The sequence below is a fragment of the Mycobacterium sp. NGS26 genome (genome assembly GCF_059813025.1).
On the sequence record NZ_JCALDU010000003.1, the window covers coordinates 1 to 113,559 of the forward strand.

The 113,559-nt window shown below is 68.4% G+C and carries 100 protein-coding genes and 1 tRNA gene (1 of these 101 only partly in view); 58 read left to right on the plus strand and 43 right to left on the minus strand.

What is annotated here, in order from left to right:
• Positions 1 to 12: 12 nt before the first annotated feature.
• Positions 13 to 2,208, minus strand: coding sequence for a 1,4-alpha-glucan branching protein GlgB (gene glgB, locus AC5Y6X_RS11045; protein WP_499986513.1), 2,196 nt, complete (start codon positions 2,206 to 2,208; stop codon positions 13 to 15).
• 6 nt (positions 2,209 to 2,214) lie between these two features.
• Positions 2,215 to 4,302, minus strand: a complete 2,088-nt coding sequence (locus tag AC5Y6X_RS11050) for an alpha-1,4-glucan--maltose-1-phosphate maltosyltransferase (protein WP_499986514.1) — start codon at positions 4,300 to 4,302, stop codon at positions 2,215 to 2,217.
• 224 nt (positions 4,303 to 4,526) lie between these two features.
• Between AC5Y6X_RS11050 and glgP the strand changes: the two genes are divergently transcribed.
• From glgP to AC5Y6X_RS11085, 7 genes are all read left to right on the plus strand, one after another.
• Entirely contained in the window at positions 4,527 to 7,187 is a 2,661-nt protein-coding gene (gene glgP / locus AC5Y6X_RS11055) for an alpha-glucan family phosphorylase (protein WP_499986515.1), read from the plus strand.
• Between the two features lie 205 nt (positions 7,188 to 7,392).
• Positions 7,393 to 10,686, plus strand: coding sequence for an MFS transporter (locus tag AC5Y6X_RS11060; RefSeq protein ID WP_499986516.1), 3,294 nt, complete (start codon positions 7,393 to 7,395; stop codon positions 10,684 to 10,686).
• Positions 10,664 to 11,593, plus strand: coding sequence for a DegV family protein (locus AC5Y6X_RS11065; RefSeq protein WP_499986517.1), 930 nt, complete (start codon positions 10,664 to 10,666; stop codon positions 11,591 to 11,593). The genes AC5Y6X_RS11060 and AC5Y6X_RS11065 overlap by 23 nt, the downstream gene beginning before the upstream one ends.
• The gene (locus AC5Y6X_RS11070) at positions 11,586 to 12,500 is read left to right on the plus strand and encodes a DegV family protein (RefSeq protein ID WP_499986518.1); all 915 of its coding nucleotides are present in this window, start codon (positions 11,586 to 11,588) and stop codon (positions 12,498 to 12,500) included. Before AC5Y6X_RS11065 ends, AC5Y6X_RS11070 begins: the two co-directional genes overlap by 8 nt.
• Positions 12,493 to 13,395, plus strand: coding sequence for a DegV family protein (locus AC5Y6X_RS11075; protein ID WP_499986519.1), 903 nt, complete (start codon positions 12,493 to 12,495; stop codon positions 13,393 to 13,395). Before AC5Y6X_RS11070 ends, AC5Y6X_RS11075 begins: the two co-directional genes overlap by 8 nt.
• Positions 13,388 to 14,251 (plus strand): DegV family protein, encoded by an 864-nt coding sequence (locus AC5Y6X_RS11080; RefSeq protein ID WP_499986520.1) that lies wholly within the window; start codon positions 13,388 to 13,390, stop codon positions 14,249 to 14,251. Before AC5Y6X_RS11075 ends, AC5Y6X_RS11080 begins: the two co-directional genes overlap by 8 nt.
• Before the next feature lie 3 nt (positions 14,252 to 14,254).
• Positions 14,255 to 18,694 (plus strand): protein kinase domain-containing protein, encoded by a 4,440-nt coding sequence (locus AC5Y6X_RS11085; RefSeq protein WP_499986521.1) that lies wholly within the window; start codon positions 14,255 to 14,257, stop codon positions 18,692 to 18,694.
• On the opposite strand, the gene AC5Y6X_RS11090 is transcribed toward AC5Y6X_RS11085, so the two are convergent.
• Positions 18,673 to 20,697 (minus strand): ATP-dependent DNA helicase, encoded by a 2,025-nt coding sequence (locus AC5Y6X_RS11090; RefSeq protein ID WP_499986522.1) that lies wholly within the window; start codon positions 20,695 to 20,697, stop codon positions 18,673 to 18,675. The two genes, AC5Y6X_RS11085 and AC5Y6X_RS11090, sit on opposite strands and share 22 nt — an antisense overlap.
• Positions 20,698 to 20,705: 8 nt before the next feature.
• The gene (locus tag AC5Y6X_RS11095) at positions 20,706 to 22,013 is read right to left on the minus strand and encodes a nicotinate phosphoribosyltransferase (protein ID WP_499986523.1); all 1,308 of its coding nucleotides are present in this window, start codon (positions 22,011 to 22,013) and stop codon (positions 20,706 to 20,708) included.
• 55 nt (positions 22,014 to 22,068) lie between these two features.
• Between AC5Y6X_RS11095 and clpS the strand changes: the two genes are divergently transcribed.
• The 11 genes from clpS to rdgB all read left to right on the plus strand — a co-directional run bounded on the left by clpS (position 22,069) and on the right by rdgB (position 29,516).
• Complete coding sequence (clpS, locus tag AC5Y6X_RS11100) at positions 22,069 to 22,374, plus strand: ATP-dependent Clp protease adapter ClpS (protein ID WP_076127052.1); 306 nt, start codon at positions 22,069 to 22,071, stop codon at positions 22,372 to 22,374.
• Positions 22,375 to 22,399: 25 nt separating this feature from the next.
• The gene (gene aosR / locus AC5Y6X_RS11105; protein WP_499986524.1) at positions 22,400 to 22,984 is read left to right on the plus strand and encodes an oxidative stress transcriptional regulator AosR; all 585 of its coding nucleotides are present in this window, start codon (positions 22,400 to 22,402) and stop codon (positions 22,982 to 22,984) included.
• Between the two features lie 28 nt (positions 22,985 to 23,012).
• On the plus strand, positions 23,013 to 24,047 hold the full coding sequence (locus AC5Y6X_RS11110) for a P1 family peptidase (protein WP_499986525.1): 1,035 nt from the start codon (positions 23,013 to 23,015) through the stop codon (positions 24,045 to 24,047).
• Between the two features lie 26 nt (positions 24,048 to 24,073).
• A complete protein-coding gene (locus tag AC5Y6X_RS11115; protein WP_499986526.1) occupies positions 24,074 to 24,499 on the plus strand; it encodes a M67 family metallopeptidase in 426 nt (141 codons plus the stop codon).
• A 10-nt stretch (positions 24,500 to 24,509) separates the two neighbouring features.
• Positions 24,510 to 24,791, plus strand: coding sequence for a MoaD/ThiS family protein (locus AC5Y6X_RS11120; protein WP_499986527.1), 282 nt, complete (start codon positions 24,510 to 24,512; stop codon positions 24,789 to 24,791).
• Between the two features lie 9 nt (positions 24,792 to 24,800).
• Entirely contained in the window at positions 24,801 to 25,772 is a 972-nt protein-coding gene (locus AC5Y6X_RS11125; RefSeq protein WP_499986528.1) for a cysteine synthase, read from the plus strand.
• Positions 25,763 to 26,440 carry a rhomboid family intramembrane serine protease gene (locus AC5Y6X_RS11130; protein WP_499986529.1) on the plus strand — a complete coding sequence of 226 codons (678 nt, stop codon included), beginning with the start codon at positions 25,763 to 25,765 and terminating at the stop codon, positions 26,438 to 26,440. Before AC5Y6X_RS11125 ends, AC5Y6X_RS11130 begins: the two co-directional genes overlap by 10 nt.
• The gene (murI, locus tag AC5Y6X_RS11135; RefSeq protein WP_499986530.1) at positions 26,437 to 27,252 is read left to right on the plus strand and encodes a glutamate racemase; all 816 of its coding nucleotides are present in this window, start codon (positions 26,437 to 26,439) and stop codon (positions 27,250 to 27,252) included. Before AC5Y6X_RS11130 ends, murI begins: the two co-directional genes overlap by 4 nt.
• Positions 27,253 to 27,324: 72 nt before the next feature.
• The gene (locus AC5Y6X_RS11140; protein ID WP_324676218.1) at positions 27,325 to 28,107 is read left to right on the plus strand and encodes a cyclic nucleotide-degrading phosphodiesterase; all 783 of its coding nucleotides are present in this window, start codon (positions 27,325 to 27,327) and stop codon (positions 28,105 to 28,107) included.
• A 33-nt stretch (positions 28,108 to 28,140) separates the two neighbouring features.
• Positions 28,141 to 28,920: a ribonuclease PH gene (rph, locus tag AC5Y6X_RS11145; RefSeq protein ID WP_499986531.1), complete on the plus strand. Its 780-nt coding sequence runs from the start codon at positions 28,141 to 28,143 to the stop codon at positions 28,918 to 28,920.
• Entirely contained in the window at positions 28,917 to 29,516 is a 600-nt protein-coding gene (rdgB, locus tag AC5Y6X_RS11150) for an RdgB/HAM1 family non-canonical purine NTP pyrophosphatase (RefSeq protein ID WP_499987029.1), read from the plus strand. The genes rph and rdgB overlap by 4 nt, the downstream gene beginning before the upstream one ends.
• Positions 29,517 to 29,614: 98 nt before the next feature.
• On the opposite strand, the gene AC5Y6X_RS11155 is transcribed toward rdgB, so the two are convergent.
• Both AC5Y6X_RS11155 and AC5Y6X_RS11160 read right to left on the minus strand, forming a co-directional pair.
• Positions 29,615 to 29,956 carry a DUF3817 domain-containing protein gene (locus tag AC5Y6X_RS11155; protein ID WP_499986532.1) on the minus strand — a complete coding sequence of 114 codons (342 nt, stop codon included), beginning with the start codon at positions 29,954 to 29,956 and terminating at the stop codon, positions 29,615 to 29,617.
• Complete coding sequence (locus tag AC5Y6X_RS11160; RefSeq protein WP_499986533.1) at positions 29,953 to 30,330, minus strand: hypothetical protein; 378 nt, start codon at positions 30,328 to 30,330, stop codon at positions 29,953 to 29,955. The genes AC5Y6X_RS11155 and AC5Y6X_RS11160 overlap by 4 nt, the downstream gene beginning before the upstream one ends.
• Positions 30,331 to 30,394: 64 nt before the next feature.
• On the opposite strand from AC5Y6X_RS11160, the gene AC5Y6X_RS11165 reads away from it, so the two are divergent.
• Together AC5Y6X_RS11165 and AC5Y6X_RS11170 are read left to right on the plus strand one after the other, a co-directional pair.
• Positions 30,395 to 30,478: transfer RNA gene (locus tag AC5Y6X_RS11165), tRNA-Leu, on the plus strand.
• Between the two features lie 61 nt (positions 30,479 to 30,539).
• The gene (locus tag AC5Y6X_RS11170; RefSeq protein ID WP_499986534.1) at positions 30,540 to 30,857 is read left to right on the plus strand and encodes a hypothetical protein; all 318 of its coding nucleotides are present in this window, start codon (positions 30,540 to 30,542) and stop codon (positions 30,855 to 30,857) included.
• 8 nt (positions 30,858 to 30,865) lie between these two features.
• Here AC5Y6X_RS11170 and AC5Y6X_RS11175 read toward each other — a convergent pair whose 3' ends face one another.
• Entirely contained in the window at positions 30,866 to 33,211 is a 2,346-nt protein-coding gene (locus tag AC5Y6X_RS11175) for an FdhF/YdeP family oxidoreductase (RefSeq protein WP_499986535.1), read from the minus strand.
• A 302-nt stretch (positions 33,212 to 33,513) separates the two neighbouring features.
• Here AC5Y6X_RS11175 and AC5Y6X_RS11180 point away from each other — a divergent pair, with 302 nt between their 5' ends.
• The 3 genes from AC5Y6X_RS11180 to AC5Y6X_RS11190 all read left to right on the plus strand — a co-directional run bounded on the left by AC5Y6X_RS11180 (position 33,514) and on the right by AC5Y6X_RS11190 (position 38,977).
• Positions 33,514 to 36,081, plus strand: a complete 2,568-nt coding sequence (locus tag AC5Y6X_RS11180) for an ABC transporter ATP-binding protein/permease (RefSeq protein WP_499986536.1) — start codon at positions 33,514 to 33,516, stop codon at positions 36,079 to 36,081.
• Complete coding sequence (locus AC5Y6X_RS11185) at positions 36,078 to 37,817, plus strand: ABC transporter ATP-binding protein (protein ID WP_499986537.1); 1,740 nt, start codon at positions 36,078 to 36,080, stop codon at positions 37,815 to 37,817. Before AC5Y6X_RS11180 ends, AC5Y6X_RS11185 begins: the two co-directional genes overlap by 4 nt.
• 83 nt (positions 37,818 to 37,900) lie before the next feature.
• Entirely contained in the window at positions 37,901 to 38,977 is a 1,077-nt protein-coding gene (locus AC5Y6X_RS11190) for a phosphotransferase family protein (protein ID WP_499986538.1), read from the plus strand.
• A gap of 25 nt (positions 38,978 to 39,002) precedes the next feature.
• Here AC5Y6X_RS11190 and AC5Y6X_RS11195 read toward each other — a convergent pair whose 3' ends face one another.
• Positions 39,003 to 39,824, minus strand: coding sequence for a mycofactocin-coupled SDR family oxidoreductase (locus tag AC5Y6X_RS11195; protein WP_499986539.1), 822 nt, complete (start codon positions 39,822 to 39,824; stop codon positions 39,003 to 39,005).
• Entirely contained in the window at positions 39,821 to 40,999 is a 1,179-nt protein-coding gene (locus tag AC5Y6X_RS11200; protein WP_499986540.1) for an acyl-CoA dehydrogenase family protein, read from the minus strand. Before AC5Y6X_RS11200 ends, AC5Y6X_RS11195 begins: the two co-directional genes overlap by 4 nt.
• A 111-nt stretch (positions 41,000 to 41,110) precedes the next feature.
• Between AC5Y6X_RS11200 and fabG the strand changes: the two genes are divergently transcribed.
• From fabG to AC5Y6X_RS11230, 6 genes are all read left to right on the plus strand, one after another.
• Complete coding sequence (fabG, locus tag AC5Y6X_RS11205; RefSeq protein ID WP_499986541.1) at positions 41,111 to 41,851, plus strand: 3-oxoacyl-ACP reductase FabG; 741 nt, start codon at positions 41,111 to 41,113, stop codon at positions 41,849 to 41,851.
• 87 nt (positions 41,852 to 41,938) lie between these two features.
• Positions 41,939 to 43,156 carry an acetyl-CoA C-acetyltransferase gene (locus AC5Y6X_RS11210; protein WP_499986542.1) on the plus strand — a complete coding sequence of 406 codons (1,218 nt, stop codon included), beginning with the start codon at positions 41,939 to 41,941 and terminating at the stop codon, positions 43,154 to 43,156.
• Complete coding sequence (locus AC5Y6X_RS11215) at positions 43,153 to 44,349, plus strand: CoA transferase (RefSeq protein ID WP_499986543.1); 1,197 nt, start codon at positions 43,153 to 43,155, stop codon at positions 44,347 to 44,349. Before AC5Y6X_RS11210 ends, AC5Y6X_RS11215 begins: the two co-directional genes overlap by 4 nt.
• 25 nt (positions 44,350 to 44,374) lie before the next feature.
• Entirely contained in the window at positions 44,375 to 45,568 is a 1,194-nt protein-coding gene (locus AC5Y6X_RS11220; protein WP_499986544.1) for an acyl-CoA dehydrogenase family protein, read from the plus strand.
• Positions 45,569 to 45,572: 4 nt separating this feature from the next.
• Positions 45,573 to 46,262 (plus strand): GntR family transcriptional regulator, encoded by a 690-nt coding sequence (locus tag AC5Y6X_RS11225; protein ID WP_499986545.1) that lies wholly within the window; start codon positions 45,573 to 45,575, stop codon positions 46,260 to 46,262.
• A 64-nt stretch (positions 46,263 to 46,326) separates the two neighbouring features.
• Positions 46,327 to 46,683, plus strand: a complete 357-nt coding sequence (locus AC5Y6X_RS11230; RefSeq protein WP_499986546.1) for an Rv1352/Rv1906c domain-containing protein — start codon at positions 46,327 to 46,329, stop codon at positions 46,681 to 46,683.
• Between the two features lie 18 nt (positions 46,684 to 46,701).
• On the opposite strand, the gene AC5Y6X_RS11235 is transcribed toward AC5Y6X_RS11230, so the two are convergent.
• From AC5Y6X_RS11235 to AC5Y6X_RS11245, 3 genes are all read right to left on the minus strand, one after another.
• Positions 46,702 to 47,565, minus strand: a complete 864-nt coding sequence (locus AC5Y6X_RS11235; protein WP_499986547.1) for an SDR family NAD(P)-dependent oxidoreductase — start codon at positions 47,563 to 47,565, stop codon at positions 46,702 to 46,704.
• Between the two features lie 15 nt (positions 47,566 to 47,580).
• Entirely contained in the window at positions 47,581 to 48,309 is a 729-nt protein-coding gene (locus AC5Y6X_RS11240) for an SDR family NAD(P)-dependent oxidoreductase (protein ID WP_499986548.1), read from the minus strand.
• Positions 48,310 to 48,409: 100 nt separating this feature from the next.
• Positions 48,410 to 49,039: a TetR/AcrR family transcriptional regulator gene (locus tag AC5Y6X_RS11245; protein ID WP_499986549.1), complete on the minus strand. Its 630-nt coding sequence runs from the start codon at positions 49,037 to 49,039 to the stop codon at positions 48,410 to 48,412.
• Positions 49,040 to 49,159: 120 nt separating this feature from the next.
• On the opposite strand from AC5Y6X_RS11245, the gene AC5Y6X_RS11250 reads away from it, so the two are divergent.
• Positions 49,160 to 49,723: a nuclear transport factor 2 family protein gene (locus tag AC5Y6X_RS11250; RefSeq protein WP_499986550.1), complete on the plus strand. Its 564-nt coding sequence runs from the start codon at positions 49,160 to 49,162 to the stop codon at positions 49,721 to 49,723.
• Positions 49,724 to 49,733: 10 nt separating this feature from the next.
• Here AC5Y6X_RS11250 and AC5Y6X_RS11255 read toward each other — a convergent pair whose 3' ends face one another.
• Positions 49,734 to 50,504: an SDR family NAD(P)-dependent oxidoreductase gene (locus tag AC5Y6X_RS11255; RefSeq protein WP_499986551.1), complete on the minus strand. Its 771-nt coding sequence runs from the start codon at positions 50,502 to 50,504 to the stop codon at positions 49,734 to 49,736.
• An 85-nt stretch (positions 50,505 to 50,589) separates the two neighbouring features.
• Between AC5Y6X_RS11255 and AC5Y6X_RS11260 the strand changes: the two genes are divergently transcribed.
• The gene (locus AC5Y6X_RS11260; RefSeq protein ID WP_499986552.1) at positions 50,590 to 51,780 is read left to right on the plus strand and encodes a cytochrome P450; all 1,191 of its coding nucleotides are present in this window, start codon (positions 50,590 to 50,592) and stop codon (positions 51,778 to 51,780) included.
• Here the strand turns inward: AC5Y6X_RS11260 and AC5Y6X_RS11265 are convergent.
• The 6 genes from AC5Y6X_RS11265 to AC5Y6X_RS11290 all read right to left on the minus strand — a co-directional run bounded on the left by AC5Y6X_RS11265 (position 51,777) and on the right by AC5Y6X_RS11290 (position 58,822).
• Entirely contained in the window at positions 51,777 to 53,306 is a 1,530-nt protein-coding gene (locus AC5Y6X_RS11265; RefSeq protein WP_499986553.1) for a class I adenylate-forming enzyme family protein, read from the minus strand. The two genes, AC5Y6X_RS11260 and AC5Y6X_RS11265, sit on opposite strands and share 4 nt — an antisense overlap.
• Positions 53,299 to 54,837 carry a class I adenylate-forming enzyme family protein gene (locus AC5Y6X_RS11270; RefSeq protein ID WP_499986554.1) on the minus strand — a complete coding sequence of 513 codons (1,539 nt, stop codon included), beginning with the start codon at positions 54,835 to 54,837 and terminating at the stop codon, positions 53,299 to 53,301. Before AC5Y6X_RS11270 ends, AC5Y6X_RS11265 begins: the two co-directional genes overlap by 8 nt.
• Positions 54,827 to 56,287: a class I adenylate-forming enzyme family protein gene (locus tag AC5Y6X_RS11275; RefSeq protein WP_499986555.1), complete on the minus strand. Its 1,461-nt coding sequence runs from the start codon at positions 56,285 to 56,287 to the stop codon at positions 54,827 to 54,829. Before AC5Y6X_RS11275 ends, AC5Y6X_RS11270 begins: the two co-directional genes overlap by 11 nt.
• The gene (locus tag AC5Y6X_RS11280; RefSeq protein WP_499986556.1) at positions 56,287 to 57,084 is read right to left on the minus strand and encodes an enoyl-CoA hydratase/isomerase family protein; all 798 of its coding nucleotides are present in this window, start codon (positions 57,082 to 57,084) and stop codon (positions 56,287 to 56,289) included. The genes AC5Y6X_RS11275 and AC5Y6X_RS11280 overlap by 1 nt, the downstream gene beginning before the upstream one ends.
• Positions 57,075 to 57,887, minus strand: coding sequence for an enoyl-CoA hydratase/isomerase family protein (locus AC5Y6X_RS11285; RefSeq protein WP_499986557.1), 813 nt, complete (start codon positions 57,885 to 57,887; stop codon positions 57,075 to 57,077). The genes AC5Y6X_RS11280 and AC5Y6X_RS11285 overlap by 10 nt, the downstream gene beginning before the upstream one ends.
• 119 nt (positions 57,888 to 58,006) lie before the next feature.
• The gene (locus tag AC5Y6X_RS11290; RefSeq protein ID WP_499986558.1) at positions 58,007 to 58,822 is read right to left on the minus strand and encodes an enoyl-CoA hydratase/isomerase family protein; all 816 of its coding nucleotides are present in this window, start codon (positions 58,820 to 58,822) and stop codon (positions 58,007 to 58,009) included.
• Positions 58,823 to 58,956: 134 nt separating this feature from the next.
• On the opposite strand from AC5Y6X_RS11290, the gene AC5Y6X_RS11295 reads away from it, so the two are divergent.
• On the plus strand, positions 58,957 to 59,640 hold the full coding sequence (locus AC5Y6X_RS11295; RefSeq protein WP_499986559.1) for a hypothetical protein: 684 nt from the start codon (positions 58,957 to 58,959) through the stop codon (positions 59,638 to 59,640).
• Positions 59,637 to 60,530, plus strand: coding sequence for an enoyl-CoA hydratase/isomerase family protein (locus AC5Y6X_RS11300; RefSeq protein ID WP_499986560.1), 894 nt, complete (start codon positions 59,637 to 59,639; stop codon positions 60,528 to 60,530). Before AC5Y6X_RS11295 ends, AC5Y6X_RS11300 begins: the two co-directional genes overlap by 4 nt.
• 24 nt (positions 60,531 to 60,554) lie before the next feature.
• On the opposite strand, the gene AC5Y6X_RS11305 is transcribed toward AC5Y6X_RS11300, so the two are convergent.
• Positions 60,555 to 61,361: a TetR/AcrR family transcriptional regulator gene (locus tag AC5Y6X_RS11305; RefSeq protein ID WP_499986561.1), complete on the minus strand. Its 807-nt coding sequence runs from the start codon at positions 61,359 to 61,361 to the stop codon at positions 60,555 to 60,557.
• Positions 61,362 to 61,706: 345 nt separating this feature from the next.
• Here AC5Y6X_RS11305 and AC5Y6X_RS11310 point away from each other — a divergent pair, with 345 nt between their 5' ends.
• The gene (locus AC5Y6X_RS11310) at positions 61,707 to 62,714 is read left to right on the plus strand and encodes a dihydrodipicolinate synthase family protein (RefSeq protein WP_499986562.1); all 1,008 of its coding nucleotides are present in this window, start codon (positions 61,707 to 61,709) and stop codon (positions 62,712 to 62,714) included.
• A gap of 93 nt (positions 62,715 to 62,807) precedes the next feature.
• On the opposite strand, the gene mbp1 is transcribed toward AC5Y6X_RS11310, so the two are convergent.
• The gene (gene mbp1 / locus AC5Y6X_RS11315; RefSeq protein WP_324676168.1) at positions 62,808 to 63,047 is read right to left on the minus strand and encodes a microaggregate-binding protein 1; all 240 of its coding nucleotides are present in this window, start codon (positions 63,045 to 63,047) and stop codon (positions 62,808 to 62,810) included.
• Between the two features lie 251 nt (positions 63,048 to 63,298).
• Here mbp1 and AC5Y6X_RS11320 point away from each other — a divergent pair, with 251 nt between their 5' ends.
• The 6 genes from AC5Y6X_RS11320 to AC5Y6X_RS11345 are packed head-to-tail and all read left to right on the plus strand — an operon-like array spanning position 63,299 to position 70,055.
• Complete coding sequence (locus tag AC5Y6X_RS11320; protein WP_499986563.1) at positions 63,299 to 64,153, plus strand: enoyl-CoA hydratase; 855 nt, start codon at positions 63,299 to 63,301, stop codon at positions 64,151 to 64,153.
• Positions 64,153 to 65,355: an amidohydrolase family protein gene (locus tag AC5Y6X_RS11325; protein WP_499986564.1), complete on the plus strand. Its 1,203-nt coding sequence runs from the start codon at positions 64,153 to 64,155 to the stop codon at positions 65,353 to 65,355. The genes AC5Y6X_RS11320 and AC5Y6X_RS11325 overlap by 1 nt, the downstream gene beginning before the upstream one ends.
• Before the next feature lie 12 nt (positions 65,356 to 65,367).
• The gene (locus tag AC5Y6X_RS11330) at positions 65,368 to 66,981 is read left to right on the plus strand and encodes an acyl-CoA synthetase (RefSeq protein ID WP_499986565.1); all 1,614 of its coding nucleotides are present in this window, start codon (positions 65,368 to 65,370) and stop codon (positions 66,979 to 66,981) included.
• Entirely contained in the window at positions 66,978 to 67,808 is an 831-nt protein-coding gene (locus AC5Y6X_RS11335; RefSeq protein ID WP_499986566.1) for an amidohydrolase family protein, read from the plus strand. The genes AC5Y6X_RS11330 and AC5Y6X_RS11335 overlap by 4 nt, the downstream gene beginning before the upstream one ends.
• A 2-nt stretch (positions 67,809 to 67,810) precedes the next feature.
• Complete coding sequence (locus tag AC5Y6X_RS11340) at positions 67,811 to 68,860, plus strand: acyl-CoA dehydrogenase family protein (RefSeq protein ID WP_499986567.1); 1,050 nt, start codon at positions 67,811 to 67,813, stop codon at positions 68,858 to 68,860.
• A 13-nt stretch (positions 68,861 to 68,873) separates the two neighbouring features.
• The gene (locus AC5Y6X_RS11345; protein WP_499986568.1) at positions 68,874 to 70,055 is read left to right on the plus strand and encodes an acyl-CoA dehydrogenase family protein; all 1,182 of its coding nucleotides are present in this window, start codon (positions 68,874 to 68,876) and stop codon (positions 70,053 to 70,055) included.
• Between the two features lie 65 nt (positions 70,056 to 70,120).
• On the opposite strand, the gene AC5Y6X_RS11350 is transcribed toward AC5Y6X_RS11345, so the two are convergent.
• The 6 genes from AC5Y6X_RS11350 to AC5Y6X_RS11375 form a co-directional block, all read right to left on the minus strand.
• Positions 70,121 to 71,266 (minus strand): thiolase family protein, encoded by a 1,146-nt coding sequence (locus AC5Y6X_RS11350; RefSeq protein ID WP_499986569.1) that lies wholly within the window; start codon positions 71,264 to 71,266, stop codon positions 70,121 to 70,123.
• On the minus strand, positions 71,263 to 72,480 hold the full coding sequence (locus AC5Y6X_RS11355; RefSeq protein WP_499987030.1) for a CaiB/BaiF CoA transferase family protein: 1,218 nt from the start codon (positions 72,478 to 72,480) through the stop codon (positions 71,263 to 71,265). Before AC5Y6X_RS11355 ends, AC5Y6X_RS11350 begins: the two co-directional genes overlap by 4 nt.
• A 21-nt stretch (positions 72,481 to 72,501) precedes the next feature.
• Positions 72,502 to 73,710 (minus strand): cytochrome P450, encoded by a 1,209-nt coding sequence (locus AC5Y6X_RS11360; protein WP_499986570.1) that lies wholly within the window; start codon positions 73,708 to 73,710, stop codon positions 72,502 to 72,504.
• 72 nt (positions 73,711 to 73,782) lie between these two features.
• Complete coding sequence (locus AC5Y6X_RS11365; RefSeq protein ID WP_499986571.1) at positions 73,783 to 75,435, minus strand: acyl-CoA synthetase; 1,653 nt, start codon at positions 75,433 to 75,435, stop codon at positions 73,783 to 73,785.
• Positions 75,432 to 76,043, minus strand: a complete 612-nt coding sequence (locus AC5Y6X_RS11370) for a cysteine hydrolase family protein (RefSeq protein WP_499986572.1) — start codon at positions 76,041 to 76,043, stop codon at positions 75,432 to 75,434. Before AC5Y6X_RS11370 ends, AC5Y6X_RS11365 begins: the two co-directional genes overlap by 4 nt.
• A complete protein-coding gene (locus AC5Y6X_RS11375) occupies positions 76,040 to 77,032 on the minus strand; it encodes a Rieske 2Fe-2S domain-containing protein (RefSeq protein WP_499986573.1) in 993 nt (330 codons plus the stop codon). Before AC5Y6X_RS11375 ends, AC5Y6X_RS11370 begins: the two co-directional genes overlap by 4 nt.
• Before the next feature lie 82 nt (positions 77,033 to 77,114).
• On the opposite strand from AC5Y6X_RS11375, the gene AC5Y6X_RS11380 reads away from it, so the two are divergent.
• Genes AC5Y6X_RS11380 through AC5Y6X_RS11400 form a run of 5 tightly spaced genes read left to right on the plus strand, consistent with a single transcriptional unit; the run spans position 77,115 to position 81,745 of the window.
• Positions 77,115 to 77,564 (plus strand): nuclear transport factor 2 family protein, encoded by a 450-nt coding sequence (locus tag AC5Y6X_RS11380; protein ID WP_499986574.1) that lies wholly within the window; start codon positions 77,115 to 77,117, stop codon positions 77,562 to 77,564.
• A complete protein-coding gene (locus tag AC5Y6X_RS11385; protein ID WP_499986576.1) occupies positions 77,557 to 79,203 on the plus strand; it encodes a flavin-containing monooxygenase in 1,647 nt (548 codons plus the stop codon). Before AC5Y6X_RS11380 ends, AC5Y6X_RS11385 begins: the two co-directional genes overlap by 8 nt.
• A gap of 3 nt (positions 79,204 to 79,206) precedes the next feature.
• Positions 79,207 to 80,304: a PHB depolymerase family esterase gene (locus AC5Y6X_RS11390; RefSeq protein WP_499986577.1), complete on the plus strand. Its 1,098-nt coding sequence runs from the start codon at positions 79,207 to 79,209 to the stop codon at positions 80,302 to 80,304.
• The gene (locus AC5Y6X_RS11395; protein ID WP_324676141.1) at positions 80,301 to 80,684 is read left to right on the plus strand and encodes a nuclear transport factor 2 family protein; all 384 of its coding nucleotides are present in this window, start codon (positions 80,301 to 80,303) and stop codon (positions 80,682 to 80,684) included. Before AC5Y6X_RS11390 ends, AC5Y6X_RS11395 begins: the two co-directional genes overlap by 4 nt.
• A complete protein-coding gene (locus tag AC5Y6X_RS11400; RefSeq protein ID WP_499986579.1) occupies positions 80,681 to 81,745 on the plus strand; it encodes a TIGR03857 family LLM class F420-dependent oxidoreductase in 1,065 nt (354 codons plus the stop codon). Before AC5Y6X_RS11395 ends, AC5Y6X_RS11400 begins: the two co-directional genes overlap by 4 nt.
• Before the next feature lie 31 nt (positions 81,746 to 81,776).
• Here AC5Y6X_RS11400 and AC5Y6X_RS11405 read toward each other — a convergent pair whose 3' ends face one another.
• Positions 81,777 to 83,273 carry an acyl-CoA carboxylase subunit beta gene (locus tag AC5Y6X_RS11405; protein WP_499986581.1) on the minus strand — a complete coding sequence of 499 codons (1,497 nt, stop codon included), beginning with the start codon at positions 83,271 to 83,273 and terminating at the stop codon, positions 81,777 to 81,779.
• Between the two features lie 86 nt (positions 83,274 to 83,359).
• On the opposite strand from AC5Y6X_RS11405, the gene AC5Y6X_RS11410 reads away from it, so the two are divergent.
• Genes AC5Y6X_RS11410 through AC5Y6X_RS11425 form a run of 4 tightly spaced genes read left to right on the plus strand, consistent with a single transcriptional unit; the run spans position 83,360 to position 87,215 of the window.
• The gene (locus AC5Y6X_RS11410; protein ID WP_499986582.1) at positions 83,360 to 84,382 is read left to right on the plus strand and encodes an LLM class F420-dependent oxidoreductase; all 1,023 of its coding nucleotides are present in this window, start codon (positions 83,360 to 83,362) and stop codon (positions 84,380 to 84,382) included.
• A gap of 11 nt (positions 84,383 to 84,393) precedes the next feature.
• Complete coding sequence (locus AC5Y6X_RS11415) at positions 84,394 to 85,614, plus strand: cytochrome P450 (RefSeq protein ID WP_499987031.1); 1,221 nt, start codon at positions 84,394 to 84,396, stop codon at positions 85,612 to 85,614.
• Positions 85,615 to 85,624: 10 nt separating this feature from the next.
• The gene (locus AC5Y6X_RS11420) at positions 85,625 to 86,479 is read left to right on the plus strand and encodes an SDR family NAD(P)-dependent oxidoreductase (RefSeq protein WP_499986584.1); all 855 of its coding nucleotides are present in this window, start codon (positions 85,625 to 85,627) and stop codon (positions 86,477 to 86,479) included.
• Positions 86,480 to 86,492: 13 nt separating this feature from the next.
• Positions 86,493 to 87,215, plus strand: coding sequence for an SDR family NAD(P)-dependent oxidoreductase (locus AC5Y6X_RS11425; protein ID WP_499986585.1), 723 nt, complete (start codon positions 86,493 to 86,495; stop codon positions 87,213 to 87,215).
• An 18-nt stretch (positions 87,216 to 87,233) separates the two neighbouring features.
• Here AC5Y6X_RS11425 and AC5Y6X_RS11430 read toward each other — a convergent pair whose 3' ends face one another.
• Together AC5Y6X_RS11430 and AC5Y6X_RS11435 are read right to left on the minus strand one after the other, a co-directional pair.
• Entirely contained in the window at positions 87,234 to 88,391 is a 1,158-nt protein-coding gene (locus AC5Y6X_RS11430) for a Zn-dependent alcohol dehydrogenase (RefSeq protein WP_499986586.1), read from the minus strand.
• Positions 88,388 to 89,614 (minus strand): cytochrome P450, encoded by a 1,227-nt coding sequence (locus tag AC5Y6X_RS11435; RefSeq protein ID WP_499986587.1) that lies wholly within the window; start codon positions 89,612 to 89,614, stop codon positions 88,388 to 88,390. The genes AC5Y6X_RS11430 and AC5Y6X_RS11435 overlap by 4 nt, the downstream gene beginning before the upstream one ends.
• A 153-nt stretch (positions 89,615 to 89,767) precedes the next feature.
• On the opposite strand from AC5Y6X_RS11435, the gene AC5Y6X_RS11440 reads away from it, so the two are divergent.
• From AC5Y6X_RS11440 to AC5Y6X_RS11455, 4 genes are all read left to right on the plus strand, one after another.
• Positions 89,768 to 90,127, plus strand: coding sequence for a Rieske (2Fe-2S) protein (locus AC5Y6X_RS11440; RefSeq protein WP_499986588.1), 360 nt, complete (start codon positions 89,768 to 89,770; stop codon positions 90,125 to 90,127).
• Entirely contained in the window at positions 90,124 to 91,170 is a 1,047-nt protein-coding gene (locus AC5Y6X_RS11445; protein WP_499986589.1) for an amidohydrolase family protein, read from the plus strand. The genes AC5Y6X_RS11440 and AC5Y6X_RS11445 overlap by 4 nt, the downstream gene beginning before the upstream one ends.
• On the plus strand, positions 91,167 to 92,315 hold the full coding sequence (locus AC5Y6X_RS11450; protein WP_324676121.1) for an amidohydrolase family protein: 1,149 nt from the start codon (positions 91,167 to 91,169) through the stop codon (positions 92,313 to 92,315). The genes AC5Y6X_RS11445 and AC5Y6X_RS11450 overlap by 4 nt, the downstream gene beginning before the upstream one ends.
• A gap of 87 nt (positions 92,316 to 92,402) precedes the next feature.
• Entirely contained in the window at positions 92,403 to 93,368 is a 966-nt protein-coding gene (locus AC5Y6X_RS11455; protein ID WP_324676119.1) for an alpha/beta hydrolase, read from the plus strand.
• A 9-nt stretch (positions 93,369 to 93,377) separates the two neighbouring features.
• Here the strand turns inward: AC5Y6X_RS11455 and AC5Y6X_RS11460 are convergent, their stop codons facing one another.
• Both AC5Y6X_RS11460 and AC5Y6X_RS11465 read right to left on the minus strand, forming a co-directional pair.
• Positions 93,378 to 93,956, minus strand: coding sequence for an Rv1363c family protein (locus tag AC5Y6X_RS11460; RefSeq protein ID WP_324676117.1), 579 nt, complete (start codon positions 93,954 to 93,956; stop codon positions 93,378 to 93,380).
• Positions 93,953 to 94,774 carry an Rv1363c family protein gene (locus AC5Y6X_RS11465; RefSeq protein WP_324676115.1) on the minus strand — a complete coding sequence of 274 codons (822 nt, stop codon included), beginning with the start codon at positions 94,772 to 94,774 and terminating at the stop codon, positions 93,953 to 93,955. The genes AC5Y6X_RS11460 and AC5Y6X_RS11465 overlap by 4 nt, the downstream gene beginning before the upstream one ends.
• A 190-nt stretch (positions 94,775 to 94,964) precedes the next feature.
• Here AC5Y6X_RS11465 and AC5Y6X_RS11470 point away from each other — a divergent pair, with 190 nt between their 5' ends.
• Together AC5Y6X_RS11470 and AC5Y6X_RS11475 are read left to right on the plus strand one after the other, a co-directional pair.
• The gene (locus AC5Y6X_RS11470) at positions 94,965 to 96,116 is read left to right on the plus strand and encodes an acyl-CoA dehydrogenase family protein (protein WP_324676658.1); all 1,152 of its coding nucleotides are present in this window, start codon (positions 94,965 to 94,967) and stop codon (positions 96,114 to 96,116) included.
• Positions 96,113 to 97,363 (plus strand): acyl-CoA dehydrogenase family protein, encoded by a 1,251-nt coding sequence (locus tag AC5Y6X_RS11475; protein WP_324676114.1) that lies wholly within the window; start codon positions 96,113 to 96,115, stop codon positions 97,361 to 97,363. The genes AC5Y6X_RS11470 and AC5Y6X_RS11475 overlap by 4 nt, the downstream gene beginning before the upstream one ends.
• 1 nt (position 97,364) lies before the next feature.
• Here the strand turns inward: AC5Y6X_RS11475 and AC5Y6X_RS11480 are convergent, their stop codons facing one another.
• The 4 genes from AC5Y6X_RS11480 to AC5Y6X_RS11495 form a co-directional block, all read right to left on the minus strand.
• A complete protein-coding gene (locus AC5Y6X_RS11480; RefSeq protein ID WP_324676112.1) occupies positions 97,365 to 99,329 on the minus strand; it encodes a SpoIIE family protein phosphatase in 1,965 nt (654 codons plus the stop codon).
• A gap of 61 nt (positions 99,330 to 99,390) precedes the next feature.
• Positions 99,391 to 99,822, minus strand: a complete 432-nt coding sequence (locus AC5Y6X_RS11485) for an anti-sigma factor antagonist (RefSeq protein ID WP_324676110.1) — start codon at positions 99,820 to 99,822, stop codon at positions 99,391 to 99,393.
• A 246-nt stretch (positions 99,823 to 100,068) separates the two neighbouring features.
• Positions 100,069 to 101,274, minus strand: a complete 1,206-nt coding sequence (locus tag AC5Y6X_RS11490; RefSeq protein ID WP_324676108.1) for an amidohydrolase family protein — start codon at positions 101,272 to 101,274, stop codon at positions 100,069 to 100,071.
• Positions 101,275 to 101,361: 87 nt separating this feature from the next.
• Positions 101,362 to 102,390: a hotdog fold thioesterase gene (locus AC5Y6X_RS11495; RefSeq protein ID WP_324676106.1), complete on the minus strand. Its 1,029-nt coding sequence runs from the start codon at positions 102,388 to 102,390 to the stop codon at positions 101,362 to 101,364.
• A 75-nt stretch (positions 102,391 to 102,465) separates the two neighbouring features.
• Between AC5Y6X_RS11495 and AC5Y6X_RS11500 the strand changes: the two genes are divergently transcribed.
• The gene (locus tag AC5Y6X_RS11500) at positions 102,466 to 103,311 is read left to right on the plus strand and encodes an SDR family NAD(P)-dependent oxidoreductase (protein ID WP_499986590.1); all 846 of its coding nucleotides are present in this window, start codon (positions 102,466 to 102,468) and stop codon (positions 103,309 to 103,311) included.
• Positions 103,312 to 103,329: 18 nt separating this feature from the next.
• On the opposite strand, the gene AC5Y6X_RS11505 is transcribed toward AC5Y6X_RS11500, so the two are convergent.
• Genes AC5Y6X_RS11505 through AC5Y6X_RS11525 form a run of 5 tightly spaced genes read right to left on the minus strand, consistent with a single transcriptional unit; the run spans position 103,330 to position 109,100 of the window.
• Positions 103,330 to 104,838, minus strand: a complete 1,509-nt coding sequence (locus AC5Y6X_RS11505) for a class I adenylate-forming enzyme family protein (protein WP_499986591.1) — start codon at positions 104,836 to 104,838, stop codon at positions 103,330 to 103,332.
• Entirely contained in the window at positions 104,835 to 105,770 is a 936-nt protein-coding gene (locus AC5Y6X_RS11510) for an acyl-CoA dehydrogenase family protein (protein WP_499986592.1), read from the minus strand. The genes AC5Y6X_RS11505 and AC5Y6X_RS11510 overlap by 4 nt, the downstream gene beginning before the upstream one ends.
• On the minus strand, positions 105,767 to 106,924 hold the full coding sequence (locus tag AC5Y6X_RS11515) for an acyl-CoA dehydrogenase family protein (RefSeq protein WP_499986593.1): 1,158 nt from the start codon (positions 106,922 to 106,924) through the stop codon (positions 105,767 to 105,769). The genes AC5Y6X_RS11510 and AC5Y6X_RS11515 overlap by 4 nt, the downstream gene beginning before the upstream one ends.
• The gene (locus AC5Y6X_RS11520) at positions 106,921 to 108,006 is read right to left on the minus strand and encodes an acyl-CoA dehydrogenase family protein (RefSeq protein WP_499987032.1); all 1,086 of its coding nucleotides are present in this window, start codon (positions 108,004 to 108,006) and stop codon (positions 106,921 to 106,923) included. Before AC5Y6X_RS11520 ends, AC5Y6X_RS11515 begins: the two co-directional genes overlap by 4 nt.
• A gap of 26 nt (positions 108,007 to 108,032) precedes the next feature.
• Positions 108,033 to 109,100 (minus strand): acyl-CoA dehydrogenase family protein, encoded by a 1,068-nt coding sequence (locus AC5Y6X_RS11525; RefSeq protein WP_499986595.1) that lies wholly within the window; start codon positions 109,098 to 109,100, stop codon positions 108,033 to 108,035.
• Positions 109,101 to 109,165: 65 nt separating this feature from the next.
• On the opposite strand from AC5Y6X_RS11525, the gene AC5Y6X_RS11530 reads away from it, so the two are divergent.
• The gene (locus AC5Y6X_RS11530; protein ID WP_499986596.1) at positions 109,166 to 110,038 is read left to right on the plus strand and encodes an LLM class flavin-dependent oxidoreductase; all 873 of its coding nucleotides are present in this window, start codon (positions 109,166 to 109,168) and stop codon (positions 110,036 to 110,038) included.
• On the opposite strand, the gene AC5Y6X_RS11535 is transcribed toward AC5Y6X_RS11530, so the two are convergent.
• Both AC5Y6X_RS11535 and AC5Y6X_RS11540 read right to left on the minus strand, forming a co-directional pair.
• Complete coding sequence (locus tag AC5Y6X_RS11535) at positions 110,001 to 110,720, minus strand: SDR family oxidoreductase (protein WP_499986597.1); 720 nt, start codon at positions 110,718 to 110,720, stop codon at positions 110,001 to 110,003. The genes AC5Y6X_RS11530 and AC5Y6X_RS11535 overlap by 38 nt on opposite strands.
• 19 nt (positions 110,721 to 110,739) lie before the next feature.
• Positions 110,740 to 111,573 carry a FadR/GntR family transcriptional regulator gene (locus AC5Y6X_RS11540; RefSeq protein WP_324676085.1) on the minus strand — a complete coding sequence of 278 codons (834 nt, stop codon included), beginning with the start codon at positions 111,571 to 111,573 and terminating at the stop codon, positions 110,740 to 110,742.
• Positions 111,574 to 111,631: 58 nt separating this feature from the next.
• Between AC5Y6X_RS11540 and AC5Y6X_RS11545 the strand changes: the two genes are divergently transcribed.
• Positions 111,632 to 113,559: the 5' portion of a CaiB/BaiF CoA-transferase family protein gene (locus tag AC5Y6X_RS11545; protein WP_420715854.1), read on the plus strand. Its footprint extends 457 nt past the window's final position; only the first 1,928 of its 2,385 coding nucleotides appear in the window; the start codon lies at positions 111,632 to 111,634; its stop codon lies off the right edge, out of view.

Genomic DNA, 113,559 nt, shown 5'->3' on the forward strand with positions numbered 1-113,559 from the left:
CCAACAACCGCGCTACTCGGGCTCCAGCCATAGCGCCGACGTGGGCGGCAACACCAGCACCGCCGAGGCGGGGCGACCGTGCCACGGGTCCTCGGTGGCGTCGACACCGCCCAGGTTGCCGATCCCGGAGCCGTTGTAGACCGTCGCGTCGGTGTTCAGCACCTCGCGCCAGCGGCCCGCGCTCGGCAAGCCCAGCCGGTAGCCGCTGTGCTCGGAGCCCGCGAAGTTGAACACGCAGGCCATCACCGAGCCGTCAGTGCCGTACCGCAGGAAGCTCAGGACGTTGTTGGCCGAATCGTTCGCGTCAATCCAGGAATAGCCCTCCGGCGTGGTGTCCTGGCTCCACAGCGCCGGGCGACTGCGATAGATGTCGTTGATGTCACCCACGAGGCGCAGAACACCGTTTGAGAAACCCAGCTCGTCCAGCTGCCACCAGTCCAGGCCGCGCTGCTCGGACCATTCGGCGCGCTGGCCGAACTCCTGGCCCATGAACAACAGCTGCTTGCCGGGGTGCGCCCACTGGTAGGCCAGCAGGCTGCGCAGCCCGGCGGCCTTGACGTGGTTGTTGCCCGGCATCCGCCCCCACAACGTGCCCTTGCCGTGCACCACCTCGTCGTGGCTGAGCGGGAGCACGTAGTTCTCGCTGAACGCGTAGAGCATCGAGAAGGTCATCTCGTGGTGGTGGTAGCTGCGGTAGATGGGATCGCGGCTGATGTAGTCCAGCGTGTCGTGCATCCAGCCCATGTTCCACTTCATCGAAAAGCCCAGCCCGCCAAGGCTGGTGGGGCGCGTCACCCCCGGCCAGGATGTGGATTCCTCCGCGATCGTGACGATACCCGGCGCGACCTTGTGAGCCGTGGCGTTCATCTCCTGCAGGAACTGCACCGCTTCCAGGTTTTCCCGCCCGCCGTAGACGTTCGGGGTCCAGCCGCCCTCCGGGCGCGAGTAGTCCAGGTACAGCATCGACGCGACCGCGTCCACGCGCAGGCCGTCGATGTGGAACTCCTCGAGCCAATACAGGGCGTTGGCCACCAGGAAGTTGCGCACCTCGCGGCGGCCGAAGTCGAACACGTAAGTGCCCCAGTCGAGTTGCTCGCCGCGCTTGGGGTCGGAATGCTCGTAGAGCGGCGTGCCGTCGAAGCGGCCCAGCGCCCAGGCGTCCTTGGGGAAGTGCGCCGGCACCCAGTCCACGATCACACCGATGCCGGCCTGGTGCAGGGCGTCGACCAGCGCCCGGAAATCGTCGGGCGTGCCGAACCGCGATGTGGGCGCGTAGTACGAGGTGACCTGATATCCCCACGACCCGGCGAACGGATGCTCGGCCACCGGGAGCAGCTCCACGTGGGTAAAGCCGTGTTCCACAACGTAATCCGTCAGCTCGCGGGCGAGCTGGCGGTAGCTGAGTCCGGGGCGCCACGACCCGAGGTGCACCTCGTAGGTGCTCATCGGCTCGAACACCGGGTTGCGTTGCGCGCGCCGGGTCAGCCAGTCGTCGTCGGCCCACCGGTAGGTACTGGTCGTCACGCGCGACGCGGTGTGCGGGGGCACCTCGGTGGCGAAGGCGAACGGGTCGGCCCGCTCTGTGACGACGCCGTCGGCGCCGTGCACGCGGAACTTGTACAACCCGCCCACGCCGAACCCGGGCCAGAACAGCTCCCACACCCCGGAGGAGCCGAGCACCCGCATGGGGGCGTCGCTGCCGGTCCAGCCGTTGAACTCGCCGATCAGGCTGACGCCCTTGGCGTTGGGCGCCCACACCGCGAAGGACACCCCGTTGACGACGCCGTCGGCCGTGGTGAACGAGCGGGGGTGGGCGCCAAGCACTTCCCAGAGCCGCTCGTGGCGGCCCTCGGCGAACAGGTGCAGGTCGACCTCGCCCAGCGTGGGCAGGAACCGGTAGGCGTCGGCGACGGTGTACGGGTCGGAACCGGCGTAGCTGATCTGCAGCCGGTAGTCGATCAGGTCGACGAACGGCAGCGCGACGGCGAACAGGCCCGAATCGATGTGCCGCATCGGGTATCGCTCGCCGCCGACGATCGCGACGACTTCGGTTGCGTGCGGACGGAATGCCCGGATGACGGTGTGGTCGCCGTATTCGTGGGCGCCCAGGATGCCGTGCGGGTTGTGGTGCGCGCCGGCCACCAGGCGCGTCAGGTCGGACGGGTCGGGCGCCAGGTGCGCCCCGGCGAGCTGGTCAGCTCGGCTCACATCCGCTCACCTCCTGCGTAGCAACGTGATTCGCGATTCGTACGGTATGAGCGGCATGTTGACAATGTGCGCGACCGCCTGCGCGGGGTCCAGGCGGACGTAATTCGACTGCCCCCATTGGAACTCCTGACCGGTTAGCTCGTCGCGCACCCAGAACCGTTCATAGGGCTCCATACCCAATGCCGCCATGTCTAACCACAGCGTCGCCTCCTCGGGCCCGAACGCGTTGAGCGTCACCACCACCAAAACGCAGTCCCCGGTGGCCGGGTCGAACTTGCTGTAGGCGAGGAGCGCGTCGTTGTCCACACCGTGGAAATGGATGGTGCGCAACTGCTGCAGCGCGGGATGCAGTCGGCGAATTGCGTTGAGCTTCTTGATGAACGGCTCCAGCGACCTGCCCTCGGCGAGCGCGCCGGCGTAGTCGCGGGGACGCAGCTCGTACTTCTCCGAATCCAGGTACTCCTCGCTGCCCTCCCGCACCGCGCGGTGTTCGAACAGCTCGTAGCCGGAGTACATGCCCCAGGCGGGGCTCATGGTCGCGGCCAGCACCGCGCGGATGGCGAACATGCCGGGCCCGTGGTGCTGCAGCACGGCGTGCAGGATGTCGGGGGTGTTGACGAAGAGGTTCGGCCGGCGGAAGTCGGCGAGCGCGGCGATGTCGTTGCCGAATTCGGTGAGCTCCCACTTGGCCGTGCGCCAGGTGAAGTAGCTGTAGGACTGGGTGAAGCCGAGCTTGGCCAGCCCGTACTGGCGGGCCGGCGGCGTGAAGGCCTCCGACAGGAACAACACGTCGGGGTCGGTGTCCTTGACCTGACCGATCAGCCAGGCCCAGAAGTCGGGCGGCTTGGTGTGCGGGTTGTCGACGCGAAAGAACTTGACGCCGTGGTCGATCCAGTGCCGCACCACGCGCAGCACCTCGTCGTAGAGGCCCGCGGGGTCGTTGTCGAAGTTGAGCGGATAGATGTCCTGGTACTTCTTCGGGGGGTTCTCCGCGTAGGCGATGGTGCCGTCCGGCAACTCGGTGAACCACTGCCGGTGATCGCGGGCCCACGGGTGGTCGGGCGCGCACTGCAGCGCCAGGTCCAGGGCCACCTCCATGCCGAGATCCCTTGCCGCGGCGATGAAATCGTCGAAGTCGTCGATGGTGCCCAATAACGGGTGGATGGCGTCGTGGCCGCCCTCGTCGCTACCGATCGCCCACGGCGATCCCACATCCCCGGGCGCGGCGGTGGGGGAGTTGTTGCGGCCCTTGCGGTGTACCTTGCCGATCGGGTGGATCGGCGGCAGGTACACGACGTCGAAACCCATCTGCGCGATGCGCGGCAGCGCCGCGGCCGCCGTCGCGAACGTGCCGTGTACCGGTTTGCCGTCGGCGTCCCACCCACCGGTCGAGCGGGGAAACATCTCGTACCACGAGCCGAAGCGGGCCGCCGGCCTATCCACCCAGATCCCGAACTGCTCGCCGCGGGTGACGATGTCGCGCAACGGATAGTCGGTCAGCAGCTCGTCGATTTCGGGTGAAAGCGCCAGCGCGGTGCGCGTCACCGGATCCCCCGGCGTCCGCAGCGCCCTGGCGGCCGTCAGCAGCGGCTCGCGGCTCGCGCGCGGCACCCCGGCGGCGGCGCGCTCGAACAGCGCGGCGCCGATCAGCAGGTCGTTGGACAGCTCCGTCTCGCCCTGGCCGGCGTCCAGCTTGGCGACCAGCCCGTGCCGCCAGGTGTGGATCGGGTCGCCCCACCCGTCGACCCGGAAGCTCCACAGGCCGATCCGGTCGGGGGTGAAGTGGCCGTGGAAGACGTAGGGCTCCTGGCCCATCGTCATCGGAAGGAGCAGCGGCTTGACCCGCTCCGTCGCCTTGGCGGTCGTCGACACCGGCCGTTCCGGGGCCTGCACGGCCTTGACCTTGCGGGCTTCTGTCACCTGTGGATAGCGCGGCCCCAGGTAGCGCACCACCAGGGTCGCCGCGACGGCCTCGTGGCCCTCACGCCATACCGTCGCACTGACCGGGACCATCTCACCGACCACGGCCTTGGCGGGGTATGCGCCGCATGAAACGACGGGCTGGACGTTATCGATCTCGACACGACCGGGCACCACCACTCCGTTCCGATTGTGTGCGGCCAAACCGCGGGGTGCTGCGTCGCGGAATGCCTATCGTCGAAAACTCCCTGCTGTGCGGAACGTTCTCGCTGGGGAAGCGCCGCTGCCGCCCCAACAACTACCCGATACCCACCCTAGTGTCCGGCCACACACATGGGCGAAAAGCGGTCCCTGACCTCGTCGTGCGCGAGGGGGAATCCTCAGTAAGGTAGAGACGCGTGAAAGCCCTCCGCCGGTTTACCGTCCGTGCCCACCTACCCGAACGTCTCGCCGCGCTGGACCAGCTGTCGAACAATCTGCGTTGGTCGTGGGACAAGCCGACCCAGGAGCTTTTCGCCACCATCGATCCGACGCTGTGGGACCGCTGCGGCTGCGATCCGGTCGCGCTGCTGGGCGCGGTCACGCCGGCACGCCTGGACGAGCTGGCGATCGACGAGGAGTTCCTGGGCCGGCTCGACGCGCTCGCGGCCGACCTGAACGACTACCTCAGCCGTCCCCTGTGGTATCAGCAACAGCAGCGGGCCGGCGCGGAAAACGGGCAAGCGATGCCCGCCGCCATCGCTTACTTCTCGATGGAGTTCGGCGTCGCCGAGGTGCTGCCCAACTACTCGGGCGGCCTGGGCATCCTCGCCGGTGACCACCTGAAGTCGGCCTCGGATCTCGGCGTGCCGCTCATCGCGGTCGGCCTCTACTACCGCTCCGGCTACTTCCGGCAGTCGCTGACCGCGGACGGCTGGCAGCACGAGACCTACCCGTCGCTGGACCCGCAGGGGCTGCCGCTGCGGTTGCTGACCGATGCCACCGGCGATCCCGTGCTGGTCGAGCTGAGCCTGCCCGACTCCGCGCAGCTGCGTGCCCGGGTCTGGGTCGCCCAGGTGGGCCGGGTGCCGCTGCTGTTGCTGGATTCCGACGTCCCCGAGAACGAGCACGAGTTGCGCAGCGTCACCGATCGGCTATACGGCGGCGATCAGGAACATCGGATGCGCCAGGAGATCCTGGCCGGCATCGGCGGGGTGCGGGCGATCCGCGCGTTCACCGCCATCGAGGGGCTGCCCGCGCCCGAGGTGTTCCACATGAACGAGGGCCACGCCGGGTTCCTCGGGGCCGAACGCATCCGCGAGCTGATCACCGATTCGGGGCTGGATTTCGACGCCGCGCTGGCGGTGGTGCGGTCCAGCACCGTGTTCACCACGCACACCCCGGTGGCCGCCGGCATCGACCGCTTCCCGGTCGAGATGGTGCGGCTCTACTTCGACGACCATCTCGACGACGATCCCGACGAAAAGCCCGACGAGAATGCCGGTGCCGCGGCGCCCATGTTGCTGCCCGGGGTGCCGACCGCCCGGATACTCGCCCTGGGCGCCGAGGACGATCCGGAAAAATTCAACATGGCCCACATGGGCCTGCGGCTGGCCCAACGCGCCAACGGTGTGTCGTTGCTGCACGGTCGGGTGAGCCGGGCGATGTTCAACGAGCTGTGGCCCGGGTTCGACCCCGGCGAGGTGCCGATCGGGTCGATCACCAACGGCGTCCACGCCCGCACCTGGGCGGCGCCGCAGTGGCTGCAGTTGGGCCGCGAGCTGGTCGGGCCCGACGACGCGGCGTTCAGGGAACCCGGTGTGTGGCTGCGAGTTCAGCAGGTCGACGCGGGTCGCCTGTGGTGGATCCGCTCGCAACTGCGCTCGCTGCTCGTCGACGACGTCCGCAAGCGGCTGCGCCGGTCGTGGCTGGAGCGCGGCGCCTCGGATGCCGAATTAGGTTGGATCAGTTCGGCTTTCGATCCCGACGTGCTCACGGTCGGGTTCGCCCGCCGGGTGCCGACCTACAAGCGGCTGACCCTGATGCTGAGCGACCCGGATCGGCTGGAGAAGCTGCTGCTCAACGAGAAGCGGCCGATTCAGCTGATCGTCGCGGGCAAGTCGCACCCCGCCGACGACGGAGGCAAGGCGCTGATCCAGCAGGTGGTGCGGTTCGCCGACCGGCCCGAGGTGCGCCACCGCATCGCGTTTTTGCCCGACTACGACATGTCGATGGCCCGGCTGTTGTACTGGGGTTGCGACGTCTGGCTGAACAACCCGCTGCGGCCCCTGGAGGCCTGCGGCACCTCGGGGATGAAGAGCGCGCTCAACGGCGGGCTGAACCTGTCGATCCGGGACGGCTGGTGGGACGAATGGTACGACGGCGAAAACGGTTGGGAGATACCGTCTGCCGATGGCGTGGCCGACGAGGCCCGGCGCGACGACCTGGAGTCCGGCGCGCTCTACAAGCTGTTGGAACAAACGGTGGCACCGAAGTTCTACGAACGCGACGAACATGGGGTGCCGCCGCGATGGATCGAAATGGTGCGCCACACCCTGCAGACGCTGGGCCCCAAGGTGCTGGCGTCGCGGATGGTGCGCGACTACGTCGAGAACTACTACGTGCCGGCGGCGCAGTCGTTGCGCCGGACCGTCGCCCCCGCCGAGGGCGAGGCGAGCGGCGGCGAGTTCGGTGCCGCCCGCGAGCTGGCCGCCTACCGCAGGCGCGTCGAGGAAGCCTGGCCCAGGATCGACATCACCGACGTCGACAGCACCGGCCTGCCGGACACCCCGGTGCTGGGCTCGAAGCTGACCCTGACCGCGACCGTGCAACTGGCCGGACTGGCGCCCGACGAGGTCACGGTCCAGGCGCTGGTGGGCAGGGTCGACGCCAGCGACGCGCTACTGGACCCGGTGACCGTCGACATGTCGTACACCGGCACCGCCGAGGGTGGCAACCAGGTCTTCTCGACCACGCTGCCGCTGCCACTGGCCGGAGCGGTCGGATACACGGTGCGCGTGCTGCCCCACCACCCACTGCTCACCGCATCCAACGAGCTCGGCCTGGTCACCCTGGCATGAGACTGAATTCGGTTGGCAGTCAACGATATTGCGGTTCGCCATAGTCCCTGCGGCGACATGATGCTGATGCTCAGCTGTGAATCGAGCGGCGGAGCTCATTTATTCACAACGGCAATTAGTAGATTCCCCGACTTGCGGGGTGCTATTCAGCGACAATATGCGACGTCGGCAGAGTCGCAAGAGCCTCGCTGAGTGGAGGTGCGTCATGACGCACAGAATTGCTGACCACCCCGGGACGACCCCGAGGCGCGCCGCCGAGCGCGCGACGAATGGACGCGGCCGGGCCGGCGCCATCGGCAATGGGGACACGATCTCGGGCAGACGGCGGCTTCTGGCCAGCCGGCCGCCCGCCTCGCTCACGAAACGTCGCCAGCCTTCGCCGACCGCGGTCCTGCTGGTGGCGGCTTTCGGCGCCTTCCTCGCGTTCCTTGACTCGACGATCGTCAACATTGCGTTCCCGGCTATCCAACGCTATTTCCATAACAGCGACATCGGCAGCCTGTCTTGGGTGCTCAACGCCTATAACATCGCCTTCGCCGCGTTCCTGGTGGCTGGCGGCAGGGTTGCCGACCTGCTCGGCCGCAAGCGGATGTTCATTTACGGCGTGGTGTTCTTCACCGTCGCGTCCGGCCTGTGCGCGGCCGCCGACACCGTTGGCCAGCTGGTTGCATTCCGGGTGCTGCAGGGCATCGGCGCGGCGATCCTGGTGCCGGCATCACTGGCGCTCGTTGTCGAAAGTTTCGACGCCGCGCGCCGCGCTCACGGCGTGGGCCTCTGGGGCGCGGCGGCCGCCATCGCGTCGGGCCTCGGTCCGCCCATCGGCGGCGCTCTCGTGGAAGCGTCGAGTTGGCGTTGGGTGTTTCTGGTGAATCTGCCGCTAGGCCTGGTGGCTGTGGTCGTGGCGCGGCGGGGGCTCGTGGAGAGCCGTGCATCCGGACGGCGGCGCGTACCCGACTTGCGGGGTGCGGCATTGCTGGCCATCGGGCTCGGGTGCCTGACGCTTGGGTTGGTGAAGGGCCCGGACTGGGGCTGGGTTGGGCCGGCAACCATCGGGTCGTTCCTCGCCGCGGTCGTGGCAATGCTCGGATTCGTGATGAGCTCACGGCACCATCCGACACCGTTGATCGAGTCCGCTTTTCTCCGCGTTCGGTCGTTCACGGCAGGTAACACGCTGACGTTGGTCGCCAGCGCCGGGTTCTACGCCTACCTACTGACTCACGTGTTGTTCCTGAATTACGTGTGGGGTTACAACTTGTTGCGCGCAGGCTTGGCGGTCGCGCCCGCCGCTTTCGTCGCGGCGGTGGTTGCCGCGGTACTCGGGCGCGTCGCCGACCGGCATGGTTACCGCGTCATCATCACCGCCGGCGCACTGATCTGGGCGGGCAGCCTGGTGTGGTACATCGAGCGTGTCGGCTCCAAACCCGATTTCCTCGGGCAGTGGTTGCCCGGACAGATCTTGCAGGGCATCGGGGTCGGCGCGACGCTGCCAATGCTCGGCAGCGCCGCCCTGGCCGGGCTGGCCGCAGGTGGCAGTTACGCCACCGCCTCGGCAGTGGTCAGTAGCACCCGCCAGCTCGGCGCGGTGATCGGCATCGCGTTGCTGGTGATTGTGGTCGGAACGCCGGCGCGCGGCGCCGCTGAAGAGGCTCTGCGGCGGGGTTGGGTGCTGGCCGCGGTCTGTTTTGCGTTGGTTGCAGTTGGCGGGGTGTTGCTTGGCCGCACCCGTCACGCTAAGGAAGGCGCGGATGAATTCGAGCGTCCATTGGGAATCGATCCACAGGAATCTCGATTGGCACCCGGGCTCGTGTCCCTACCCGCCGAGGTTCGACCGACCGCAGACGGCGAAGTCGATCCGCTCGGCGCCCTGCCACTGTTTGCCGGGCTGGACCCAACTACCCTGGCAGAACTGCGAGAGCACGCCGAGCAGGTCGATCTGGAGGCGGGCTCATACTTGTTTCACGCGGGGGACGCGTCCGATTCCCTGTATGTTGTGCGCAACGGTCGCCTGCAGGTGCTCCAAAATGACGTCGTAGTAACGGAATTGGGCCGAGGCGAAGTCGTCGGCGAACTCGGACTGTTGATCGATGCGCCCCGTTCCGCATCGGTTCGCGCGGTGCGCGACTCAACGCTGGTGCGACTCTCCAAGGCCCAGTTCCAAAGCATTGCCGATTCAGGCGTCCTACGGGCGCTCGTCCGGGTGCTGGCCACCCGGCTACACCAGGCCCCCCCGCCCGCGGTGCCGCGCGCGGCGACACCTGAGGCGGTAGTCGCGGTCGTCGGTGTGGATGCCGATGCGCCCGTGTCGATGGTGGCCACCGAACTGGTCGCAGCGCTGTCGGGTCGGCTACGGGTGGTGGATCCCGGCCGCGTGGATCGCGACGGTTTGGAACGCGCCGAGCGAGTGGCGGACAAGGTGGTGCTGCACGCGGCGGCCAATGACGATGACTGGCATGACTTTTGCTTGCGATCGGCCGATCGCGTTGTGCTGGTGGCTGCTAATCCGGCACCGCCGGTGGCACCGCTGCCGGGGCGAGCGGCGGGGGCCGACCTAGTCCTGGCGGGACCGCCGGCAGACCGTGAACACCGGCATCTATGGGAGGAATTGATCACGCCGCGCTCGGTGCACACAGTTCGCACCGGCCACGCGACCGCCGACCTGCGCCCGCTCGCGGCACGCATCGCGGGCCGCTCGGTCGGGCTGGTCCTCAGCGGTGGGGCCGCGCGAGCCTTTGCGCACCTTGGGGTGCTGGACGAGCTGGAGGCGGCAGGGGTTGTTGTTGACCGCTATGCCGGGACCAGTATGGGCGCAATCATCGCGGCGCTCGCGGCGACCGGTAAGGATGCGGCTGCGGTAGACGCGAATATCTACGAGTACTTCATCCGCAGCAACCCGACAAGCGACTACACCCTGCCGAGCAAGGGGCTCATCCGAGGGCGGCGCACCCTGGGCGCATTGGACAGCGTCTTTGGGGGACAGCTAGTCGAGGAACTGCCGAAGGAATTCCGTTGTGTCAGCGTCGATCTACTGGCCCGCCGGGCCGTTGTGCACCGACGAGGGCCGCTCGCCGATGTCGTCGGCTGTTCCCTGCGGGTGCCCGGCTTGTATGCACCCGTCGTCTACGACGGTGCGCTACACGTCGATGGCGGTGTGCTCGACAACCTGCCGGTGACGACACTGACGCGCCACGAGGGCCCCCTGATCGCGGTGAGCATAGGCACCGGTCAGCAGTCAAGTGCCCCCTCGGATGCGAAGCTGCCGCGCTCACCACGGGTGCCTAACGTGGTCGACACGCTCATGCGCACAATGACGATCGGTAGCGCGATGGCATCAACCGCGATGCTGGAGCGGGCTGATCTGTCGATCCACCCCGACACCAGCAGCATCGGGTTCCTGGAATGGCACCAGATCGACCGCGCCCGCGAGGCGGGGCGAATCGCGACCCGTGAAGCCCTGCCGCGGATCATGGAGGTAGTGCATGGCGCGGGTGCGTATGCCTGAGGTCGCGGTGGTTACCGATAGCAGTGCCTGCCTGCCGGGGGCGCTTGTCGAAAGCCTCGGAATCTCAGTCGTGTCGCTTTATTTCGACGTTGGTGGCGACGCGTCGCCTGAGGGTGGTCATGAGCTGCCAGGCCGCGGGCTGCGCGAGTCGGAGTTCGACGGCGATCTCGGACGGTTCTTTGCCGAACTGGACGCGTCGAAGACCGTCGCGACGACGTCGCCGCCCACCATCGAGGATTTTGTCGCGGCCTATGAACGGCTGTTGCAGCGGCATAGCGCTGTCGTCTCGGTGCTGATCTCCTCAAGCCTCAATCCGACCTGCTCGATAGCTCGCGAGGCAGCGGCACGGCTGAACTCTGAGGGCCGCAGTGAGCGGGTGGTGGTGATCGATTCTGCCGGCGTTGCCGGCCACCTGGGTGTCCAGGCGCTGGCGGGCGCGCGAGCGGCCGCCGCGGGGGAAGACGCCTCGGGGGTCATCGCGGCGGTGCGCCGGGCGCGCCAGGAGGTCAGGCAGTGGTTCGTTGTCGACACGCTTGAGTATCTGCGGCGCGGCGGTCGGATCGGCGGTGCGGCGGCATGGCTCGGGTCGGCGCTGGATCTCAAGCCGATCTTGATGATCGAATCGGAGCTCAGGGCCGTCGAACGCGTGCGCACCCGCAGGCGCGCTATCGAGCGGTTAGTCGAGCTGATGCGACAGCGCCGCGCAGTAGGCGCCGACCGGTGGTTCGTCACCCACACCTATGCGCACGAGGACGCGAAGCGACTGGCCGAGCGTCTCGCCGAACTCTTCGGCAACGAGCCGTTATTCATCTCCGAGGTCGGACCGGTGATCGCAACACACACCGGTCCGGGGACGGTGTCGGCCGGTGGACTTCCCGGGGAGGCGTTGGGTGGCGCGCATGGCTGATGTCGCTGTGGTTACGGACAGCACGGCCTACTTGCCCGCTGCACTCGTCGACAGCCTCGGCATTACGGTTGTGGCGCTGTATTACGACGTCAGCGGCGACGCGTCGCCAGGCGGGGGCCACGATGTGCCTGGCCGCGGGCTGCGCGAATCGGAATTCGACGGTGATCTCGGACGGTTCTATGCGCAGCTCGACGCGTCGAAGACCGTTGCGACGACGTCGCCGCCTACCGTCGACGATTTCGTCGCGGTCTTTGACCGGCTGCTCCAGCAGCACAGTGCCGTGGTCTCCGTGCTGATCTCCTCGGGAATTTCCGTGACCTGCTCGATCGCCCAGCAGGCGGCCGCGGTGCTGGAGTCTGAGGGGCGCGGCGAGGGGCTGACAGTGATCGACTCGGCCGGAGTGGGCGGCCACCTGGGTGTTCAGGCGCTGGCGGCGGCGCGGGCGGCCGACGCGGGGGAAGACGCCTCGGGGGTGGTCGCGGCGGTGCGCCGCGCGCGCCAGGAGGTGAGGCAGTGGTTTGTTCTCGACACGCTTGAATATGTGCGGCGTAGTGGCCGGATCGGCCGCGCCGCCGCCTGGCTCGGATCCGCGCTCGATCTCAAGCCGGTCTTGTTGATCGAATCGGAGTTCAACCCCGTCGAGCGCGTACGCACACGCAGGCGCGCCGCCGAGCGATTGGTCGAGCTGATGAGACAGCGCCGCGCAGTCGGCGCCGACAGATGGTTTGTCCAGCACGCGTATGCGCGCGAGGAAGCGCAGCGGCTGGTTGACCGTCTCACCCAGTTGTTCGGCTCTGAGCCGGAGTTTGTCTCAGAGGTCGGCCCGGTAGTTGGGACGCACACCGGCCCAGGGGCGTTGTCGGCCGGAAGTCTTCCCGGGGCGGCATTGGAGGGTGCATATGGCTGAAGTCGCGGTGGTCACCGACAGCACCTGCGCGTTGCCGCGGGCGCTCGTGGAGAGCCTGGACATCACAGTGGTGTCGCTGTACTACGACATCACCGGCGCCGCGTCGCCCACCGGCGGTCACGAGCTGCCTGGCCGCGGGGAGCGCGAGTGGGACTTCGACGGTGATTGGGGACGGTTCTTCGCCGAACTGGACGCGTCGAAGACCGCTGCGACGACGGGGCCGCCCAAGATCGAAGATTTCGTAGCAGCCTATGAACGCCTGCTGCAGCAACACAGCTCCGTGATCGCCGTCATGCTTGGCTCAAACCTTTCCCCAACGTGTCAGTTCGCACGGGAGGCAGCGGCGCAGGTAGACGGTGAGCGGATAGTGGTCTTGGATTCCGCGGGCGTGGCCGGCCACCTGGGTTGTCAGGCACTTGCGGCGGCACGTGCCGCGGCGGCAGGAGCCGACTTACAGGCCGTGACCGAGCAGGCGCGCCGGGCGCGCCAGGAAGTCAGACAATGGGTCCTGGTCGACACGCTTGAGTATCTGAGGCGCGGGGGCCGGGTCGGCACTGCGGCCGCATGGATCGGATCTGCGCTCGACCTCAAGCCGATCTTGATGGTCGAATCAGAGATGAAGGCGGTCGAACGCGTGCGCACCTTCAAGCGCGGGGTCGAACGGTTGGTTGAGCTGATGCGACAGCGTCGGGCCGTGGGCGCCGATCGATGGTTCGTCCAACACGCCGATGCGCACGAGGACGCGCAACGACTGGCCGAGCGTCTCGCCGGGCTGTTCGGCACCGAGCCGGAGTTCGTTTCCGCGGTCGGACCGGTACTCGCAACTCATACTGGTCCCGGGATGCTGACTGTCGGAGGCCTTCCCGGGGCGGCGTTGGGGTATGCGTATGGCTGAAGTCGCAGTGGTTACCGACAGCACCGGCTACCTGCCGCGTGCACTCGTCGACAAGCTCGAAATCACGGTTGTCTCACAGTATTACGACGTCGGTGGCGGACCGCTGCGCGAGTCGGACTTCGACGGTGATTTCGGACGGTTCTATGCGGAGCTTGACGCCTCAAAGAACATCGCGACGACGTCGGCGCCCACCGTCGACGATTTCGTCGCGGCCTTTGACCGGCTCCTGCAGCAGCACACCGCCGTTGTCTCGGTGCTGATCTCCTCTGGCATTTCCGAGACCTGCTCGATGGCTCGACAGGCAGCCGCAAAGCTAGAGGATGAGGGTGGCGACCGGGTGGTCGTGATCGACTCGGCTGGCTTCGGCGGCCACCTTGGGCTCCAGGCGCTGGTGGCCGCGCGTGCCGCCGCCGGGGGAGCCGACCTGCAGGGCGTTATCGAGCGAATACGCCACGCCCGTAAGGAAGTCAAGGGCTGGGGCCTGGTGGATACGCTCGAGTACCTGCGCCGAAGCAACAGGGTGGGCACCGTTGCCGCATGGGTCGGATCGGCGCTCGATCTCAAACCGATCCTGGCGATCGAATCGGAGCTCAAGGCCGTCGAGCGCGTGCGCAGCCACAGGCGTGGGGTCGAGCGGCTGATCGAGCTGATGCAACAACGGCGCGCCGTCGGCGCCGACCGGTGGTTCGTGCAACACGCCTATGCGCCTCAGGACGCGAAGCAGCTGACCGAGCGGCTCGCCGAGCTGTTCGGCACCGAGCCGGAGTTCGTCTCCGAGCTCGGACCGGTAGTCGCGACTCACGTCGGTCCAGGGACGCTACTGGTCGGCGGCCTTCCAGGGGCGGTGCTGAGGTAACCGATGAGTGCACCTTCAAACGTCGAATGCAGTAAGTGTGGGGCCGGGAACCGACCTCAGGCGAAGTTTTGCAATAGCTGTGGCGCCCCGATCGTGCCCGAGGTCGCATGCCCCGGCTGCGGCGCGCGCCAACCGGGCTCGCAGCGCTTCTGCGACGAGTGCGGCACCATGCTGGGCGCCCAGCCCATGCCGGCGCCGTCGGCCGCACCGCCCGTCCCCAAGACACTTGCGGACGGGCGTTACACGCTCGGCCGCCTGCTCGGCGAAGGCGCGGGCAAGAGGGTGTACCTGGCCACCGACACCCGCCTGCAGCGCGAGGTGGCTGCTGCGTTGTTGAAGGCCGGCGGGACGGACGAGACCGCCATGCGCCGCGCGCGCCGGGAAGCCGAGGCGATGGCCAAACTGGGCGAGCACCCCAATGTCGTCAACGTGTATGACTTCGGCGAAGAAGATGGGCAGCTCTACCTGATCAGCCAGTACATGGCCGGCGGTGACTTGTACGGCCTGCTCGCGGACGCAGTGGATCACCGACTCGCCGTCGAGGAGGTGGTCCGGATCGGCGGGGAGATCGCCAGCGGCCTCGCGCACGCGCACGCCCAGGGCGTCGTGCACCGCGACGTCAAGCCCCAGAATGTCTGGCTGGCGCCCGACGGCACCGCCAAGATCGGAGACTTCGGGCTCGCGGTCGCCGAAGGCGCAACGCGGGTTACGGCCGTTGGGACGGTGATCGGGACCGTCGCCTATATGGCGCCCGAGCAGGCCCTCGGTCGTGGTTCGGACGCTCGCTCCGATATCTACTCGCTGGGTGCTTTGCTTTACGAATTGCTTTGCGGAACAGCGCCATTCGCGGGTGAGTCGACGGCCGCGGTTGTCTCCCAGCATGTTTCGACTGCCCCGGTTGCCCCAAGCGGACATCGCTCCGGTATTCCAGCCGCGCTCGACCAGTTGCTGCTCAAGATGCTGGCGAAGTCGCCAGACGCGCGTCCCCAGCAAGCCGCCGAGGTTCGCGATGCGCTTAGGTCTATCGCCGGTGCGGTCGCGGGCGGCGCCGGCGCGACTCAGGACATGGCAGCGCTCGACCGGATCACCGACAGCACGTTCCTCGGGCGAGAGCGGGAGACCCACGAGCTCCGCGCAGCGATCGATGACGCCGTGGGCCGCCGCGGCCGCACGGTGCTGATAAGTGGTGAGTCGGGCATCGGCAAGACCCGGCTTGCATCGGAGGCCGCGGCATATGCCGCCCTGCGGGGCGCGCAGGTTCTGTGGGGTCGCTGCTATGCGGGCGCGGGTGCTCCGGCCTACTGGCCGTGGGTGCAGGTGATCCGCGACTACGCACGCTCTCACGACGCCGCGACGGTGGCTTCCGACCTGGGCTCGGGCGCGTTCGAGATCGCACAGATTGTCTCCGAGATACGCGAGCGGATGCCGGAGATCCCCGAATCGCCACCGCTGGACGCCGAGCAGGCGCGATTCCGGCTTTTCGATTCAGTGTCGCGATTCCTGATCGGCGCTTCCGACCGTCAGCCCGTCGCAATCTTCCTCGAAGACCTGCAACAGGCCGACCAACCCTCGCTGATGCTGCTGGAGTTCGCCGTGCGCGAGCTGGCGCACTCGCGCGTGTTCCTGCTGGGCACCTACCGCGACGACGAGCTTCCCGACGACCACTACTTGAACGAGGTGGTCACCGGGCTCAGCAAGGAGCGGGGCTACGCACGCATCAAGCTGCGAGGGCTATCCGATCAGCACGTCAAGGCGATGCTCGAAGCGGTGTTGCAACAACCGCTGGAACGACGAGACGAACTCGCGCTCGCAGACGCCGTTTGCCGAGAATCGGAGGGCAATCCGTACTTCACCGAAGAGATCGTCCGCCACCTGATCGACTCCGAAGTGCTCGACTGGCGCGACGGCCGGTGGGTTACCAACATCCGGGACGGCGGGGAGCTCGGCATCCCGCGGGGTGTCCATGAGGTGGTCTCCCGTCGGTTGGAGAAGCTGCCGACTGAAACACTCGACCTGTTGTCGACCGCGGCGGTGATCGGCCGTGAGTTCGATCTGCCGATCCTGACGCACGTGAGCGGGCTGGAGGCAGACGCCGTGTTGGCGCGGATGCAGCCGGCGCTCGACGGGGCGATCGTGCGGCAGGCCAGCGGCGAGCCGGGGCGATACGGCTTCGCGCACGGTGCGACTCGTGATGCGCTGTACGATGACCTGTCCGCGCTGCGTCGCTCCCAGCTGCACATCGCTGCCGGCGAGGCGATCGAGGAGCTCTACGAGGACCGGATCGAGTCGCATCTGTCCGCGATCGCATTCCACTTCGCGAAGGCTGCTCCATACGGTGACGCCGCGAAGGCGGCCGACTACGCCTGGTGGGCGGGCGAACGCGCGGCAGCGACGTATGCCTACGAAGACGCGGCCAGCCTTTACGCGACGGCGCTGCGGCTCTTCGACACGATCTCGGAGGTAGTGCCGCAACGCCGATGCGATCTGCTGCTGGCGCTCGGGGATGCCCGGTGGCGGGCCGGCGACGCCGAAGGTGCTCGCACGACGTTCGGCGAGGCGGCGACGATCGCGCGCGAGCTGGCGCTCAACGATCACTTTGCCCGTGCCGCGCTCGGCTACGGCGGCGGCCCGGGCGGCTTCTCGATCACCGATCGCGCCGATGAACAGCTGGTGGCGTTGTTGGATGAGGCGCTCGAGGTGCTGCCGGCGCGTGACAGCGCGCTGAGGGTGACAGTCCTCGCCCGGCTGGCCCTCGAGCTTCGTCGCAAGGGCGCGCTCGCGGAAGCCGACCGGACCAGCGCGCAGGCCATCGAGATGGCCGAACGCGTCGGCGATACGAAGATCTTGCTGCTGGCCATGCACAGCCGGCAGTGGTCAACCCTCGGCCCCGACCGGACCGACGAGGCCATCGCGTCCGGCGAGGAGATGGCGCGGCTCGCCAGGATCGTTGGTGACCGGGACATGGAGTTCGAGGGCCACCAGCTGCGGCTGATCGCGCTTGCCCAGCTCGGCGACTTCCGCGCGGTCGATCAAGAGATCGCGGCGTGTGACCGGCTGGCCAACGAACTACACCAGCCGCGCTACCTGTGGCAGACGGCGGTGTTTCGCACCATGCGAGCACTGATGCAGGGTCGCTACAAGGAGTCGGAGCGTCTCGCGCAGACGGCGCTGTCGATCGGCCAGCGTGCCGAGCCGGAAGTCGCGACAGTGGTATTTGGCGCGCACTCATTTCTGACTCGGCTCGCGGATGGCACCCTGGCCCAGCTGCGTGATGCCGCCCGCGAAGCCGCCGCGCGCTACGGTCAGGCGTGGCCCGCATCGTACGTGTGGTTGCTGACCGAGATCGGCCAGCTCGATGAGGCGCGCACCAGGTTCGCCGAGCTAGCCGCCGACGGCTTCCAGGCGCTCCGCCGCACCAGCGACTGGTTGACGTCGGTGTGCGTGCTCTCGATGGCGTCGATCCCGGTCGGTGATCCAGCAGCCGCGAGCGCGCTCTACGAGCTGCTATCGCCGTACGAAGACCGCTGCACTCTGTTTTTGGCCGGAGCCGGGTGCCTCGGCTCCAACCACACGTTCCTCGCTTTCGCCGCAGCGGCGGCGGCCCGCCACGAGGACGCCGCGCGCCACTTCGAGCTGGCCCTCGCGCGCAATGCCGAGATCGGCAGCGACTATGTGACACCCCGGGTCTGTTACGAGTACGCACGCATGCTGCTCGGCACGTCTGAACCGGCGGATCGGGACAAGGCGATGGGCTTGATCGACCGGGGGCTTGACTTGGCGCAGCGCAATGGCATGCGCGTCGAGGTCGAGCGACTCGTGCAGCTGCGCCGAGGGCACCAGGAGAGCCGGCAGCACGAGCTCGGGTGGTCGGTGATGGACGACGTCGCCGAGTCCGTCGAGGCGGACCGGCCCGACCTGAGCAGGGTGGCCGCCCCTGACGGGACGGTCACGATCATGTTCTCGGACATCGAAGGCTCGACGGCACTCGCCGAGCAGCTCGGCGATGAGCGCTGGCTGAAGCTCTTGCACCGCCACAACGCGGTCATCCGTCGCCAGCTGGCAGCCCACAGCGGCTTCGAGGTCAAATCGCAGGGCGACGGGTTCATGGTCGCGTTCTCCAGTGCCCGCAATGCGCTGCGCTGCGCGATCGCGATCCAGCGCGACTTGGCGGCGTATCGCGATGAGTCGGGTAGCCAGGTGCTGCGCGTCCGGATCGGACTGCACACCGGAGAGGTGATTCGCGAGCAGGAGGACTTCTTCGGGCACACCGTGATCCTCGCGGCGCGGATCGGGGCGAAGGCGAACGGCAATGGGATCCTGGTGTCCGCGGTACTGCGCGGACTGGTCGCAGGCAGTCACGAGTTCGAGTTCGGTGAAACACGCGAGGAACAGCTCAAGGGGATAAGCGATCCCCAGCGCGTCTACGAGGTTTGCTGGGAATAAGGGTTCTCGGCGTCGCGCAGCCGCTGCAGCGCCGCGCGGACCTGCGCCGCGTCGGTGGTCTGCCAAAACGGCGGCAGCGAGGCGCGCAGATAGCCGCCGTAGCGGGCGGTGGCCATCCGCGAGTCGAGCACCGCGACCACCCCGCGGTCGGTGACCCGGCGCAACAGCCGTCCCGACCCCTGCGCCAGCAGCAGCGCCGCGTGGCTGGCGGCGACGGCCATGAAGCCGTTGCCGCCGCGCGCGGCCACCGCGCGCTGCCGGGCGCCCAGCAGCGGGTCGTCGGGCCGCGGGAACGGGATGCGGTCGATCAGCACCAGCGACAGCGACGGGCCCGGCACGTCGACGCCCTGCCACAGCGACAGCGTGCCGAACAGCGAGGTCTCCGGGTCGGCGCTGAACTGCTCGACCAGCGCGGAGGTGCTGTCGTCGCCCTGGCACAACACCGGCGTCGACAACCGTTCACGCATCGCCTCGGCGGCGGCCCGGGCGGCCCGCATCGACGAGAACAACCCCAGAGTGCGCCCGCCCGCGGCGCCGATCAGCTCGGCGATCTCGGTCAGCTGCTCGGCCGAGCCGGTGCCGTCGCGGCCCGGCGGTGGCAGGTGGGCCGCGACGTAGAGGATGCCCGCCTTGGCGTGCTGGAACGGCGATCCGACGTCGAGCCCGCGCCAGGGCGGGTACTCCCCGGGCTCCGGCCCAGCCAGGCCCCACGCGGCGGCCATCGCGTCGAAGGACCCACCGACCGTCAGGGTCGCCGACGTCAGCACGGTCGTCGACCGCGCGAAGACGTTGTCGCGCAGCAACGCGGCGACCGACAGCGGCGCCACCCGCAGCACCGGACGCGGCGAGCCCCGGTTGTCCTCGTGCTCCAGCCAGACCACGTCCATGCGGTCGGGGATCGCGGGGTCGAACGACGCCAGGATCCGCGAGGCGGTGTCGGAGATCTCGCTCAGCGCCGCGACCGCCTCGGCCCGTGCCGCCGCCGCCTTGGCGTCGCTGGTGGTGTCGATCGCCGAGCGTGCCGCATTGGCGCCGTCGCGCAGCGCGGCCAGGTATGTGGCCATCTCGTCGTCGAGGCGGTCGACGCGGCCCGGCGTTGCGTCGTGGATCGCGGCCGCGAAGTTGGCCGACGCGGCCTCCAGCCGCTGGGTCAGCTGCGGCTCCACCAGGCGGGCGATCCGCCGGGACGCGACACCCAGCGCGGCGGGCGTCAGCTCCGCGGTGGCCACCGACGTCACCCGGTCGACCAGCTCGTGCGCCTCGTCGACCACCAGCAGCGCGTGTTCGGGCAGCACCGCCGATTCGGACACGGCGTCGATGGCCAGCAACGCGTGGTTGGTGACGACGACGTCGGCCCGGCCGGCGACCGCCCGGGCCCGTTCGGAGAAGCACTCCGCGCCGAACGGGCAGCGGGCGACGCCGAGGCATTCCCGCGCGGAAACGCTGACCTGGGACCAGGATCGTTCCGGCACGCCGGGCTTGAGGTCGTCGCGGTCACCGGAGTCGGTCTCCGACGCCCAGGCGCTGAGCCGCTGCACGTCACGCCCCAGCGCGGTGACCGCCATCGCGTCGAACAGCTCGTCCTGCGGCCGCTCGTCCTCCGAATCGGCGTCGGCCCCGCTGCCGTTGTGAATCTTGTTGAGGCACAAGTAGTTCCGTCGTCCCTTGAGCAACGCGAACGTCGGCCGGCGGGGCAGCGAGCCCGCGAGCGAATCGGCCAGCCGGGGCAGGTCGCGATCGACGAGTTGGCGCTGCAGGGCGATGGTGGCCGTCGACACCACGACCGGCGCCTCGTCGCCGACCGCGCGGACGATGGCGGGAACCAGGTAGGCCAGCGACTTGCCGGTGCCGGTGCCCGCCTGAACGACGAGGTGCTCACCGGTTTCGAAGGCCCGCGCGACCGCGGCGGCCATCTGCTGCTGGCCGCTGCGCTCACTGCCGCCGAGCGCGGCCACGGCGGTGGCCAGCAGCTCGGGCACGGATACCTCTGACACTTCTGGCACGGTATAGCTCAGGCGCGGATGTGCGCCGTCGAAATCGCCGGGTCGCCGTGCGCCAATTTCAGTCCCTCCCACGGCAGGCTGCGCAACCCGGACGCGACCAGGTCCCGGGCGGCGGTCAGCGCGCCCCGACCCGTCTCGGCCACCACCTCCCCGCCACGCACCAGCGGGACGGTCAGCACCCGGAAGGGTTCGGCGGTCGGCGGCGGGCGGCCCGCCGGATAGACGACCTCCTCGGTGATCGTGCCGGTCGGACGCGACAAGCGCAGCGCCTCCTTGCGGCCGCCCTCGGATTCCTTGTGGGCGCTGCGCTTGCACACCGGCATGCCGTCCACTTCGACCAGCTTGTAGACCATGTTCGCGGTGGGCGCACCCGAGCCGGTGACCAGCGAGGTGCCGACGCCGTAGCTGTCTACCGGCTCGGCGCGCAACGCGGCGATGGAGAACTCGTCGAGGTCGCCGGAGACCACGATGCGGGTCTGTGTTGCGCCCAGCCGGTCGAGCTGCTCGCGCACCTGGCGGGCCAGCATGCCCAGCTCGCCGGAGTCGATGCGCACCGCACCCAGCGTCGCCCCGGCCGCGGCCACGGCGTTGGCCACCCCGGTCGTCACGTCGTAGGTGTCCACCAGCAGCGTGGTGTGTACGCCCAGCGCCTCCACCTGGCACCGGAATGCGGCCAGCTCGTCGGGCCCGTCCTCGCGGGTGTGCACCATGGTGAACGCGTGCGCGGCGGTGCCCTCCGCGGGTATCCCGTAGCGCCGCTCGGCCTCCAGGTTGGACGTCGCGGCGAACCCGGCGATGTAGGCGGCGCGGGCCGCCGCCACCGCGGCCCGTTCGTGGGTTCGTCGCGATCCCATCTCGATCAGCGGCCGCTCTTCCGCGGCGCTGACCATTCGCGCCGCCGCGGACGCGATCGCGGTGTCGTGGTTGAAGATCGACAACGCCAGCGTTTCGAGCACCACGCATTCGGCGAAGCTGCCGGTCACCGACAGCACCGGGGAACCGGCGAAATACAGCTCGCCCTCGGCGTATCCGTCGATGTCGCCGCCGAACTGGAAATCGCGGAGGTAGCGCAGCGTGTCGTCGTCGAGGAACTGCGCCAGCAGCTGGCACGCGTCGTCGTCAAACCTGAACTGCGGCAACGTTTCCAGCAGCCGGCCGGTCCCGGCGACCACGCCATACCGGCGACCCGCGGGGAGGCGGCGGGCGAACAGCTCGAACGTGGTCCGGCGATGGGCGGTGCCGTCGCGCAGCGCCGCCGCCAGCATGGTCAGCTCGTATTTGTCCGTCAGCAGCCCAGCCAAGACCGGGTCGTTCATTCAGTAAAGGTAACGGCTGGCGGCACGGGACCCATCTCTCGGTATCGTGGAGAACATGGTTGTTGCGTCAGCACCCACCAAACCGGGCACCACCGGACAACGCGAATCCGCTCCGGTACACGTCACGGCCAGTCCCTGGGTCACCATCGTGTGGGACGACCCGGTCAACCTGATGACCTACGTGACGTATGTGTTTCAGAAGCTGTTCGGCTACAGCGAACCGCACGCCACCAAGCTGATGCTGCAGGTGCACAACGAGGGCAAGGCGGTGGTGTCCGCGGGCAGCCGGGAGTCCATGGAAGTCGACGTGTCCAAGCTGCACGCCGCCGGTTTGTGGGCGACGATGCAGCAGGACCGGTGAGATTCGAGGGCACCCGGGATTCCGCGTGCGCAAATGGAAGCGCGTCGAGACCGCGAGCGGTCCCCGTTTTCGGTCCGCCCTGGATCCGCACGAGGCGGAACTGCTCAGGAACCTCGTCAGCGCGATGATCGGCCTGCTCGACGAGCGCGAATCGTCCTCGCCGCCAGACGAACTCGAGGAGATCACCGGTATCAAGACCGGTAATTCCGAACCGCCGCGCGAGTCGACGCTGCGTCGGCTGCTGCCGGACTTCTACCGATCCGAGGACGACGACCCGCTGGGCGATGCTTCGGCAAGCCTCAACGCCGCGCTGCGCAGCCTGCACGAACCGGAGATCATCAACGCCAAACGTGTTGCCGCACAGGAGTTGTTGGACACGCTGCCGGACGACGGTGGCCGGTTCGAACTGACCGAGGACAGCGCCAACGCGTGGATCGCGGCGGTCAACGACATTCGGCTGACGCTGGGCGTGCTGCTCGAAATCGGGCCCGAGGGACCGGATCGCCTGCCGGCCGACCATCCGCTGGCCGCGCATTACGACGTCTACCAGTGGCTGACCGTCCTGCAGGAATACCTGGTCCTGGTGCTGATGGGAACCCGGGGATCCTGATGGCGGCCCCATGACTCACATCCCTGATATGGGGGGGATCACCGACGTCGGGGGTATCCGCGTCGGCCACTACCAGAAACTGGATCCCGACGCGTCCCTGGGCGCCGGGTGGGCCTGCGGGGTGAGCGTCGTGCTGACCCCGCCGGGGACCGTCGGCGCGGTCGATTGCCGCGGCGGTGCGCCCGGCACCCGCGAGACCGATCTGCTGGATCCGTCCAACACCGTGCGCTTCGTCGACGCGGTGTTGCTGGCCGGCGGCAGCGCCTACGGCCTGGCCGCCGCCGACGGTGTCATGCGCTGGCTGGAGGAGCACGACCGGGGCGTGGCGATGGACGGCGGCGTGGTGCCGATCGTGCCGGCCGCGGTGATCTTCGACCTGCCGGTGGGCGGCTGGGACTGCCGGCCGACCGCCGAGTTCGGCTATCGGGCGGCCGGCGCCGCGAACGGCGAAAACGTGCCCGTCGGGACCGTGGGCGCCGGGGTGGGGGCGCGCGCCGGCGTGCTCAAGGGCGGCGTCGGGAGCGCCTCGACGACGCTGCCGTCGGGCGTGACCGTCGGCGCGCTGGTCGCAGTGAACTGCGCCGGCGACGTCGTCGACCGGGCCACCGGCCTGCCCTGGATGGCGGCCCTGATCGACGAGTTCGCCCTGCGTCCGCCGCCGGCCGAGCAGATCGAGGCGTTCGCCCGGCTGCCGTCGGCCTTGAGCCCGCTGAACACCACGATCGCGGTGGTCGCCACCGACGCCGCGCTGAGCCCGGCCGGGTGCCGGCGCGTCGCGATCGCCGCCCACGACGGCCTGGCCCGCACCATCCGGCCGGCGCACACGCCGCTGGACGGCGACGCCGTGTTCGCGCTGGCCACCGGGGCCGTCGAGGTGACGCCGGCGGTCGCTTCGAAACCACCGCCCGCCGCGTTCTCCCCGGAGACGGCGCTGGTCGCCGAGGTGGGCGCGGCCGCGGCCGACTGCCTGGCCCGCGCGGTGCTGGCCGGTGTCCTGGCCGCCGAGCCGGTGGCCGGAATACCCACCTACCGCGGCATGTTGCCCGGAGCGTTCGGCCCCTGAAATGTCGACGAGAGGGAACGGTTGACGTGCTGGTGATCCGTGCCGACCTGGTGCAGGCCATGGTCGCCCACGCCCGCCGCGACCACCCCGACGAGGCGTGCGGGGTGCTGGCCGGCCCCGACGGCTCCGACCGTCCCGAGCGGCACATCCCGATGGTCAACGCCGAGCGCTCGCCGACGTTCTACCGCTTCGACGCCCAGGAGCAGCTCAAGGTGTGGCGGGAGATGGACGACGCCGACGAGGTCCCGGTCGTCATCTACCACTCGCACACCGCGACCGAGGCCTACCCGAGCCGCACCGACGTCAACCTGGCCGCCGAGCCGGACGCGCACTACGTGCTGGTGTCCACCCGCGACCCGGAGCGACACGAGCTGCGCAGCTACCGCATCGTCGACGGCGCCGTCACCGAGGAACCTGTCGATATCGTCGAGCAGTATCCGAACCCGTCCTAGAAAGGCCCCCATGAGCGTCACCGTGTCCATCCCGACCATCCTTCGGCCGCACACCGGCGGCGAGAAGCGCGTCTCGGCGAGCGGCGACACGCTGGGCGCGGTCATCGACGACCTGGAGACCAACTACGCCGGCATCTCCGAGCGCCTGATCGACCCGTCCACCCCGGGCAAGCTGCACCGCTTCGTGAACATCTACGTCAACGACGAGGACGTGCGCTTCTCCGGCGGCCTGGACACCGCGATCGCCGACGGCGACTCGGTGACGATCCTGCCCGCGGTGGCGGGTGGCTGAGCGGGGCGCATGACGCGTTACGACTCGCTGCTACAGGCCCTGGGCAACACCCCGCTGGTCGGGCTGCCGCGGCTGTCGCCGCGCTGGGATGACGGGCCGGACGGGCCGCACGTGCGGCTGTGGGCCAAGCTCGAGGACCGCAACCCGACCGGGTCCATCAAGGACCGGCCGGCGCTGCGGATGATCGAGCAGGCCGAGGAGGACGGGCTGCTGGCGCCGGGCGCGACGATCCTCGAGCCCACCAGCGGGAACACCGGCATCTCGCTGGCGATGGCGGCCCGGTTGAAGGGCTACCGGCTCGTCTGCGTGATGCCGGAGAACACGTCCGTCGAGCGGCGTCAGCTGCTGGAGCTCTACGGCGCGCAGATCATCTTCTCGCCGCCCGAGGGCGGGTCGAACACCGCGGTGGCGACCGCCAAGGAGCTGGCCGCGGCCAACCCGTCGTGGGTGATGCTGTATCAGTACGGCAACCCGGCCAACACCGAGTCGCACTACCGCGGCACCGGGCCCGAGCTGCTGGCCGACCTGCCCGAGATCACCCACTTCGTCGCCGGCCTGGGCACCACCGGCACCCTGATGGGCACCGGGCGGTTCCTTCGCGAGCGCGTTCCCGGCGTCAAGATCGTGGCCGCCGAACCCCGCTACGGCGAGGGCGTCTACGCGCTGCGCAACATCGACGAGGGATTCGTGCCCGAGCTGTACGACCCGGACGTGTTGACCACCCGCTACTCGGTGGGCTCCGCCGACGCGGTGCGGCGCACCCGCGAACTGATCGACGCCGAGGGGATCTTTGCGGGCATCTCGACGGGCGCGGTGCTGCACGCGGCGCTGGGCATCGGCGCGAAGGCCCTCAAGGTCGGCGAGCGCGCCGACATCGCGTTCGTGGTCGCGGACGCGGGCTGGAAGTACCTGTCCACCGGCGCCTATGCCGGTAGCCTGGACGATGCCGAGAACGCTCTGGAAGGGCAGCTATGGGCATGACCGGGCCGGTCGGACGGCAGAAATCACCGGCGCCACGGAACAAGAAGCGACCCGACTGGATGGTCGGCGCGGCCACGATCGTCACGTTCGTGGCTTTGCTGTATCTCATCGAGCTGATCGACCAGCTGATGAACCACTCGCTGGACCGCAACGGCATCCGGCCGCTGGAGGCCGACGGGCTCTGGGGGATCATCTGGGCGCCCTTCCTGCACGGAAACTGGACGCACCTGTTCGCCAACACCGTCCCCGCGTTGGTGCTCGGGTTCCTGATGACGCTGGCCGGCATGTCCCGGTTCGTGTGGGCCACCGCGATCGTCTGGATCGTCGGCGGCTTCGGCACCTGGCTCATCGGGAACTGGGGCGGCTGCCGCTTCGAGTCCGACCACATCGGGGCCTCCGGCCTGATCTTCGGCTGGCTGACGTTCCTGCTGGTCTTCGGCATATTCGTGCGCAAATTCTGGGACATCGTCACCGGCCTGGTGGTGCTGTTCGCCTACGGCGGCATCCTGGTCAGCGCGGTGCCGGTGCTCGACAAATGCGGCGGGGTGTCCTGGCAGGGGCATTTGTGCGGTGCCCTGGCGGGAGTCCTGGCGGCGTACCTCTTGTCCGGCCCCGAGCGCAAGGCCCGCGCGTCGAGGAAAGCCGGTTCGCGGCGCCGCGCGACATGAGCTCCCGACTGGCGCCCGTCGGGGTCTTCGACTCCGGCGTCGGGGGCCTGACCGTCGCGCGGTCCATCATCGACCAGCTGCCCGACGAGGACATCATCTACGTCGGCGACACCGCCAACGGTCCCTACGGTCCGCTCGGCATCTCCGAGGTTCGCGCGCACGCGCTGGCCATCGGTGACGACCTCGTGGCTCGCGGCGTCAAGGCACTGGTGATCGCGTGCAACACGGCGTCGGCGGCATGCCTGCGAGACGCGCGCGAGCGCTACGACGTGCCCGTCGTCGAGGTGATCCTGCCCGCCGTGCGCCGCGCGGTCGCCACCACCCGCAACGGGCGGATCGGGGTGATCGGCACGCGGGCGACCATCGCCTCGCACGCCTACCAGGACGCGTTCGCCGCCGCCCGCGACACCGAGATCACCGCGGTGGCCTGCCCGCGGTTCGTCGACTTCGTCGAGCGCGGCGTCACGAGCGGGCGTCAGGTGCTCGGGCTGGCCGAGGGTTACCTGGAGCCGCTGCAGCGCGCCCGGGTCGACACCCTGGTGCTGGGATGCACGCACTACCCGCTGCTGTCCGGGCTGATTCAGCTGGCGATGGGCGAGAACGTGACGCTGGTCTCCAGCGCCGAGGAAACCGCGAAGGAAGTGCTTCGGGTGCTCACCGAGGCCGAGCTGTTGCGGCCGCACGACGCGCCGCCGGCCACCCGGGTGTTCGAGGCGACCGGCGACCCGGAGGCGTTCACCAGGCTCGCGGCGCGATTCCTGGGGCCCGCGGTGACCGGTGTGCACCCCGTTCGGCAGCTGCGGATCGACTAGCGTGTCGACGAGATTCTGGTCACATGAATGCGGCCATGTTTTCTCCACGGGGGTATCGGGCATGGCACAGTAGTGTCCGTGCGAATAACCGTGCTCGGCTGCTCGGGCAGCGTGGTCGGTCCGGATTCGCCTGCATCGGGTTATCTGCTTCGGGCTCCGGATACCCCGCCGTTGGTCCTCGACTTCGGCGGGGGCGTGCTCGGCGCGCTGCAGCGCTACATGGACCCCGGCTCGGTGCACGTGCTGCTGTCGCATCTGCACGCCGACCACTGTCTGGACATGCCCGGCCTGTTCGTATGGCGCCGCTACCACCCGTTGCGCCCCCTCGGCAAAGCCTTGTTGTACGGCCCGAGCGACACGTGGTCACGGTTGGGGGCAGCGTCGTCGCCCTACGGCGGCGAGATCGATGACTGCTCCGACATCTTCGACGTTCGTCACTGGGTCGACGGTGAGCCGGTCGCGTTCGGCGCGCTGACGGTGATGCCACGGGTGGTCGCCCACCCGACCGAGTCCTACGGCTTGCGGGTCACCGATCCCAGCGGCGCGTCTTTCGTCTACAGCGGTGACACCGGCAGCTGCGATCAGCTGGTCGAGCTGGCCCGCGACGCCGACGTTTTCCTGTGCGAGGCGTCCTGGACGCATGCGCCGGATCGGCCGCCCGCCCTGCACCTTTCGGGCACCGAGGCCGGTCGGGCCGCGGCGCAGGCCGGCGTCCGCGAGCTGCTACTGACGCACATCCCGCCGTGGACTTCGCGCGAGGACGTGATCACCGAGGCCAAGGCCGAGTTCGACGGCCCCGTGCACGCGGTGGTGTGCGGCGAGACGTTCGACGTCCGCCGCTCCGAGAGGGTCTGAGCCGGCCGGTTGCAGGTTGGCTAGGGTTGCTGGGTGTCCAAACGAGAAGACGGTCGCCTTGACGACGAGCTTCGTCCCGTCGTCATCACCCGCGGGTTCACCGAACACCCGGCGGGCTCGGTATTGATCGAATTCGGCCACACCAAGGTGATGTGCACCGCCAGCGTCACCGAGGGCGTGCCGCGCTGGCGCAAGGGCTCGGGCCTGGGGTGGCTCACTGCCGAGTACGCGATGCTGCCGTCGGCCACCCACACCCGCTCCGATCGCGAGGCGGTGAAGGGGCGCCTGTCGGGGCGGACGCAGGAGATCAGCCGGCTGGTCGGCCGGTCGCTGCGGGCGTGCATCGACCTGGCGGCGTTGGGGGAGAACACAATTGCCGTCGACTGCGACGTGCTGCAGGCCGACGGCGGCACCCGCACCGCCGCCATCACGGGCGCCTACGTCGCGCTGGCCGACGCGGTCACCTACCTGTCCGCGGCGGGCAAGCTCTCGGATCCGCGACCGCTGTCATGTGCCATCGCGGCGGTTTCCGTCGGCGTGGTCGACGGCAGGATTCGGGTGGACCTGCCCTACGAGGAGGACGCGCGCGCCGAAGTCGACATGAACGTCGTGGCCACCGACACCGGGACCCTGGTGGAGGTTCAGGGGACCGGTGAGGGCGCGACGTTTCCACGTTCGACGCTGGACAAGCTGCTCGACATGGCGCTCGGCGCCTGCGACACGTTGTTCGCCGCGCAGCGTGAGGCGTTGGAGCGGCCGTACCCCGGTGTGTTGCCGGAAGGGCCCCCGCCGCCGAAGGCGTTCGGAAGCTGACCCGGCTGCTGGTGGCCAGCCGCAACCCCAAGAAGCTGGCCGAGCTGCGCCGCGTGCTGGACCGCGCCGGCTTGTCGGGGTTGACGCTGCTGTCGCTGAACGACGTGGCACCGTTCGACGAGGCGCCCGAAACCGGTGCGACGTTTGAGGACAACGCCTTGGCCAAGGCGCGGGACGCGTTCACCGCGACGGGTTTGGCGAGTGTGGCCGACGACTCCGGTTTGGAGGTGGCCGCGCTGAACGGGATGCCCGGCGTGCTGTCGGCGCGCTGGTCGGGTCGGCATGGCGACGACGCCGCCAACACCGCGTTGCTCCTGGCGCAGCTGCGGGACGTCCCCGACTCGCGGCGAGGCGCGGCGTTCGTGTCGGCCTGCGCGCTGGTGTCATCATCCGGCGAGGTCGTCGTCCGCGGCGAGTGGCCGGGCACGATCGCGCGGGAGCCGCGCGGCGACGGCGGGTTCGGCTACGACCCGGTCTTTGTTCCCGACGGAAGCGACCGCACCGCAGCGCAACTCAGTCCCGCCGAGAAGGACGCGGTCTCGCATCGGGGCCGGGCGCTGGCGCTGTTGGTGCCGGCGCTGCGGGAGCTCGGCTGAAGCGTCGGTCTTTACTTTCGCCGAGCGTGGGCCGTAGGTACGGCAACTGCCTCAGATTCGTGCATAGGCCACACGCTCGGCGGGCAAAGGTGAAGGCCTTAAATCCCGAAGCGCGCCTTGACGTCCCTGGTTTGGAAGTGCTCGACGATGATGCCCAGCAGCGGGATGGTGCCGGACAACAGCACGCCGATGGTCTTGGCGATGGGCCAGCGGACCTTGACCGCCAGATTGAACGCCGCCAGCACGTAGACGAAATAGACCCAGCCGTGCACCACCTCGATCCACCGGATCTCGTGGTGGAAGGCCAGATGCGAGACGATCTCGTAGCACAGCGCGATCAGCCAGATACCCGTCGTCCACGCCATGATCCGATAGCCGAGCAACGCGGTGCGGATCTTCTCGACGGGAAAGGCGGGCGCAGGCGTCTCGGGTGTGCTCATGCGGTTGTCCTGTTCTGCTTATCGGCGTCTTGCTTGGCGAGCTCGGCCAGGTAGGCGTTGTACTCCCGCAGCGCGGGATCGTCGGTCGACGGTGGCGCCTTGGGTCGTTCGGGCAGCAGCCCGGCGGGTATCTCGGTCATTTCGCCGCTGTTGCGCGGCTCCGGTGGCTCTTCCTCATAGCGAACGAACTTGCGGTACGCGTACACGCAGAACCACGCGAACAGCGGCCACTGCAGCGCGTAGCCCAGGTTCTGGAACGTGCCCGAGGCCGACTGGAACCTCGTCCACTGCCACCAGCCCAGGGCAAGGCAGCCGCAGGCTGCGACGATCACCAGGATGATCAGCGCGGGCCTGCGACGACGGGTAGTGGACACCATTTGACCGTACCGCTTGCTTGGCCGAGTCGACGGAGCGCCGAGCGGTACGATCGGCACCGCCGCGGGCGTGGCGGAATTGGAATACGCGATGGTTTTAGGTGCCATTGCTCGTAAGAGCTTGAGGGTTCGAGTCCCTCCGCCCGCACCGCACGTTTTGCCGCCGCTCCTGCGGGTAAACGCCAACAACCGCAGTGCAGGAAGGCGCAATGGTCACCGCGCAGGAGCCAGACGAAAACGCGTTCACCGCCGAGGACGTGGCCCTCGCAGAACGCAGGGCCGCAGAGGCCCGCGAGCGGGCCGCGTATGCGGGACTCTCGGCCGCCCGCAGCTTCGAGGAGTCGGCGCGCTGCCACGAGCACGTGGCGCAGGTGCAGGACAAAACCGTCCAACAAGGCGTATCGGCAACCGATGTACACCGCAGGTCGGCCAGCCGCCATCGGCAAGCGGCGGCCGATGACCGGGAGCTGGCGGAGCGGAAGCGCAAGGAATTCGAAGCCGACCTATCGACGGACGGCAACCCCTAGCGACCGGTTCAGCCGGCGCTGGGGGCGACGTGCACCTTGATGTTCTTCATCAGCGGCTGGTTGCTCTGGCTGCTGTAGTCGCTTGCCGCGACTAGCACGTTCATCTCCGGCATGTAGCCCGCCGCGCAGCCGCGGGGCATGTCGTACTCGATCGCCCGATACTGCTTGAGGGAGCGCTGGCTGCCGTCACGCGCGGTGGCGGTGATGTCGACGAGCCCGCCGTCCTCGATGTGGCGGGCGCGCATGTCGTCCGGGTTCATCAGGATCAGCGTGCGGAGATTGTGGATCCCGCGGTAGCGGTCGTTGTCGGAGTAGATCGTGGTGTTCCACTGGTCGTGGCTGCGCATGGTCTGCAGCACCAACACATCGTCGGACCGCGATACCTCCGGCAGGGCCGCGGTCGAGAACTCGGCTCGGCCCGAGGGCGTCAGGAAGACGAGTTCGCGCGCGGGCTGGCGGATGCGGAATCCCAGCGGCAGGCGCACCCGCCGGTTGAAATCCTCGAACCCGTCCAGGACCTCGGCCATGGTGTCCCGGATGCGGTCGTAGTCCTCGACGTAGGCCTCCCACGGGGTCCGGCTCTGCGGGAGGGCGGCGCGCGCCATCCCCGCGATGATGGCCGGCTCGGACAGCAGGTGCGGCGAGGCCGGCTTTTTCATCCCCACCGACAGGTGGACCATGCTCATCGAGTCCTCGACCGAGGTGGCCTGGATTCCCCGCTTCTGGTGGTCCTTTTCGGTCCGGCCCAGACAGGGCAGGATCAACGCCTTTTCGCCGTGGACGAGGTGGCTCCGGTTGAGCTTGGTGCTCACGTGCACGGTCAGCGAACAGCGCCGCAGACCCTGGGCGGTGTATTCGGTGTCGGGCGCGGCCAGCACGAAGTTGCCGCCCATGCCGACGAACACCTTCACCCTGCCGTCGTTCATCGCCGCGATGGTGTCGACGGTGTCCAGGCCGTGCTCGCGCGGCGGGTCGATTCCGCAGACGGCGGCCAGCCGGTCGAGGAATTGCGGGGCGGGACGGTGGTCGATTCCGCAGGTGCGGTTGCCCTGGACATTGCTGTGGCCGCGCACGGGTGACGGGCCGGCCCCCTCCCGGCCGAGATTGCCGCGCAGCAGCAGCAGGTTGACGATCTCGCGGACGGTATCCACGCCGTGCTCGTGCTGGGTGATGCCCAAACACCAGCTGATCAGGGTCCGGTCGGCGCGGCTGTAGATCTCGGCGGCCTTGACGATGTTGGCGCGGGTCAGGCCCGACTGTTCTTCGAGTTGCGCCCACGGGGTGGCCTCGCACAGTGCGCGGTAATCCTCGAACCCGTGCGTATGGCGCTCGATGAACTCGTGGTCCAAGGCCTTGCGATGGAAGCGGCTCTGCTCCAGCACCGCCTTGGCGATCCCGCGCAGCAGCGCCATGTCGCCGCCGACGCGCACCTGCAGGTTGAGGGTGCTGGTGCGGGTGGCCTTGAACAGCGCCATCTGGGTCAGCTCATGCGGCACGATCGTGCGGGTCGCCGCGGCCTCGACCAGGGGATTGATGTGGACGATCTGCGCGCCGCGCCGATAGGCCTCGGCCAGCGTGGTCAGCATGCGGGGAGCGTTGGAGGCGGCGTTGACGCCCAGGATGAACAGGGCGTCGGCCGTCTCCCAGTCCTTGAGGTCCGCGGTGCCCTTGCCGGTGCCCAGGGCGGCCTGAAGGGCGCGCCCGGAAGCCTCATGGCACATGTTGGAGCAATCCGGCAGGTTGTTCGTGCCGAACTCGCGGGCCATCAGCTGATAGAGGAACGTCGCCTCGTTGCCCAGCCGGCCCGACGTGTAAAAGGCCGCCTGGTTTGGACTTTCGAGCGCGCGCAGCTCGCGGCCGATCAGGTCGAAGGCGTCCTGCCAGGCGATCGGCCGGTAGCGATCGTCGGCGGCGTCGTAAACCAACGGTTCGGTGAGCCGCCCCTGGTCCTCCAGGGCGAAGTCGGACCAGCTCGCAAGCTCCGAAACGGGGTGCTGGGCAAAGAAGTCGGCACCGACCCGCTTGTGCGTCATCTCCCATGTGACGTGCTTGATGCCGTTCTCGCAGATGTCAAGCCGCAGCCCCTTGGTGTCGTCCGGCCACGCACATCCCGGACAGTCGAATCCGCCGTTCTCGTGGTTCATCTTGTAGATCGCCCGCGCGCCGTCCACCAGCGCGTGCTCGCGCACCAGAACCTCGGAGACGCTCTTCGCCGCGCCCCACCCGGCGGCCGGGTGGTGATAGGGCTTGTGCGACGGGCGCTTGTCGGTCTCCGGTCCGTCTCCGCCAATTGGCGTGCGGCCCAAGGGGTTTCCATCCGGATTCGACGGTCGGTTCAGATCAGATGTGGTCATCTGCGACGCCTTTGGTTGTCGATGTCGATTACCCCGACTCCTGAATCGTATGCGCCCCAATGAGATTTCGCGCCCCCCGGTTTCGACGGCGTCGAGACCCGGCAGATGCGGGACACAGCGACACAAACGATCGCACGTGCGGAACGATTCCTCCGCCTGGACCGCATCGCTCCGCCCGCCAACGCCGTCGCCGGCTGCCGCCCCGCCCGGTGCACCCCAAGTTGACCTTTGGTAAGGCAACCCTTAGTTTGTGGGTAGCTAGGGGTCGCGGCGGAGCTGACCGCCGCGGGAGAGGACCGTTGATGGCGCGCGGGTTGCAGGGTGCGATGCTGCGGAGTTTCGGCGCCCGTGACCACATGGCAACGGTTCTCGAAACGCTCCGGATTGCACCACATTTCATCCGGGTGCGCATGCAGTCGCCGACGTTGTTCGAGGACGCCGACGCCGAGCCCGCGGCCTGGCTGCGGTTCTGGTTTCCCGACCCGGACGGGTCGAACACCGAGTTCCAGCGGGCCTACACGATCTCCGAGGCGGACGTGCCGACCGGCCGCTTCGCCGTCGACGTCGTGCTGCATGAACCGGCCGGCCCGGCGTCGTCGTGGGCGCGCACCGTCGAACCCGGCGCGACGATCGCGGTCATGTCGCTCATGGGTTCGTCGCGTTTCGACCCGCCCGACGAGCAGCCGGCCGGGTACCTGCTGCTCGGCGACTCGGCGTCGATTCCCGGGATCAACGGGATCATCGAGACGGTCCCCGCCGACGTCCCGATCGAGTTGTACCTCGAGCAGCACGACGACAACGACACCCTGATCCCCCTCGCGCAGCACCCCCGGTTGCGGCTGCATTGGGTGGCGCGCCGCGACGAGAGGTCGTTGGCCGACGCGATCGAGAGCCGGGATTGGTCCGATTGGTACGCCTGGGCGACACCCGAGGCCACCACCCTCAAGCATGTCCGCAAGCGGTTGCGCGACGAGTTCGGGTTTCCCAAGTCCGAGATACACGCCCAGGCCTATTGGAGCGCCGGGCGGGCGATGGGTACCAGCCGCGGTGACGAGCTGGAAAGCGTTGTGCCACAACCCGAAGCGCCGACGGCGGCGGCCCCCGCTCCGCCGTCGCGGGGCAGTTGGCGCGCCCGCGCGGCCGGCCGGTTGCTCGCGCCGTTGCGTCCGGCGCTGATCCTCTCCGGCGTGCTGCAGGCGGTGATAACGCTGTTGCAGCTGGCGCCGTTCGTTCTGTTGGTCGAGCTGGCGCGGCTGTTGGTGTCGGGCGCCGAGGCGTCGCGACTGTGGACGGTCGGAATCGCCGCCGTGGCGCTGCTGGGAGCGGGCACCGTGCTCGGCGCGGGCCTCACGCTGTGGCTGCACGTCGTCGACGCGAGGTTTGCCCGCGGGCTGCGTTCGCGGCTGTTGGGCAAGCTGTCTCGGCTGCCGCTGGGCTGGTTCACCGCGCGCGGTTCGGGGTCGATCAAGCAGCTGGTGACCGACGACACGCTGTCGCTGCATTATCTGGTCACGCACGCCATCCCGGATGCGGTCGCCGCGGTCGTCGCGCCGGTGGCGGTGTTGGTCTATCTGTTCGTCGTCGACTGGCGGGTGGCGCTGGTGTTGTTCGTGCCCGTCCTGGTCTACCTGGTGCTGACGTCGTCCATCACGATTCAGTCCGGACCGCGCATCCCGCAATCGCAGCGTTGGGCCGAGAGGATGAGCGGCGAGGCCGGCGCCTACCTCGAGGGCCAGCCGGTGATTCGGGTCTTCGGCGGTGCCGCCGCGTCCAGCTTCCGGCGCCGCCTCGACGAGTACGTGGGATTCCTGGTCGCCTGGCAGCGTCCGCTGGCGGGCAAGAAGACTCTGATGGACTTGGCGACGCGTCCCTCGACTTTCCTGTGGCTCATCGCGGCCACCGGGACGTTGCTGGTCGTCACCAACCGGATGGATCCGGTCGAACTGTTGCCGTTCTTGTTGTTGGGCACCACATTCGGCGCGCGACTGCTCGGCATCGCGTACGGGCTCGGTGGCATCCGCGCCGGGATGTTGGCCGCCCGGCGCCTGCAGATCACGCTCGACGAGCGGGAACTGGCGGTGGGCGAGCGGCCGAACGAAGCGCCCGGCGACGCGCCCGCGACCGTGGTTTTCGACCGTGTCAGCTTCGGCTACCGCCCCGGCGCCCCGGTGATCCGGGACGTGTCGCTGACGCTGCGGCAGGGCACGGTGACGGCGCTCGTCGGCCCGTCGGGATCGGGAAAGTCGACGCTCGCCGCCCTGCTCGCCCGATTCCACGACGTGGAGCAGGGCGCGATATGCGTTGGGGGACAAGATATTCGGTCGATGACGGCCGACGAGCTCTACACGCGCGTCGGCTTCGTCCTGCAGGACACCCAGCTGGTGCACGGCACCGTCGCCGAGAACATCGCGCTGGCCGTCCCCGATGCGACCGCCGCCCAAATCCGGGCCGCGGCCCGCGACGCGCAAATCCACGACCGCATAATGCGACTGCCCGACGGCTACGACACCATGCTGGGCGCGGGCACCGGGCTGTCGGGCGGGGAACGACAGCGGCTCACCATCGCCCGCGCGATCCTCGCGGACACACCGGTGCTCATCCTCGACGAGGCCACCGCGTTCGCCGACCCCGAATCGGAATACCTTGTGCAGCAGGCACTCAACCGGTTGACCCGGGAGCGCACCGTGCTGGTGATCGCCCATCGACTGCACACCGTCACCGGCGCCGATCAGATCGTCGTGCTCGATGAAGGCCGCATCGCCGAACGCGGCACCCACGACGAGCTGCTCGCCGCGGACGGGCGCTACCGCCGGCTGTGGGAGAGCGGTCATCGCGAGCCGCTGACCGCGGCTTCGGAGGCCGCGCGATGATCCGCACCTGGATACGCCTGGTTCCGGCGGGCCGGCGACGCGCGGTAATCGCCTACACCGCGCTGGCGCTGGTCTCGGTGCTGGTGCGCGCGGCGGCGGCCGTGCTGCTGGTTCCGCTGATAGGGGCGCTGTTCGGCGACGCGCCGCAGCGCGCGTTGGTCTGGCTGGGCTGGCTCACCGCCGCGACCGTGACCGGGTGGGCGATCGACACCGCAACCGCGAGAATCGGTTTCGACCTGGGGTTCGCCGTGCTCGACCACACCCAGCACGACATGGCGGACCGGCTGCCGGAGGTGCGGCTGGATTGGTTCACCGCCGACAACACCGCGACGGCGCGGCAGGCGATCGCGGCCACGGGACCGGAGCTGGTCGGTCTGGCCGTCAACCTGCTGACCCCGCTCGTCACCGCGGTCCTGTTGCCGGCGGCCATCGCGCTGGCCCTGCTGCCGGTCTCGTGGCAGCTCGGCGTGGCCGCCATGGGAGGCGTGCCGCTGCTACTGGGGGCGTTGTGGGCCTCCGCACGGCTGGCCCGTCGTGCCGATCACGCGGCCGCCGACGCCAACACCGCGCTCACCGAGCGGATCATCGAATTCGCCCGAACCCAGCAGGCATTGCGGGCCGCGCGACGAGTCGAGCCGGCCAGGAGCCTGGTCGGCGGCGCGCTGAGGACACAGCACGGCGCCACGATGCGGTTGCTGGCCATGCAAATTCCCGGCCAGCTGTTGTTCAGCCTGGCCAGCCAGCTGGCCCTCATCCTGCTCGCGGGTGCCACCACGGCGCTGACGGTGGCCGGTGCGCTGGCCGTGCCGGAGGCCGTCGCGCTGATCGTGGTGATCGCGCGCTACCTGGAGCCGTTCACCACCATCAGCGAGCTGGCGCCGGCCCTCGAGAGCACCCGCGCCACGCTGGACCGCATCCGCGCGGTGCTCGCGGCACCGGTCGCCCGTGCGGGCAGCAAGACGCTGCGCGACACTGCCGCCGCCCCGCGCATCGAGTTCGACGACGTCGCATTCGGCTACGACGGCGCACACGGAAACGTGCTCGACGGGCTGAGTTTCGCGTTGCAGCCGGGAACCACGACCGCGATCGTCGGTCCGTCCGGGTCGGGCAAGAGCACCGTGCTGGCGCTGATCGCCGGCCTGCACCGGCCGGGCCGCGGCCGTGTCCTCATCGACGGGGTCGACGCCGCGGCGCTCGACACCGAGGCCCGTCGCGCGGCAACCAGCGTGGTGTTCCAGCATCCCTACCTGTTCCACGGCACGATTCGCGACAACGTCCTCGCCGGCGATCCCGGCGCCGACGACGAACGGTTCGCGCGGGCCGTCGCCCTGGCGCGCGTCGACGAGCTGACCGGCCGGCTGCCCGACGGCGTCGAGACGATCGTCGGCGAGGCCGGCTCCGCGCTGTCGGGCGGCGAACGGCAGCGGGTCAGCATCGCGCGCGCCCTACTCAAACCGGCACCGATACTGCTGGTCGACGAGGCGACGAGTGCGCTGGACACCGAGAACGAGGCCGCGGTGGTCGACGCCCTCACCGCCGATCCGCGACCGCGCACGCGGGTGATCGTCGCCCACCGGCTGGCGAGCATCCGGCATGCCGACCGCGTCCTCTTCCTCGACGACGGTCGGGTCGTCGAGGACGGCCCCGTGGACGAGCTGCTGGCCGCGGGCGGCCGGTTCAGCGAATTCTGGCGCCAGCAGCACGATGCGGCGGATTGGCACATCGCCGCCCGCTAGGCACGGCGGTTCACCGCGGGTCTTGCGGTATGGCTTACAGTTGATCGGTCAATCGGCTGTCCGAGTGCGGAGGCGTGCTGTTCATGAGCGCTGTGGTGTCCATTCCCCGGTATCCCGGCGACGTCACGCCCGAGTGGCTGTCGGCGGCGCTGAGCGAGCGCCACCCGTCGGTCGAGGTGTCGCACGTCGACGTGGTCGCCATCGGCACCGGCCAGACCGGCGCGACCTACCGAGTGACGGCCGAATACGCGACGGATCCCGGTGACCTGCCTGCCACATTCGTGATCAAGCTGCCGGCTCAGGACGACACCGTGCGCGACCGCGTCGTCATCGGTTACCGCAGCGAGTGCGCGTTCTACTCGTCCGTGGCCGACCGGGTCCGGGTGCCGACGCCGCGGTGCTACTACTGCGAGATCACCGAGGACGCAATGGATTTCGCGTTGCTGCTCGCCGATCAGGCCCCGGCCGTCCAGGGTGATCAGCTCGCCGGCTGTGGTGAAGCCGAAGCGCGGCTCGCGGTTCGGGCGCTGGCCGGCCTGCACGCGCCCAGCTGGCGCGACCCGGTCTGGCTGGATTTTCCGGGCATCGCGTTCGGGCGGCCGGACGCGGCCGGGGCCAGCGGCATGGGCGAGGTGGCGCGGATGAGCGCCGACATCACGCTCGAGAAGCTTGGCGATCGAATGAGCGCCGACGACCGCGAAACATTCCGCAGCGCAATGGGTTTGGTGGAGCCGTGGCTAATGGCCGAGTATGACCGGTTTGCCCTGTTGCACGGGGACTATCGCCTGGACAACATGCTGTTCGATCCGGACCGGACGCGGGTCAGCGTCGTCGACTGGCAGACGCTCGGCGTGGGCCTGCCGGCCAGGGACCTCGCCTACTTCACCGCGACCAGCCTGAATTCGCAACTGCGCGCAAGCATCGAGGAAGAACTCGTAGCCGACTACCACCGCGCGCTGTCGGATTGCGGGGTGGCCGGCTACGACCGCGAAACATGTTGGCGCGATTACCGGCTCGGGGTGCTGCAGGCTCCGCTGATCTCGGCGCTGGGGTTCGCCTTCGCCGCGGCCACCGAGCGCGGCGACGACATGGTGCTGGCCATGCTCAGCCGCGGCTGCCGGGCAATCCGCGAGCTCGGGACGCTGGAACTGCTGCGTTGACCGGCTCAGGCGCGGCGCCCGAGCGTCAGTACTGCGTGGAACCCTGGTCGACCCGGATCTGCGCCGCGGTGACCTTGCGTGACTCGTCGCTGGCCAGCCAGCACACCGCGTCGGCGATCTCTTCCGGCTCCGCGACCCAGTCGGGCAGAAACGGCGTGAGGACGTGGTTCAGCTGTGGGTTGGTTTCCATGGCCTTGCCTATCGCCTCCACCATTTCGATGGATCCCATCGGGGTGTTCACCGGCCCAGGGTGAACGCTGTTGACCCGGATCGAATGTTTGCCCAATTCGGCGGCGAAGGCGCGGGCCAACCCGGTGACGGCGTGCTTGCTGGCGGTGTAGTGCACCATGAACGGTTGCATCTTCGCCCCGGCCGCCGAACTGATCAGGATGATCGAGCCGCCGCGGCCGCCCTCGATGATCTTGTCCGCGCCGGCCATCACGGTGTTCCAGGTGCCCAGCACGTTGACGTCCATCACGTCGCGGAAGGACTCGGGCGTGATGTCGTTCCAGGCCTGCGGCGCGGCGATCCCGGCGTTGGCCACGATGATGTCCAGGCGTCCCAGCGCGGCGACCCCGTCGTCGACGGCCGCGCGGAGTCCGTCGAAGTCGCGGGTGTCGACCACCGCGGTGACGATCCGCCGGCCCGTTTCCTCAACCAGCCGAACGGTTTCGGCGAGGTCCTCCTCGGTCGCCGGCGGGTAGGGCACGCAGGACGGCAGCTTGCCGGCGACGTCGACGGCGATGATGTCGGCGCCCTCCTGGGCCATCCGGACCGCGTGCGCCCGCCCCTGCCCGCGCGCCACCCCGGTGATGAACGCAACCTTCCCCGCAAGCCTGCCGGTCATCGCTGTGCCCCCTTGACGAGGTTCGACCCAATGATCAGACGCTGAATCTCGCTGGTGCCCTCGTAGAGCCGCAACAGTCGCACGTCGCGGTAGATCCGTTCGACGGGCACCCCGTGCATGTAGCCGCTGCCGCCGTGCACCTGCACCGCGAGATCGGCTACCCTGCCGGCCATTTCGGTGCAGAACAACTTCGCCGCCGACGGCGCTACCCGGCGATCCTGGTTGGTGACCCACAACCGGGCGGCGTCGCGGACCAGCGCGCGGCCGGCCAGCACTTCGGTCTGCTGGTCGGCGAGCATCGCCTGGACCAACTGGAAGCTTCCGATCGGTGTCCCGCCCTGAGTCGCGGTGGCGGCATAGGACACGGACTCGTCAAGCGCGCGTTGAGCGGCGCCCACCGCCAGCGCGGCGATGTGCACCCGGCCGCGCGCCAACGACGTCATCGCCGCCCGATAACCGATGTCCTCGCTGCCGCCGATCAGCGCGTCGGTGCCCACTCGGACGTCGTCGAAGCTGACGTCGGCGGTCCACGCGCCTTCCTGGCCCATCTTGGCGTCCTTCGCGCCGACCGTCACGCCCGCGGCATCCGCGGGAACCAGGAAGACCGCGATCCCCGGACCCTGATCGTCGGCGGGACGGGTGCGCGCGAACACCACGAACAGGTCGGCGACGGGCGCGTTGGTGATGAAGCGTTTCTGCCCGGAGATCACCCAGTCGTTTTCGGAGCGAACGGCTTTGGTTCGCAGGCCCGCCGGGTTCGATCCGGCGCCGGGCTCGGTCAGGGCGAAGGAGGCGACGACGTCGCCCGACGCCATCGGCTCCAGCCACCGCTGCTTCTGCTCGTCGGTGCCGAAGCCGACGAGGACCTGTCCGGCGATGCCGTTGTTGGTGCCGAACATCGATCGCACCGCCAGCGACGTGTAGCCCAATTCCATTGCCAGCTCGACATCTTGGACAAGGTTGAGGCCGAGGCCGCCCCACCGCTGCGGAATGGCATATCCGAACAACCCCATCTTCTTGGCCTGCTCGCGGAGGTCGTCGGGTACCCGATCCTCGGTCAGGATCTCCTGCTCGCGCGGGATCACGACGCTGCGGACGAACTGACGGGTCTGCTCGAGGATCGGCTGGAAGTCGTCGTCGCAGACCTCGGCGCGCTCGTGGACGTCGGTAGTCATGTTGTAGACGCTCCTCCCGGGCCCCGGCTCCGGGCGCGATCCTATATGAAATACGATATTCGAGCGACGGCGCCCCCAGGGCGGAAGCGAACACAGGATGAGGGATCTTCGATGTCCTTGCTCAGCGGTCAGTCCGCGGTGGTCACGGGTGGTGCACAGGGTCTGGGTTTGGCGATCGCGGAGAGATTCGTCGCCGAGGGCGCGCGCGTCGTGCTCGGCGACGTCAACCTCGAGGCGACCCAAGCCGCCGCCAAGCAGCTGGGCGGCGACGAGGTCGCCCTCGCGGTCCGGTGCGACGTGACCCGGGCGGCCGATGTCGAGACCCTGATCCAGACCGCGGTCGAGCGTTTCGGCGGGCTGGACGTCATGGTCAACAACGCCGGGATCACCCGCGACGCGACGATGCGCAAGATGACCGAGGAGCAATTCGATCAGGTCATCGACGTGCACCTGAAAGGGACGTGGAACGGCACCCGGCTGGCGGCGGCGATCATGCGGGAAAACAAGCGTGGCGCGATCATCAACATGTCGTCCGTCTCCGGCAAGGTCGGCATGATCGGCCAGACCAACTACTCGGCGGCCAAGGCCGGCATCATCGGGATGACCAAGGCCGCCGCCAAGGAACTCGCCTACCTGGGTGTGCGGGTCAACGCGATCGCTCCCGGCCTGATCCGCTCGGCAATGACGGAGGCTATGCCGCAACGCATTTGGGACCAGAAGGAGGCTGAGGTTCCGATGGGCCGGGCGGGTGAGCCCAGCGAGGTCGCCAGCGTCGCGTTGTTCCTGGCCTCCGATCTTTCCTCGTACATGACCGGCACGGTCATGGAAGTCACCGGCGGCCGGCACATTTGAGAGGTAGCGCGAGCAGACGCAAAAGCACCCAATTCGAGCCGAATTGGGGTGCTTTTGCGTCTGCTCGGCATAGAAACGGGAGTCGCCATGCGTGAAGCCGTCATCTGTGAGCCCGTGCGGACGCCGATCGGCCGCTACGGCGGAATGTTCAAGTCGCAGACCGCCGTCGACCTCGGTGTCGCCGCGCTGAAGGGGCTGCTGCAGCGAACCGGGCTCGCGCCCGACGCGGTGCAGGACGTCATCCTCGGGCACTGCTATCCGAGCAGCGAGGCACCCGCGATCGGACGGGTGGTGGCACTGGATTCCGGCCTGCCCGTGACGGTTCCGGGCATGCAGGTCGACCGCCGCTGCGGGTCGGGCCTGCAGGCGGTGATCCAGGCGTGCCTGCAGGTGGGCAACGGCGACCACGACCTCGTCGTCGCCGGCGGGTGCGAAAGCATGAGCAACGTCGCCTTCTATTCCACCGACATGCGCTGGGGCGGCGCCCGCGGCGGGATTCGGGTGCACGACGGGCTGGCCCGCGGACGCACCACGGCCGGCGGCCGGCACTACCCGGTTCCGGGCGGCATGCTGGAGACCGCCGAGAATCTGCGCCGCCAGTACGGCATTTCGCGCCGGGAGCAGGACGAGCTGGCGGTGCGGTCACACCAGCGGGCGGTGGCCGCGCAAAAGGACGGCGTCTTCGCCGAGGAGATCATCCCGGTCGCGGTGCCGGCCCGGCACGGCGAGGACCTCATCGACACCGACGAGCACCCCCGCGCCGACACGTCGGTCGAATCGCTGGGCAAGCTCAAACCCGTTCTGCTGGCCGAAGATCCGGACGCCACCGTCACCGCCGGCAACGCCAGCGGCCAGAACGACGCGGCATCCATGTGCGTGGTGACCACGCGCGAGAAGGCGGCCGAACACGGGCTGCGGCCGTTGGTCCGCATGGTGTCGTGGGGCCTGGCGGGCGTGGCGCCCAACATCATGGGCATCGGTCCCGTGCCGGCGACCGAGGTCGCGCTCGCCAAGGCGGGCCTGAAACTGTCCGACATCGACGTCGTCGAGCTCAACGAAGCCTTCGCCGCACAGGCGCTCGCGGTGATGCGGGAGTGGAACTTCGGCGCCGCCGACCACGACCGCACCAACGTGCACGGGTCGGGGATTTCGCTGGGCCATCCGGTCGGCGCGACGGGCGGCAGGATGCTGGCCTGCCTGGCGCGCGAGCTCGACCGCCGCGAGGCGCGCTACGGGCTGGAGACCATGTGCATCGGCGGCGGTCAGGGGCTGGCCGCCGTATTCGAACGGGTCGCGGCGGCGTGAACGAGTTGCCGCTGAGCGGGCTGGCCGTCGTGGAGGTGTCGAGTTTCGTCGCCGCACCGCTGTGCGGCATGACGCTGGGTCAGCTTGGCGCGCAGGTCATCCGCGTCGACCCGATTGGCGGCGCCTCCGACGTCCGGCGATGGCCGCTGGCCGCGGACGGCACGTCGATCTATTGGACCGGGCTGAACAAGGGAAAGCGTTCGGCCACCATCGATCTGCGCTCGACCGAGGGTCAAGAGCTGGTCCAGCGGCTCATCGTCGAGGGCGACGGCATCGTGGTCACCAACGCCGCGGGCCTGTCCTGGCTGAGCCATGATCTGTTGGCCGCCAAGCGTTCCGACGTGATCCACGTCCAGCTGCTCGGGCGCGGCGACGGGTCGACCGCGGTGGACTACACCGTGAACGCCGGGCTCGGATATCCGCTCGTCACCGGGCCCGCCGAGCACGCGGGCCCGATCAACCACGTGCTGCCGGCCTGGGACGTGTGCTGCGGCCTGTACGCCGCGCTGGCCGTCGTCACCGCCGTCCGCCACCGCGACCGGTCGGGGGCGGGCGCGCGCATCAGCCTGGCCCTCGAGGACGTCGCACTGGCGACGGCGGGCAATTTGGGGCTGCTGACCGAGCCGCAGGTGAACGGCACCCAGCGCCAGCGCCTGGGCAACGCCATCTACGGGCAGTACGGCCAGGACTTCACCAGCCGCGACGGCATCGCATTCATGGTTGTGACGTTGACCGGCAGGCACTTTCGTGATCTGGTCGAGGTGACGGGCACCGGGACAGCGGTGTCGGCACTCGCGGAGGCCCTGGGCGTGGACTTCGCCGACGAAGGCGACCGCTACCGGTACCGCGACGCGCTCTCCGGCCTGTTCGCCACCTGGTTCGCCGATCACACGGCCGACGAGGTCACGGCTGCCCTGGCGGGCACCACCGTGCTGTTCGAGCGTTACCGCACCTTCGCCGAGGCGGCGGAAAGTCCCATGGTGACCACCAATCCGCTCTTCTCTCGGCTGCATCAGCCCGGCGTCGGAGACTATTTCGCTCCCGGCATGCCGGCCGCGTTCGATGGCGCTCATCCCGCCAGCGCACCGGCGCCCGCACTGGGACAGGACACCGCCGACGTGCTCGCGCAGCGCCTGGGGCTGACGACCGCCGAAATCGAGCGCCTGGCGAGCGCGAAAACCATCGCCTGCTGAGATAGGCGCAACGGAAGGACAGCGCATGACGAAACTCGCGCAAACCCTCGGCCTGACCGAGTTTCAGACCGAGATCATCGCCACGGTAAGGCAATTCGTCGACAAGGAAGTCATTCCCAACGCGCCGGAACTCGAACGCGCCGACACCTACCCGCAGGAGATCGTCGATCAGATGCGCGAGATGGGCCTGTTCGGGCTGATGATTCCGCAGGAGTACGGCGGTCTGGGGGAGTCGCTGCTCACCTATGCGCTGTGCGTCGAGGAGCTGGCACGCGGCTGGATGAGCGTGTCCGGTGTGCTCAACACCCACTTCATCGTGGCGTACATGCTGCGCCAGCACGGCACCGACGAGCAGAAGCGGCGGTTTCTGCCGCGCATGGCGATCGGCGAATCCCGCGGCGCGTTTTCGATGTCGGAGCCCGAGCTGGGCTCCGACGTGGCCGCGATCCGCACCCGGGCCACGCGGAATTCCGATGGCAGCTATGCGATCGACGGCCAGAAGATGTGGCTGACCAACGGCGCCACGTCGACGCTGGTGGCCGTGCTGGTGCGCACCGACGAGGGCTCGGACAAGCCGCACCGCAACCTGACCGCGTTCCTCGTCGAGAAGCCGGTCGGTTTCGGCGAAGTCGTTCCGGGGCTGACGATTCCCGGCAAGATCGACAAGCTGGGCTACAAGGGCATCGAGACCACCGAGCTCATCTTCGACGGCTACCGGGCGAGCGCCGACGACATCCTCGGTGGCACCCCGGGGCAGGGGTTCTTCCAGATGATGGACGGCATCGAGGTCGGCCGGGTCAACGTGTCGGCGCGAGCCTGCGGCATCGGAATCCGTGCCTTCGAGCTCGCGGTGCGCTACGCGCAGCAGCGCCACACCTTCGGCAAACCCATCGCCGAGCATCAGGCCATCGCGTTCCAGCTGGCCGAGATGGCGACCAAAGTCGAAGCCGCGCACCTGATGATGGTCAACGCGGCCCGGCTGAAGGACTCCGGGGAGCGAAACGACGTGGCCGCCGGGATGGCCAAATACCTTGCCAGCGAATACTGTTCGGAGGTCACCCAGCAGAGCTTCCGGATCCACGGCGGCTACGGCTACTCCAAGGAATACGAGATCGAGCGGCTGATGCGCGACGCGCCGTTCCTGCTCATCGGCGAGGGCACCAGCGAGATCCAGAAGTCCATCATCAGCAAGCGACTGCTCGCCGAATATCAGGTGTGAGGCGATGATCGTTCCGGATTTCGCCGCGCGGCCCCAGCTTTCGGAGGACGTCGCGCGCTTCGTCCGCACTCGGATCTTCGACGGTACCTACACCGCGGGGTCCTACGTTCGTCTGGACCAATTGGCCGCGGAATTGGGGATCAGCGTCACGCCGGTGCGTGAGGCGTTGTTTGCCCTGCGCGCCGAGGGGCTGATCGCGCAGCAGCCCCGGCGCGGGTTCGTGGTGTTGCCGGTGACCGGGCGCGACGTCGCCGACGTCGCCAACGTGCAGGCGCACGTCGGCGGCGAGCTGGCCGCGCGGGCCGCGATCAACATCACCGACGAGCAGTTGCGCGAACTCAAGGAGATCCAGGCGCAACTCGAAGATGCCTACGCCGGCGACGACCACGAGCGCACCGTCCGTCTCAACCACGAATTTCACCGGGCCATCAACGTGGCCGCGGATTCGCCGAAGCTTGCCCAGCTGATGTCCCAGATCACCCGCTACGCACCCGAATCGGTGTTCCCGGCCATCAAGGGTTGGCCGGAGCAATCGATGAGGGACCATCGCCGGATCCTGTCCGCGCTCAAAAAGCACGACGACACGCTCGCGCGCGCCGCCATGTCGGAACACCTCGCCGCGGGTGCCGTTCCGCTGATCGATCACCTCACCGCCCATGGGGTCGTGGTGGACATGAACCGTTCGCGGGATTAGCTCTTGGTGCGCGGGCGCGCGGAGGCATACCCTGCCATGGGGGGCGACCGTACGGAGAGAAGAGATGCCCCCGATGCTTCGCACATCGGCCGCACTGGCCGTATGCATGCTCTCGTTCGCGCCGCCGGCCGTCGCCGACCCGCTCGACCCGATTCCCGGCAATGGCGTCTTTCTCGTCGGACCCGACATCGCGCCCGGCCTCTACCACACGGGCGGATCGGGGTCGGCGTTCGGGGTTTGGATCAACAATGTGCCGACCCAGGAGTCGATGTGCTCGTGGTTCACCTACAGCACGCCCGATGCGAGCAAGGACCATGTGCTGCAGACGAATACCTCCATCGGTCCGATGTACGCGAACATCAATTCAACGGTCAAGGCCTTCGAGTCGCAGAACTGTCAACCCTGGACGCGGGTGCCGTAAGCTGCCTCTGGGGCTGAATCACCGCATCACATAGGGGAACTGAGGATGCGGGTGAACACCGTGCAGGTCGCGGCACGACGGTGGCTGGCGGTCTCCCTCGTCCTTGATGCCGTACTTGACGGCCAGCTCGGCGCCGATGAGGGTCTGACCGCTGTATAGCGTGAGATCTGGATCTTCGTAAAGCCGCGAAATGACATGCCCCGTCAGTTCCGGGGTCTCGGCTATGTCGAGGACGTGCCCGAGCTTCGCCGGATTGCGTGCGACGATGTCCCGCACCCGCTGAGTCAGCAGCGAGCCCATCCAGATCGACACGGCAACGATTCCGGTGTCTCTGAGGTCCACCGCCATGTCCGCGGCCATCTTGTCGACGCCGGCCTTGGGCACGCCGTATGCGGGACCGAACGCATAGTGCGCCGCACCCGAAGCGGAGGTGAAGGCCACGAGGCCTTTGCGTCGCGGCAACATCAGGGGCACGGCAAAGACGGTGGCGACGTAACTGCTGCGCAAGCCAACGCCGAGCGTGTCGATGACGCTGAGCGGCTCTTCCCAGAATTTGGTCCGCCCCATCATCTCGTCCCGGATGATCGCGGCGTTGTTGACCAATATGTCGATCCTGCCGTGCTCTCGTCCGACCCGTTCGAACAAGTCCTTCACCTGTTCGTCGTCGGAGTGGTCGACACGGACAGCAATGCCCTTGCCGCCCAGCGCGTTGACTTGCTCCGCGGTTTCCTGGATTGACCCGGAAAGCGGTGATTGGCCAGGCTTTTCGGTGCGCCCGGTCAGGTACACGGTATACCCGTGGCCACCGAGCGCGCGTGCGATGCCCGCACCGGCCCCTCGACTGGCGCCCGTGACGACGGCGATCGGACTGCTGTTCGACATCAATTGGCCTCCGGTCTACAGAACGGCGCCGCCGTTGACGCCGACAACCTGACCGGTGACATAGCCCGACGACTCTGAGCACAGGAATGCGCACAGCGCGGCGACATCGTCGCAAGTTCCCAGCCGTCCCGCGGGAATGGCCTTGGCCAGAACCTCCGCGGGCGGAAGTTTCTTGGCTAGTTGTTGCTCGCGCAGCATCGGAGTGTCGATCACGAAAGGCGGGATGGTGTTGACCGTGATTCCGCGCGACGCGTACTCCTGCGCCAAAGTCTTCGTGAGCGCGATGACGCCGCCCTTGGAAGCGGAGTAGTGGCCCTGGCCGACCGCGCCCTGCTGCCCGGCGGCCGACGAGATGGTCACGATGCGGCCCCATTTCGCCGCCACCATGTCGGACAGCGCCGCCTGCAGGCAAAGGAAAGTACCGGTCAGGTTCACCGCCAGGTAGCGATTCCATTCGTCGAGCGCGATCTTGTGGAACGGCGTGAAGCCGGCAATGGCGGCGCTCGTCACCAGGATCTCGACCGGGCCCAACGCATTTCGCACCGTCGCGAATGCCTGGGCGACGGCGTCCGAATCCGCAACGTCGACCTGAATGCCGAGGGCGCTGGCGCCACCGGCCTGAAGGTCGCGGGCCACGTTGTCTGCGGCCTCTCCGTTCAGGTCGAGAACGGCTACTCGACATCCGCCTTCAGCGAGGCGGGTAGCGATCGCCTGCCCAAGTCCCGAGCCGCCACCGGTGACCACCGCGACCCGATTCGGCGTGTCCACCAAGCCTCCCTGCTATACGCACGTACTGCAACGTGTCTGTACGACTGTATAGCACACTTCGGGACCTCAACGCATGTCACCCGCGCGAGTGCGACCGCCTCCGCCTGCGGCGGGTCGACCGCGTCTCGAGGGAATCGAGATATTTTTCGATCGCGTTGACCACTTCGTCGTGTGCGGCGCGGACACCTACGCCTTCTTCAAGGTTCAGAAACTTGGGGATTCCGGTCACCAACAAAGCGACCGCACTCAGCGACAGATCGCCGTCCAGCCGCGCTCCCTTGCCGAACTTTCGCGCAAGCGCCTCGACTTCGATCTTGCGCACGCCGTTTGTGACGTCGGCGATCGCGGAGCGGATCGACTTGCGATGGTTACCGAGCGCGAGGAACTCGGTCATCAGGGCCCCGGTCGCCTCATCCCAGCTGAAGTCCCACAGCGCGTGCAGCGGATCGTCGGATCGGGCTTCAAGCGCGTTCGCCAGCACGGCGAGGTTGCGTTCGGAATACCGCTGGATCGCCGCGAGGAAGATCTCGTCGAGGGACGGAAAGTAGTACTGCACCAGGCTCGGTGTCACCCCCGCCTTGGCGGCCAGCGCGCGGTAGGTCACGCTGGCGTAGCCTTCCTCGAGCATCATCGTCTCGACACAATCAAGGAGCGCGTCGCGGGTCTTGGACGTCTCGGCACCGACGCGACGGGGTTTTGTTGCCATGGGCGCCTCCTTCACGTAGGACCATTTTCACACTCGCCATATGCTGTACATCCGTATAGTCTCACAGTCGTGCGCCGATGCCGTGCACCAACGGGCTCGGTTCCGACGATCAGGAGACGCATGACCACAGATACCGACCTGGGCGCGTTGCGGCGCGACGTCCAGTACCTACTTGATCGCACCGCCATCCTCGATTGCATCGCGCGCCACGCGCGGGGTTGCGACCGCCACGACGCGGACCTCATCCGCGCGGCCTACCACGAAGACGGCGTGGACGAGCACGGCGTCGCGGTCAATTCGGGGTCGGACTACGCGGGCTGGGCCAACCACACTCACGCCGAGACCTCGATCGTCCACACCCACAACATCACCACGCACTCATGCGAAATCGATGGCGATACGGCACACGCCGAAAGCTACGTCATCGTGGTGCTCATCGGCCGTGATCGCGGCAGTGCGCAGTTCATCACGGGTCGCTACCTGGATCGGTTGGAGCGCCGAGACGGTCAGTGGCGCATAGCCGTTCGACGGTCGACGGTGGAGGGCATGTTCCTGGCCGACGCGCGCGTGTTGCAATCGAAGTTCTTCAAGGAGCAGGGTTACCTCGTCGGCACTCGCGATCGCCACGACCTGTCGTATCAACGGCCATTGACGATGGAGACGCCAGACGCGACCCGCTGGTAACCTGACCAGATCAGACGCCGGCCGGCCCCGGCGCGCCGTGCATGTACAGCGTCTGCCCCGAACAGAAGCTCGAGGCATCGGAAGCGAAAAACAGCACGCCGTATCCGATCTCATCGGGTTCGCCGAGGCGGCCCACGCCGTTCGTCATCGCGATCGCCTCGGGATCGAGCCCATAGCGGGCAGCATCATCCGTCAGGGTGGCCGCACGCACGGCTCCCACGGCGATCGCGTTGACGCGGATGCCCTTGCGGGCCCAGGCCGCGGCCATCGAGCCGGTCAGGTTATTGACCGCCGCCTTGGCGGCGCCGTAGGGCGCCGCCTGTGGCATGGCCAACAGGCTTGCCCCGGAGGAGATGTTGACAATCGCGCCCTTGCCCTGTTCCAGCATCGGCTTGGCCGCCGCGCGCGAGAGATGCCACACTGCACCGAAGTTGAGGGCGAGCGTGTGCGCGAAGTCGTCGTCGGGCCATTTCAATATGGACTTTGTCTCCGCGCCGCCCGCGCAGTTCACCAGGATGTCGATCCGGCCGTACTCCCGAAGTGTTGCGTCTACGAGTGCTTGGCATGCTTCGGGGCTGGTCACGTCGGTGGGCACGGCGAGTGCCCGTCGGCCCAGGGCCTGTGCCTCCTTGGCGGTGGACTCGAGCGGGTCGGGGCGTCGGCCCGCGAGCACGACGTCAGCTCCATGCTCGGCGAGCACCAATGCGCTGCCTCTCCCAATTCCCGTGCCGCCGCCCGTGATCATCGCAACTCGCCCATCGAGGCGGAACCGATCGCTCACCTAACCAACCCTTCCTCCACACCATCTGCTGTACGAGCGTACAGCAGATGCTATATGGTCGTATAGGCACCGCTTAGGAGGGACATTGCGCCGGGACCTGTATTACGACCCGTGGGACGTCGAGATCGACCTCGACCCGTACCCGGTCTATCGACGGCTACGCGACGAGGCCCCGCTGTACTACAACGAGCGCCACGATTTTTGGGGAGTGAGCCGTTACGCGGATGTCGAGGCGGCCCTGAAGGACCCGAACGGGTTGAGCTCGGCGAAAGGCGACATCCTGGAGGTGGTGAAGACCGATCCCGTGATGCCGCCCGGAGTCTTCATCAATGAGGATCCGCCGCTGCATACGATCCATCGCGCATTGGTGTCACGGGCTTTCGTGCCGAAAAAGTTGCGGGCACTCGAGGGCCAGGTGCGCGCGTTCTGCGCGGCCTGCCTCGACCCGCTGATCGGTGGAGAGAGCTTCGACTTCGTACTCGACCTAGGACGCGAACTTCCCATGCGAACCATTGGCATGCTCGTCGGCATCCCGGACGCCGACCAACCCTCGGTGCGGGCCCAGGCCCATCGCGTCCTGCGCAACGAGCCAGGCAAGCCATTGCCCGTGGACAAGGATCACTATTTCGACGGCGACATGTTCACCGAATATGTCTCGTGGCGCGAAAAGCATCCCTCTGACGATCTGATCACCGAGCTGCTCAACGTCGAGTTCGAGGATGAGACGGGCGCAACGCGTCGGTTGACCAAGCAAGAATTGTTGATCTTCCTGGCGGTTGTCGCGGGTGCCGGCGTGGAAACCACGGGTCGGTTATTCGGATGGATGGGCAAGGTACTGGCTGAGCATCCCGATCAGCGCAAGGAACTCGTCAACGATCAGTCCCTCATCGCAGTCGCTATCGAAGAACTCCTGCGCTTCGAGCCTCCCGGTCCGCACGTCGCGAGGTACGTCGCGACCGGGGACGTCCGCTTTCAAGGACAGACGGTGCCCGCGGGGAGCGCACTGCTCGTCATGCTGGCGTCGGCTAATCGCGACGAGCGCCACTTCGACGATCCTGATCGCTTTGACATTCACCGAAAACCGGGTGGGCACCTGACGTTTGGCCGTGGAGCTCACTTTTGCGTCGGTGCGCCGTTGGCCCGGCTGGAGGCTCGTGTAGCGCTGGAGGAGGTGCTGAAGCGATTCCCGGAGTGGCAAATAGACCTCGCCAACGCCCGCCGCTCACGGACGTCCACGGTACGTGGGTGGGACTCGATGCCGGCGGTCGTCGGCTAACGCGCTCGGCGATCGTTGTCGAGCAACACCTCCCGCAGGCGATGGGCGTCGACCTTGCCGGTGCCGCCGCGTGGGACGTCGTCGTCGGATTCCAGCAACAGCCACAGCGTCGGCACCTTGAACGAGCTCAGCAGCTTTCGGGCCGATGCGCTCAGTTGCTCGGCCGTCAGAGTCCCCGCTCCCACCACCGCCGCGCCGACCCGTTCGCCCGACGGCCCGGACACGTTGGTGACATAGGCGTTGACGACGCCGTCGATGGTGCGCAGCGCCCGCTCGACCTCGCCGGGATACACCGTCGCGCCGCTGACCTTGAACATGTCGTCGGATCGGCCTTGATAGAACAGGAACCCGTCGCCGTCGAGGCGGCCGAGGTCGCCGGTGGGGTAGAAGCCGTCGGCGGTGAACAGCTCTTCGCGGCTGCGACGGCAGATGCTGCGCAGTGTGTGCGGTCCCCGGATCTGAATCACGCCGACGGTTCCCGCCGGGACCGGCTCGCCGCTGTCCGGTTCGACGATGCGAACCTCCGTGCCGCTGAACGGCTTTCCGCAACTTCCCCATGCCGCGGCCGGCATGTCGGTGTCGGCGGGATAGCCGCAATACGGCCCGAACGCCTCCGTCATACCGAACAGCGTGGCCCGCGCTCCCGGTGCGGGCCGCAATTCGGGCGGCAGCAACGCGTCCAGGCTGCCCGGCCGCAACGCCGACAGGTCGGCGCCGACCGTTTCGGCGTGCCGGGCCAGCGCCTCGGCCTGGTCGGGCCAGCCGCGAAACAGCGTGACCCGCTCGGCTTCCAGCAGCCGCAGGGTGGTCTCGGGCCGCGGTATCTCCTCGGTCACCAGGGTGGCGCCGGCCAGCAGCGCCGACAGTATCCCGCTACCGAAGCCGCCGACCCAGAAGAACGGCATCGGCAGGTACAGGCGAGTGTCGGGGGTGATGCAGCGCGCCGCCAGGCCCGAGCGCACCGCGCCCAACGCGTTGCCGTGGGAGTGGATGACGCCCTTGGGTGCTCCGCTGCTGCCCGAGGTGAACATGATGACCAGCGGGTCGGCGGGGGTGACCGTTCGGGTCATGGCGTCGACGATCCCGCGGGCCGCATCACTGGGTGCCGCGAGCCGGTCGGCCGGCCAAACCTGGCGCAGCGCGGGGAGTTCGAGTCGCGGCACGGGCCGTAGGTCGTCCAGGTAGCGGTGGCCGCGGAATTCCTCGACGCTCACCAGGAATTGCACCGAAGCCGCGCGCAGCTGGGCGATCAGTTCGCCGGGCTTCAGCAGGGTGCTCAGCGGCACCAGCACGGCGCCGATGCGGGTCAGGGCGATGGCGATCTGAACCCAGCGGACGCAATTGGGCATGATCAGCCCGACCCGGGTGCCCTTGCCGACCCCGGCATCGACGAAGGATGTCGCCAAATCGCTTGTGGTCGTGTCCAGTTCGCGATAGCTGAGCCGGGAAAGCGGGTCGATCACCATCGGCTTCGCACCATGCCGCACCGCTTGTGACCGCACCAGCTGGTCGATAGTGTCAGGCATCGAACAGCTCCCTCAGCCGCCGGGCGTCGACCTTCCCGCTGGACAGCAGCGGCAGTTCGGCAGGGGACAGGGTGATGAACCGCCGGGGAATCTTGTAGGCCGACAACTCCGACCTCAGCCGGTCCCGCAGTGCGCTTTCGTCGAGACCGGGCTGGACGACGACGGCGACAACCAACTCGCCCCGCTCGGCGTCCGGAATGCCCACGACGTGAGCCTCGGCGCCGGTGACCCTAGCGATCGCCCTCTCCACCTCCGCCGCCGAGACGTTGGCGCCCGCCGTCTTGATCATCGCGCCGCTCCGGCCGACGAAATAGAAGAATCCCTCGGCGTCGACACGCACCAAATCGCCCGTGTGGAACCAGCCGTCGGCGTCGAAGCACTCTTCGCGGCTGCGCCCGTAGTAGCCCTGCATCACAAATGGCCCCCGGATGCACAGCTCGCCGACGCCCGCGGGATCGGGGTCGACGATCTTGGTCTGGAATCCCGACGCCGGCTTGCCGAACGAGCCGCGTCGCGCTTCGGGCTGGTCGGATTCGTCGTCGCCGATCAGCACGACGCTGCCGGCCTCGGTCATGCCGAGCATATTGTGTCGCAGCTCCGGGTCGGCCGGCCGGGCGTCGGGCGGCATGATCGGGTAGAGGTTGCCGCGCCGCATCGACGACAGATCACGTCCGGCGAAGCTCGGGTGCTGGGCCAGGTGCGCGACCGCGGCGGCGAAACCATTTGTCATCGTCGGCTTTTCGGCCTCCAGCAAGTCGAGCGTCGCACCGGCGTCGGTGGCGTTGGAGCACACCAGCGTGGAGCCGGCGACCAGCGTGGCCAGCAGGCCGAATGCGAACCCGCCGATCCAGAAGAACGGCGAATTGCAAAACAGCCTGTCCGCGGCCGTCAAACCGCGGATCTCGTTGAGGTTTCGCTGATGCTCGAGCAACCCGGCGTGGGTGTGCACCACCCCCTTGGGGGCGCCCGCCGAGCCCGACGTGTAGACGACGGTCAGCGGATCGCAGCCCTCGACGTCGTCTTGCATCGCCTCCAACAACGCTGGTTCGACGACGGTGGCCGCGCGGCAAAACCGCTCGTGGGTGATCGCCACGTGGCGCAGCTGCGGCGCGGCGGCGACCAGCAGTCGCTCGCGGGAATCGAAGCCGGGGTCCGACAGCACCTCGGCGATCCGCTCCGCGTAATCGTGGGAGCGAAACGACCGGGCGCTCAACAGTATTTCGACATCGCTGTCGACCAGCTGCTCGCCCAACTCGCGAGCTGTGACGAAAGTGGAAAACGGGATCACCACCGCGCCGATTCGCGCGGCCGCGAGCATCCCGACGACGAACTCGGCGCCGTTCGGGTAGAGCAGGCCGACATGCGTTCCCTTCCCGGCACCGTGGGCGATCAGGCCGCGGGCGAGCTCCGCCGACCGCCGATCGGCTTCGGCATAGCTGATGCGCTCGGCGTCGCAGACAAGCAGCGGGTGGTCACCGCGCACTTGCGCCCGGTGCCGCAGGATGCCGCCGACCGTCAGCTCACCGGGCATGGTCGCGCTGCGCGGCGGATTCGTCGAAGAAGCGCCGGACGGCGCCCAGATCGGCCTTACCGGACGGCGTCCGGGGGATCGCGTCCACCAGCGCGATCTCGGTGGGAATCTCGTAGCGCGCCAGCCGCGTTCGCAGGTATTCCACCAGCGCGTCGGTCGATGCGGGCTCGCGCAGTTCCACCATGGCGACCGGCGCCTCGCCGAGCCGTTCGTCGGATCGCCCGATCACCGCGGCGCCCGCGACTGCGGGGTGGTCCTCCAACGCGATGCGCACGTCGTCGGGCATGACCTTGAACCCGCCTCGGATGATCGCCTGGTCGGCCCGCCCGACGATCCAGACGAAGCCGTCCGCGTCGATTCGCGCCATGTCCGTGGTCCGCATCCAGGTGGCCGACGGCCCCAGCTGTCCCGGCCTCACCTCCAGCAGGCCCACCCGATCGGGCCCGAGCACCTTGCCGTCGTCATCGACCACCCGCAGCTGCGCACCCGGGTTGGCCCGACCGACGCTGCCGCGCTTCGCACTCCAGTGTTTCCGGTAGTCGTCGAGGGTCCAGCCGGCGACACCACCGCCGAATTCGGTTGCGGCATAGGAGGTCAACACGGGAATGCCGTACTTCTCGGTGAAGGCGTCGGCGTCGTCGGCCGACAGCGGAGCCGTGCCGCAGGTGACCGCGCGGATGCTGTCCAGGTCGGCTCGCGGCAAATCGGAGTGCAACACCGTCCGCAATGCCGCCGGGACCAGCGACACCGCGCGGGGCCGGTGCCTGCGCACCGCATCGGCCCATGCGTTCAGCTCGAATCGTTCCAGCAGCACGAAGGGTCTCGCCGCGGTGACGCATTGCAGCACCCGGAACACGCCGCCGATGTGCACCAGCGGCGAGTTGACGATCGCGACGCCGCGCCGCGGCTGAGTGGGCGCCGGGCCCGGCTCGATGCCCATCACGCTGCGCGCCAGCATGTCGTAGCTGAGGTCAATTCGCTTGGGGGGACCGGTGGTTCCGCTGGTCAACATCCGCACCGCCACGCCCGGCCGGGGAGCGGGGCCGCCCGCAGGTCGCAAAGGCCCGGGGGAGTCGTCCAAGAGACCCGAGATCGCGACCGTCGGGGTCCCCGGAGTGACCAGCGTCGCCAGGTCGCCGGGCTCGCCGAGGACCAGCGGCAGGCGCAGCGCGGCGATGTCCGCCCGGGTGCGTTCGTCGCCCCGCGACGGATTGATGGTGACCACAGTCCCGCCGCCGAGCAGCACACCGAGGAAGGCCGCCACGTGGCCCGGCCGGTTGCGCAGCAGCATCCCGACAGCGCTGTGTTCGGCCGTCGATGACGCGGTGTGCGCTGCCGCCTCGCCGACCCGGCCCCACGACAGCCATCGGCCGTCGTACTCGATGGCGCGCGCGTCCGGCTGCAGGCCCAGCACATCGGCGATGCGTTGACTCAGCGGGTGATCGGCCATCAGCGGATCTTCGGTTCGCCCCTGTCAACGGGCTGGTCGCCCAGCTCGGAGGTGCCGAGCGGGTTGCCCAGCCGCGTATAGATCAGCCCCTGCTCCAGGGCGGCCCGGTAGGGCTTGTCCAGCGACTCCCAGATCGCCTTCACCGTGCCCTGGGTCGCCGACGGCGGCTTCGCGGCGATCGCCGCGGCGATCTCGTGGGCGCGGGCCCACAGCCGGTCGCCGGGCACCACCTCCGACACCAAGCCGATCCGCAGCGCGGTGTCGGCGCTCACCCGTTCGTCGTTGCCCATGAGCGCGATGCGCAGCGTCTCGCCCAGGCCGATGCGCCGCATCAGGCCGATCGGTTCCAGCGCGCAGACCAGCCCGGCCGATACGTGCGAATCGAAAAACGTTGCGTCCGTTGAGCAGATGACGACGTCGGATTCGTTGACGAAGTAGAACGCGCCCGCGGTGCAGATGCCCTGGACGGCGCACACCAGCGGTTTCCACATCTTCTGCCACTTGGGGCTCAGCGCTTCACCGGGATCCTCGTGGTTCCAGACGTTTTCGGGCTGGCCATATGGCGTCTTGACGTCCAGCCCGGCGCTGAACGCCCGGCCGCCGGCCGCCCGCAGCACGACCGCGTGCACCGACTCGTCGAGTTTGACGACGCGCCAGGCCCGGGCCATCTCCTCACACATGGTCCGGTTGAACGCGTTGAGCTGGTCGGGTCGATTCAGGGTGATGGTGGCGACGTGGTCGGAGGCGTCGACGTCGAGCAGGATGGTTTCGAAGGTGGCCGGCTCGCTCATCGGCACTGCCAATCCGGGGGCCGCTTTTCCACGAACGCCTTGGGGCCCTCCTGCGCGTCCTCGGTGCGCAGGACGCGCTCACGGAACGTCTCGGCCAGGATCTCCGCCTCGTGCAGCGGCAGATCCAGTCCCTTGAGGATGGCCAGCCGCGTCCCCCGAACCGCCAGCGGCGCATTGGAGTTGACAATGCCGGCGATCTCATGGGCCCGCTCGAGAAGCTGTTCGTGCTCGACGATTTCACTGATCAACCCCAGATCGAACGCGCGCTCCGCGCTCATCCGCTCGTGCTTGCCCATCAGCGCCATCCGCAGCGCCACCGACCGGGGCAGCACCCGCGCCAGGCGCACCAGCTCGCGACCGGCCACCAGCCCGATGCTGACGTGGGGATCGAAGAACGTCGCGCGGTCGGACGCGATGACGATGTCGGACGTGGTGACCCAGTCCAGCCCGGCCCCGCAGCACAAACCGTTGACGGCGGTCAGCACCGGCTTGGCCATCCGCCGAAACGGCGGCGTGCCCTCCTGCGGCGCCTCCCACTGTTCGTAGGTCGAAAGATACGGCCGCTCGTAGATCACCTTGCCGTCGGCGGGAATGGCTTTGACGTCGGCGCCGGTGCAGAAGGCGCGGCCGGTGCCGGTCACGACGAGCAGCCACACCTTGTCGTCGTTTTCCGCCTCGTCGTAGGCGGCCCGGAGCTCGGTGATCATGTGCGGGCTGAGCGCGTTGAGGGCGTCCGGGCGGTTCAGCGTGATGGTGGCCGTGTGCCCGTCGACGTCGTAGTCGATGGTGTCGAACGAGTCAGTGGGCATCCCTGCTCCTCTCGTTTGACGCCCGGGGCGATCGACGAGCGTGGGGCATATGGACGGGTTCAAGGCAGTTCCCGTACTTAGCGCCCACACTCGGCGCCCTAGGATTGCAGCGTTTCCGGTCAGCGACCACGAAAATCCGGATCCCGTCGTTGCCGGAAGGCTTCCAGGCCCTCCTTGAAATCGCTTGTTCGACAGGATAGTTCCAAATTGAACAGCTCCTGCGTCAGGGACTGGCTCAGCGTCGCGTGCTGACCGAAAGCCAGCGCCTGCTTGGCCAGCCCGATCGCGACCGTCGGCCCGCAGGCCAGCCGCTTCACGAGTCCTTCGGCGGCGCCATCGAGTTCGGACGGGTTGACCGCTTGGTGAATCAATCCCCTGTCGGCGGCGTCCGTCCCGCCGACTTTCTCGCCGAGCAGCAGCATTCGCCTCGCCCGGGCCACGCCGACCAACCGGGGCAGCAGCCACGTCGAACCCGAGTCCGGGCTGAAGCCACGCTCCACGAACGGCTCCCAGAACACCGCGTCGGTCGCGGCCACCGTGAAATCCGCCGCCAGCGCCAGGTTGCAACCGAACCCGACGGCCCATCCCCGCACGCTGCACACCACCGGCAGTTGAATGGTCCCGACGAGCTCGATCACGCGATGGGCCCCATGCGGAATCCGCCGCACCAGATCACCGGCCCGGGGTCGCTGCCGATCATTGGTGGCCACCCAGTCGGCGCCCGCGCAGAAGTCGTCTCCGGCGCCGCGGATGTGAATCGCCCGCAGTGAATCGTCGGCGGCGGCGTCGGTCAGCGCGTCGACCAAAGCCGCGATCATCAACTGGGTCAACGAATTACGACGAGAAGGGCGGTCGAGCGTGACCCGCAAAACCGCGCCGTCCCGGCACACGGTTACCGAACCCTCGGCCCCGGCCGTTTCGGCCCCTTGACTCACCGTCGAATCCGGCCTTTCTCCGCCGATACGGTTACCCATACAGTAGGCAATACGATTGATACGCTGTATAAGTTAGCAAGGAAACGCTCCCGACGGAAATATCCTGGCGGAACGGCCGGGCGAAAGAGGGTTGCATGGCCGAGGGCACACCCGCTTCGACGAGCACTCACGACGCCAAATTCGGCGAGGCGCCACTCGCGCAGACCATCGCCGCGGCCGGCGCCCTGCGGCGCCTCAGCTCGCTGCTGCTCAGCCTCGAGCACGATCACCCCGCGGTCGACCAGATGCTGGCGAAGTTCGCCGACTGGGAGCGCGAGCTGTCCGCGGCCGCTCCGACAGACAACGCGCCCCGAATCGGTGTGATGGACGACGACCCGCGGCGGGTCTATCTCAATCACGCCACCGACATCGGCGCCTACAACCCGTGCTTTCCGGAGTACCGGTTCGAGCATTTCGATGCCGAGAAGGCCGGCGGCACGGTGTGCTTTCCGCTCGTCTACGAGGGGCCGCCGGGACTGGTGCACGGCGGCTTCCTCGGCGTCTTCATCGACTGCGTCATACAGCACCACAATTGCGTGACGGGCCTTTCCGGCAAGACGCGATCACTGCTCGTGACGTTCCGCCGGCCGACGCCGGTGCTGACCGAGCTGCGCTTCGACATCGTTCGCTCGCAGGTCGAACGGGGGATCACGTCGACGGCCCGGCTGCTGCTGGACGATGAAGTGCTGTGCACCGGCGAGGTCAACACGTTGGCCTCACCGCCGGAGAAACTGACCGGATTCAAATTCGGCAGGCGGCGAAAGGAATCCGACAGATGACAGCCTCGAGCAACCCGGACGATCGTGTGCTTTTCGAGGTCGACCCGGCCCGCCGGATCGCGACGATCACGCTGAACAACCCCAAGCAGCGCAACTCGTATGACGCCGCCATGCGCGACGCCGTCGCCCGCTGTCTGGACCGCGTCGCCGACGACGACGACCTCACCGTGGTGCTGCTGCGCGGGGCCGGCGGGGTCTTCAGCACCGGCGCCGACATGAACAACGCATACGGCTGGTATGGCAAACAGGACGCGAAAGATGGTCCACCGGCCAAGCGCCGCCCCAGCCAGCGCAGGCGACTGACCGTGGACCGCAAGTCATTTGGCTTCTACCACAACTTCATGGGCTTCCCGAAGGTGACGGTGGGGGAGATCGCCGGCTACGCCCTGGGCGGCGGCTTCGAGATGGCGCTGATGACCGACATCTCCGTCATCGCGCGCGACACCAAGATCGGCATGCCGGCAACGCGCTTCCTGGGCCCCGCGCTTGGCAGCCTGCACATGTTCTTCCATCGGTTGGGACCGGTCCTGGCCCGGCGCCTGCTGCTCACCGGCGACGTCATCGAAGCGGGCGAGATCGAGCAGCTCGGAATCTTCACCGACACATGCGATCCCGGAACCGTCACCGCCCGCGCCCGGTACTGGGCCGAGAAGGCGGCCAAGATGCCCGCCGACGGAGTCGTCATCGCCAAGGAGGCGTTCCGCCTCGTCGAGCAGACCCAGGCGTACAACGGTGAGGAAGTCGCCAGCTATCTCTTCCACGCCTTCGGCACCAACCTGCAATTCGGGCCGGACGAGTTCAACTTCGTCAAGACCCGCGCTCAGCACGGCACCAAGGAGGCGTTCCGGCTACGCGACGAACACTTCCACGTGCCGGAACCCGAAGCGTGATAACGCGATTCGCCGATCCAGAGGCTAGCGCGCCGCGGCGGCCTTGGTCCGCCGAGCGGGGGCCTTGGCGCCCTTGCGCGGCCGGGATGGCGCAGACTTGCCGCCCTTGGATGCCTTGCCTTCCTCGATCAGCCGGCTGGCGTGATCGAGGATGCAGGTGAGGCCGTACTCGAAATTGGTTTCATCGGGCGCGGCGATCCGGTGACCTATCCGGGTCACCTGGGCGAGGAGCGGGGTTTTCTCGGGATCGATCGCGACGGCGTCCTCGATGGCGCGCGGTCCGACGTCGCTCGATTGGTTCTTTTCGTAGAGCCGCTGCAGCACCACCGACCCGCGCACGTGCATCGACACCGCGGAGTAGGTGTCGAAGGCGTCCTCGGGCGTGAGGCCGGCCTCGACGAGGTTGGCGATCGCCTTCTCCATCTCCTGGGCGCCCAGGCGCGCCGCCTTGGGGCTCAGCGCCGCGCGAATCAGAATCAGGTCGCACAGAATTGGGTTACCCATGAACGCCTTACGCATCGAGCGCGCATGGTTGCGCAAGGTCTCGCGCCAGTCGCTCGCTTCGACGTACGGGGTGGCGAACACATACTTACTGAGGGCGCGATCCGTCATCGCATTCAGCAGATCGTCCTTCTTGCGGAAGTACCAGTAGATGCTGGTGACGCCGACGCCGAGGTGTTTGCCGAGCAGCGGCATGCTCAGGTTGTCGATGGATACCTGCTCCGCGAGTTCGAAGGCGCCGCTGATGATGTCGTCCGGATTGATGGATCCGCGTTCGCGTCGCTGACGCTTATCAGCGGTTGCCTGCTTTGCCACTACGGGCACCTCCATCAAAATTCTGCGTCCGGGCCGTGAGAATCGTGCCACCCGTGGAGTTCAATCTACCGGCAGATCCTCTCCCACCTGCGCATACGTACGCGTGTCGGCGCTCGGTTGTGGCCGTCCACCTCGGCTCTCGTGCGTTTTCCCACCTGCTACTGTAATACCTATCGTAGGCTTTTTGGTAAATAAGGCTGGACAAGCGACGATGACCGCACGCGACCCATTGGGTGAATTTCCCGCTGAGCCACGGATTACACCGTTGCCTCGCCGAGGAAGGGGCCCGGGTGGTCGGGGCCAATATCAACGTCGACGGCGGCTCGGACTTCACCTGCATGCTGACCTAAGGAGTGGACTATGGCGACGGCCGGTGAGGCGCGTGCCTGGGCACGCGGGGCTTTGCGCGGAATCGGCAACTCCCTCTACACGCCGTTCTGCGGCACCGACGGCGACGACATCGACTGGGACGCCTACCGGACGCTGGTCCGCTACTGCGTCGGCGACCTCGGTCACCCGATGTTGTGGTGCACCAGCGGCATCGCCGAGTTCTGGTCGTTGACCCTCGACGAGCGAAAGCGCTTGCTGGAGGTCGCAATCGAGGAGGCGCGCAGGGCCAACCCCGGCGTCGTCGTGCAGGCCTGTACCGCGGCGATGACGGCCAAGGACTGCCTGGAGTTGACGCTGCACGCTCAGCACGCCGGCGCCGACATCGCCTACATCCAGACGCCGATGATGGAGGTTCACGGCGGGGAAGGCGTGCTGAGATTCTTCTCCTACATCGCTGCGCGCACCGACATCGCCCTGGGCATGTTCAATTCGCCGTCGTCGGGCTACGTGCTGAGCCCGGCCGAAAGCGCGCGGATCTATGACGAGGTGCCCGCGGTGTGCGCCACCAAGGAGGGCGCCTTCCGCCCGGCGGCCAGCCGCATGTTGCACGAATTGGCGCCCGATCTGGTGCTCTGGGAATGCGACAAGACGGTGTACCGCGCCGGTTGGCTGCGCGCCGGCATCGTCTGCCCGGCACAGCTTGGCACCGCGGGCTATCTCTACGAGACCCCGCAGCGGCGGTTGTTCTCCCAATACTGGGACCTGATCCAAAGCGACAAACTCATCGAGGCGATGGACTACGCGCGCGACTCCGGCCTCGACCAATTCGAGGTCGACGTCGGGTCGTGGTGGACCTGCTATCCCGGGCGACCGGATTACTTCACCCATTGGGGTGGCGCGTTCAAGTACGCCGCGTCGGTGCTGGGTTTGCCGGTGGGTGACTATCCCCATTCCCGGCCGCCGCAGGCCGAGCTGCCGGCGGAGGCCAAGGCCCAGATCGAGAAGGCCTATCGCCGCCTGGGGCTCATCGAGGCGTAGGGAACCCGCCGAAAACAACTGCGGCGCCGTGGTTCTGACGGCAAAAGGCCCGGCCCTCGATGGTGGGCCGGGCCCGTGCCGTGCGGTCGCGACCTATTGCTGTTCGGCCTGCTGGCGCTTCTCGGCGACCTTGGCGGCCGCACGGGCCGATTCGGCCTCGGCCTCCTTCTTCGCCGCGTCGCGCTGCGCCCGGGCCTTGTCCTGCTGGGCCTTGCCCTCGCTGAACAAGTCGTCACGGCCGATCAGCGCACCGACGATGATCTTGGCCTTGCCCTTCACGTCCTCCACGACGCCCTTGACGGCTTCGGTCACGCCGCTGTTGATGTCAACCATTGCGTTCCCTCCCCTCACTAATCGATGTCTCGATTTCGGTTTCCCGGGCGCCGGGCGGGGCAAAACGTGGTCGCGGCGTGTCACGCACCACACCCGGCTACGTCGACTCGCCGTGCCCGAAATTCGCTGTTTGGCCGGGGTTTCTCGGGCCCGCAACGGCAGTTGTGGAATGCGGTACCGATAGGTATACAGTATGGGTACAAAAAATCCACCGAGATCCGGTAGCCGCGCGCGAGGAGGTGCCGCTGAATATGCCCGGCAGCGACGGTGCGTCCGAACCCGAAGGCGCGGTGCTGTACGAGGCCACGGACACCGGTGTCGCGATCCTCACGTTCAACCGCCCCGAGCGCCTCAACGCCTGGGGTCCCGACATCGCCGCCGGCTTCTACGCCGCCGTCGACCGCGCCGAGCAGGACCCGGACGTCCGGGTGATCGTGCTGACCGGCCGGGGCAGGGGCTTCTGCGCCGGCGCCTATCTCGGCGCGCCGAGCGCGGCGGCCAACATGGGCGAAACGATGGAGAGGGCGGGCCGGACGAATCTCGCCGACCTGGTCGGCGAACGCCCGCCGCATTTCGTGACGACGCTGCGCAAGCCCGTCGTCGCGGCCATCAACGGTTCTTGCGTCGGCATCGGCCTCACCCAGGCGTTGATGTGCGACGTCCGGTTCGCCGCCGCCGGAGCGAAGTTCGCCGCCGTGTTCGCGCGCCGCGGGCTGATCGCCGAGTTCGGGATCTCCTGGATACTGCCGCGGTTGACCAGTTGGGGTGTCGCCCTGGACCTGTTGTTGAGCGGGCGCACCTTCCTCGCCGAGGAGGCGGCGCAGCTGGGCCTCGTCAAGGAAGTCGTCGCGCCCGAAGAGCTGATGAAGCGGGCGCTCGAGTACGCCGAGGACATCGCGCGCAACTGCTCGCCGGCGTCGATGGCGGTGATCAAGAGGCAGGTCTACGGCGACGCCACCCGCGACGTCGTGGACGCCACGGCGCGTGCCGAGGTGCTGTTGCACGAGGCGATGCCGCGGCCGGACGTCATCGAGGGGATCACCAGCTTTCTCGAGAAGCGGCCGCCGCAGTTTCCTTCGCTCGCGGGTACCGGAAAGGACTCATGATGACTGACTTGCCGTACAAGCCGATCGACGTCGACAACCACTACTACGAGCCGCTGGATGCCTTCACCCGGCATCTGGACAAGAAGTTCCGCAGGCGCGGCGTCCAGATGTTCAGCGACGGCAAGCACACCCAGGCGGTCATCGGCGACCGCGTCAACCGGTTCATTCCGAACCCGACGTTCGACCCCATCATCGTGCCCGGCTGCCTCGACTTGCTGTTCCGTGGCGAGATTCCCGAGGGCGTCGATCCGGCCTCCCTGATGAAGGTCGAGCGATTGGCGGAGCACCCGGAGTATCAGAACCGGGACGCGCGCGTCCGGGTGATGGACACCCAGGGCATCGAGACGGTGTTCATGCTGCCGACGTTCGGCTGCGGTGTCGAGGAGGCGCTCAAGCACGACGTCGACGCGACGATGGCCTCGGTGCACGCGTTCAACCTGTGGCTGGACGAGGACTGGGGGTTCGACCGCCCGGACCATCGGATCATCGCCGCGCCGATCATCTCGCTGGCCGATCCGGCCAGGGCCGTCGACGAGATCGACTACGTGCTGGCGCATTCCGCCAAACTCGTGCTCGTGCGCCCGGCGCCGGTACCCGGCGTGGTCAAGCCGCGCTCGCTGGGCGATCCCAGCCATGATCCGGTCTGGGCCCGGTTGGCCGAGGCCGGCGTCCCGGTCGGATTCCACCTCAGCGACAGCGGCTACCTACAGCTGGCGGGGATGTGGGGCGGCAAGTCGACGTTCGAGGCGTTCGGCGGATCGGATCCGCTGGAGCAAATACTGGTCGACGACCGCGCGATCCACGACACGATGGCCTCGATGATCGCGCATGGCGTGTTCACGCGTCACCCGAAACTGAAGGCGGTCAGCATCGAGAACGGCTCGTACTTCGTCTACCGGCTGATCAAGCGGCTGAAGAAGGCGGCCAACAACCACCCGCGGCTGTTCCCCGAGGACCCGGTGGAGCAGTTACGCCACAACGTGTGGATCGCTCCCTATTACGAGGACGATTTGCGGGCGCTGGCCGACGTCATCGGCGTCGACAAGATCTTGTTCGGTTCCGACTGGCCGCACGGCGAGGGCCTCGAGTCGCCGGTGTCGTTCACCGAGGAGCTCACCGGATTCAGCGAAACCGACATTCGAAAAATCATGCGCGACAACGCCTTGGACCTCCTCGGCGTCAAAGCCGCGGTGCCGGCCTAGGCGGCCCAGACCGTGAGTGAATGGACCGTCGGCGCAGTCCTCGACGCCATCGCCGATGTCGTTCCCGACCGCTTGATGACCGCCTGCGGAAACCGGCGCAGCACCTTCGCCGAATCGGCGATACGGACCAACAGGCTGGCAAACTTCCTCATCGACAAGGGATTCGGCGTTTACGCGTCGCGTGAGGAACTCGAGCGCTGGGAATGCGGGCAGGACCGGGTCGCACTCATCATGTACAACGACCTGTATCCCGACATGCTGATCGGATGCCTCAAGGCGCGCGTGGTGCCGGTCAACGTCAACCACCACTACTCGGTGCGCGAGATCCGCGACCTGCTCGACTACATCCGTCCCCGCGGCATCATCTATCACCGCTCGCTGGGCGCCCGGTTCGCGGAGGTGTTGCCGCCCAACGGCACCGAGTTGCTGGTGTCCGTCGACGACGAAAGCGGCGCCCCCGAGTTGCCGGGGGCCATCCCACTCGACGACGCCCTGGCGGCCGGCGCCGCCGACCTTGACCTGGCGGGCTCGCCCGACGACCTGATCATGATGTGCACCGGCGGAACGACGGGACGCCCCAAGGGCGTGCTGTGGCGCCAAAGCGACATGTACGTGTCGTCGATGGTGGGCGCCGATCACGACAGCGTCACCGAGATCCACGACAAGGTCCGCGGTGGCGGCCCACCGTGGTTCGCGGTTTCGCCGCTGATGCATGCGGCCGGGATGTGGACCGCGTTCGCGGCGCTCTGCGCCGGCCTGCCGGTCGTGCTCTACGACGACCGCCACAAGCTGGACGTCCGGTCGGTGTGGGAAACCGCCGAGCGGGAAAGGGTGGGCATGATGACGATGGTTGGCGACGCCTACGCCGGCCCGCTGGTCGCCGAACTGCGGGCGCACACCTACGACCTGTCGGCGCTGAACGCCATCGGCACCGGCGGCGCGGCGACCAACGCGAAATACAAACGGGCACTGATGGAATGCCTGCCGCACATCACGATCATCGAAGGCTACGGGTCGTCGGAATCCGGGAACATGGCGTTCGGGCACAGCCGCGGCGGGCATGCCAGCGAGACCTTCGAACCCAGGGTCGGCGCCACGGTGGTCTCCGCCGACCGCAGCCGGTTCCTGCGACCCGGCGAGCAGGAGATCGGCTGGGCCGCAAGGACCGGCCGGATCCCGCTCGGATACTTCAGCGACCCCGAGGGCACGCAACGGACCTTCCCGGAGATCGACGGCCGGCGGGTGGTGATCCCCGGCGACCGGGCATCCCTCGAAAAGGACGGCACCATCCGGCTTTTCGGCCGCGATTCGCTGGTGGTGAACACCGGCGGTGAAAAGGTGTTCGTCGAGGAGGTCGAGGAGGTGCTGCGCGCGCATCCGGGTGTCGCCGACGCCCTCGTGGTGGGGCGGCCCAGCGAACGGTGGGGCCAAGAGGTCGTAGCGCTGATCGCGGCGCACCCGGGCGCCGAGCCCACCACAGAGGCCCTGTACAGCTTCTGCACCTCCCAGCTCGCGCACTTCAAGGCGCCCAAGGCGTTCATCTTCGTCGAGCAGATTCAGCGGCTCGGCAACGGCAAGCCCAACTATCGCTGGGCCCGGGAACAAGCCGAAGAGAAGGTGTCATGAGCACCGGAGCCATCGACTGCCTGGTCAACGTCCACTTCGGGGAGGCCGAGTCCCAGCCCTCCTGGATGCTCAAGGTCCGCGACGACTACTTCAAGGGGCCGGAGTCGATGTTCGCGCCGGTCGACCTGTCCGAGCTGCTCGACGAGATGGACGAACAAGGCGTGCGCAAGGCGATCCTGATGGACTCGCTGACCAACCCGTCGACCACCGCGCGCAAGTTCGTCGAAGCCAAGCCGGATCGGTTCGCGCTGGCCATGGGCGGGGTCAACCTGCTGCGCCCGGTGCGGCCGCTGCGCGAGCTGACCGCGATCGTCGGCGACCTGCCGGTCGCGTATGCCGTAGTGGGGCCGAGCTTTTGGGGCGATGGCCAGTACCCGCCCAGCGACGCCGTCTACTACCCGCTCTACGCCAAATGCGCGGAGATCGACCTGCCGCTGTGCGTCAACACCGGCATCCCCGGGCCGCCGATTCCCGGGGAGGTGCAGCACCCCATGCATCTCGACCGAGTGTGCGTGCGGTTTCCCGAACTGAAGCTGTGCATGATCCACGGCGCCGACCCGTGGTGGGACGTCGCGATCCGGCTGCTGCTCAAGTACGCCAACCTGCGGTTGATGACGTCGGCGTGGTCGCCGAAGCGGCTGCCGGAAAGCCTGCTGCACTACATGCGCACGCGCGGGCCCGACAAGGTGATCTACGCGTCCGACTGGCCGGTGCTGCGGATGCGCCGCGTGATACCCGAGGCCCGCGCGCTGGACCTGCCGGCCGACATCCTGGACAACTACCTGCACAACAACGCGCGGGAATTCTTCTTCGGACGGGAGCACTGACCATGGACCGCTTCGAATTGCGCAGGCTGGACTACAGCCTGTCCGACGACCACGTGGACCTGCAGAACGCCTACCGGCAATTCTTCAAGACCCACTGCCCGATCGAAACCGTCCGTGCCGCAGAGCCTTCCGGCTTCGACAAGAGCCTGTGGGAGCGGTTGTGCGCGATGGGGGCGACCACGATGGCGCTGCCGGAGTCGTGCGGCGGTGACGGGGCGACGCTGGTGGACCTCACGCTGGTGGCCGAGGAGGTCGGCCGGTCGCTGGCGCCGGTGCCGTGGATCGACCACGTGTGCGCGGCGCGGCTGCTCGGCCGGCTGGGGGCGCTGGGCGCCGAGACCACCGGGGTGGCCAATGGCGAACAGCTCGCCGCGCTCGACGCGCGGCTCGACGATGCACCCGGTGCCCGGCTGATACCGACCGGGTCGATCGCCGACCACATCATCGTCCGGGACGGCGACCAGGTTGTGCGCCTGACGTTCGGCACCCGCCCGGCCAAGGTCGACAACATCGGCCGGCTGCCGATGGCCTGGGTGGACCCGGCCGCCGCGGACGGCCGGACCGTCATCGCCGAAGGCCCCGACGCGACGGCGAATTACCAACGGGCACTGGACGAATGGCGGCTGCTGACCGCGGCGGCGCTGGTCGGCCTGGTCGAGGAAACCATGACCATCGCCGCGGAGTTCGCCAAGACGCGCTACACGCTGGGCGTACCCATCTCGACGTTGCAGGCGATATCGCACCCGCTGGCGAACATGGCCATCACCGTCCAGGGCGGCCGCAACCTCGCCCGGCGCGCCGCCTGGTTCCTGGACAACGAGCCCGACGAACGGCCCGAGCTGGCGCCGTCGGCGTTCGTGTTCATGGCAGAGGAGGCCGCCAAGGCCGCGACCATGGCGGTGCACATCCAAGGCGGGCTTGGGGTTTCGTCGGAGGCCGCCGCGACGGCGTATCTGGTGCGGGCCAGGGGATGGCCGCTGGCGGCCGGCGATCCGGGCGCGACCGCCCAACGGGTCGCCGAACTCGTGATCGCCCGCGAAAGCGCCGAGTAGACAGGGACCACACATGGATTTCTCCCGGGTCGAGCTGTCCGACGCGGATCGGGCCTTCCGCGACGAGGCGCGGAGCTTTCTGGATACCCACATGACCGAGGAGGTCAGGCGACGAGACCGCGAGACCGGCGACAACTTCGACGAGGGTCTGCACCTGAAGTTCGGCGCCGCGGGCTATCTGGAAAAGGAGTGGAAGCCCGAATCCGAGGGCGGGTTCAGCCGGGTGCGGCGCCGCATCTGGGAGCTGGAGAAGCGCCGGGCGCACGTGCCGTGGGTGACGTGGGGGACCACCGCGATGGTGGCGCGTTCGGTGGCGAAGTTCGGGTCACCGGAGGTCCGCGACGAGGTGCTGCCGAAGGTGTTCAGCGGCGAGGTCCGGCTCTGTCTGGGCTACACCGAACCCGAGGGCGGCTCCGACGTCGCCACCTGCAAGACCCGCGCGGTGCGCGACGGATCCGGCTGGGTTATCAACGGCTCCAAGATGTTCACCACCGGCGCGCACAACTGCCAGTACGTCTTCCTGATCACCAACACCGCCCCGGGCGCGCCGAAACACAAGAGCCTGACCATGTTTCTGGTGCCGCTGGACAGCCCGGGCATCGAAATCCAGGGCATCCGCACCGTGGACGGCGACCGGACGAACATCGTCTACTACAGCGACGTCCGCGTCGACGACAAGTACCGGCTCGGCGACGTGAACGCGGGCTGGACCGTGCTGCGCGAGCCGCTCAACACCGAGCACGGCGCGGTCGCCGCCGCGCCCGACGGCCTGCAGGACCCGTCGATCATGATGCACCAGGCCGGTTCCCTGGCCGAGGCGGTGGACAAGGCTGTGGCGCGTGTGGCGCAGCCCGATTCCGCCGGCCGCCGGCTCATCGACGACACGTCGGTCGCGTACCGGCTGGGCCGAAGCGTCGCCCGGCTGGAGACGGCGCTGTCCTCCCCGAACATCTACGGCCGGGTCGCCATCGCTCAGGCGATGCGGGACGTCTCGCCCGACCTGATGGACCTGCTCGGCGCGGCCTCGGCCCTGCCGTTCGGCGCCGAGGGGGCCGCCGACGACGGCAGCGCCGAATACGCCTACCGGTTCGCTCCCCTGGTGGGGATCTACGGCGGCACGCTGGAGGTGTTCCGAAACATGATCGCCCAGTACGCGCTTGGGCTGGGCAAGCCGGCCTACGCGAAAACCTCCTGACGCCGAAAGTGAAGCTGTTGCGACGGAATCGGCTTGTGGTCGCAACAGTTTCACGCTCGGCGCCGTCAGGTGGTTAACACCGTCGCTGCGGCGGTGCCGGGCGCCCCGTACAGCTGGGTGAACCCCACCGTCGGATTGCCGGGAACCTGGCGGTCGTCCGCCTCACCGCGGAGTTGGCGGACGATTTCGTGGATCTGGCGCAGCCCGGAGGCGCCGATCGGCTCGCCGTTGGCGATCAGCCCGCCGTCGGTGTTGACGGGCATCGCGCCGCCGATCTCGGTGGCGCCGTCGGCCAGCAGCTTCTGCTGATCGCCGTGGGCGCAGAATCCGCACTCGGCCATGTGGATGACCTCGGCGCCCGCGTCGGTGTCCTGCAGCTGGATGACGTCGACGTCTTCCGGTGCCACGCCGGCCTTTTCGAACGCGGCCCGTGCGGCGTACACGGTCGGCGCAACGTCCTCGTCGACCGGCGCGAAGGTGGTGTTGACCTCGTAGGCGCCGTAGCGGCGCGTGCGCACCTCCACCGCCCGCAGGTACACCGGCCTGGACGTGTAGCGGTGCGCGATATCGGCCCTGCACATCACCGCGGCCGCGGCGCCCTCGTCGGGCGCGCAGAACATGTACTGGGTCAGTGGGTAGTTGAGCATCGGCGAACTCAGGATCTGGTCCTCGGGGATCGGCTTGCGGCGGAAGGCATTCGGGTTCAGCGAACCGTTGCGGAAGTTCTTGGCGGCAACCTTGGCCAGCGTCTCGGCGGAGATGTTGTGCTCGTGCAGGTAGCGGTTGGCCTTCATGCCGAAGAACTTGGTGGTCAGGTATTGCCCGTTCTCGGCGTACCAGCGCGGCATCCCCACCAGCGCCGGATCCTCGGTGAACGCGCCGCGCGGGTGCTTGTCCAGGCCGATGGCGATGCCGATGTCGTAGTCGCCCAACCGGATCCCGTCGGCGCAGGCCTTCACCGCGCTGGCGGCGGTCGCGCACGCGTTGAACACGTTGGTGAACGGGATGCCGGTCAGCCCGACCATGCCGACGATCGCGTCGGGGTTGGCCACCGTCCAGCTGCCGCCGGTGGCGAACTGAATGTCCTGCCACGCGACGCCGGCGTCGGCGACCGCGGCGAGGATCGCGTCGACGCCCATCTGCATCGCGGACTTGCCCTCGAAGCGGCCGAACGGGTGCAGGCCCACGCCGATGATGGCGACGTCGTTCACGCTATGGCTCCCGATTCCTTGAGTTCGGCGATGCGGTCCCAGTCCATGCCCAGCTCCAGCAGGACGACCTCCGTGTGCTCGGAGGCCTGCGGCGCCCTGGTGGTCACCAGCGGCTCGTGGTTGAACTGCACCGGACCGCGCACGACCCTGAACGGCGCGCCGCCGCTGGCGAGCTCGACCTCGCTGATCATGTCGTTGGCGAGGGCCTGCTCGTCGCCGGCCAGGTCGAGCAGGCTCTGGAACGGCGCCCATTGGCCCTTCATCGTCTTCAGATGCTGGCGCCAGTACTCAAAGGGCTTGGCGGCGAACGCCTTCGCGATCAGCTCGGCGGCGGCGTCGGCGTTCTGGATCAACGGCAGCACCTCCGAGAAGCGGGGATCGTCGGCGGCCTCGGGGATGCCGAGGTGCTCGAAGGTGTCGCGGATCAACCCGGTCGGGCTGATGATGCACAGGTTGATCGTGCCGCCGTCGGAGGTCAGGTAGTTGCCCATGAAGGGGTTCACCGACATCGCGGTGGCGGAACCCGGCATCGGCGTGCGCATGACCTCGCCGGTCTCCATGCCCTGCGTCACGCTGGCGCCCGCCGCCCACCAGGCCGTGCTCAGCAGCGACACGTCCAGCTCGAGAGCCTCGCCGGTGCGCTCGCGGTGCAGCAACGCGGCCGAGATGCCGCCGGCGATGAACATGCCGCCGATGGAATCGCCGAACGCGGGAATACCTTGTCCCAGTGCGCCGCCCAGCTCCTCGGGTGTCAGCGCGTACCCGATGCCGCTGCGCGTCCAGAACGCGGTGCCGTCGTAGCCGCCGACGTCGCGCTCGGCGCCCTTGTCGCCGTACGCCGAACCCCGCGCATACACGATGTCGGGGTTCACCGCGCGGATGTGCTCGACGTCGAACTTGTGCTTCTGCCGCTGCGCCGGCATGTAGTTGGTGAGGAACACATCCGAGGCCTTGGCCAGTTCGTAGATCACCTCCTGGCCGCCCGGCGTCGACACGTCGATCCCGACGCTGCGCTTGCCCCGGTTGGGATGCTCCATCAGCGGGTGCCGGTCCGGGTTGACCTGGATGCCACCCATGTTGAGGAAGCCGCGCTGGGTGTCGCCGCGCAGCGGGTGCTCCACCTTGATGACGTCGGCGCCCCAGTCGGCGAGGATGGCCCCCGCCGCCGGGACGAACGTGAACTGCGCAAGCTCGAGGACCCGAAAGCCCTCCATTACCTTGACCATTCCCGGACCTTACTTCCCGTCGAACGTCACCGGAAGCGCGGTCGGCGAACGGAACGGCTGCCCATGGATGTGCGGGTCTTGAACGTCCCCGTCCGTGAGCAGGGTGACGTTGGTCAACCGATTCAGCAGGCATTCCAGTGCCACGCGGGTTTCCAGCCGCGCCAGATGCAGGCCCAGACACGTGTGCTCGCCGGCCGCGAAGGAGATGTGCGGCATGTGCTTGCGGAAGATGTCGAATTCCTCCGAACGCTCCCAACGCTGTTCGTCGCGATTCGCCGAGCCGATGCACACGCCGATCACCGAGCGCGCCGGAATCTCAACACCTTCCACCTCGGTGTCCTCGGTGGTGAAGCGCTGCACGGTGGTCAGCGGCGTCTCGAAGCGCAGCCCCTCCTCGATGGCCTGGGGGATCAGCCCGCGGTCGGCCTGCAGCGCGGCGAATTGGTCGGGATGGGTGAGCAGCAGATACAGCAGGTTCCCCGAGGACCGGTAGGTGGTCTCCAACCCGGCCGGCAGCAGCAGGCGCAAGAAGGAGTAGATGGCTTCGTCGCCGAGTTTTTCGCCGTCGATCTCGGCGGTGACGAGATCGCCGATGATGTCCTCGGTGGGTTTGGATTTGCGTTGCTCGATCTGCTCGACGAAGTAGTCCTTGAGCACCGCCGACGCCTCGAAGGCCCGTTCATAGTTGACGTGATAGCTGATCAGCTCCACGGCGCGGGTGTGGAACATCGCCAGGTCCTCGTCGGGCAGACCCAGCAGTCGCGCGATGACCCGGGTCGGGAACTCGAACGTGAAATTGCGGACCAGGTCGGCGTGCCCGGCGTCGATGAACTCGTCTATCAACGCGTTGCAGACCGGCCGCACGATGGCGGGCTCCCACCGGGCCAGCGCCTTCGACTTGAACGCCGCGGACACCAGGTTGCGATGATCGCGATGCTTCTTGCCCTCCATCGCCAGGATGGTGGGACCCATGAACAGCCCGATCGTCTTGTCGTAGGGCTCGGAGCTGAACACCCGGCCATCGCGGAACACCGTGTTGACCGCGTTGAACGACATCGCGGAGTACTCCCGCTTGGGCATCAGGGACTCGGGTGTCTTCGAGTAGTCCATGACGGTGCCCCGGAAGACGCCGCCCTGCCTGCGCTTATGGGCGAAGAACGGGTAGGGGTCGCGCAGGCTGACGGTTTCGGCGGCAGTGTGCGCGTTGGTCGTCACCATGCGTAAGATCGTACTGTAATTCTTACAGTAGGCAATATGGGCCGGTGACGACGGCGACGTGGCCTTGGTACTTCACCCGGTCACCGCCTGCTCGCGCGCCCACCGGTAGTCGGCCTTGCCCGACGGGCTGCGCTCGACGACCGGGCGGAACACGATCGCCTTGGGGAGTTTGTAGCGCGCCAGCGACTGTGCGGCGTGCGCGACCAGCTCGTCGGCGCTGGCGTCGGCGCCCTCGGTCAGCGCGACGACGGCGACGACCTCCTGCCCCCACCGCTCGCTCGGCCGCCCGGCGACCACCACGTCGGCCACCGCGGGATGCGACGCGATCGCGGTTTCGACCTCCTCGACGAAGATCTTCTCGCCGCCGGAGTTGATCGTCACCGAGTCACGGCCGAGCAGCTCGATGCGGCCGTCCGCGCGGTGGCGGGCCCGGTCGCCGGGGACCGCGTAGCGCACGCCGTCGATCACCGGGAATGTCGCGGCGGTCTTGGCCGCATCGCCCTTGTAGCCCAACGGAACAAAGCCGCGCTGCGCCAGCCAGCCCATGCCGTCGTGACCCGGCCGCAGGATCGCGGACAGGTCTTCGGCCGCGACGAAGGTGTCCGGTCCGGCGTTGAAGGTCCCGGTCGACACGGCTCCCGGGGCGGACAGGTGATGCATCTGCGCACCGGTCTCCGAGGATCCGACGCCGTCGACGACTACGGCGTTGGGCAGCGCCTCGATCAGGCGCTGTTTCACATACGGGGTCAGCAAGGCGCCGCCGTTGGCCACCACGCCCAACGACGACACGTCCGCGGTGCCCTTCTCGATCGCGGTGACCAGCGGCCGCGCCATCGCGTCACCCACGACGGTCACCACCGACACTCGCTCGCGCTCGATCGTGCGGACCGCGTCGTCGGCGTCGAAATGATCGACGACGGATCCGAAGACGACGGACTGCCCCGTCGTGATCGCCGTCATCACGCTCCACTGCGCGGCACCGTGGATCAGCGGCGGCAGGATCATCAGCTTGGCGCCGGGGCCCGCGACGACCCCCGCGGTGATCTCGTCCACGGAGCCGAAGGGCTCGCCGGTCATCAGGTTGCGCCCGCCGAACGACGTCATGAAGATGTCGTGCTGGCGCCACAGCACGCCCTTCGGCATCCCGGTGGTGCCACCGGTGTACAGCACGTACAGGTCGTCGGGCGAATGCTGCACCGGCGGCGGCGAGGGCGGGGTGGATGCGATGACGGCCTCGTAATCCACTGCGCCGTAAACCAAGTCGTTGCCGGAGTCGTCGGCGATCTGAATCAGCACGCGCAGCTGCGGCAGGTCGGGAAGCACCTCGGCCACGCGGGGCGCGAAGGCGGAGTGGTAGATCAGCGCGGTCGCACCCGAGTCCGCCAGCAGGTACTGCAGCTCGCTTTTGACATACCGGAAGTTGACGTTGAAGGGCGCGACCCGGGCCTCGAAGGCGCCGAGCAGGGCCTCGACGAATTCGTTTCCGTTGTAGGCGTAGATGCCGAGCAGGTCCTGGCCGACCTCGTGGCCGGCGAGCGCGGAGCGCTCCGTGTGACATCCCAGTCCCCGCGAGTGCAGGTATGCGGCGAGCCGGCTCGATCGCTCGATCAGCTGGGCGTAGCTGTAGCGCCGTTCGCCCTGGATCACCAGCTCGCGATCGGGGATCGCGGCTGCGACGGCTTTCGCGACGGCGGGCACCGTGAATTGTGTTCCGGTGTCGGTCATTGCCATACTCCCAGCAGGTCGTCGGTCGTGGTGATGGTCGCCAGCAGCGAGAGGGTGTTGGCGATGACGGCCTCGCCGTACTCGGTCGGTATGCCGGCGACGGCATCGCGGGGCACGACTACGCGGTAGGCGGCGTTGACGGCGTCCATGACCACGTTCGGTATCGCGATGTTCAGCGAAACACCGACCACGACGATGGTGGACACCCCGAGGTTGCGCAGCACCGCGTCGAGGTCGGTGCCGCCCATCGGCCCGACGCCGTGCCACCGGCTCAACACCAGATCGCTTGGCTCGGGACCCAATTCGGGAAGCACGGCCGCTCCCGGCGTGCCGGGGACGATGTCCACTTCACCGCGTCCCAGCGCGAAAATCTTGGCGTTGTGGTTGGAGCCGAGCCCGTCGGGGCGCCGCTGCACCAGGCAGTGCACGACGCGCACGCCGGCCGCCCGCGCCGCCGGCAGCAGCCGCACGATGTTGGGGAGGGCGACGCGGCGCGCCTCCTCGGCGAGTTGCGCCAGCCCGGCGTGCGGGCCGACGACCGCGCCCTGGCATTCCTGGGTGACGATCGCGGTGTGCCCGGGCGCCACGAGGTCCTCGAGTGCCGTCATGCCGGCACTTCGTAGAACTGGGTGGCCCACTTACGCAGTGCCATATAGCCTTTCGCGTCAACCTTAGAAAGCGGCGGATGCTCGACGTACCGCTGGTAGCGCCAGATCTGCAGATCGTCGAACACGGTGGACAGGAACTGTTTTTCGATGAGCTCGCGCAGCCTGCCGTCGGGCACCTCGGCGGTGTCGCCGGGAGTCCGGGGCCACCAGATCGAGTAGAACAGGTCCGAACATTCGTCGTCGACGGGCGTGCAGGTGAAGATCAGCCGGTGGTTCTGCGCGCCCTCGAAGGCGCTGATCGCCCCGCCCAGCCCGAACAGGTGGCTGTGGAACCGCAACACGAGATCCTCGGGGTTGTCGCTGCGCGCGTCCGGCCAGCCCGCGACGAATTGCCATTCGTGGTCGACGATCCGCCAGTCGAGCACCCTGGGCGTCACGGTGGCGTGGTGCACGTACTCGAAATGCGCGCTGTCGGGGGCGTTCTCGGCGACGATCTGCGGGTGCACCGGTTCGCGCTCCGCGCGCCGGGAGAACTCCGGATATGCCCGGTAATAGGCGGCCGGGTCGGTCTCGAACTGGGGGAACTTACGGAAGATGTCCGGCATTTCCCACTGCGGCTCCTTGCCGTCGGGCTGATGCCAGATGAACACGCAGTCGTACTGCTCGCGGACGGGAAACACCCGCAGCCGCAGCCCGCGGTTGGGCCGGTCCGGCTGGTAGGGGATGTATCGGTTCGTTCCGTCGGGACCCCAGCGCCACCCGTGGAACGGGCACTCGACGCAGTCGCCGACCACCTTGCCGCCGTGGCCGATGTGGGCGCCGAGGTGCTTGCAGTGCGCCTCGAGGACGTGCAGTTCGCCGTGCTCGTCCCGATAGGCCACCAGGTCCTCGCCGAAGTAGTGCAGCGGGCGCACCTCGCCGACCGGGAATTCGGGCGACCACCCGACCATGAACCACCCGGTCACCTTCCAGGTGAAAGGCACTTTCACGCCGGCGCCTCCGTGATCGTTGATACTAAGTCCGTTACAGTATAGATTTCAGCAGTTCGGTCGGTGCGCGGCAAGGAGAGAGATGACGACAGCGGCTGACGAGCTGGAAGCGATCCGGGCGCTCAAGGCTCGCTACTGCCGATTTCTGGACACCAAAGACATCGAGGGCTGGCGCTCCGTCTTCGCCGCCGACGTGGTGGTCTACCTCGACATGGCGGTCTCCACGGGCGGGGCCGACCCGCAGACGGCGCCGCCGCTCGAGGGTGTCGACAACTTCGTCCCGATGGTGCTGGGCGGCCTCGAGGGCGCGGCCACCATGCACCACTGCCACACCCCGGAGATCACCCTGACCTCGGCCACCACTGCAGCCGGCGTCTGGGCGATGGAGGACTGGATCGTCTTCGGCGACGGCCACGAGTTGCACGGCGCCGGCCACTATCACGAGACCTACGAGAAGCGCGACGGCGACTGGCGGATCAAGACCCTGCACCTGACCCGAACCATCCTCAAGCTCAGTGGTGACGGTGGCTGAATCCGGGGCCGAATCCAGGGCTGAATCCGGGGCCGACTTCGACGCGCTGGTCATCGGAGCCGGGTTCTCCGGCCTGTACATGCTGCATCGGCTGCGGCAGCTGGGAATACGGACCCGCGTACTGGAGATGGCCGAAAACGTCGGCGGCACCTGGCTGTTCAACCGATACCCCGGGGCCCGCTGCGACATCGAGAGCATCGAATACTCGTACAGCTTCTCCGAAGAGATTCAGCAGGAATGGGTTTGGACCGAGTCGATGCCCGCCCAGCCCGAGGTCGAGGCCTATCTGAACTTCGTCGCCGACCGGCTCGACCTGCGCCGCGACATCCAGTTCGACACCAGGGTCGTCGCGATGACCTTCGACGAGGACGCCGCCCTGTGGCGGGTCCGCACCGAGTCTGGCGAAACCTTCGCGGCGCCGTTTGTGGTGGCCGCCTCCGGCATCCTGTCGGCGCCGCTGCGACCCGACATCCCCGGGATGGCGAGCTTCGCCGGGACGTCGCTGTTCACCAGTCGCTGGCCCAAGGAAGGCGTCGACCTTGCCGGCAAGCGGGTCGGCGTCATCGGCACCGGCTCCACGGGCGTCCAGCTCATCCCCGTCGTCGCTCGGGAGGCGTTGCAGCTCTACGTTTTCCAACGCTCGCCGGCGTACACCCTGCCGTGGCGGGTGCGGCGCTTCGAGCCCGGCGAGCTGGACGAGATGAAGGCCCGTTACGGCGAGATCCGGGCCGCCCAACGGGCGCACCCGATCGGGGCGGCGCGGCTGAGCGCGTTCTCGGTGCTGCTGGAGATGCTGGGCAAGCCGCCCCTGAAGACGGCGACGCGCGAAGAGCAATTGCGCGCCATCGAGGAGCACGGCGTCATGGGAGCGCTGAATTGGGGTGACGTCTTCTTCGACATCGAGGCCAACCGGATGGCCGCCAGGCTGTACGGCGAGGCCGTGGCCCGCATCGTCAAGGACCCGGAAACGGCGGCCTCGCTGGTGCCCGTGCATCCCTTCGCGTGCAAGCGGCCGATCATCGACCAGGGCTACTACGAGACGTTCAACCGGGACAACGTCACGCTCGTCGACCTGCGCAAGGCGCCCATCCGCGAGGTCACGCCGACCGGCATCCGCACCGAGCGCGACTCGTACGAACTCGACGTGATCGTCTACGCCACGGGTTTCGACGCGATGACCGGAGCGCTCAGCCGCATCGACATCCGCGGCCGCGACGGGCTGTCGCTGGCCGAGTTCTGGGCCACCGCGGGGCCGCTGTCCTACCTCGGGCTCGCGGTCGCGGGCTTCCCGAACCTGTTCACGGTCCAGGGCCCGGGCAGCCCGAGCGCCGCGGCGAACTTCGTCGCCGCGCTGGAGCAGCATGTGGAGTGGATCGGTGACTGCATCGCCCACCTGCGCGCCCGCGGGATCCGCACCATCGAGGCGCTGCCCGGCGCGCAGCAGGAGTGGGCCGACCAAGCCGCTGCGCTCGTGGCGCCGACGGTGCTGGTTCACCCGTCGTGCAACTCTTGGTACAACGGAGGCAATGTGCCCGGCAAGAAGCGGATGTACATGGGCTACACCGGCGGAATCCCCGAATATCGCCGCCGCTGCGACGAGATCGCGGCCGGCGGATACACCGGTTTCAAGCTGGCGTGAATGATGAATCGCGCGCTAGACATCACCCGCGAATTGGGCATGCTGCTGCCGCGCACGGTGGCCGGCCTCCGGGAATCGACCAGCTGGGCCCCGGCGTCGCCGCGCGGGCTGCGCCAGTTCGGTGAGGTCATGCTGGACGAGCTTGTCCTGAGCGGCTTTTCGCTGCTGGGCGGAGCCCCCGCTGCGCTGCGGCCGGTGGATGCGTGCACCGCGGCGGCGCAGGAGCTGTCGGAGCTGGGCATCGATCGCGCGCATGCCGAGCCGAAACCGTTGCGGGTGACGTCGTTACGGCGGCGGCGCATCGGGGGGCTCGCCTACGAGCGGATGAAATTCGAACACGACCCGCAGCTGCCGGCGACGCTGGAGGCCGACGGGCTCGGTGGCCCGGCGCGGGCGGTGGTGCACGTGTGCCGGCACCGCGACGGCCCGAGGCCGTGGCTCGTCTGGGTGCACGGCGCCGGTCAGGGCGGCACGGAAGACCTGGTGTTGTCCCGGATCGGCCGGATACATCACCAGCTGGGCTTCAACGTCGCGATGCCGGTGCAGCCCGGTCACGGTTGCCGGCGCCGCGAATGGCCGGCCTACCCCGACGTGGACCCGCTGGGCAACGTCGCCGGCATGATGCGCGCGGTGTCGGAGGTGCGCGCCGTCGTGCGATGGGCGCAGCCGCAGGCCAGCGCCGTTGTGGTGGCCGGGATTTCGATGGGCACGCCCGTCGCCGCGCTGGTTTCCCATCTGGAGAGGGAGATCGACGCGGTTGCGCTGTACACGCCGATCCTCGGGCTCAACGCGATGATCGCGCGGCACCTGGGGCGGTGGGGGCCGTCCCGCAACGGGTTCCGAGAGCTGTTGGGGTCCCCGGAGGTCTCGAAGCTGACCTCCGTGATCGACCCGCTCGCCGTCGACCCGGCCCCACCACCGCAGCGCAGGCTCATCGTCGGGGCGTGGCACGACCGAATGGCGATGCGCGAGCCCGCGATCGCGCTGCAGGAACGCTGGGACGGCCAGCTGTACTGGTACGACGGCGGCCACGTCGGTCATGTGTTCTCCCGGCGGGTGCAGCGGGTCACCGAGCGATTCCTGCGCGAGGTGGCACGGTGAGCGCGGCCGCGCGCACGGCGCGCGAGGTGGTCGAGCTGTACAACCTGGTGGTCTGGAACGAACGCGATCTCGCCCTGGCCGGGGAGTTGTTCGCCGACACCGTGATTCGGCACGAGGTGGGGGAGGCGCACACGCTGACGCGCGAGCAGGCGGTCGACCGGGTCAGGGACCTCTGGGAGATGTTCGACGCGCTGCGCTTCGACCTGAACGTCGTGATCGCCGGCGACGACGGCGAGCACGTCGGGATCGTCTACGACTCGGCGATGACCACCAAGGACGGGACCGAGACCAACGTCGGAAGCATCGAGGTGTTCCGCGTCGTCGACGGCAGGATCACCGAGGTCTGGAATTGCGGCTACCGGCAAGGGGTTTGGAATTGAGCGATCGCGCGCTCGACGAATTGGGCTACTACCTGCTGGCCGGGGCCGGGGGCGAGGGACCGGCGACCCTGATGGACGAGGCGCGCCGGGGCGAGGAGCTGGGCTTCGGCACCGCGTTCATCTCCGAGCGCTGGAACGTCAAGGAGGCCTCGTCGCTCGTCGGCGCCGCCTGCGCGGTGACCACCCGGATGCAGATCGCCACCGCCGCAACCAATCACAACACCCGTCATCCGCTGATCACCGGGTCGTGGGCCACCACCATGCACCGACTTTCCGGCGGCCGCTTCACCCTGGGCATCGGGCGCGGCATCGCCGCGATCTACGGGGCGTTCGGCATCCCCGCGGTGACGACCGCGCAGATGGAGGATTGGGCGCAGGTCATGCGCCGGCTCTGGCGCGGCGAGGTGATCTTCAACCATGACGGCCCGATGGGCAAGTACCCAATCCTGTTTCTGGACCCGGACTTCGACGAGGACATTCGCCTGGCGTTGGTGGCCTTCGGGCCGCGCACGCTCGCGCTCGGGGGCCGCGTTTTCGACGACGTCATCCTGCACACCTACTTCACGCCGGAGACGTTGCAGCGCTGCGTCAAAACGGTGAAGGCCGCCGCGGAAAAGGCGGGCCGCGATCCCGCCAGCGTGCGGGTCTGGTCCTGCTTCGCCACGGTCGGCGATCACCTTCCCGAGCCGTTGCGGCTGAAGAAGACCGTGGCGCGCCTGGCCACCTACCTACAGGGGTACGGCGACCTGATGGTGCGCACCAACAACTGGGATCCCGCTGTGCTGCAACGCTTCCGCGAAGACCCGGTGGTGACGTCGATCGCGGGCGGGATCGATCACAAGGCCACACCCGAGCAGATCGAGCACATCGCGACGCTGATCCCCGACGAATGGCTGGAACCCTCGGCCACCGGGTCCGCCCGGCAGTGCGTGGATCGCATCCGCAAGGAATTCGACTACGGCGCCGACGCGGTGATCCTGCACGGGGCGACACCCGACGAGCTCGAGCCGGTCGTGCGCGCTTACCGCGAGACTGTAACTACCAACGCTCCCACTCGGTAAACGCGTCGCTAGTTACAGTTTCGCGGCGGTCCTACGGCATGATGACGGTTCGGCTCACCGGCTCGGCGGCGGCCTGCCGGCTGGACAGGCCGCGAAGCAGGGACGCCAGCAACGCGTCCCGGGTCTCGCGGGGGTCGATGAGCTCGTCGAAGCCCATGTGCTCGGCCGACCGATACGACGCCTGCAGCTCCGCGTTGCGCAGCTTGGCGGACAGGTCCTCGCCGGCGTGCGACGCCCGGCTCAGCGCCGCCGCGCTCATGGCGCCCATCGTCGCGCCGGGGTAGGCGAACGTCGCGACCTGGTGGTCGAATCCCAGCAGCGACATGACCATCGAGCCGAACCCGTACGCCTTGCGCAGCGTCAGATGCAGCTTCAGGGTCGTCGCCGCAGTCTGGGCGGCGAACATGCGCGCGCCGGCCCGCAGCACGCCGCTGCGCTCCGACCGGCTGCCGGGCAGCATGCCGGGGTTGTCGGCGAGGAAGACGATCGGCAGGTGAAACGAGTCGGCCACCATGATGAAGTGCGCCGCCTTGTCCGCGGCGTCGGCGTCGATCGAGCCGGCGAGCACCTGGGGCTGGTTGGCCACCACCGCGACCGGGTGGCCGCCGAGATGGGCCAGCGCGCAGATGATCGCCTTGCCGAACCGCGGCTGGATCTCGAACCAGTCCGGGCTGTCGAAGATCACGTCGAGCACCGCGCGCATGTCGTAGACGCGGCGGTTGTCGCGGGAGACGATGTCGAGCAGCTCCGGCGTGCCCCGCGGCCCGGCGGCCTCGCAGGCGGGCAGCGACGGCGGGTACGACCAGGCGCTGGGCGGGAAGTACGACAGGTAGCGGCGGATGTTGTCGAGCACGGCCTCGTCGTCCTCGGCGACGTTGTGGATCACCCCGCTGGGCAGGGCGACGTCCGGCCCGCCCAGGTCCTCCTTCGAAATGTCTTCTCCCGTCGACTCTTTGACGACGGGCGGCCCGGCGGTGAAGATCGCGCCCTGGGCGCTCATGATCCGGAAGTCGCACACCGGGGCCACCAGCGCGCCGTGCCCGGCCGACGGGCCGAGCACGGCGGCCACCGTCGGGACCCGGCCCGAGCACTGCGCCTGGGCGAGCAGGTCGGTGGGGGTGCGGCCGTAGTGCCCGCCGGTGGGGCGAAAGCCCGCGCCCTCCAGCAGCATCACCAGCGGAATCTTGTCGCGCAGCGCCAGTTCGGCGATGCGGTAGCGCTTGGAGTTGCCGCCGGGCCCGATGCTGCCGGCCATCGTGGTGAAGTCCTCGGCGCCCAGCATCACCGGCGAGCCGTTGATCAGCCCGGAGCCCACCACGAGCGCGTCGGCCGCGATCTCACCGCCGACCAGGGTGCCGAGCTCGCGAAACGTGCCGGGGTCCAGCAGCCGCTCGATGCGCGCGCGGGCGTCGAGCTTGCCCTTGCCGCGGTGCTTGTCGAGCCGCTCCGGCCCGCCCATGGCCAACGCATGCTGACGGCGGCGATCGAGATCCTCGAGCGTCTCCGCCCAGTCCGGCGGTTTTGTCATGCTTCCGTCCTACCCTCGTGCGGCTTCGGTCGCGCAGCTAGATCAGCAGGGTCACATACTGGATTGCTTACTGTAAAGTTACCCGCATGGCCGACGCCGCCCGCCTCAAGATCGACGGGGGCATCCCCAACCGGCTTGCCGATGTGGCCGACGCGGCCGCCGCCCTGGAACAGCGCGGGTATGACGGCGGCTGGACCGCCGAAACCAGCCACGACCCGTTTCTGCCGCTGCTGCTCGCCGCGGAGCACACCTCGCGCCTCGAGCTCGGCACCAACATCGCGGTGGCGTTCGCGCGCAACCCGATGATCGTCGCCAACATCGGCTGGGACCTGCAGGCGTACTCGAAGGGCCGTTTCATCCTCGGGCTGGGCACCCAGATCCAGCCGCACATCGAGAAGCGGTTCAGCATGCCGTGGAGCCACCCGGCCCGCCGGATGCGCGAATTCGTCTCCGCGCTGCACGCGATCTGGTCCGCCTGGCGGGACGGCACCAAGCTGCGCTTCGAGGGCGACTTCTACACCCACAAGATCATGACCCCGATGTTCACCCCCGAGCCGCAGCCCCATCCGCCGCCGAAGGTCTTCCTCGCGGCCGTCGGCGAAACGATGACCGAGATGTGCGGCGAGGTCGCCGACGGCCACCTCGGTCACCCGATGGTTTCCAAGCGCTACCTGGACGAGGTGACGCTGCCCGCGCTGCGGCGCGGCATGCAGCGCGCCGGCCGCGACGGCGCCGACTTCGAGGTGTCGGCCGAGGTGCTGATAGCCACCGGCGGCGACGACGCCGCGCTGGCGGCCGCCACCGCCGCGGTGCGCAAGCAGATCGCCTTCTACGGATCGACGCCGGCGTACCGGAGGGTGCTGGAGCTGCACGGGTGGGGCGGGCTGCAACCCGAGCTGCACCGCCTGTCCCTGGCGGGGGAGTGGGACGCGATGGGCTCGCTCATCGACGACGACATGCTGGCGGCCTTCGCCGTCGTCGGCCCGGTCGACACCATCGCGACCGCCCTCAGGGACCGTTGCGAGGGCGCCGTCGACCGGGTCCTGCCGATCTTCCTAACCGCGTCGCAGTCCTGTATCACCGCCGCACTGAAAGGGTTTCGCGAGTGAGCACAACGACGATGGACGAGGCCGCCAGGCTGCTGGCGGACCCGCTGGCCTACACCGACGAGCCGCGGCTGCACGCCGCGCTGGCGCACCTGCGCGCCAGCGCGCCGGTGTCGTGGGTCGACGTGCCGAACTACCGGCCGTTCTGGGCGATCACCAAGCACGCCGACATCATGGACATCGAACGCGAGAACATGCTGTTCACCAACTGGCCGCGCCCGGTCCTGACCACCGCCGAGGGCGACGAGATGCAGGCCGCCGCGGGGGTGCGCACGCTGATCCACATGGACGACCCGCAGCACCGGGTGGTGCGCGCGATCGGCTCCGACTGGTTTCGCCCGAAGGCGATGCGGGCGTTGAAGGTTCGCGCCGACGAACTGGCAAAGGTCTACGTCGACAAGATGATGGCCGCGAGCCCCGAGTGCGACTTCGTTCAGCAGGTCGCCGTCAATTACCCGCTCTACGTGATCATGTCGCTGCTGGGGCTGCCGGAGGCCGACTTTCCGCGCATGCTCAAGCTGACCCAGGAGCTGTTCGGCAGCGACGACTCCGAATTCAAGCGCGGCAGCACCAACGAGGATCAGCTGCCCGCGTTGCTGGACATGTTCCAGTACTTCAACGGTGTCACCGCGTCGCGCCGCGAGCACCCGACCGAGGACCTCGCCTCGGCGATCGCCAACGCCCGCGTCGACGGCGAACCGCTGTCTGACATCGACACCGTCTCTTACTATCTCATCGTCGCCACCGCCGGCCACGACACCACCAGCGCCACCATCTCCGGGGGCCTGCAGGCGCTCATCGAGAACCCGGACCAGCTGCAGCGGCTGCGCGACAACCCGGAGTTGATGCCCCTGGCCACCGAGGAGATGATCCGCTGGGTCACCCCGGTCAAGGAGTTCATGCGCACCGCCGCCAAGGACACCGTCGTGCGCGGCGTGCCCATCGCCGCGGGCGACTCGGTGCTGCTGTCCTACGTGTCGGGCAATCGCGACGAGGACGTGTTCGACGATCCGTTCCGCTTCGATGTCGGGCGCGACCCCAACAAGCACCTGGCCTTCGGCTACGGCGTGCACTTCTGCATGGGCGCGGCCCTGGCCCGGATGGAGGTCAGCAGCTTCTTCTCCGAGCTGTTGCCCAGGCTCAAATCCATTGAGCTGACCGGTGATCCGGAGCTGGTCGCCACCACGTTCGTCGGCGGCCTCAAGCACCTGCCGGTCCGCTACTCGCTGGCCTGACCCGACGGCAGTGACGCGCAGGACGATCGTCATCACGGGCGCCAGCGACGGAATCGGCGCCGCGGCGGCTCGCCGCCTCAGCCGCACCGGCGGCCAGGTCGTCGTGGTGGGGCGGTCGGAAACCAAGACCGCCGCGGTGGCCGCCGAACTGGGCGCGGACCGCTTCGTGGCCGACTTCGCCGACTTGTCCCAGGTGCGGACCCTCGCGGACAAGATTCGCGCGCAGTACCCGCGCATCGACGTGCTGGCCAACAATGCCGGCGGCATGTTCACCAAGATGCACGACACCATCGACGGTCACGAGATCACGTTCCAGGTCAACTATCTGGCGCCGTTCCTGCTCACCACGCAGTTGATGGAGGTGCTCGTCGCGTCGCGCGCCACCGTCGTCAACACGACCAGCTCGTCGCAGAAACTGCTTCGCCGGGTGCGGATCTCCGACCTGGAGAGAACGGCCGAACGCCACCCCAGCGTCGCCTATGCCCTCACCAAACTGGCCGTCGTCATGTTCACCAGAGAATTGCACCGGCGCTATCACGCCGACGGTCTGTCGGTCGCAACGTTTCACCCGGGCAACGTCAACACCAACTTCGGTGATGCGTCGGGTTCACGATTCCTGCGGTTCATGCGGCACACACCGGTCGCACGGCTTACCCTGAGCGCCGACCAGGGCGCCGATCAGCTGGTCTGGCTGGCGTCGAGCACCCCGGGCGTCGACTGGACGTCCGGCGAGTACTACTCGAAGCACAAGATCGCGAAAGCCAACCGCGCGGCCTACGATCCGCGGCTCGCGCGCGAGCTCTGGGATCGCACCCTGGCCAAGCTGGGCCAGGGGGGAAGGGAGGACTCGTGCTCGTCGAGCTGATCGGGCCCGCGCGATGACGGCCCTGGTGACCGGGGGCGCCTCCGGGATCGGGCGCGAGGTCACCGCACGGCTGCGCGAGGCGGGACACGACGTCGTGGTGTGGGACGTCTCCGGCGGCGACATCGCTTGCGACGTCAGCGATCCCGACGCGGTGGCGGCGGCGATGCAACGAACGGTGCGCGAGCACGGTGCGCCGACCCGAATCGTCACCTGCGCCGGAATCGGCGCGACGGGCATGCTGCTCGAACAGTCACCGGCCGAATGGGACCGGGTGCTCGCCGTGAACCTCACCGGCACCTGGCTGACCATTCGCGCGGGGGCGCGAGCCATGATCGACGCCGGGGTGAGCGGCTCGATCGTCGCGGTGTCCAGCATCAGCGGCACCCTCGCCGACCGCGACATGGGCGCCTACTGCGTGTCGAAGGCCGGGGTGGACATGCTGGTGAAGGTCGCCGCGGTGGAGTGGGGCGGCCACGGAATCCGCATCAACGCGGTGGGCCCCGGCGTCACTCGGACGCCGATGCTGACCGACGCCGAACGGCTGCCCGGCTGGGTGGAGGCCCTGTCCGAACGGACGGCGCTGGGCGGCGTGGGTGACGCCGCCGACGTGGCCGGGGCCATCCTGGGCGTCCTCGAATTACCTTGGGTGACAGGGCAAATCGTGCACGCCGATGGCGGCCTGGCGCTGCACAGCCCGATCGACGCCTACGGCCAGCTGCAGCGGATCCAGCGGTAACCCGCCGGGGAAGTAGCGTCAGCCGATCCCGAAATCGATGATGCCCCTGATGATCTTGCCGTTGAGCAGGTCGTCGTAGGCGTCGTTGATCTCGTCGAGCCGGTAACGCCTGGTGATCATCTCGTCGAGCTGCAGCTGCCCGGTGTGGTAGAGCCTGGCCAGCCGGGAGATGTCCGACTTCGGGTTGCAGGAACCGAATATGGTGCCGGCGAGCGTCTTGTTCATCAGGATGAACTCCTGCAGGTCGATGTTGACCGACCGGGTCAACTGCGAGGTCATGCCGGTGAGCACGCAGGTTCCGCCCTTGCGGGTGAGCTTCACCGCATCGCGCACGTCGTCGGCGGTGATCAACGACGGCGAGACCACCACGGCGTCGGCCATGACCCCGTAGGTCAGGTCCCGCACCAGGTCCAGCGCCTCGGCGACCGTCGCGGCGCTGTGCGTCGCGCCGAACTGCAGGGCCGATTTCTGTTTGAAGTCAACCGGATCGACGGCGACGATCTGCGCGGCACCGCCGATCCGGGCGCCCTGGATCGCGCCCGTTCCGATGCCGCCGACGCCGATCACGACGACGGTGTCGCCCGGTCTCATGTTGGAGCGGTTCATCACCGAGCCGAAGCCGGTCGGAATCGCGCACGACAGCAGCGCGCTGGGCGCCAGCGCCAGGTGCGGTTCGATCTTGACCAGCGAACTCTGCGCTACCACAGTGTGTTCGGCGAAGGCTCCCACCTTCGCCAGATGCCCGAGCGGCCGGCCATCGCTGGTGTGATGGCGAAACGTGCCGTCGGTGGGCATGCCCGGGATCATGGTGCCCATGCCGACGTCGCAGATGTATTCCATGCCGCTCGCGCACCAGCGGCACTTCCCGCACACGGCGACGAAGGACATCACCACGTGGTCGCCGACGGCGAAATCGGTGACTCCGTCCCCGACTTCCCGAACCGTCCCGGAGCCTTCGTGGCCGCCGACCGTCGGGAACATCGTCGGCAGCCCGAGCGATCGCATCACCTCGTTGGGCGCCGACATGTCGCCCTTGAGGATGTGGTCGTCGGAGTGGCACAGCCCGGCGGCGGCCATCTCCACCAGAACCTCGCCGGCCTTCGGCGGATCGAGCTCGAATTCCTCTACGGACCAGGGGCCTCCGACGTCGTGGAGGATGGCTCCTCGGGTTTTCATGCGGCCGGGCGGAAGGTGACGGGAAGTTTGTTGGGCGAGCGGAACGTCAGCCCGACGATCTTGGACTCCGTCCCGGTTCCGTCGTCGGGCACCAGCGCCAAGTCCTCGACCCGGTCGAACAGGCTGTTGAGCATGACCCGCGTTTCCAGCCGCGCCAGGTGCATCCCGAGGCACATGTGGATCCCACCGGCGAACGCGATGTGGGCCTGCCGCGGCCTGGTGATGTCGAAGGTGTTCGGGTCGGTCCAGCGGCTCTCGTCGCGGTTGGCCGAGCCCATGCACATGTCGATCTGCGCGTCGGCCGGGATTGTCTTGCCGCCGATTTCGATTTCTTCGGTCGTCGTCCGCATCACCATGGTCAGCGGGGTTTCGTAGCGCAGGCCCTCTTCGATCGCGCTGGGGATCAGGGACCGGTCCCGGGCGACCATCGCCAACTGCTCGGGGTGGGTGAGCAGCAGGTACAGCAGGTTGCCCGACGACCGATAGGTGGTCTCGAGCCCGGCGGGCAGCAGCAGGCGCAGGAACGCGATGATCGCCTCGTCGGACAGCTTCTCGCCGTCGATCTCGGCCGCGACGAGGTCGCCGATGATGTCGTCGGTGGGTTTGCGGCGCCGCTGCTCGACCTGGTTGAGGAAGTAGCCGTGCAACTCGTTCGCCGCGTTCAGCCCCGCCTCGATGTCGGTCGGAATCGAGATGAGGTCCAGCGACAGTCGCCGGAAGAGGTCGAGATCCTCGCGGGGCAGTCCGAGCAGCGTGGAGATGATGCGGGTGGGGAACTCGAACGTCACCGCCTTCACCAGGTCGGCCTGACCGTCGTTCTTGATCTCGTCGACCAGCCGATCGCAGACCGGTCCGATGACCGACGGCTCCCAGCGCTCCAGCGCGGTGGCGCGAAAGGCCTTGGCCACCAGGTTGCGGTGGTCGTGATGTTCCTTGCCGCCCATCGCGAGGATGGTGTGGCCCATGACCAAACCGATGGTCTCGTCGTATTTGTGCGAGCTGAAGATGCGGTCGTCGCGGAACGCCTGGAACAGGTCGTCGTAACCGAACAGCACCCACTCGTCGGCCGGCCGGAGTTCCTCGGGCATCTGTGAGTGGTCGGCCAGGGCGCCGTGCCACACCGGGTCGGTGCGCCTCATGTACTCGAAGAACGGGTACGGGCTGGTTTCGCCGGTGAAGTCGAGGGTGACGGCCTGGCCGCCGGGGTCGGTGCTGAGCGTCATCAGCGCTCCTCCTGAACAGCCGATATGGCGGGTTTGGATCGAGGGGAATATCGCTATCATAGTATAAATAGCAACGAAGCCCAACGGCTTGTGGTGGTTACCGTAACGGGCACAGTATTGACCCTGGCAGGTCGAGGAGGCGGTGATTCGGCAATGCCCACGCGGCGATTCGTGTGCTCCCTCGACGAGCTGCCGCCCGGCGCGATGAAGCTGGTCGACGCCGGGAAGTTCGGCGTGGGCGTGTACAACGTGCGCGGCGTGCTGTATGCGATCGCCAACTACTGCTCGCACGAGGGCGCGCCGCTGTGCCTGGGCCTGATCGGCGGCACCAACGAGCCGGCCCCCGAGTCTCCCGACGGGATGCGCCGGGTGCGGGACGGGCAGATCGTCCGATGTCCTTGGCACAATTGGGAATTCGACGTCACCACGGGCAAAAACGTCGCCGATCCGCGCCGCCGCGTCCGCACCTACCGGGTCGATGTCGCCGACGGGGAGGTGTACCTCACTGCATGATCATCGACGCCAACGTGCAACCGCACTTCCGCCACAACGCCGAGATCCGGCGCTACCTCCCCGACGCCCACAAGCTGCGGTCGATCCCCGACGTCGAGCAGCAGTGGTACCAGGCGCCGGGCGGCGATTACCGCCAGGACCTGTACGGAGAGCACTACCCGGGATCGGACCCCGAGACCGTCGGCCGGCATCTGTTCGACGGCGGCGTCGACTACGCCATCCTGAACCCGCTGACCCGCGGAAACATCGCCGATTACCTGCTCAACAGCAGGATCTGCGCCGCGGTCAACGACTGGCTGCTCGAGCGGTGGCTGGAACCCGACGCCACCGACCGTTTTCTGGGCACCATCCGCGTCAACCCCGAGGACCCCAAGGGCGCCGTCGCCGAGATCGAGCGCCTCGCCGCGCACCCCAAGCTGGTGCAGGTCGGCGTCCCGATGCAGTCGCGCGAGCCGTACGGCAAGCCAGTGTTCGAGCCCATCTGGGAGGCCGCGGCCGCGCACGGGCTGCCGGTCGCGGTGCACATCAACGGAGGCAACGGCGTCGACTATCCGCCCACCTTCGCCGGGCACGCGCACACCTACCCCGGATACGCGGCGTTCATGCCGCTGAACTACTTCGTGCACCTGGCCACACTCATCGTCGAGGGTGTGTTCGGCCGGCACCCGGGCCTGAAGTTCGTGTTCGCCGACGGCGGCTACGACATCCTCACCCCGCTGATGTGGCGGCTGGACACCTTCTGGTTGTCGATGCGCGACCAGACGCCGTGGGTGGACCGCTATCCCAGCGAGTACCTGCCCGGCCACGTCCGGTTCTGCTCGTCGGCGTTCGACGGTCCGGTCGACACCGGGTCGATGCGGCGGTGGATGGATTTCAGCAACAAGTCCGACCTCCTGATGTACGGATCGAGTTACCCGCACTGGTCGACCACGTCCCCGGACGTGATGGCTTCTGAGCTAGCGGGGCTCGACGCCGTCCAGCGCGACAAGGTGCTGTGGCGAAATGCCAGTGAGCTCTACGGGATCGAGGAGCGTGTGCCATGACGACGATCGAGCGAGTCGACTCGTCGACCGGTCAAACGGACGAAATCGCCGTCACCATCGTCGACACCGATGTCCACCCGCTGCCCGTCTCGGCCGACGTGCTCAAGTCCTACGCGCCGGCCGAATGGGTGGACAAGATCTGGCCGACCGGCAACGCGGTCACCCCGGTGCCGCATTTCTACGACACCCCGGACTCGTACAAGACCATGTCGCTGCGCCTCGACGCGGCCCCGCCGAACGGTGGATTCGCCGGCAGCGACCCGGATTTCGCCGCCAAGCAGTTGCTGCTCGACGCCGGCGTCAGCATCGCGACGCTGGAGCCGATGTGCGACGCGCAGCTGCCGCAGGCCGAGCACGTGCTGAAGTCGGCCTACAACGACTGGCTCGCCGACGTCTGGCTCGACAAGCACAACTGGCACGGCCGGTGGCGCGGTTCGATCAGCGTCAGCGCGCAAACGCCCGAGCAGGCGGCCCGCGAGGTCGAGCGGTGGGCGGGACATCCCTACATGGCGCAGGTGCTGATGACGCCGCAGACCCGCGGAATCCCTTTCGGCAATCCGCATTTCGACCCGCTCTACGAGGCCGCGTCGCGCAACGGGTTGCCGGTGGCCACGCACCTGATGGGGCAGACGCCCTTCGAGTTGATCCCGATCTATCCGGTCGGCAACCCCGCGCACTGGCATGACTTCTTCGCGTCCTGGCCGCTGCTGTACGTCTCGCACCTGATGAGCCTGGTGTTCGACGGCGCGTTCGATCGCCACCCCGACCTGCGGGTGGTGTTCGTCGAGGGCGGCTTCACCTGGGCGATGCCGGTGATGTCGCGGATGGACCGCATCTGGGAGGCCCGCCGCGGTGACCTCCCGCACGTGCGTCGCCGCCCGTCGGACTATGTGCGCGAACACGTTCGGTTCACCACCCAGCCGCTCGAGGACACCGACGTCGTGCAGTTCCGCGAGTACCTGGAGATGATGGACCTGGGCGACAACCTGATGTTCTCCACGGACTATCCCCACTGGAGCTACGACGCCCCGACGTACGCGATCAACCGATTTCCCGCCGACCAGCGCGAGCGGATCATGCGTGGCAACGCCACCGCGCTGTACGGGCTGCCCGCGACCGTCAGGGCCCTTCCCGGGGAACGGTGAGTCGGTGGCCGGACCGGCCGCCGTAGGTCTACCTTGAAGGGCGGCCCTGTGCCGGGCCCGGAGGATGAGCGCGGAAGTCGAGAGGGTATGACGCAAACGGATCTGACGCGGCCGCAAGGCCTTAACCGCATCGACCCGGTGCTGCGCGAGGCGGCGATCGAGTCGGGCATCGTCGAATTCCAGGCCGAGACGCTGCCCGCCGAGCGGGAACGCGCCGACCGGTTGGCCGCCGAGCGCGCCGCGGCGGTCGACACCGCCGGCGTGGCCGTCGAGTCGCGATCGATCGCCGGTCCGGGCGGCGCGCGGCTCAACGTCCGTTTGTACCGCGGTCCCTCGGACGGCGCTTCGGGGGCGCCCCTTGTGGTGTACGCCCACGGGGGCGGGTTCGTGACCGGAAACCTCGACACCGACCACGCGCGATGCGTGGAGCTGGCCAGGGACGCGGGATGCCTGCTGGTATCGGTCGACTACCGGCTGGCGCCGGAAAACCCTTGCCCGGCGGCGTTGGACGACGTCGAGGCGGGCTTCTACTACGCGATCCGCAACTGCGCCGAGCTGAACGTCGACGTCGGCCGCATCGCGGTGATGGGCCGCGACGCCGGCGCGGCGCTGGTCGCGGGCCTGACCCAGCGCATGTTCGATGACGAAGGCCCACAGATCCTGGTGCAGATCCTGCACCAGCCGATGCTCGACTCCGACGCCACCCAGTCGCGGCGCGAATTCCAGCGCACGCCGGGGCTGAACGGTCCCGCGGTGAGCCGGGCATGGAACCACTACCTCGGTCACGCCTCCGCCAACGGCCAACACGTCCCGGCGCATCGGGCGAACCTGGAGGGCCTGCCGCCCACCTTCATCAGCTGCTCCGAGATCGACCCGTGCCGCGACGAGGCGATCGACTACGCCAACCGGCTGTTACACGCCTATGTTCACACCGAGTTGCACGTCATCGCGGCGACCTTCAACGGCTTCGACTCGCTGGTCCCGGATTGGATTGTCTCCCAAGAGAACCGGGCCCTGCACGCGCAGACGCTGCGCCGCGTGTTCGCCATGTAGGGGCGGTCGTTAGATCGGTTCGAATTTGCTTATCAGCCAGTGGTTGTTGACCCGCGTCATGCTCACCCGCACGTTGCTGGCATCCAGCGACGGGTCGGGCCTGTCCTTGCTCGTGGTGCTCTGGTCGACGAAGACCAGAACCACCGCCGAATCCGGATGCAGCTCCTGCAGCGCGGCCCCCATGACGTGAGCCGTGGTTTTCAGCGACTTCTGCTTGGCCGCCGGAGCCACGATGTCCTGAGTGAACTGGTTGTAATAGTTCAGGAAGTCCCCGGACAGGTGTGACTTGGCGGTGGCGAAGTCCTTGTCGAGCGACTCGGGTGAATAGGACAGCATCGCGACCGTTCCGTCCGATGCCGCGCTGACCACCGCCCGGGCCACATCGGGGCTGGTCTGCTGGTCGTGCTTGTACTGCATGAAGTACAGCCATGCCGCCGAGCCGCCGGAGATCAGCAGCAGCACGATCAGAATCGCCGGAAAGAGTTTCGCCTTGCGCAGCAGGCGTGCCGGGCCGGCGCCGCGCGCGGAAGATTCTCGCTCGGCGGGCCTTTCGGCCTCGACGGTTTCGGTGTCGTCGCGCTCTGTCATAGCACGAAGTCGACTTTCGACATCTTGTACTGCCCGCCGTCTTCGGTCACGGTCACCCGGAACCGCCACACGCGCTGTTCATCCTTGGCGCCTGCGGAATTGGTGATCTTCGAGGTCGCGGCCACCAGCACCTGCGCGGAGTGGTCGTCCATGTTTTCCAGGGCCGCGGCGTTGACCGTTCCCTCGGTGACCACCTTGGACTGCTCGACGACCGTCGCGAAATCCTTTGCGCGCTGCTGGAAATCGTCCCGGAACTGCCCGGTGGAGCTGTCGATCACCCGCTGGACATCGTCCTTGGCCTTCTTGAAGTCCAACGAGGTCATGTTGACGATGCCCTGCCTGGCCCCGGCGATGAACCTCGCGGCGCGCTGCTCGCGCTGGGTGGCGTCATTGTGTTTCCAGGCCATGTATCCGCTGGCCCCGGCGAAGCAGACGATCAGGATGATCGCGGCCGCCTTCCAGGTCACGGACAGCGACGGCAGCCGGCGCCGCCACCTGGCCAGCCTGGACTCCGGCGCCGGGGCCTCGGCGGTCTCGTCGGAAACTTCCTCCGTTTCTTCGACCGCCGCGTCGGCGTCCGGGGTTTCCTCCTCGCCGGCCGCGGCAGTCGTCTCGGCCTCCGCCGGGGCCTCGGTCTCGGACTCCGCCTCCGCCTCGGCCAGCGCCTCGCGGCGCAGCCGGGCGGCGCGGGCGCGGGCGCGCGCGGCGGCCGCCAGCGCTTCGGCCTCGGCGGCCTCGGCCTCGGCCTCCTCGAGCAGCGCCATCGCGTCGGCTTTCGACGTGGCCGATTCCTCCGGCGGTTTCCTCGCCTTAGGCATCGCGCTCACCGCTGGTCAGCATCATTATCGACTGGACTCCGGTATCTCTTACTGTATTGCTCATTGATAGCATCAGAGTCTCCAGCGAACTCCGACGAGGACCGATTAGGCGGATGATCATCCACCCACACTTTCCACCGTGCATCCCTGGCAGCGGCGACCGAATGCCCAGGAAGGCCCCGTCGGCACCATGACCGCCGTCGACTCTCCCGAAAAGATACTCTTCGCCTCGACAACCCAATCCTTTCTGCAGAAAGAAGCGCCGCTGCGGCACGTCCGGGAGCTGCACGCGGCGGGTGCGTCCTTTGATCCTGCATGGTGGCGGCGGGCCGCCGAACTCGGGTGGACGGGTCTGCTGGTTCCCGAGGAGCTCGGCGGCGGCAGCGTGTCCGGCAGCGGCGTCGCGGATCTGGCCATGGTCGCCGAACAACTCGGCAAGACGGTCGCGCCCGGCCCGCTGTACCCGGTCAGCGTCGTGCTCGCGGCGCTCGCCGACTGCGCCGACCGGCAAAGCCACGCCGCCACCATCGAGTCGTTGATGTCGGGCGACACGGTGGCCTCCTGGGCGGTTTCCGAGCCCGGCCGGGGCTGGGCGCCGCTGGAGTCGGCGGTGATGGCCACCCCAACCGAGTCCGGCTATCGCATCGAGGGAACCAAGGACCGTGTCGAGGCCGGCGCGCAGAGCGGGTTGCTGCTGGTGGTCGCGCGATGCGGCTCAAACAGTGACGAGATCCGCCAGTTCCTGGTCCCGACGGACGCACCGGGCGTCACCGTGGTGCCGCAGCAGTCCGTCGACCTGGTCAAGCAATACGCGCGGGTGCAGTTCGACGGTGTGGTCGTCGAGCCGTCGGCGGCGGTGGGCAGCGCCGCCGAAACCCCGGCACTGATCAGGCGGCAGAGCCAGATCGCCCAGGTGCTGCAGTGCGCCGAGGTGGTCGGCATCCTGCAGACGGTGTTCGACTTCACCGTCAAGTGGGCCCTCGACCGGCACACCTTCGGGCGTCCGCTGGCGTCATACCAGGCGCTCAAACACGGGTTCGCCGACATGAAGCTGTGGCTGGAAGCGTGCCGCGCCACCACGGCCGCGGCGGTCGCCGACGTGGGCGCGCGCTCAGCCACGGCCGGCCTGTCGGCCAGCATCGCCAAGTCCTACGTCGGGGAGATGGCCGGGCGCATCGTTCAGGGCTGCGTGCAGATGCACGGCGGCATCGGCGTCACCTGGGAGCACGACCTGCACCTGTACCTGAGGCGAGTCGCGTTGTACCGCTCCATGTTCGGCACTCCGGAGGAACACAACCTCAGCGTGTACCACGCCGAGAGCGCGGGTCGTTCGGCGAGATGACCGCGCAACGCAGGGCATCCGCGGAATCCGTCGCGGAGTTCGCCACCCGGGCCCGGGCGTGGTTGGCGGACAACATGCCCGCCATCGACCCCGACTCCCCGCCGGCCGCCCCGCGCGACGACGAACGCTCCTGGCTGCGGGCCCGCGAACTCCAAAAGCGGCTCTACGAAGGCGGATTCGCCGGCATCTGCTTTCCCCGCGAGTACGGCGGTCTGGGTTTGGATTACGAATACCAGAAGGCGTTCGACGAGGAATCGGTCAACTACGAGATGCCGTTGATCCTCAACACGCCGACGTTCACCATCTGCTGCGCCACGCTGCTCGACATGGGCAGCGAAGAGCAGAAGCGCCGGCACATCGCCGCCGCGCTGCGTGGCGACGAGGTTCTGGTGCAGCTGTTGTCCGAGCCCAGCGGCGGGTCGGACCTCGCCGGTGTCCTCACCCGGGCCGAACGGCAGGGCGACCGCTGGGTGCTCAACGGCGCCAAGACCTGGAGCACCAGCGCGTTCGCCGCCGACTACGGGCTGTGCCTGGCCCGCACCGACTGGGATGTGCCCAAGCACGAGGGCCTGACGATGTTCCTGGTGCCGATCGCCCACCCGGGAATCACGTTGCGGCGCATCACCATGCTGAGCGGCTCCACCGAATTCTGTGAGGAGTTCCTCGACGGGGTCGACGTCGGCGACGACGCCGTCGTCGGGGAGGTCAACGGCGGCTGGGCGGTGGCGTCGCGGCAGCTCTATCACGAACGTCGGGCGGTCGGGCAGGGCTCGGAGTTCGCCAGCGGCGCCGGCCACGAGGGAGGCCACACGACCCCGGTCGACTATGCCGAGCTCGCCGAGAAGACGGGCCAGGCCGACAGCGAACGCGTGCACGAGATGGCCGGCCGGGCACTGGTGCACCGCGCGGTGGCCGAACAGCTGATCGATCACGTGTACCGCAACGTCCGCGACGGGGTGCTGCCCCCGGCCGCCGGCACGCTCATCCGGCTGTTCCACGCCGAGACCGTGACCCTGGAAATGGACACCGCGCTGGCGATCGCGGGGGCCGCCGGCGTGGTGGGCGAAATCGGCGAAGGGCTACAGGCCGGGCTGCGCTATCTGTCGCGGCAGAACGTCGCGATCGGCGGCGGCACAACGGAAATGGCCCGCAACGTCATCGGCGAACGGGTGCTGGGCTTTCCGCGAGAGTACGCCGCCGACCGCGGGGTGCCGTTCAACCAGGTGCGCCACGGCGGGGCGCGCTGAGTCAGTCCTCGGCGAACACGTTCTCGGCGTCGCCGCTCACGACGGGCATCTGGACCAGCGACAGGACGTGGTGCGCCGGGCTTCCGGGTGGGGCCACCAGCACACAGTCGCCACCCTGGCGGCGCGCACGCTCTCGCGCGGCGGCCAGCGCGCTGATGCCCGCCGAACCCAAGTGGGTGACCGCGCTCAGATCGATCGTCAAAGACGCTACGCCGGAACGGCTTTCGACCGCAATCTGGCGGTCCAGAATGGACGCGGTGTGGGCATCGACGTCTCCGCTGACGACGATGTGGCCCGGCTCGTCGACCATGGAGACGAATTCGGAGTCGGCCGACCGCTGGTGGTTCGCGCGGCCGACAATCGCGTCGGTGACGACGTTCGCCGGTCGTGACAATAGGTGCGTCAGGCTCGCGGTCGTGCCGTCGGGGCCATGCGTGACGGTCGCCTGGGACACCAGGCCTTCGGCCATCGCGAGTCCGCGCCCGCGGCCCTGTTCGCCTTCGCGGTGGTCCTTCCAATTTCCGCGGTCGCTGACCGAGGCATGCAGGTTGCCGTCCCCGGCCAGGTACGCCTCGACGACAACGCCGTCGGAAACCTCGGTGGCATAGCCGTGTTCGACGGCGTTCTCGACGAACTCCGACATCGCGTGCACCACGTCGGAGACGTCGTCGGCGTCGGCGCCGACCTCCAACAGCCACTCGCGAAGCCGGGAGCGGACGGCGCGTGCGGCGTGCACCGTCGCATCCACGGTCATCTGCAGCGGTGGCGGCGGCGTACGGCGTTGCGCCGCAAGGAGCGTGACGTCGTCGCTGTAACCCGATGACCGGAGCAGCAATTCGAGTGTCTCCGAACAGATTCGGTCGATCGGCCGCATTCCGGCATCGATGACGAAGCCGCCGCTGCCGCCGGCGATGTTGGCGGCCAGTTCGGCGAATTCCGCGGTGCTGGCGACCAGCGGGCGGCCGGGACGTTCGATGAGGCCGTCGGAATACAGCAGGACCGAGTCGCCGACGTCGAGGATCTCGGTGCGCACCGGAAATCCCGTTCCGCTGCCCAGCGGGCCGCCGCCCGACGGTTCCGCGTATCGGGCGTCCGCGTCGGCGCTCACCAGCAGCGGCGGCGGGTGCCCCGCGGTGCAGTACTGAAAGTTCCCGGTGGCGTGGTCGAGCGAACCGACGCAGATGGTGGCCGAATTCGATCCCGGCACGTGCTCGTGAAAGCGGTCCACGGCGTCGAGCGCCTCGGCGATGGTGCGGCCCGCCAGGATCTGCATCCGGAGCGCGGTGCGCAATTGCGACATCACCGCCGCGGCCTCGACGCCGTGGCCGACGACGTCGCCCACGATGAGAACCAGCCGATCCCCGAGGGCCACCGCGTCGAACCAGTCGCCGCCGGCCGCGGTGTCCTCGGCGGCGACGAGGTACTGCGCGGTGATGTCGGCGCCGGGGACGACGGGCACGGACGGGGCCAGCAACGCCTCCTGCATGACGATGGCGGAGTCGCGGACGTTGCGGAACCGCTCGGACAGCTCGGCCATGCGCGTCTCGGCGGCCAGCCGCGCCCGCACCCGGCCGGTGACATCCTCGAAGACGAGCTGCACGCCCTCGATCGAACCGTCCTCGCCGCGGCGGGGAGTGACGACGAAGTCGAAGAACCGCTCCTGGATTCCCGAGCCGTCGTAGTCGGTCTGCAGTCGCCACTCGCTGCCGGATTGCGGCTCACCCGTCTGGTACACCCGGTCGAACATCTGGTAGACCTGCTGGCCCTCCAGCTCCGGGAAGACTTCCCGCGCAAGCTTTCCCACCGGGTTGCCGGTCGGATTGAAGGCGCGGTAGGCGGCGTTGACGGCCACGAAGCGATGGTCGGGGCCCTGTAGGCCGACGAGCAGCGCGGGCACGTTTTCGAAAACCCGGCGCACGTCTTCGGCGGCCCCGACCGTTGTGTCCCAATCCTTTTCGGCGACCATGTGGCCGTTCCTCCTCTACGGACCGGGCCAAAATCGGGCAAGCGAACGCTGCATCGGTTTGCTAACGAACCGTGGTGGACAGCGCGGCGTCCGTGCTGGGGTGCAGCGGCAAAACGTCGCCGAGATGGCACGCTTCGACCACCCGGGCGACGCTCGGGTCGCCGCTCACCAGGCGAAGCTCGACGCCGCGACGACGGCACCGCTCCGATTCGGCGGCCAAAACGGCGAACGCGCAGCAAGCCATGAAGCCGAGGCCGTTGACGTCGACGACGAACGGACCGGGGCGGCCGGCCACCGCCGCCGCCTCGCCGACCAGCCGCTGCCAGATGTGCTCGTTGGAGGCGTCGACCTCACCGCCCGCGCGGACGATCACGACCGGCCCGCTGCGCTGCGTCGTCGCCCGCAACGTGCTGTGCGGATCGCCGAGCTCCGACAGCAGACGGGGGCTCAACATGACCTGGGTGGGGGAGGACTCCGCGGGAGCCAGGTTCATCGTGCACTCCTAGTCGGCCGCCTGGTGAGGCCGCGATGGATGCCCGTCAATGTTCGAAACCGTGGTGATGCGTGGATTCTTTTCTATAGCAACGCGGGCGGGCCCGTCTATAGCCGGGCCCGCTGACCAGGGCATACGAAAATGCGCCCGCCTCCGCGTGTGGGAGGCGGTCACCCTATGGGCGAGCAGACGCAAAAGCCCCTCATTTCGGGGCGAAATGGGGACTTTTGCGTCTGCTCAGCAGGTTTAGGCGGACACGGGCTTCTTGGCCGGCTTGGAGACCTTCATCAGCTTCATCAGGTTGCCGCCCATGATCTTGGCGACGTCGTCCTGCTCGAAGTCGGTGAGCTCGTCGACGAAGGAGATGGGGTCCTTCAGGCCCTCGGGGTGCGGCCAGTCGGATCCGAACAGCACCCGGTCGGTGCCCACCATCTTGACGATCTCGGTGAACCGGTCCTCCCAGAACGGGGTGATGTACACGCATCGCTTGAACGCCTCGATGGGGTCCTCGCTGAACGACTGCGGCATCTTCTTGTAGACGCCCTTGAGGCCCTTGAACAGGTCCGGCACCCAGTCGGCGCCGTTCTCGATCGACAGGATTCGCAGCTCCGGGTTGCGGGACAGCGCGCCGTGGCAGACCAGCGCGCCCATCGCGTCGATGATCGGCCGGTGGCCCATCACCAGGCTGCGGAAGGCGGTCGGCTTGAACGGCAGGAACTCGTCGCCGGGCTCCCACACGTTGGCGAACTCGGAGTAACCGCTGTCCGAGGCGTGCATCGAGACCGGCAGCTCGGCCTTGATGCAGGCCTGCCAGAACGGGTCGAACTCCTCGAGACCGAACGACCGGCTGCCCTTGTAGCCCGGCACCGGCGCCGGACGCACCAGCACGGTGCGTGCGCCGCGCTCCAAGACCCATTCCAGCTCTTCGAGCGCGCGCTCGACGATGGGCAGGGTGATCACCGGCGTGGCGAAGATCCGGTCCTGGTAGTTGAACGACCACGTCTCGTACATCCACTGGTTGAGCGCGTGGATGACGTCGTGGGTCATCTCCGGGTCGTCCTTCATGCGCTCCTCGACCAGGCTGGCCAGGGTGGGGAACATCAGCGCGTAGTCGATGCCGAGCTCGTCCATGACCTCGAGCCGCGGGCCCGGTTCGCGGAAGGCCGGGATGGCCTTCATCGGCTCGCCCAGGATCTCGCGGTAGGACTTGCCCTGCGCGCCGTGGCGGAAGTAGTCCTCCTGGGCGCCCGGGCGGGCCACCTTCTCGAACGTCGGGTTGGGGATGTACTCGCTGATGTGGCCGCGCACCACGATCTTGGTGCGGCCGCGGACCTGCACGTAGTCGATGACGTTCTTGCGGTTGTCCGGGAGGTGCTTGGTCAGCGCCTCCTGCGGCTCGTACATGTGGTTGTCGGCGTCGAACACGGGGAACGGAAGTTCGCGAGAAGGCACGGCGATCTCCTTGCAGAAGTCTTGATTCTCAACTTGTGGTAATGACGTTACCACCATTGCGCAACAACGTGTACCCGGCAGCTCGGCCTAGGCGTCGGGCCAGGCGGGAAGCTTCGGTGTCGCTCCCTCGATCACGGCGAAGTTCACCGTCGCCGTGGCGAGGAGTTCATCGCCGTCGCCGTAAATGTCGACCTGCATGACCATCGACCGGCGCCCGGACCGCAGCATCCGGGGCACCGCGAACGCCGAGCCCTGCCGGATCGGCCGCAGGTAGCGGACGAACAGGTCCGCGGTCGTCATCGTGGTGCCCGGTTGCAGGTATTCCAGCCCGAACTGTCCTCCGGCCACGTCCACGAGCGTCGCAATCAAGCCGCCCTGCAGCGCGCCGGAGGTGTTGACCACCTGCGGGCTGACCGGCATCGTCATGGCGAATTCGCCCTCGCGCGAGCCCGGCCGCATGCCGATCTGCGCGAACAGCTCCGACAGCGACGGCGCGCCCGACTCCTCGTCGGTCTCCCGGATGCCCAGGGCGCGGCTGCAGAAGTCATACAGCTGGCCGGCGTCGATCGGTGTTCCGTTCAATTCGCTGCCCAGCCAATGCAATCGCTGCGCACCCACGATCGTCTGCATGACGATCGCGGCGGCGGCGCCGACGTCGAGCCCCGGGTTGAACACGCCCTCGGTGATGCCCTGCCCGACGATGTCGCGGATCAGTTGATGCAACGGGGACAGCACGCGGGCGTATTCGCGGGGTCGGGTCTCGGCCAGGTGCTGGTTGTAGAGGCTCAGCGCCCGGTTCAGGCTGTCCTGGGTGCTCGATTCGGGCTGTTGGCTGACGCGGTCGATCACCAGCTTGAGCGCGGCGGTGCTGTCCAGGCCGGTGGTCTCGGCGCGCCACGCCTCGGCCGATTGCGCGATGGTCCTGTCGAAGAGCGCCAGCAGCAGCTCGTCCTTGCTGCTGAAATGCTGGTAGAAGGCCCGCAACGAGGTCTTGGAGCGCGCGACGACCTCCTGCACGGTGAAGTCGGTGCGCCCGGTTTCGCCCAGTATCGCGACGGCGGTCTTGATGAAGCGGTCGCCGCGCGTCACCTCGGTTTCAACGCTGGGGTCGGTCATGAGAATGAGGTTACCGCGCGCGGTGTCATATCCGCGAAGGTGGAACCGCTTGGGCGCGCGATTTATCCTTCCGCCATGGCGGCGACGGTTTCGGGAAAGATCGCATTCGTCACCGGCGGCGCGTCCGGCATCGGGGCCGCGTTGACCACCCGGCTGGGCGACGGCGGCGCCGAGGTCTGGATCGCCGACCGTCAGATCGAGCTGGCGCAGCAGCTGGCGCAACGTCTGAACGATGGCGGTGGCAAGGCGCACGCGATCGAGCTCGACGTGCGCGACTACCCGTCGGTCGAACGCGCCGTCGCCGAGGCGGTAGAGCAGTCCGGGCGGATCGACTACCTGTTCAACAATGCCGGCATCGGCGTCGCCGGTGAGGTCGACTCGTACACGCTCGACGACTGGAACGACGTCTTCGACGTGAACCTGCGCGGCGTGGTGCACGGCATCCAGGCGGTCTATCCCATCATGATCCGGCAGCACTCCGGGCACATCGTGAACACCGCGTCCATGGCCGGCCTGGTGACCACCGCGGGCCAGGCCAGCTACACCGCCAGCAAGCACGCGGTCGTCGCGCTGTCGAAGGCGCTGCGCCTGGAGGCCGAGCGGCACGGCGTGCGGGTCTCGGTGCTCTGTCCGGGCGTGATCCGGACGCCGATCCTCACCGGCGGCCGGTACGGGCGGACCGAGATGGCCGGCGTCAGCGACGAGGACATCCTCAAGATGTGGGAGCGGTTGCGGCCGATGGCGCCCGAAAAGTTCGCCGAGCGCGCGCTGCGTGCCGTGTTGCGCGGCGACGCGATCATCGTGGTGCCCGCATGGTGGAAGGTGTTCTGGTACCTGGAGCGGCTCTCGCCGGCGTTGTCGATGCGGCTCGTGAAGGCAACGCTCGAACGGATGCGTGAAATGCGGTCCGCCGCTTCCTGATTCGCCGCGACTACCCGCCTACCCGCCGCGGGCCTCGATCATCGCCGAGCGGTTGACCTTGGTCGCCGCCGTGCGCGGGATCGCGTCGACGAACTCGACGGTCTTGGGCGCCTTGTAGTGGGCAAGCCGACTCTTGGCGTATTCGATCACCTGCTGCTCGGTGAGCGCGTCCGGCCCATGGGAGTCGGCGCGTTGCACGACGGCGTGCACCCGGCGTCCCCATTGCGGATCGGAAAGCCCGATGACCACGACGTCGGCGATGCCCGGGTGGCCCGCGAGCGCCGACTCCACCTCGGCGGGAAAGACATTGGCGCCGCCGGTGATGATCATGTCGACGCGGCGGTCGACGATGTAGAGGTAGCCGTCGTCGTCCAGGTAACCCATGTCGCCGGCGGAGACGAAGCCGTCGTCGGTCGACGGCAGCGGCGGCGCCCCGCCCAGATAGCGGGATCCCGCGCTCATCGGCGCGCGCAGATAGACCTCTCCGTGCTCGCCGGGGCCGACCGGTTTCTTGTCGGCGTCCAGGATCCGGATCTCGGTGTCGCGAAAGCCGCGGCCGACGCTGCCCGGATGGGCGAGCCACTCGTCGCCACGCAGCGCGGTGAGGCCGAGGTTCTCGGTCATGCCGTACGCCGTCACGATCCGCTCGGGGCCCAGCAGCTCGAACCAGGTCTGCATCAGCGACGGCGGCATCACCGCGGCGCCCTGCAGGACGAACACGATGCTGGACAGGTCGCGCTGCCGGACGTCGGGGCGCGCCGCGATGCGCGCCAGCATGGTGGGCGTGGCCGTGAAGTTGGTGATCCGGTAGCGCTCGATCACGTCCAGAACCAGTGCGGCGTCGAACTTTTCGAGCACCACCAGGTGGTCGCCGGCGAGCAGGAAGAAAAAGGTGGCGAAGCCGTTGGTGTGGTACATCGGGGCGGGCACCATGATCGTCTGGGGCTGGGGGACCGGTGTCCAGTTCGACAGGAACGGCTCGCCGTGCTGCGGCGTCCACAGCGACGGCGCCAGGCTCAGTATCACCTTCGGCACGCCGGTCGAACCGCTGCTGCAGATCCCGTTGGCGTTGGGGGAAACGGCCTCGGGCAGCGGGCCATCGGATTCGCGGGCCGCGTGCGCATCCAACTCCCACCGGCTCCTCTCGTCGACGACGACCGCGGGCTCGATCACGTCGCGCACCCGGTCGCGCTCCCAATCGGGCAGATCCCAGTGCATGGGGACGGGAACCGCGCCGATCTTCCAGCAGCCCAGCGCGGCCAGCACCAGGTGCTGCGAGTTCGGGATGGCCAGTGCCACAAGGGAACCCGTCTCGGCGCCAGCGCCGGCCAACGCCCGCCCCCATTGGTTCGCGCGCGCGTCGAGCTCGCCGAAGGTCAGCGATTGCGCGCGGCCGTCGAGCGCGACGACGGTCACCGCCGGGTCGTCGCGCCGTTCGGCGGCCAGCCGCGCCAGCTTGGTGCCGAACGGGATGCCGTCCTCCAACGGGTTCGGCGTGGCCGAGGGCGCGACGGGTTGGGTGCTCATGCCGAGACGGGCTGGCTGAACAGTGTCTCCAGCGAGCCGTCGGGCACGCCGGGGATGAGCCGCAGCGCCAGTTCCTCGGTGCTCAGCGGCAACCGGATCAGCGGCTGGGTGTGCCGGTCGAGCACGCTGACGTCGGACTCGTCGCAAAAGCCCAGGGCGCCGAGCAGCTGGTGAGACGTGCGCAGCACCTGCCGCGCGGTGTCGGCCGCCTTGAGCCGAAGGACGAGCGCGTCGGCCGAACGGACTTGCGGTGCCGCCGATTCCGGGCGGGAGACGGTGAATTTGGCGAGCTCGTGCAGCCCGCGCACCGCGACGGCGGCATCCGCGACGGCGAACCTGACCGCCTGGAAGTCCGCCAGCGGCTTGCCGAACTGAACGCGGGCGCGCACGTGTTCGGTGACGATCTGCAGCGATTGCTGCACAGCTCCCAGAATCCGCCATGATCCCAGCACGAGATGAAGGTTAACGTCGGCGGCCGGGACGGTTCCGTCGGGGGCGCTCAGCGTGGCCGGCACCAGGAACGGCCCCAATTTGGCGTTGGTGCGCGACCCGGGCCGCGGGTGGTAGCGGTTGCCGTCCACGTCGGCGGCGATCCAGTCGCCGGGCAGGTCGCCGTGATCGATGCGCGGCGCCGCCGGGTTGACCAGGGCCAGCCGGGCGCCGTCGATCGCCAGCAACTCCTCGACGAGGGGGTAGGGCAGCGCCGTCGCGCCGGCGGCCTGGCAGAGCACCGCGGCGGCCAACAGGTCGTCGGCCGACGAGCGGACGTCGAGCTCGAACGCGCCGACCTCGCTCAGGGCCGCGCGCGCCGACTGCCTAACCTGGTCGTCGGCCTCGGCGCGCAGCGCCGCGGGCGGCCCGCCCAACCGGGTGAGCCGCTTGGTGGCGACGGCGGCGAAGTCGCTGATGTCTTGTGGCAGATCGGTTTTCACCGGTGCCCTCCCAATACGTCCCGCGCCACCAGCATCTTCTGCACTTCGATGGTGCCCGACGCCACGGTGGCGGCCTGTGCGTAGCGCCAATGGTCTTCGATCGCCCCGTGCAACGGTGCGCCGGTGCCGCTGTCCAGCGCCGTCGGACCCAGCACGTCGAAGAGCAGCTCGGCGACCTGCTGGTCGCAGGTCGTGGTGGCGATCCGGGCGGCGCTGGCGGCCGCGCCCGCCGCCGGATCGTCCTGCAGCGACACCGCCCGGTAGGCCAGCATCCGGGCCACCCGCAGGTCGACGAGCGCCCGCACCCAGCGGGCGCGAATCGATTCGGGCAGCCCGTTCCAGTCGTCGCCGAGTTCGGCGCGCATCCGCTCCAGCAGCGATTCGCAGCGCGCGTAGCGCGCGATGCCCACCCGCTCGAAGGCCAGCGCCTCGCGCATCACCCGCCAGCCGTCGCCGACCTCGCCCAGGACGTCGCCGGGGAACGCCGGCACGTCGTCCAGGAACATCTCGTTGAGGTGGTGCGGTCCCAGCATCGAACCGATCGGCCTGACGGTGAAACCGGGCCGGTCCATCGGGATCAGAAAAAGGGTGAGCCGCTTGGGTTTTGGGGCCTCAGGGTCTGTGCACGCCGCCAGCACGCACCAGGACGCCATCTGCGCGTACGATGTCCACACCTTCTGGCCGGTGATGCGCCAGCCGTCGCCGTCGCGCACGGCGCGGGTGCGCAGCGAGGCGAGGTCGGTCCCGGCCTCGGGTTCGGAAAAGCCCTGGCACCAGATCACGTCCCCGGAGGCGATGGCCGCCAGGTGCTTGGCCTTCTGTTCCGCGGTCCCGTAGCGCATGAGTGCCGGCCCGACCCAGTTGATGCCCATGTACTGCGGGCCGCGGGGCTCGTGCTGGGCCCACATCTCTTCGCGCAGCACCGTCTGCTGCCACACCGAACCACCGCCGCCGCCATGCTCTTTCGGCCAGGCCAGCGCCAGCAGCCCCTCGGAGGCCAGCAGCTTGCAGAACGTCTCGGTGGTGGCGAGATCCTGCGGGTTCTCGGTGCAGGCGCCCAGAAAGTCGGCGGGGATATGGTTGGCGATCAGCTCCCGCAGGTGGTTTCGCAGTTGGCCGGCATCGTCGCCGAGGTCATAGTCCATCGTGGTCATCCCTTCGGCAGCCCGAGCAGCCGCTCGGCGATGATGTTGCGCTGAACCTCCGACGTCCCGCCGTAGATGGTCGCCGCCAGCGCATCCTGGCGTTCGAAGAGCAGGTCCGGGTCGCCCGCGGAACGCGGACCCGCCGCGGCGGCGCTGAGCTCCCAAACACGTTGCAGGGTAACCGACCCGAGCAACTTCAGGATGTCTGCCTCCGGGCTGGGCCGTCCCGCCAGTTCGTTGCCCAGCGCGCGGTAGCCGGTGGCGCGCAGCGCCTCGGCGTCGGCGAGCAGCGAGCCGAGCTCGGCGTAGATGTCGTCGTCGTGGGTGCCGCGGACCGAGTCGAGGCCGCGCTTGATCTCGACCCAGTTCATGATCCAGATCATCTGGCGCTCGTGCTGCAGCGAGGACAGCGCGACGTTCCAGCCGCCATTGAGCGGCCCCAGCAGGTTTTCCGCGGGCACCGCGACGTCGTCGAGGAAGACCTCGCAGAACGTCTCGTCGGAGATCGACGCCATCCGGATGGGTTCGATGCGGACCCCGGGCGAGTGCAGGTCGAGGATCAGGCAGGAGATGCCGCGGTGTTTCGGCGCGTCCGGATCGGTGCGGGCGTACAGGGTGCACCATCGCGACTCGTGCGCCTGGGTGGTCCAGATCTTGTGGCCGTTGACCCGGAACACGTCGTTGTCGCGTTCGGCGCGGGTGCGCAGGCCGGCGAAGTCCGACCCGGCTTCCGGCTCGGACATGCCCAGCGCCCACCATTCGTCGCCGCGCAGCAGGGGAACGAGCAGGCGCTCGATCTGGGCGGGCGTGCCGAACTGACGGATGCCGGGCGCGGCGACGTTGGGGCCCGCGATGTTGGGCAGCTTGGGCGCCGAGCGCATCGCCCCTTCCAGCCGCACCTCCATCGCATCGCGCAGGCCCAGCGACCGGCCGCCGTGCTCGCGCGGCCAGGTCGGTTGTATCCAGCCGGCCTCGAACGCGGCCCGCTGATAGTCGCGCCGCAGCGTGAGGTCCCAGCGGTAGCGCCGGTAGTTCTCGTAGTAGTCGTCCGGCAGGAATGCCGCCAACCAGGCCGCGAACTCGGCGACCACCTCGGATCGAGTGCTTACCCCGCTGGTCACGCCGCGCCCCCCGCGAAGCGGTGGCCCACCGCGTGATACAGCGCGCGACTGTCCCCCAGTAGCGCGGCGCCCTGCCAGGCGTGCCGCACGTAGAGGTGAGCGTCGTGCTCCCAGGTCTGCGCCAGCGCGCCGTGCACCTGGACCGCGGTGCGCGCGCAATTGGCCGCCGCGTCGCCGGCGGCGGCCTTGGCCAGCGCCGCGGCGGTCCAGGCATCCGCGGGTGCGGCGGTGGCGTCGCCGAGCCGGGCCGCGGCGGCGTAGGTGAGGCTGCGCGCGCGTTCCAGGCCGACGTAGTTGTCGGCGAGCGCGTGTTTGATCCCCTGGAAGGCCCCGATCGGGGTGCCGAACTGGCGGCGTGCCTTCGCGTGCTCGACGGATCGGTGCAGGGCCGCGCTCGCCACGCCGACCAGGTCGGCGGCGGCGGCGACCAGCGGCGCGGTCAACGCCGACCCGACGCCCACCCGCGCGGTCGCCATCGGCTCGACGTCGATCTCCACGTCGGCCACCGGCTGGGCGGGGTCGGTCGACTCCGCCGGAACCGGCGTCACCCCGTCGCCGCAGCGCGCCACGGCCGCCACGACGCCGTCGTCGGACCTGGCCAGCGTGACGATCAGCTCCGCCCGGGGCAGGTTGGGGACCGCGATCGCCCGCCCGCGCAGCCGCCCGCGCCGCAGCGTCATCGGCGCCCCGGGCAGCCGGCGCCCGGGGGAGTGCACCGCCAGGGTGGCGACCACGCCGCCGGCGATGTCGGCGAGCACCGAGTCGAGGCCACACCCGCGCAGGGCGCCCGCGGCCAGGCCGACGCTGCTCAGCAACGGGATCGGCGCGATCGCGGCGCCGCACTCCTCGAGGACCACCGCGAGCTCGACGGGTCCGTAGTCGCCGGTCGCGTCGGGTGCGGCAAGCTCGGTCCAGCCGAGGCCGACGACCGTCTTCCACAGCGTTCGCCAGCGTTCCGGGTCGGTCATCGCTTGGCGGGCGGCGTCGGGCGGGCACTCGGTGCGCAGGATGTCGCGCACAGTGTCGCGCAGCGACAACTGCTCCGAAGTCAGACCGACATCCATAAGACCCCTAACATAATAAAAATAGTAAACTAGCGACGCTGTCGCAATCGATGCATAGGTGGCGCATGGTCGAGTGGTATCTGTTCCTGCCGCAGGTGAGGCTGTCGGCGGCCGACATCGCCAAACGGGCGCGCCACGCCGAGGCCAGCGGCTTCGACGGGATCGCGTTCATCGACCACCTCGAGGCGCCCGGGCTGCCCGACGAAAACATCTGGGAGGCAATGGGCATTGCCACCTGGGTGGCGGCCAAGACGAAGCGGCTGCGCATCGGCCACCTGGTTTTGTGCGACGCCTTCCGGCACCCGGCCGTGCTCGCCAAGCAAGCCGTCACCTTGTCGGACGCGTCCGAGGGCCGGTTCGATCTCGGCCTCGGCGCGGGGTCCTGGCCCGCCGAGTTCGCCAGATTCGATGTCGGCCAGCAGGATCCGGTGGCCCGGGTGCAGCAACTCGGGGCTCACCTGGCCCTGATACGGCAGTACTGGGGCGACGGCGGCGACGACGCCGGCCCGGTTCAGCTGCCGCGACGGTCCCATCCGATCCCGCTGGTGCTCGGCGGCACCGGGCCCCGGATGATGGAACTCGTTCGCAGACAAGCGGATTGGTGGAACCTACCGGCAAACCACCTGGACAGGTTGCCCAAGCTGGCCGCCGCGGCGGGCAACGCCCGGGTCTCGATCCAGCAGATGGTGGGCTTCGTCCGGTCGGGCGGCGACCCGAACACCGTCCGCGACGTGAGCACCCGGCGATTCGGCAACCTGGGCTCGGGGCTGGTGTGCGGGGACGCCGACGAGCTGATCCGGCACTTCGCGGATCTGGCCGCCCAGCGGGTCGAGCGCTTCTACGTGTGGTTCGCCGACTTCGCCGTCCCCGATTCGCTGCACGAGTTCGGCGAATCGGTGATCAAGGCTTTCCCTGGCGCCGCCGCCGCGCCTCGGTAGGCACCACCGGCGGCCGGGCATACGGGCCGCGCTGCACCGCGGAAAGCCGTATCTCCGGCAGGTCGACCGACGGGTCGACGGTGTCCAGCCACGCGACCGCCTCGGCGACGTCGGACACCCGAATCGCGTACATCTCGAACGGAACGTCCTGCAGCATCTCGGTTTCCACCGGGCCGGGCGTGACGATGTGCACGGCGATGCCGTCGCGATCGACCTCGAGCGCCAGCGCGCGGGCGAACGCGTTCATGCCGGCCTTCGACGCGGAGTAGGCGGTGCGGGCCATCATCGGCTCGTGCGCCGCCGACGACGAGATGAACACGAACCGCGAGCCCGCCCGCATCCGGGGCAGCGCGGCAGACGTCACCACAAAGCACGAATCCAGGTTGGCCGACATGATCGTGCGCCACTGCTCGAAAGTCTGCTTGCGCGCGTAGGTTCCGCCCAGCGTGCCGGCGGCGTGGACGACGAGATCGATCGCCTCCAATGTGCTTATCGCGGAAGAAAATCCGTCCGGATCCGACGCGTCCGCCACGATGTGACGGGCGCCGAGCTCCTCGGCGGCCGCGCGCAGCGGGGCTTCGCGTCGCGCCGCCAGCACCACGTCGTAACCCAGCTCGCACAGCTTGCGACCGCACCCCTTGCCGATTCCGCCGCTGCCGCCGGTGACCAGTGCGGTTCGCATGGGCGTTGCAGGTCGTCGCTCAGGATTGCCGGATGTCCCGCGGGCGCGACCCCGAACGTGACAGCGCCTGCGGCGAAAGCGCATAGATCCGCTGATCGGGCCGGCCGGCCAGCACATAGGTCTGGGTGTCGGCGAGGTGGCGGCCGGCGATGCGGCGGGCCCGGTCGACGTCGCCCTCCGCGATCGTCTCGGTCAGCTTGATGTGCGTGCTGAGCACCGCGCGGCGCTGCGCCAGCGACGGGTAGGTGCCGCGCGCGGAGCTTTCGTCGGCCCATCGTTGTTCGTGGCTGGTCCACAGCGTCTCCAGGCTGCCGACGACCGCGATGATGGTGTGGTTTCCGCAGCCGTGGACGATGAGATCGTGGAATTGGCGGCCGATTTCGGTGAAGAGCCGGCCGTCGTCGAGGTGCTCGGCCATCGAATCGTTGACGCGCGTGAGCTCCGGCACCAGGGTGTCCGCCCGGTCGGGCCGCTGGGCCGCCAGCGCGGCGCAGGCCGGCTCGAGTTCCCGCAACGCCATGCCCAGGTCGGCCACCTCAACCGATTCGCTCTGCAACAGCAGGCCGAGCATGTAGGCCGCGCTGGTCTTCGCCGGCGCGTGCACGACGGCGCCGCCCCGGTTGCCGCGCCGGACCGAGACCAGCCCCTCGGTTTCCAGGATCCGCAGGGCTTCCCGCAACGAGACCAGGCTGACGTTGAACTGTTCGACCAGCACCTCTTGGCGGGGTAGCAGATCGCCGTCGGCGAGCTCGCCGTCGATGATCTGGCGGCGCAACTCGTCGGCTACGATTTCGGCGATCCTCGGCGCCGACAAACGGCGGCGGGCATCGGGGCCAATACCCAGGGCGGTCATCCAATCCTCGCAAGTCAAGTGGCTTAGCTATTTTAGCAGTAATGGTATAAATAGCTGGGTGAGTCGCGGATCCGACAGCCGGCCGACACCGCTTCACGAGTTGCGCGTCGTCGAGATCAGCGACCGGATAGCCGGCGCCTACTGCGGCAAGCTGTTGGTCGACGCGGGGGCGCAGGTACGCAAAATCGAACCGCCGCAAGGGGATTCGCTGCGTCGATACTCCGCCGCCGGCTCGCCGGTGCCCGACGGCGCAACATCGCCGTTCTACAGCTACCTCAACGCGGGCAAGCGCAGCATGACCATCGGCGACGATGCCGAACGGTATGCCGCCGAGCTGGCGGGCGCCGACATCATCGTCGTCACCGCCGGCCGCACGCGGGCGGCGGCGCTCGGGATCGACCCGCGCCGGCTGCTGGCCGATTCACCGCGGGCGGTCATCGTCACCATCTCCGACTTCGGCTGGACCGGACCGTACGCCGACCGCGCGGCCAGCGAGTTCACCCTGCAGGCGTGGGCCGGCTCGCCGGGCTTCCGCGGCGACCCCGCCGGACCGCCCATTTCGATCGGCGGCGACCTCGGCGAATACATGGGCGGCGTGTTCGCCGCGTTCGGCGCGCTGGCGGTGCGCCGCCGCGTCGAGCGCCGCGGTCCCGGCGAGCACCTCGATTTGTCCATGCTCGAGGCGATCACCGCGATGCAAAGCAGCGAATGGCTGCACTCCCAGCTGCTGCGGGTGCCGCCGATCAGCCGCACCACCGAGGTGCCGTCGATAGAGCCGGCCAAGGACGGCTACGTCGGGATCACCATGGTCACCGGTCAGCAGTGGCTCGACTTCGTGGCGATGGTCGAATGCCCGCAGCTCGAGGAGATCGAGCAGCTGCGTTTTCAGATCGGCCGCTGGGAATACCGCGACCTGATCCGCGAGCAGATTCACCCGTGGCTGGCGCAGCGGACCGTCGACGAGATCGTCGAACTCGGGCAGCTGTTCCGGCTGCCCATCGCGGCGTTGGGCAACGGCTCCACCATCCGAGACCTCGAGTACGTGCGGCAGCGGGGGGTGTTCGTGCGCAACCCCGCGGGCTTTCACCAGCCGCGTCCGCCGTGGCTGATGTCGGCGTGTGCGCCCGCGCCGTCGGGCCGCACCGCTCCCGTCGGGGCGGACAACGACGAATCACCTTGGCGGAAAAGCGAACCCGAGGAGGCGACGGCGCCGCCGACGCGGCCCCTCGAGGGGGTCCGCATCGTCGACCTGACCGCGTTCTGGGCCGGGCCGGCCGCAACCCATCTGCTGGCCGCCTTCGGCGCCGACGTCGTCAAGGTGGAGTCGATACAGCGGCCCGACGGCATTCGCTACTCGGGTGGGATGCGCACCGACGTGGACGACTGGTGGGAGTACGGCTGGGTGTTCCACGCGATGAACACCAACAAGCGTTCGGTCACACTGGATTTGGGCTCCGACGACGGGCGCCGCCTTTTCAAGAAGCTGGCCGCCGGCGCCGACGTGGTGATCGAGAACTTCTCGCCGCGGGTGATGGACCATTTCGGGTTGACCGCCGATGTGCTGCTGGAGGTCAACCCCCGCCTCGTCGTCGCGCGGATGCCCGCGTTCGGGCTGACCGGCCCGTGGCGCGACCGGGTCGGATTCGCCCCCACCATGGAGCAGATCGCCGGCCTGGCCTGGGTGACCGGGCTGCCGGACGCCCCGCCGGTCACGCCGCGCGGCGCCTGCGACCCGCTGGCCGGCGTGCACGCCGCCTTCGCCGTGCTGGCCGCGCTGAACTTCGCCGAGCGCACCGGAACCGGGCAGCTGCTCGAGCTGCCGATGCTGGAAACGGTGTTGAACGCCACCGCGATACAGGCGATCGAATGCGAGGTGTTCGGGAAAACGCTGGGCCGGCGCGGCAACCGCGGTCACTGCGACGTGACCCAGAACCTTTACCGCTGCGCCGGCCCGGACGACTGGATCGCGGTCACCGTGCAGGACGA

Excerpts from the sequence above, each read along its gene's own strand:
- AC5Y6X_RS11465 (WP_324676115.1), bottom strand. The coding sequence starts at position 94,774 with ATGCCTAAGGCGAGGAAACCGCCGGAGGAATCGGCCACGTCGAAAGCC.
- AC5Y6X_RS11540 (WP_324676085.1), bottom strand. The coding sequence starts at position 111,573 with ATGACCGCCCTGGGTATTGGCCCCGATGCCCGCCGCCGTTTGTCGGCG.
- AC5Y6X_RS11285 (WP_499986557.1), bottom strand. The coding sequence starts at position 57,887 with ATGCCCACTGACTCGTTCGACACCATCGACTACGACGTCGACGGGCAC.
- AC5Y6X_RS11265 (WP_499986553.1), bottom strand. The coding sequence starts at position 53,306 with ATGCCTGACACTATCGACCAGCTGGTGCGGTCACAAGCGGTGCGGCAT.
- clpS (WP_076127052.1), top strand. The coding sequence starts at position 22,069 with ATGGTTGTTGCGTCAGCACCCACCAAACCGGGCACCACCGGACAACGC.
- AC5Y6X_RS11495 (WP_324676106.1), bottom strand. The coding sequence starts at position 102,390 with ATGACCGACCCCAGCGTTGAAACCGAGGTGACGCGCGGCGACCGCTTC.
- AC5Y6X_RS11080 (WP_499986520.1), top strand. The coding sequence starts at position 13,388 with ATGGCTGAAGTCGCAGTGGTTACCGACAGCACCGGCTACCTGCCGCGT.
- AC5Y6X_RS11365 (WP_499986571.1), bottom strand. The coding sequence starts at position 75,435 with ATGACCGACACCGGAACACAATTCACGGTGCCCGCCGTCGCGAAAGCC.
- AC5Y6X_RS11360 (WP_499986570.1), bottom strand. The coding sequence starts at position 73,710 with ATGGTGACGACCAACGCGCACACTGCCGCCGAAACCGTCAGCCTGCGC.
- AC5Y6X_RS11425 (WP_499986585.1), top strand. The coding sequence starts at position 86,493 with ATGACGGCCCTGGTGACCGGGGGCGCCTCCGGGATCGGGCGCGAGGTC.
- AC5Y6X_RS11475 (WP_324676114.1), top strand. The coding sequence starts at position 96,113 with ATGACCGCGCAACGCAGGGCATCCGCGGAATCCGTCGCGGAGTTCGCC.
- AC5Y6X_RS11415 (WP_499987031.1), top strand. The coding sequence starts at position 84,394 with ATGGACGAGGCCGCCAGGCTGCTGGCGGACCCGCTGGCCTACACCGAC.
- AC5Y6X_RS11220 (WP_499986544.1), top strand. The coding sequence starts at position 44,375 with ATGACGAAACTCGCGCAAACCCTCGGCCTGACCGAGTTTCAGACCGAG.
- AC5Y6X_RS11380 (WP_499986574.1), top strand. The coding sequence starts at position 77,115 with ATGACGACAGCGGCTGACGAGCTGGAAGCGATCCGGGCGCTCAAGGCT.
- AC5Y6X_RS11155 (WP_499986532.1), bottom strand. The coding sequence starts at position 29,956 with ATGAGCACACCCGAGACGCCTGCGCCCGCCTTTCCCGTCGAGAAGATC.
- fabG (WP_499986541.1), top strand. The coding sequence starts at position 41,111 with ATGTCCTTGCTCAGCGGTCAGTCCGCGGTGGTCACGGGTGGTGCACAG.
- AC5Y6X_RS11275 (WP_499986555.1), bottom strand. The coding sequence starts at position 56,287 with ATGGCCGATCACCCGCTGAGTCAACGCATCGCCGATGTGCTGGGCCTG.
- AC5Y6X_RS11095 (WP_499986523.1), bottom strand. The coding sequence starts at position 22,013 with ATGAACGACCCGGTCTTGGCTGGGCTGCTGACGGACAAATACGAGCTG.
- AC5Y6X_RS11535 (WP_499986597.1), bottom strand. The coding sequence starts at position 110,720 with ATGCGAACCGCACTGGTCACCGGCGGCAGCGGCGGAATCGGCAAGGGG.
- AC5Y6X_RS11320 (WP_499986563.1), top strand. The coding sequence starts at position 63,299 with ATGCCCGGCAGCGACGGTGCGTCCGAACCCGAAGGCGCGGTGCTGTAC.
- AC5Y6X_RS11120 (WP_499986527.1), top strand. The coding sequence starts at position 24,510 with ATGAGCGTCACCGTGTCCATCCCGACCATCCTTCGGCCGCACACCGGC.
- AC5Y6X_RS11515 (WP_499986593.1), bottom strand. The coding sequence starts at position 106,924 with ATGACCACGATGGACTATGACCTCGGCGACGATGCCGGCCAACTGCGA.
- AC5Y6X_RS11310 (WP_499986562.1), top strand. The coding sequence starts at position 61,707 with ATGGCGACGGCCGGTGAGGCGCGTGCCTGGGCACGCGGGGCTTTGCGC.
- AC5Y6X_RS11325 (WP_499986564.1), top strand. The coding sequence starts at position 64,153 with ATGACTGACTTGCCGTACAAGCCGATCGACGTCGACAACCACTACTAC.
- AC5Y6X_RS11470 (WP_324676658.1), top strand. The coding sequence starts at position 94,965 with ATGACCGCCGTCGACTCTCCCGAAAAGATACTCTTCGCCTCGACAACC.
- AC5Y6X_RS11235 (WP_499986547.1), bottom strand. The coding sequence starts at position 47,565 with ATGTCGAACAGCAGTCCGATCGCCGTCGTCACGGGCGCCAGTCGAGGG.
- AC5Y6X_RS11345 (WP_499986568.1), top strand. The coding sequence starts at position 68,874 with ATGGATTTCTCCCGGGTCGAGCTGTCCGACGCGGATCGGGCCTTCCGC.
- AC5Y6X_RS11070 (WP_499986518.1), top strand. The coding sequence starts at position 11,586 with ATGGCTGATGTCGCTGTGGTTACGGACAGCACGGCCTACTTGCCCGCT.
- AC5Y6X_RS11245 (WP_499986549.1), bottom strand. The coding sequence starts at position 49,039 with ATGGCAACAAAACCCCGTCGCGTCGGTGCCGAGACGTCCAAGACCCGC.
- AC5Y6X_RS11435 (WP_499986587.1), bottom strand. The coding sequence starts at position 89,614 with ATGACGCTCAGCACCGACCCCGGCGGCCAGGCCGTCACCCTCGACTTC.
- AC5Y6X_RS11530 (WP_499986596.1), top strand. The coding sequence starts at position 109,166 with ATGGTCGAGTGGTATCTGTTCCTGCCGCAGGTGAGGCTGTCGGCGGCC.
- AC5Y6X_RS11300 (WP_499986560.1), top strand. The coding sequence starts at position 59,637 with ATGACAGCCTCGAGCAACCCGGACGATCGTGTGCTTTTCGAGGTCGAC.
- AC5Y6X_RS11225 (WP_499986545.1), top strand. The coding sequence starts at position 45,573 with ATGATCGTTCCGGATTTCGCCGCGCGGCCCCAGCTTTCGGAGGACGTC.
- AC5Y6X_RS11410 (WP_499986582.1), top strand. The coding sequence starts at position 83,360 with ATGGCCGACGCCGCCCGCCTCAAGATCGACGGGGGCATCCCCAACCGG.
- AC5Y6X_RS11085 (WP_499986521.1), top strand. The coding sequence starts at position 14,255 with ATGAGTGCACCTTCAAACGTCGAATGCAGTAAGTGTGGGGCCGGGAAC.
- AC5Y6X_RS11250 (WP_499986550.1), top strand. The coding sequence starts at position 49,160 with ATGACCACAGATACCGACCTGGGCGCGTTGCGGCGCGACGTCCAGTAC.
- AC5Y6X_RS11175 (WP_499986535.1), bottom strand. The coding sequence starts at position 33,211 with ATGACCACATCTGATCTGAACCGACCGTCGAATCCGGATGGAAACCCC.
- AC5Y6X_RS11450 (WP_324676121.1), top strand. The coding sequence starts at position 91,167 with ATGACGACGATCGAGCGAGTCGACTCGTCGACCGGTCAAACGGACGAA.
- AC5Y6X_RS11125 (WP_499986528.1), top strand. The coding sequence starts at position 24,801 with ATGACGCGTTACGACTCGCTGCTACAGGCCCTGGGCAACACCCCGCTG.
- AC5Y6X_RS11390 (WP_499986577.1), top strand. The coding sequence starts at position 79,207 with ATGAATCGCGCGCTAGACATCACCCGCGAATTGGGCATGCTGCTGCCG.
- AC5Y6X_RS11335 (WP_499986566.1), top strand. The coding sequence starts at position 66,978 with ATGAGCACCGGAGCCATCGACTGCCTGGTCAACGTCCACTTCGGGGAG.
- AC5Y6X_RS11200 (WP_499986540.1), bottom strand. The coding sequence starts at position 40,999 with ATGACTACCGACGTCCACGAGCGCGCCGAGGTCTGCGACGACGACTTC.
- AC5Y6X_RS11500 (WP_499986590.1), top strand. The coding sequence starts at position 102,466 with ATGGCGGCGACGGTTTCGGGAAAGATCGCATTCGTCACCGGCGGCGCG.
- AC5Y6X_RS11180 (WP_499986536.1), top strand. The coding sequence starts at position 33,514 with ATGGCGCGCGGGTTGCAGGGTGCGATGCTGCGGAGTTTCGGCGCCCGT.
- AC5Y6X_RS11110 (WP_499986525.1), top strand. The coding sequence starts at position 23,013 with ATGGGGGGGATCACCGACGTCGGGGGTATCCGCGTCGGCCACTACCAG.
- AC5Y6X_RS11455 (WP_324676119.1), top strand. The coding sequence starts at position 92,403 with ATGACGCAAACGGATCTGACGCGGCCGCAAGGCCTTAACCGCATCGAC.
- AC5Y6X_RS11430 (WP_499986586.1), bottom strand. The coding sequence starts at position 88,391 with ATGAAAACCCGAGGAGCCATCCTCCACGACGTCGGAGGCCCCTGGTCC.
- AC5Y6X_RS11460 (WP_324676117.1), bottom strand. The coding sequence starts at position 93,956 with ATGACAGAGCGCGACGACACCGAAACCGTCGAGGCCGAAAGGCCCGCC.
- AC5Y6X_RS11480 (WP_324676112.1), bottom strand. The coding sequence starts at position 99,329 with ATGGTCGCCGAAAAGGATTGGGACACAACGGTCGGGGCCGCCGAAGAC.
- mbp1 (WP_324676168.1), bottom strand. The coding sequence starts at position 63,047 with ATGGTTGACATCAACAGCGGCGTGACCGAAGCCGTCAAGGGCGTCGTG.
- AC5Y6X_RS11445 (WP_499986589.1), top strand. The coding sequence starts at position 90,124 with ATGATCATCGACGCCAACGTGCAACCGCACTTCCGCCACAACGCCGAG.
- murI (WP_499986530.1), top strand. The coding sequence starts at position 26,437 with ATGAGCTCCCGACTGGCGCCCGTCGGGGTCTTCGACTCCGGCGTCGGG.
- AC5Y6X_RS11185 (WP_499986537.1), top strand. The coding sequence starts at position 36,078 with ATGATCCGCACCTGGATACGCCTGGTTCCGGCGGGCCGGCGACGCGCG.
- AC5Y6X_RS11440 (WP_499986588.1), top strand. The coding sequence starts at position 89,768 with ATGCCCACGCGGCGATTCGTGTGCTCCCTCGACGAGCTGCCGCCCGGC.
- AC5Y6X_RS11305 (WP_499986561.1), bottom strand. The coding sequence starts at position 61,361 with ATGGAGGTGCCCGTAGTGGCAAAGCAGGCAACCGCTGATAAGCGTCAG.
- AC5Y6X_RS11270 (WP_499986554.1), bottom strand. The coding sequence starts at position 54,837 with ATGCCCGGTGAGCTGACGGTCGGCGGCATCCTGCGGCACCGGGCGCAA.
- AC5Y6X_RS11525 (WP_499986595.1), bottom strand. The coding sequence starts at position 109,100 with ATGGATGTCGGTCTGACTTCGGAGCAGTTGTCGCTGCGCGACACTGTG.
- AC5Y6X_RS11170 (WP_499986534.1), top strand. The coding sequence starts at position 30,540 with ATGGTCACCGCGCAGGAGCCAGACGAAAACGCGTTCACCGCCGAGGAC.
- AC5Y6X_RS11210 (WP_499986542.1), top strand. The coding sequence starts at position 41,939 with ATGCGTGAAGCCGTCATCTGTGAGCCCGTGCGGACGCCGATCGGCCGC.
- AC5Y6X_RS11355 (WP_499987030.1), bottom strand. The coding sequence starts at position 72,480 with ATGGAGGGCTTTCGGGTCCTCGAGCTTGCGCAGTTCACGTTCGTCCCG.
- AC5Y6X_RS11230 (WP_499986546.1), top strand. The coding sequence starts at position 46,327 with ATGCCCCCGATGCTTCGCACATCGGCCGCACTGGCCGTATGCATGCTC.
- AC5Y6X_RS11485 (WP_324676110.1), bottom strand. The coding sequence starts at position 99,822 with ATGAACCTGGCTCCCGCGGAGTCCTCCCCCACCCAGGTCATGTTGAGC.
- AC5Y6X_RS11065 (WP_499986517.1), top strand. The coding sequence starts at position 10,664 with ATGGCGCGGGTGCGTATGCCTGAGGTCGCGGTGGTTACCGATAGCAGT.
- AC5Y6X_RS11060 (WP_499986516.1), top strand. The coding sequence starts at position 7,393 with ATGACGCACAGAATTGCTGACCACCCCGGGACGACCCCGAGGCGCGCC.
- AC5Y6X_RS11295 (WP_499986559.1), top strand. The coding sequence starts at position 58,957 with ATGGCCGAGGGCACACCCGCTTCGACGAGCACTCACGACGCCAAATTC.
- AC5Y6X_RS11405 (WP_499986581.1), bottom strand. The coding sequence starts at position 83,273 with ATGACAAAACCGCCGGACTGGGCGGAGACGCTCGAGGATCTCGATCGC.
- AC5Y6X_RS11195 (WP_499986539.1), bottom strand. The coding sequence starts at position 39,824 with ATGACCGGCAGGCTTGCGGGGAAGGTTGCGTTCATCACCGGGGTGGCG.
- AC5Y6X_RS11075 (WP_499986519.1), top strand. The coding sequence starts at position 12,493 with ATGGCTGAAGTCGCGGTGGTCACCGACAGCACCTGCGCGTTGCCGCGG.
- AC5Y6X_RS11370 (WP_499986572.1), bottom strand. The coding sequence starts at position 76,043 with ATGACGGCACTCGAGGACCTCGTGGCGCCCGGGCACACCGCGATCGTC.
- AC5Y6X_RS11190 (WP_499986538.1), top strand. The coding sequence starts at position 37,901 with ATGAGCGCTGTGGTGTCCATTCCCCGGTATCCCGGCGACGTCACGCCC.
- AC5Y6X_RS11340 (WP_499986567.1), top strand. The coding sequence starts at position 67,811 with ATGGACCGCTTCGAATTGCGCAGGCTGGACTACAGCCTGTCCGACGAC.
- AC5Y6X_RS11505 (WP_499986591.1), bottom strand. The coding sequence starts at position 104,838 with ATGAGCACCCAACCCGTCGCGCCCTCGGCCACGCCGAACCCGTTGGAG.
- AC5Y6X_RS11130 (WP_499986529.1), top strand. The coding sequence starts at position 25,763 with ATGGGCATGACCGGGCCGGTCGGACGGCAGAAATCACCGGCGCCACGG.